At 72.7% G+C, this 113,048-nt stretch carries 97 protein-coding genes and 2 pseudogenes (1 of these 99 running past the window's edge); 49 read left to right on the top strand and 50 right to left on the bottom strand.

What is annotated here, in order from left to right:
• On the top strand, positions 1-145 hold the 3' end of the coding sequence (locus ACZ4Z2_RS16660) for a phosphoribosyltransferase (RefSeq protein WP_468076567.1). 536 nt of this gene lie to the left of the window's left edge; the window shows 145 of its 681 coding nt (coding positions 537-681); its start codon lies off the left edge, out of view; the stop codon is at positions 143-145.
• 54 nt (positions 146-199) lie between these two features.
• On the top strand, positions 200-934 hold the full coding sequence (locus tag ACZ4Z2_RS16655; RefSeq protein WP_468076565.1) for a UdgX family uracil-DNA binding protein: 735 nt from the start codon (positions 200-202) through the stop codon (positions 932-934).
• 48 nt (positions 935-982) lie between these two features.
• Here the strand turns inward: ACZ4Z2_RS16655 and ACZ4Z2_RS16650 are convergent, their stop codons facing one another.
• From ACZ4Z2_RS16650 to rhaI, 7 genes are all read right to left on the bottom strand, one after another.
• Entirely contained in the window at positions 983-1,804 is an 822-nt protein-coding gene (locus ACZ4Z2_RS16650) for an SAM-dependent methyltransferase (protein ID WP_468076563.1), read from the bottom strand.
• Between the two features lie 152 nt (positions 1,805-1,956).
• Entirely contained in the window at positions 1,957-2,619 is a 663-nt protein-coding gene (locus ACZ4Z2_RS16645) for a LutC/YkgG family protein (protein ID WP_468076561.1), read from the bottom strand.
• Complete coding sequence (locus ACZ4Z2_RS16640) at positions 2,616-4,154, bottom strand: LutB/LldF family L-lactate oxidation iron-sulfur protein (protein ID WP_468076559.1); 1,539 nt, start codon at positions 4,152-4,154, stop codon at positions 2,616-2,618. Before ACZ4Z2_RS16640 ends, ACZ4Z2_RS16645 begins: the two co-directional genes overlap by 4 nt.
• A 118-nt stretch (positions 4,155-4,272) precedes the next feature.
• The gene (locus ACZ4Z2_RS16635) at positions 4,273-5,028 is read right to left on the bottom strand and encodes a (Fe-S)-binding protein (protein WP_468076557.1); all 756 of its coding nucleotides are present in this window, start codon (positions 5,026-5,028) and stop codon (positions 4,273-4,275) included.
• Between the two features lie 73 nt (positions 5,029-5,101).
• Positions 5,102-6,550 (bottom strand): rhamnulokinase, encoded by a 1,449-nt coding sequence (locus tag ACZ4Z2_RS16630; RefSeq protein ID WP_468076555.1) that lies wholly within the window; start codon positions 6,548-6,550, stop codon positions 5,102-5,104.
• Positions 6,547-8,586, bottom strand: a complete 2,040-nt coding sequence (locus ACZ4Z2_RS16625; protein ID WP_468076553.1) for a bifunctional aldolase/short-chain dehydrogenase — start codon at positions 8,584-8,586, stop codon at positions 6,547-6,549. Before ACZ4Z2_RS16625 ends, ACZ4Z2_RS16630 begins: the two co-directional genes overlap by 4 nt.
• 262 nt (positions 8,587-8,848) lie before the next feature.
• A complete protein-coding gene (gene rhaI / locus ACZ4Z2_RS16620; RefSeq protein ID WP_468076551.1) occupies positions 8,849-10,009 on the bottom strand; it encodes an L-rhamnose isomerase in 1,161 nt (386 codons plus the stop codon).
• Positions 10,010-10,263: 254 nt separating this feature from the next.
• Here rhaI and ACZ4Z2_RS16615 point away from each other — a divergent pair, with 254 nt between their 5' ends.
• From ACZ4Z2_RS16615 to ACZ4Z2_RS16575, 9 genes are all read left to right on the top strand, one after another.
• The gene (locus tag ACZ4Z2_RS16615) at positions 10,264-11,781 is read left to right on the top strand and encodes a sugar ABC transporter ATP-binding protein (protein WP_468076549.1); all 1,518 of its coding nucleotides are present in this window, start codon (positions 10,264-10,266) and stop codon (positions 11,779-11,781) included.
• Positions 11,778-12,818 carry an ABC transporter permease gene (locus ACZ4Z2_RS16610; RefSeq protein ID WP_468076547.1) on the top strand — a complete coding sequence of 347 codons (1,041 nt, stop codon included), beginning with the start codon at positions 11,778-11,780 and terminating at the stop codon, positions 12,816-12,818. Before ACZ4Z2_RS16615 ends, ACZ4Z2_RS16610 begins: the two co-directional genes overlap by 4 nt.
• Entirely contained in the window at positions 12,811-13,842 is a 1,032-nt protein-coding gene (locus ACZ4Z2_RS16605; protein ID WP_468076545.1) for an ABC transporter permease, read from the top strand. Before ACZ4Z2_RS16610 ends, ACZ4Z2_RS16605 begins: the two co-directional genes overlap by 8 nt.
• Positions 13,843-13,908: 66 nt before the next feature.
• On the top strand, positions 13,909-14,991 hold the full coding sequence (rhaS, locus tag ACZ4Z2_RS16600; protein WP_468076543.1) for a rhamnose ABC transporter substrate-binding protein: 1,083 nt from the start codon (positions 13,909-13,911) through the stop codon (positions 14,989-14,991).
• A 51-nt stretch (positions 14,992-15,042) separates the two neighbouring features.
• Entirely contained in the window at positions 15,043-15,363 is a 321-nt protein-coding gene (locus ACZ4Z2_RS16595; protein WP_468076541.1) for an L-rhamnose mutarotase, read from the top strand.
• Positions 15,364-15,421: 58 nt separating this feature from the next.
• A complete protein-coding gene (locus tag ACZ4Z2_RS16590) occupies positions 15,422-16,846 on the top strand; it encodes a BNR repeat-containing protein (RefSeq protein ID WP_468076539.1) in 1,425 nt (474 codons plus the stop codon).
• A 126-nt stretch (positions 16,847-16,972) separates the two neighbouring features.
• The gene (locus ACZ4Z2_RS16585) at positions 16,973-17,998 is read left to right on the top strand and encodes a LacI family DNA-binding transcriptional regulator (RefSeq protein ID WP_468076537.1); all 1,026 of its coding nucleotides are present in this window, start codon (positions 16,973-16,975) and stop codon (positions 17,996-17,998) included.
• Positions 17,999-18,165: 167 nt separating this feature from the next.
• Positions 18,166-19,467 (top strand): alpha/beta fold hydrolase, encoded by a 1,302-nt coding sequence (locus ACZ4Z2_RS16580; RefSeq protein ID WP_468076535.1) that lies wholly within the window; start codon positions 18,166-18,168, stop codon positions 19,465-19,467.
• 60 nt (positions 19,468-19,527) lie between these two features.
• Positions 19,528-20,406 carry a pentapeptide repeat-containing protein gene (locus ACZ4Z2_RS16575; protein ID WP_468076533.1) on the top strand — a complete coding sequence of 293 codons (879 nt, stop codon included), beginning with the start codon at positions 19,528-19,530 and terminating at the stop codon, positions 20,404-20,406.
• On the opposite strand, the gene ACZ4Z2_RS16570 is transcribed toward ACZ4Z2_RS16575, so the two are convergent.
• On the bottom strand, positions 20,374-21,942 hold the full coding sequence (locus ACZ4Z2_RS16570; RefSeq protein ID WP_468076531.1) for a cytochrome P450: 1,569 nt from the start codon (positions 21,940-21,942) through the stop codon (positions 20,374-20,376). The genes ACZ4Z2_RS16575 and ACZ4Z2_RS16570 overlap by 33 nt on opposite strands.
• 108 nt (positions 21,943-22,050) lie before the next feature.
• On the opposite strand from ACZ4Z2_RS16570, the gene ACZ4Z2_RS16565 reads away from it, so the two are divergent.
• Positions 22,051-22,659 (top strand): TetR/AcrR family transcriptional regulator, encoded by a 609-nt coding sequence (locus ACZ4Z2_RS16565; RefSeq protein ID WP_468076530.1) that lies wholly within the window; start codon positions 22,051-22,053, stop codon positions 22,657-22,659.
• A 98-nt stretch (positions 22,660-22,757) separates the two neighbouring features.
• On the top strand, positions 22,758-23,519 hold the full coding sequence (locus ACZ4Z2_RS16560; RefSeq protein WP_468076528.1) for a DUF2470 domain-containing protein: 762 nt from the start codon (positions 22,758-22,760) through the stop codon (positions 23,517-23,519).
• Here the strand turns inward: ACZ4Z2_RS16560 and ACZ4Z2_RS16555 are convergent.
• The 5 genes from ACZ4Z2_RS16555 to ACZ4Z2_RS16535 form a co-directional block, all read right to left on the bottom strand.
• Positions 23,487-24,731 carry a lactonase family protein gene (locus ACZ4Z2_RS16555; protein WP_468076526.1) on the bottom strand — a complete coding sequence of 415 codons (1,245 nt, stop codon included), beginning with the start codon at positions 24,729-24,731 and terminating at the stop codon, positions 23,487-23,489. The genes ACZ4Z2_RS16560 and ACZ4Z2_RS16555 overlap by 33 nt on opposite strands.
• Before the next feature lie 175 nt (positions 24,732-24,906).
• Positions 24,907-26,058, bottom strand: a complete 1,152-nt coding sequence (locus ACZ4Z2_RS16550; RefSeq protein WP_468076525.1) for a hypothetical protein — start codon at positions 26,056-26,058, stop codon at positions 24,907-24,909.
• A gap of 35 nt (positions 26,059-26,093) precedes the next feature.
• The gene (locus ACZ4Z2_RS16545) at positions 26,094-27,350 is read right to left on the bottom strand and encodes an FUSC family protein (RefSeq protein ID WP_468076523.1); all 1,257 of its coding nucleotides are present in this window, start codon (positions 27,348-27,350) and stop codon (positions 26,094-26,096) included.
• A 140-nt stretch (positions 27,351-27,490) separates the two neighbouring features.
• Complete coding sequence (locus tag ACZ4Z2_RS16540) at positions 27,491-27,985, bottom strand: FBP domain-containing protein (RefSeq protein WP_468076521.1); 495 nt, start codon at positions 27,983-27,985, stop codon at positions 27,491-27,493.
• Positions 27,986-28,064: 79 nt separating this feature from the next.
• Positions 28,065-28,751, bottom strand: coding sequence for a PAS domain S-box protein (locus ACZ4Z2_RS16535; protein WP_468076519.1), 687 nt, complete (start codon positions 28,749-28,751; stop codon positions 28,065-28,067).
• Positions 28,752-28,908: 157 nt separating this feature from the next.
• On the opposite strand from ACZ4Z2_RS16535, the gene ACZ4Z2_RS16530 reads away from it, so the two are divergent.
• Both ACZ4Z2_RS16530 and ACZ4Z2_RS16525 read left to right on the top strand, forming a co-directional pair.
• A complete protein-coding gene (locus ACZ4Z2_RS16530) occupies positions 28,909-32,106 on the top strand; it encodes a cytochrome P450 (protein WP_468076517.1) in 3,198 nt (1,065 codons plus the stop codon).
• A 93-nt stretch (positions 32,107-32,199) separates the two neighbouring features.
• Entirely contained in the window at positions 32,200-32,463 is a 264-nt protein-coding gene (locus ACZ4Z2_RS16525; protein ID WP_468076515.1) for a hypothetical protein, read from the top strand.
• Positions 32,464-32,599: 136 nt separating this feature from the next.
• Here the strand turns inward: ACZ4Z2_RS16525 and ACZ4Z2_RS16520 are convergent, their stop codons facing one another.
• The 3 genes from ACZ4Z2_RS16520 to ACZ4Z2_RS16510 all read right to left on the bottom strand — a co-directional run bounded on the left by ACZ4Z2_RS16520 (position 32,600) and on the right by ACZ4Z2_RS16510 (position 35,801).
• Entirely contained in the window at positions 32,600-33,628 is a 1,029-nt protein-coding gene (locus tag ACZ4Z2_RS16520) for an SDR family oxidoreductase (RefSeq protein WP_468076513.1), read from the bottom strand.
• 415 nt (positions 33,629-34,043) lie between these two features.
• Positions 34,044-34,709: an HAD family hydrolase gene (locus ACZ4Z2_RS16515; RefSeq protein WP_468076512.1), complete on the bottom strand. Its 666-nt coding sequence runs from the start codon at positions 34,707-34,709 to the stop codon at positions 34,044-34,046.
• 24 nt (positions 34,710-34,733) lie between these two features.
• Complete coding sequence (locus tag ACZ4Z2_RS16510; protein WP_468076510.1) at positions 34,734-35,801, bottom strand: PHP domain-containing protein; 1,068 nt, start codon at positions 35,799-35,801, stop codon at positions 34,734-34,736.
• Positions 35,802-35,906: 105 nt separating this feature from the next.
• On the opposite strand from ACZ4Z2_RS16510, the gene ACZ4Z2_RS16505 reads away from it, so the two are divergent.
• Positions 35,907-36,143: a hypothetical protein gene (locus ACZ4Z2_RS16505; RefSeq protein ID WP_468076508.1), complete on the top strand. Its 237-nt coding sequence runs from the start codon at positions 35,907-35,909 to the stop codon at positions 36,141-36,143.
• Here ACZ4Z2_RS16505 and ACZ4Z2_RS16500 read toward each other — a convergent pair.
• Positions 36,124-36,777, bottom strand: coding sequence for a VanZ family protein (locus ACZ4Z2_RS16500; protein WP_468076506.1), 654 nt, complete (start codon positions 36,775-36,777; stop codon positions 36,124-36,126). The genes ACZ4Z2_RS16505 and ACZ4Z2_RS16500 overlap by 20 nt on opposite strands.
• A gap of 93 nt (positions 36,778-36,870) precedes the next feature.
• The gene (locus ACZ4Z2_RS16495) at positions 36,871-37,527 is read right to left on the bottom strand and encodes a DUF4230 domain-containing protein (RefSeq protein ID WP_468076503.1); all 657 of its coding nucleotides are present in this window, start codon (positions 37,525-37,527) and stop codon (positions 36,871-36,873) included.
• A gap of 197 nt (positions 37,528-37,724) precedes the next feature.
• Between ACZ4Z2_RS16495 and ACZ4Z2_RS16490 the strand changes: the two genes are divergently transcribed.
• Entirely contained in the window at positions 37,725-38,678 is a 954-nt protein-coding gene (locus ACZ4Z2_RS16490; RefSeq protein ID WP_468076501.1) for a ribose-phosphate diphosphokinase, read from the top strand.
• 95 nt (positions 38,679-38,773) lie between these two features.
• Here the strand turns inward: ACZ4Z2_RS16490 and ACZ4Z2_RS16485 are convergent, their stop codons facing one another.
• Both ACZ4Z2_RS16485 and ACZ4Z2_RS16480 read right to left on the bottom strand, forming a co-directional pair.
• Positions 38,774-39,157, bottom strand: coding sequence for an anti-sigma factor antagonist (locus ACZ4Z2_RS16485; RefSeq protein WP_468076499.1), 384 nt, complete (start codon positions 39,155-39,157; stop codon positions 38,774-38,776).
• 147 nt (positions 39,158-39,304) lie between these two features.
• Complete coding sequence (locus ACZ4Z2_RS16480) at positions 39,305-39,733, bottom strand: MarR family winged helix-turn-helix transcriptional regulator (RefSeq protein WP_468076498.1); 429 nt, start codon at positions 39,731-39,733, stop codon at positions 39,305-39,307.
• Between the two features lie 104 nt (positions 39,734-39,837).
• Between ACZ4Z2_RS16480 and ACZ4Z2_RS16475 the strand changes: the two genes are divergently transcribed.
• The 3 genes from ACZ4Z2_RS16475 (at position 39,838) to ACZ4Z2_RS16465 (ending at position 43,500) form a co-directional block, all read left to right on the top strand.
• Positions 39,838-41,295: an aldehyde dehydrogenase family protein gene (locus ACZ4Z2_RS16475; RefSeq protein ID WP_468076496.1), complete on the top strand. Its 1,458-nt coding sequence runs from the start codon at positions 39,838-39,840 to the stop codon at positions 41,293-41,295.
• Positions 41,296-41,365: 70 nt separating this feature from the next.
• On the top strand, positions 41,366-42,475 hold the full coding sequence (locus tag ACZ4Z2_RS16470; RefSeq protein WP_468076494.1) for an NAD(P)-dependent alcohol dehydrogenase: 1,110 nt from the start codon (positions 41,366-41,368) through the stop codon (positions 42,473-42,475).
• Positions 42,476-42,627: 152 nt separating this feature from the next.
• The gene (locus tag ACZ4Z2_RS16465) at positions 42,628-43,500 is read left to right on the top strand and encodes a hypothetical protein (RefSeq protein WP_468076492.1); all 873 of its coding nucleotides are present in this window, start codon (positions 42,628-42,630) and stop codon (positions 43,498-43,500) included.
• Between the two features lie 13 nt (positions 43,501-43,513).
• Here the strand turns inward: ACZ4Z2_RS16465 and ACZ4Z2_RS16460 are convergent, their stop codons facing one another.
• Positions 43,514-44,068 carry a TetR/AcrR family transcriptional regulator gene (locus ACZ4Z2_RS16460; RefSeq protein WP_468076491.1) on the bottom strand — a complete coding sequence of 185 codons (555 nt, stop codon included), beginning with the start codon at positions 44,066-44,068 and terminating at the stop codon, positions 43,514-43,516.
• Positions 44,065-44,427: a DUF1304 domain-containing protein gene (locus ACZ4Z2_RS16455; RefSeq protein WP_468076489.1), complete on the bottom strand. Its 363-nt coding sequence runs from the start codon at positions 44,425-44,427 to the stop codon at positions 44,065-44,067. The genes ACZ4Z2_RS16460 and ACZ4Z2_RS16455 overlap by 4 nt, the downstream gene beginning before the upstream one ends.
• A 210-nt stretch (positions 44,428-44,637) precedes the next feature.
• Here ACZ4Z2_RS16455 and ACZ4Z2_RS16450 point away from each other — a divergent pair, with 210 nt between their 5' ends.
• Positions 44,638-45,030, top strand: coding sequence for a VOC family protein (locus ACZ4Z2_RS16450; RefSeq protein WP_468076487.1), 393 nt, complete (start codon positions 44,638-44,640; stop codon positions 45,028-45,030).
• A 12-nt stretch (positions 45,031-45,042) separates the two neighbouring features.
• On the opposite strand, the gene ACZ4Z2_RS16445 is transcribed toward ACZ4Z2_RS16450, so the two are convergent.
• A complete protein-coding gene (locus ACZ4Z2_RS16445) occupies positions 45,043-45,339 on the bottom strand; it encodes a DUF4235 domain-containing protein (protein ID WP_468076485.1) in 297 nt (98 codons plus the stop codon).
• A 49-nt stretch (positions 45,340-45,388) separates the two neighbouring features.
• Positions 45,389-46,405: a glutathione S-transferase family protein gene (locus tag ACZ4Z2_RS16440; RefSeq protein ID WP_468076483.1), complete on the bottom strand. Its 1,017-nt coding sequence runs from the start codon at positions 46,403-46,405 to the stop codon at positions 45,389-45,391.
• 487 nt (positions 46,406-46,892) lie between these two features.
• Between ACZ4Z2_RS16440 and ACZ4Z2_RS16435 the strand changes: the two genes are divergently transcribed.
• Positions 46,893-47,888 carry a cation diffusion facilitator family transporter gene (locus tag ACZ4Z2_RS16435; RefSeq protein ID WP_468076710.1) on the top strand — a complete coding sequence of 332 codons (996 nt, stop codon included), beginning with the start codon at positions 46,893-46,895 and terminating at the stop codon, positions 47,886-47,888.
• A gap of 119 nt (positions 47,889-48,007) precedes the next feature.
• Here ACZ4Z2_RS16435 and ACZ4Z2_RS16430 read toward each other — a convergent pair.
• Together ACZ4Z2_RS16430 and ACZ4Z2_RS16425 are read right to left on the bottom strand one after the other, a co-directional pair.
• Positions 48,008-48,304, bottom strand: a pseudogene (locus ACZ4Z2_RS16430) (nitroreductase/quinone reductase family protein); the annotation flags it as partial.
• A 15-nt stretch (positions 48,305-48,319) separates the two neighbouring features.
• Positions 48,320-48,949: a LysE family transporter gene (locus ACZ4Z2_RS16425; protein WP_468076708.1), complete on the bottom strand. Its 630-nt coding sequence runs from the start codon at positions 48,947-48,949 to the stop codon at positions 48,320-48,322.
• Between the two features lie 254 nt (positions 48,950-49,203).
• On the opposite strand from ACZ4Z2_RS16425, the gene ACZ4Z2_RS16420 reads away from it, so the two are divergent.
• Both ACZ4Z2_RS16420 and ACZ4Z2_RS16415 read left to right on the top strand, forming a co-directional pair.
• Complete coding sequence (locus ACZ4Z2_RS16420; protein WP_468076481.1) at positions 49,204-50,145, top strand: LLM class flavin-dependent oxidoreductase; 942 nt, start codon at positions 49,204-49,206, stop codon at positions 50,143-50,145.
• A 151-nt stretch (positions 50,146-50,296) separates the two neighbouring features.
• Positions 50,297-50,902 carry a flavoprotein gene (locus tag ACZ4Z2_RS16415; protein WP_468076479.1) on the top strand — a complete coding sequence of 202 codons (606 nt, stop codon included), beginning with the start codon at positions 50,297-50,299 and terminating at the stop codon, positions 50,900-50,902.
• 102 nt (positions 50,903-51,004) lie between these two features.
• Here the strand turns inward: ACZ4Z2_RS16415 and ACZ4Z2_RS16410 are convergent, their stop codons facing one another.
• Positions 51,005-51,799 (bottom strand): phytanoyl-CoA dioxygenase family protein, encoded by a 795-nt coding sequence (locus ACZ4Z2_RS16410; protein ID WP_468076477.1) that lies wholly within the window; start codon positions 51,797-51,799, stop codon positions 51,005-51,007.
• Between the two features lie 64 nt (positions 51,800-51,863).
• Here ACZ4Z2_RS16410 and ACZ4Z2_RS16405 point away from each other — a divergent pair, with 64 nt between their 5' ends.
• Positions 51,864-52,781 carry a helix-turn-helix domain-containing protein gene (locus tag ACZ4Z2_RS16405; protein ID WP_468076475.1) on the top strand — a complete coding sequence of 306 codons (918 nt, stop codon included), beginning with the start codon at positions 51,864-51,866 and terminating at the stop codon, positions 52,779-52,781.
• Between the two features lie 66 nt (positions 52,782-52,847).
• On the opposite strand, the gene ACZ4Z2_RS16400 is transcribed toward ACZ4Z2_RS16405, so the two are convergent.
• Both ACZ4Z2_RS16400 and ACZ4Z2_RS16395 read right to left on the bottom strand, forming a co-directional pair.
• Positions 52,848-54,104 (bottom strand): SLC13 family permease, encoded by a 1,257-nt coding sequence (locus ACZ4Z2_RS16400; protein WP_468076473.1) that lies wholly within the window; start codon positions 54,102-54,104, stop codon positions 52,848-52,850.
• A gap of 108 nt (positions 54,105-54,212) precedes the next feature.
• The gene (locus ACZ4Z2_RS16395; RefSeq protein ID WP_468076471.1) at positions 54,213-56,627 is read right to left on the bottom strand and encodes a SpoIIE family protein phosphatase; all 2,415 of its coding nucleotides are present in this window, start codon (positions 56,625-56,627) and stop codon (positions 54,213-54,215) included.
• 413 nt (positions 56,628-57,040) lie between these two features.
• Between ACZ4Z2_RS16395 and ACZ4Z2_RS16390 the strand changes: the two genes are divergently transcribed.
• The 4 genes from ACZ4Z2_RS16390 to ACZ4Z2_RS16375 all read left to right on the top strand — a co-directional run bounded on the left by ACZ4Z2_RS16390 (position 57,041) and on the right by ACZ4Z2_RS16375 (position 62,438).
• Positions 57,041-59,284, top strand: coding sequence for a glycoside hydrolase family 9 protein (locus tag ACZ4Z2_RS16390; RefSeq protein ID WP_468076469.1), 2,244 nt, complete (start codon positions 57,041-57,043; stop codon positions 59,282-59,284).
• A 131-nt stretch (positions 59,285-59,415) separates the two neighbouring features.
• Positions 59,416-59,664, top strand: a complete 249-nt coding sequence (locus ACZ4Z2_RS16385) for a hypothetical protein (RefSeq protein WP_468076467.1) — start codon at positions 59,416-59,418, stop codon at positions 59,662-59,664.
• A gap of 3 nt (positions 59,665-59,667) precedes the next feature.
• Positions 59,668-60,045 (top strand): toxin Doc, encoded by a 378-nt coding sequence (locus ACZ4Z2_RS16380; protein WP_468076465.1) that lies wholly within the window; start codon positions 59,668-59,670, stop codon positions 60,043-60,045.
• A 536-nt stretch (positions 60,046-60,581) separates the two neighbouring features.
• Positions 60,582-62,438, top strand: coding sequence for a ricin-type beta-trefoil lectin domain protein (locus tag ACZ4Z2_RS16375; RefSeq protein ID WP_468076464.1), 1,857 nt, complete (start codon positions 60,582-60,584; stop codon positions 62,436-62,438).
• Positions 62,439-62,500: 62 nt separating this feature from the next.
• Here ACZ4Z2_RS16375 and ACZ4Z2_RS16370 read toward each other — a convergent pair whose 3' ends face one another.
• The gene (locus ACZ4Z2_RS16370; RefSeq protein WP_468076462.1) at positions 62,501-62,866 is read right to left on the bottom strand and encodes an amphi-Trp domain-containing protein; all 366 of its coding nucleotides are present in this window, start codon (positions 62,864-62,866) and stop codon (positions 62,501-62,503) included.
• Positions 62,867-63,102: 236 nt separating this feature from the next.
• On the opposite strand from ACZ4Z2_RS16370, the gene ACZ4Z2_RS16365 reads away from it, so the two are divergent.
• Together ACZ4Z2_RS16365 and ACZ4Z2_RS16360 are read left to right on the top strand one after the other, a co-directional pair.
• Positions 63,103-63,429, top strand: a complete 327-nt coding sequence (locus ACZ4Z2_RS16365; RefSeq protein ID WP_468076460.1) for a carboxymuconolactone decarboxylase family protein — start codon at positions 63,103-63,105, stop codon at positions 63,427-63,429.
• A gap of 45 nt (positions 63,430-63,474) precedes the next feature.
• Entirely contained in the window at positions 63,475-64,905 is a 1,431-nt protein-coding gene (locus ACZ4Z2_RS16360) for a DUF2252 domain-containing protein (RefSeq protein WP_468076458.1), read from the top strand.
• A 13-nt stretch (positions 64,906-64,918) separates the two neighbouring features.
• Here the strand turns inward: ACZ4Z2_RS16360 and ACZ4Z2_RS16355 are convergent, their stop codons facing one another.
• Positions 64,919-66,088, bottom strand: coding sequence for a lactate 2-monooxygenase (locus ACZ4Z2_RS16355; RefSeq protein ID WP_468076456.1), 1,170 nt, complete (start codon positions 66,086-66,088; stop codon positions 64,919-64,921).
• Positions 66,089-66,511: 423 nt separating this feature from the next.
• On the opposite strand from ACZ4Z2_RS16355, the gene ACZ4Z2_RS16350 reads away from it, so the two are divergent.
• On the top strand, positions 66,512-66,946 hold the full coding sequence (locus tag ACZ4Z2_RS16350) for a protease inhibitor (protein WP_468076454.1): 435 nt from the start codon (positions 66,512-66,514) through the stop codon (positions 66,944-66,946).
• Positions 66,947-67,122: 176 nt separating this feature from the next.
• Here the strand turns inward: ACZ4Z2_RS16350 and ACZ4Z2_RS16345 are convergent, their stop codons facing one another.
• From ACZ4Z2_RS16345 to ACZ4Z2_RS16335, 3 genes are all read right to left on the bottom strand, one after another.
• Positions 67,123-67,314 carry a hypothetical protein gene (locus ACZ4Z2_RS16345; protein ID WP_468076452.1) on the bottom strand — a complete coding sequence of 64 codons (192 nt, stop codon included), beginning with the start codon at positions 67,312-67,314 and terminating at the stop codon, positions 67,123-67,125.
• A 373-nt stretch (positions 67,315-67,687) separates the two neighbouring features.
• Positions 67,688-67,873, bottom strand: a complete 186-nt coding sequence (locus ACZ4Z2_RS16340; RefSeq protein ID WP_468076450.1) for a hypothetical protein — start codon at positions 67,871-67,873, stop codon at positions 67,688-67,690.
• A 49-nt stretch (positions 67,874-67,922) separates the two neighbouring features.
• A complete protein-coding gene (locus tag ACZ4Z2_RS16335; protein ID WP_468076448.1) occupies positions 67,923-68,945 on the bottom strand; it encodes a Ppx/GppA family phosphatase in 1,023 nt (340 codons plus the stop codon).
• Between the two features lie 168 nt (positions 68,946-69,113).
• Here ACZ4Z2_RS16335 and ACZ4Z2_RS16330 point away from each other — a divergent pair, with 168 nt between their 5' ends.
• The 7 genes from ACZ4Z2_RS16330 to ACZ4Z2_RS16300 all read left to right on the top strand — a co-directional run bounded on the left by ACZ4Z2_RS16330 (position 69,114) and on the right by ACZ4Z2_RS16300 (position 76,524).
• Positions 69,114-69,701: a GNAT family N-acetyltransferase gene (locus ACZ4Z2_RS16330; protein WP_468076446.1), complete on the top strand. Its 588-nt coding sequence runs from the start codon at positions 69,114-69,116 to the stop codon at positions 69,699-69,701.
• Positions 69,702-69,757: 56 nt separating this feature from the next.
• Positions 69,758-71,251 carry an ABC transporter substrate-binding protein gene (locus ACZ4Z2_RS16325; RefSeq protein ID WP_468076444.1) on the top strand — a complete coding sequence of 498 codons (1,494 nt, stop codon included), beginning with the start codon at positions 69,758-69,760 and terminating at the stop codon, positions 71,249-71,251.
• A complete protein-coding gene (locus ACZ4Z2_RS16320) occupies positions 71,248-73,020 on the top strand; it encodes an ABC transporter permease subunit (RefSeq protein WP_468076706.1) in 1,773 nt (590 codons plus the stop codon). The genes ACZ4Z2_RS16325 and ACZ4Z2_RS16320 overlap by 4 nt, the downstream gene beginning before the upstream one ends.
• A 38-nt stretch (positions 73,021-73,058) precedes the next feature.
• Positions 73,059-74,348, top strand: a complete 1,290-nt coding sequence (locus tag ACZ4Z2_RS16315) for an MDR family MFS transporter (protein WP_468076704.1) — start codon at positions 73,059-73,061, stop codon at positions 74,346-74,348.
• Between the two features lie 93 nt (positions 74,349-74,441).
• Positions 74,442-74,939, top strand: coding sequence for a DUF2975 domain-containing protein (locus tag ACZ4Z2_RS16310; RefSeq protein WP_468076442.1), 498 nt, complete (start codon positions 74,442-74,444; stop codon positions 74,937-74,939).
• On the top strand, positions 74,939-75,214 hold the full coding sequence (locus ACZ4Z2_RS16305; protein WP_468076440.1) for a helix-turn-helix domain-containing protein: 276 nt from the start codon (positions 74,939-74,941) through the stop codon (positions 75,212-75,214). The genes ACZ4Z2_RS16310 and ACZ4Z2_RS16305 overlap by 1 nt, the downstream gene beginning before the upstream one ends.
• A 140-nt stretch (positions 75,215-75,354) precedes the next feature.
• Complete coding sequence (locus ACZ4Z2_RS16300) at positions 75,355-76,524, top strand: amidohydrolase (protein WP_468076438.1); 1,170 nt, start codon at positions 75,355-75,357, stop codon at positions 76,522-76,524.
• A gap of 64 nt (positions 76,525-76,588) precedes the next feature.
• Here ACZ4Z2_RS16300 and ACZ4Z2_RS16295 read toward each other — a convergent pair whose 3' ends face one another.
• From ACZ4Z2_RS16295 to ACZ4Z2_RS16275, 5 genes are all read right to left on the bottom strand, one after another.
• Entirely contained in the window at positions 76,589-79,408 is a 2,820-nt protein-coding gene (locus ACZ4Z2_RS16295; protein WP_468076436.1) for an NHLP bacteriocin export ABC transporter permease/ATPase subunit, read from the bottom strand.
• Between the two features lies 1 nt (position 79,409).
• On the bottom strand, positions 79,410-81,575 hold the full coding sequence (locus ACZ4Z2_RS16290; protein ID WP_468076702.1) for an NHLP family bacteriocin export ABC transporter peptidase/permease/ATPase subunit: 2,166 nt from the start codon (positions 81,573-81,575) through the stop codon (positions 79,410-79,412).
• A gap of 68 nt (positions 81,576-81,643) precedes the next feature.
• Complete coding sequence (locus ACZ4Z2_RS16285) at positions 81,644-82,450, bottom strand: hypothetical protein (protein ID WP_468076435.1); 807 nt, start codon at positions 82,448-82,450, stop codon at positions 81,644-81,646.
• Between the two features lie 100 nt (positions 82,451-82,550).
• Positions 82,551-82,766 carry a type A2 lantipeptide gene (locus ACZ4Z2_RS16280; RefSeq protein ID WP_468076433.1) on the bottom strand — a complete coding sequence of 72 codons (216 nt, stop codon included), beginning with the start codon at positions 82,764-82,766 and terminating at the stop codon, positions 82,551-82,553.
• 502 nt (positions 82,767-83,268) lie between these two features.
• Positions 83,269-83,682: a PaaI family thioesterase gene (locus ACZ4Z2_RS16275; protein ID WP_468076432.1), complete on the bottom strand. Its 414-nt coding sequence runs from the start codon at positions 83,680-83,682 to the stop codon at positions 83,269-83,271.
• Between the two features lie 196 nt (positions 83,683-83,878).
• Here ACZ4Z2_RS16275 and ACZ4Z2_RS16270 point away from each other — a divergent pair, with 196 nt between their 5' ends.
• The gene (locus ACZ4Z2_RS16270; protein WP_468076430.1) at positions 83,879-85,237 is read left to right on the top strand and encodes a S1 family peptidase; all 1,359 of its coding nucleotides are present in this window, start codon (positions 83,879-83,881) and stop codon (positions 85,235-85,237) included.
• Between the two features lie 83 nt (positions 85,238-85,320).
• Here the strand turns inward: ACZ4Z2_RS16270 and ACZ4Z2_RS16265 are convergent, their stop codons facing one another.
• Complete coding sequence (locus ACZ4Z2_RS16265) at positions 85,321-87,468, bottom strand: SpoIIE family protein phosphatase (protein ID WP_468076428.1); 2,148 nt, start codon at positions 87,466-87,468, stop codon at positions 85,321-85,323.
• On the opposite strand from ACZ4Z2_RS16265, the pseudogene ACZ4Z2_RS16260 reads away from it, so the two are divergent.
• Positions 87,416-88,273 (top strand): annotated as a pseudogene (locus tag ACZ4Z2_RS16260) (LuxR C-terminal-related transcriptional regulator); the annotation flags it as partial. The gene ACZ4Z2_RS16265 and the pseudogene ACZ4Z2_RS16260 sit on opposite strands and share 53 nt — an antisense overlap.
• Here ACZ4Z2_RS16260 and ACZ4Z2_RS16255 read toward each other — a convergent pair.
• From ACZ4Z2_RS16255 to lanKC, 4 genes are all read right to left on the bottom strand, one after another.
• Complete coding sequence (locus tag ACZ4Z2_RS16255) at positions 88,196-90,136, bottom strand: ATP-binding cassette domain-containing protein (protein ID WP_468076700.1); 1,941 nt, start codon at positions 90,134-90,136, stop codon at positions 88,196-88,198. The pseudogene ACZ4Z2_RS16260 and the gene ACZ4Z2_RS16255 sit on opposite strands and share 78 nt — an antisense overlap.
• A gap of 287 nt (positions 90,137-90,423) precedes the next feature.
• Positions 90,424-92,319: an ABC transporter ATP-binding protein gene (locus ACZ4Z2_RS16250; protein WP_468076426.1), complete on the bottom strand. Its 1,896-nt coding sequence runs from the start codon at positions 92,317-92,319 to the stop codon at positions 90,424-90,426.
• Between the two features lie 295 nt (positions 92,320-92,614).
• The gene (locus tag ACZ4Z2_RS16245) at positions 92,615-92,731 is read right to left on the bottom strand and encodes a SapB/AmfS family lanthipeptide (protein WP_005483995.1); all 117 of its coding nucleotides are present in this window, start codon (positions 92,729-92,731) and stop codon (positions 92,615-92,617) included.
• A 110-nt stretch (positions 92,732-92,841) separates the two neighbouring features.
• On the bottom strand, positions 92,842-95,565 hold the full coding sequence (gene lanKC, locus ACZ4Z2_RS16240) for a class III lanthionine synthetase LanKC (protein ID WP_468076424.1): 2,724 nt from the start codon (positions 95,563-95,565) through the stop codon (positions 92,842-92,844).
• 253 nt (positions 95,566-95,818) lie between these two features.
• Here lanKC and ACZ4Z2_RS16235 point away from each other — a divergent pair, with 253 nt between their 5' ends.
• Together ACZ4Z2_RS16235 and ACZ4Z2_RS16230 are read left to right on the top strand one after the other, a co-directional pair.
• Positions 95,819-98,239 (top strand): SpoIIE family protein phosphatase, encoded by a 2,421-nt coding sequence (locus ACZ4Z2_RS16235; protein WP_468076422.1) that lies wholly within the window; start codon positions 95,819-95,821, stop codon positions 98,237-98,239.
• Between the two features lie 12 nt (positions 98,240-98,251).
• Positions 98,252-98,755, top strand: a complete 504-nt coding sequence (locus ACZ4Z2_RS16230; protein ID WP_468076420.1) for a metallophosphoesterase family protein — start codon at positions 98,252-98,254, stop codon at positions 98,753-98,755.
• 39 nt (positions 98,756-98,794) lie between these two features.
• Here ACZ4Z2_RS16230 and ACZ4Z2_RS16225 read toward each other — a convergent pair whose 3' ends face one another.
• Positions 98,795-99,898 (bottom strand): XdhC family protein, encoded by a 1,104-nt coding sequence (locus ACZ4Z2_RS16225; protein ID WP_468076418.1) that lies wholly within the window; start codon positions 99,896-99,898, stop codon positions 98,795-98,797.
• A gap of 110 nt (positions 99,899-100,008) precedes the next feature.
• On the opposite strand from ACZ4Z2_RS16225, the gene ACZ4Z2_RS16220 reads away from it, so the two are divergent.
• Together ACZ4Z2_RS16220 and ACZ4Z2_RS16215 are read left to right on the top strand one after the other, a co-directional pair.
• The gene (locus tag ACZ4Z2_RS16220) at positions 100,009-100,980 is read left to right on the top strand and encodes an LLM class F420-dependent oxidoreductase (protein WP_468076416.1); all 972 of its coding nucleotides are present in this window, start codon (positions 100,009-100,011) and stop codon (positions 100,978-100,980) included.
• A gap of 154 nt (positions 100,981-101,134) precedes the next feature.
• Positions 101,135-102,187 (top strand): aldo/keto reductase, encoded by a 1,053-nt coding sequence (locus tag ACZ4Z2_RS16215; RefSeq protein ID WP_468076414.1) that lies wholly within the window; start codon positions 101,135-101,137, stop codon positions 102,185-102,187.
• Positions 102,188-102,298: 111 nt separating this feature from the next.
• On the opposite strand, the gene ACZ4Z2_RS16210 is transcribed toward ACZ4Z2_RS16215, so the two are convergent.
• Positions 102,299-102,778 carry a hypothetical protein gene (locus ACZ4Z2_RS16210; RefSeq protein ID WP_468076412.1) on the bottom strand — a complete coding sequence of 160 codons (480 nt, stop codon included), beginning with the start codon at positions 102,776-102,778 and terminating at the stop codon, positions 102,299-102,301.
• A 328-nt stretch (positions 102,779-103,106) separates the two neighbouring features.
• On the opposite strand from ACZ4Z2_RS16210, the gene ACZ4Z2_RS16205 reads away from it, so the two are divergent.
• Complete coding sequence (locus ACZ4Z2_RS16205; protein WP_468076410.1) at positions 103,107-104,972, top strand: endoglycosylceramidase; 1,866 nt, start codon at positions 103,107-103,109, stop codon at positions 104,970-104,972.
• On the opposite strand, the gene ACZ4Z2_RS16200 is transcribed toward ACZ4Z2_RS16205, so the two are convergent.
• A complete protein-coding gene (locus tag ACZ4Z2_RS16200) occupies positions 104,965-106,236 on the bottom strand; it encodes a YncE family protein (protein ID WP_468076408.1) in 1,272 nt (423 codons plus the stop codon). The two genes, ACZ4Z2_RS16205 and ACZ4Z2_RS16200, sit on opposite strands and share 8 nt — an antisense overlap.
• A 205-nt stretch (positions 106,237-106,441) precedes the next feature.
• Between ACZ4Z2_RS16200 and ACZ4Z2_RS16195 the strand changes: the two genes are divergently transcribed.
• Positions 106,442-107,104, top strand: a complete 663-nt coding sequence (locus ACZ4Z2_RS16195) for a TetR/AcrR family transcriptional regulator (RefSeq protein ID WP_468076406.1) — start codon at positions 106,442-106,444, stop codon at positions 107,102-107,104.
• A gap of 61 nt (positions 107,105-107,165) precedes the next feature.
• On the opposite strand, the gene ACZ4Z2_RS16190 is transcribed toward ACZ4Z2_RS16195, so the two are convergent.
• Both ACZ4Z2_RS16190 and ACZ4Z2_RS16185 read right to left on the bottom strand, forming a co-directional pair.
• Complete coding sequence (locus ACZ4Z2_RS16190) at positions 107,166-108,395, bottom strand: glycosyltransferase (RefSeq protein WP_468076698.1); 1,230 nt, start codon at positions 108,393-108,395, stop codon at positions 107,166-107,168.
• A 120-nt stretch (positions 108,396-108,515) separates the two neighbouring features.
• Positions 108,516-108,881 (bottom strand): nuclear transport factor 2 family protein, encoded by a 366-nt coding sequence (locus ACZ4Z2_RS16185; protein WP_468076404.1) that lies wholly within the window; start codon positions 108,879-108,881, stop codon positions 108,516-108,518.
• Positions 108,882-109,057: 176 nt separating this feature from the next.
• On the opposite strand from ACZ4Z2_RS16185, the gene ACZ4Z2_RS16180 reads away from it, so the two are divergent.
• On the top strand, positions 109,058-109,357 hold the full coding sequence (locus ACZ4Z2_RS16180) for a hypothetical protein (RefSeq protein WP_468076402.1): 300 nt from the start codon (positions 109,058-109,060) through the stop codon (positions 109,355-109,357).
• 184 nt (positions 109,358-109,541) lie between these two features.
• Positions 109,542-111,002, top strand: coding sequence for an aldehyde dehydrogenase family protein (locus ACZ4Z2_RS16175; protein WP_468076400.1), 1,461 nt, complete (start codon positions 109,542-109,544; stop codon positions 111,000-111,002).
• Here ACZ4Z2_RS16175 and ACZ4Z2_RS16170 read toward each other — a convergent pair.
• Complete coding sequence (locus ACZ4Z2_RS16170) at positions 110,990-112,759, bottom strand: ABC transporter ATP-binding protein (RefSeq protein WP_468076696.1); 1,770 nt, start codon at positions 112,757-112,759, stop codon at positions 110,990-110,992. The two genes, ACZ4Z2_RS16175 and ACZ4Z2_RS16170, sit on opposite strands and share 13 nt — an antisense overlap.
• Positions 112,760-113,048 lie beyond the last annotated feature (289 nt).

The following is a 113,048-nucleotide window of genomic DNA, read 5'->3' as shown; positions in this document are numbered from 1 at the left end:
CGAGTCCGTGGAACTGCTGCGCGGCGAGGCGGACGTCGTGATCTGCCTGCGCAGCCCGTACGGCTTCCGCGCGGTCGGCCACTGGTACGAGGACTTCGAGCAGCTGACGGACGAGGATGTCCTCGCGGTGCTGGGGGAGGTGTGAGGGGGTACCCGGACCGGGCCGCAGTTCCCGCTCCGGTGAAGGAGGCGGATTCGGATGAGCCCCACCCGGCCCCCGAGCGACACGCGCCAGGGTTATGACGCCGGACCCTATCTGCCGAGCCGTGGCGGGCTCGCGGCGCACCGCCGTGCGGCGGCGGACTGCCGTGGCTGCCCGCTGTACGAGGACGCCACCCGGACGGTGTTCGGCGAGGGCTCCGAGTCCGCGAGGATCCTCCTCGTGGGGGAGCAGCCCGGCGACCAGGAGGACCGGCAGGGCGAGCCCTTCGTCGGCCCCGCCGGACGGCTGCTGCGGCGGGCCGCCGAGGAGGCCGGGATCGACATGGACACGGCGTACGTGACCAACGCGGTCAAGCACTTCAAGTTCGTACGGCCCCCGGGCGGCGGCAAGCGCCGTATCCACAAGGCACCCGACCTGCGGGAGGTCGCCGCCTGCCACCCCTGGCTGCGCGCGGAACTGCGTCTGGTGCGACCCGAGATCGTGGTGGCACTCGGCGCGACCGCCGGCAAGGCACTGCTGGGCAGTTCCTTCCGCGTCACCAAGGACCGGGGCGCGCTGCTGCCGCTGCCGGGCGACGACGCGGGCGGGCACGGGGACGGGGGCGAGAACGGAGACGGGGGCCGGGACGGGGACGGCCGGCCGTACGTCGTCGCGACGCTCCACCCGTCGGCCGTCCTGCGCGCCGACGACCGCGAGGGCGCGTACGCGGGCCTGGTGGCGGACCTCCGCGTGGCGGCGGAGGCGCTGGCGGGGAGCGGCCGCGGGACCTGAGCGCAACGCCCACCCTGCCGTGGGACCTGATCGCATCCTTCCCCCTCGTTACGGCTTGCGTCCCACCCCGCCGAAACAGTCCACGTCCCACGGCACGCCCTCGTTGCCCGCCCCGTCCTCGTCGGAGCCGCCCGTTCGCCCGGCGCGCCACCGGGCCACGGAGACCAGCCCCGGTTCGAGCAGCTCGAGTCCGTCGAAGAAACGGGTCAGTTGCGCGGGGGAGCGGTTGACGCGGGGGTTGTCGCCGGCCTTGTTCCACTGCTCGACCATCGAGCGCATGGCCTCCGGCCGGTACACCTCGGTGCTGTCGCCGAACACGAGGTGACTGCCCGCGGGCAGGACGTCCACCAGCCGGGCGACGACGTCGTACGCGGTCTCGTCCGGCAGATGGGCGGCGACACCGAGCAGGATCAGGCCGACGGGGCGGGCGAGGTCCAGTGTCCGGGCGGCGTGTTCGAGGATGGCGTCCGGGTCGCGCAGGTCGGCGTCGACGAAGGCGGTGGCGCCTTCGGGGGCGCCGCTGAGCAGGGCGCTGGCGTGCACGAGGACGATCGGGTCGTGGTCCACGTACACGATCCGCGCGTCAGGGGCGACGCGCTGGGCGACCTCGTGCGTGTTGTCGACCGTCGGGAGCCCGGTGCCGACGTCGAGGAACTGCCGTAACCCGGCCTCGGCGGCCAGGTACGTGACCGCCCTGCGCAGGAACGCCCGCTGCGCACGCGCGATGTCGACGATCTGGGGGTTCGCCCGCCGGATCTCGTCCCCGACCTGACGGTCGATCTCGTAGCAGTCCTTGCCGCCGAGCCAGTAGTTCCAGATCCGCGCCGAGTGCGGCACACCGGAATTGACCACCGGACGCTCAAGTGGCATGAGGACTCCCCGTGTTGATGCGTGCAAGAGCCACCCAACCTAGCAAGATCACGAGGTACGTGATCGGCGATCCGTCCCGACGACACCGCCCACCGTCGAGAACCGGCCGCCCCTCCCACCCCACCACCGTGAGCCGGAGGGGCACGGCCTCCTCACGCGTCCCCGCCTCCGCCCCCGTCGACCAGCACCACCTCCAAGGTGCGTGGGCCGTGGACGCCCTCCACTCGGTCCAGTTCGATGTCGCTCGTGGCGGAGGGGCCGGAGATCCAGGTCAGCGGGCGGGTGGGGTCGAGGCGTTCGAGGGCCTGGGGGACCGAGGAGACGACCTGGTCGGGGACGTGCACGACGCAGATGTGGTGGTCCGGGACCAGGGTGATGCGGCGGCGGCCCTGGTCCGGGGAGCCGTCCAGGACGATCGTGCCGGTCTCGGCGATGGCGAGCGCGCAGGCTGTGATCACGCTGTCCACCTCGTCCAGTTCGCGCGGCGTGCTCCCGGCGCGGTCGGGGACCCGCGTCACATCGGTCGCCGACAGCCACTCCTCACACGGCGCGGGCGGCACGAGCACCGAGGCCGACCCGTGCGCGGCCAGCAACCCGGCGATGACACCGGGGAGTCCGGCCGGGTCCGTGCGGTGCACGATCGCCCGGTAGTCGGCCAGGTTCTCCGCCAGCAGATCCACCGTCTGCGCCGCGCTCCGCTCCCCGTGCTCCCGGAGGTAGGTGCGCGGAACGGCCTGCTCGTACGGCGTGTCGTCCCGCCGCACGTCGGCGAGCGCGCGCCGCACCCGGCCCAGGATCACGTCCCTGCTGCTCACTTGCCGGTGTCCTCTCCGCCGTCCACGCGCCCGAGACCCGCCTGACCGCTGTCCGCGCGCCCGTCCTCCAGCCGCCCCCCGTTCGTCTGCAGCCACCAGTCGCGGAACGGTTCCCTCGGTAGCGCCGGCAGGTCGCGGCTCGCGCTCCACGCCATGCCGGGGCCCGGCAGCGTGCGGGGGTGGAAGCGGCGGGTGCGGGACGCGAGCCGCTGGCCGGTGCGCAGTGCGGCGGGGTGGGTGAAGGCCCAGCGGGCCGCCCGCATCGCCGCCCGCTCCGCGGCGTGGCCCTTCGCCGGCTTGAGGACGACCTTGTTGCCCTTCTCCGTCACCCGCCCGCCCTGCGCGACGCGTTCCCGCAGATGCACCAGCACCTCCGGGATGTCGATGGCCACCGGGCACACCTCGTAGCAGGCACCGCACAGCGACGACGCGAAGGGCAGGGAGGAGTCGATCTCGCTTCCCGTGCCCCGGAGCTGGGGGCTGAGGATGGCGCCGATGGGGCCGGGATAGACCGAGCCGTACGCGTGGCCGCCCGCCCGCTCGTAGACGGGGCAGACGTTCAGACACGCCGAGCAGCGGATGCAGCGCAGCGCCTGGCGGCCGACCTCGTCGGCGAGCGTGTCGGTGCGGCCGTTGTCGATGAGGACCAGATGGAAGGTGCTCGGGCCGTCCTCGTCGGCCGTGCCGGTCCACATCGAGGTGTAGGGGTTCATCCGCTCGGCCGTGGAGGAGCGGGGCAGGGTCTGGAGGAAGACCTCCAGGTCCTGCCAGGTCGGCACGATCTTCTCGATGCCGACGACCGAGATCAGGGTCTCCGGGAGGGTGAGGCACATCCGGCCGTTGCCCTCCGACTCCACCACGACCAGCGTGCCGGTGTCGGCGACCATGAAGTTGGCGCCGGACACACCCACCTTGGCCCGCAGGAACTTCTCCCGCAGATGCAGCCGGGCCGCCTCCGCCAGCTCGGCGGGCGTGTCGGTCAGCCCCTCGGGAGCCGGGCGGCCCCACTCGCTCATCTCCTTCGCGAAGATGTCCCGGATCTCGCCCCGGTTGCGGTGGATCGCGGGCACGAGGATGTGGGAGGGCCGGTCCTTGCCCAACTGCACGATCAGTTCGGCGAGATCCGTCTCGTAGGCGCGGATGCCCTCGGCCTGAAGCGCCTCGTTCAGCCCGATCTCCTGCGTGGCCATCGACTTGACCTTGACGACCTCCGTCTCACCGGTCGCCTTCACCAGGTACGTCACGATCCGGTTGGCCTCGTCCGCGTCGGCGGCCCAGTGGACGGTGCCGCCCGCAGCCGTCACCGACTCCTCCAACTGGACCAGATAGCGGTCGAGATGGCGGAGCGTGTGGTCCTTGATCCGCCTGCCGGCCTCACGCAGCTCCGCCCAGTCCGACACCTCCGTGACGGCCTTCTCCCGCTTCGCGCGGATCGTGTGCGTGGCGTGCCGCAGATTGCCGCGCAGCGTCGCGTTGTGCACGGCCTCGTGCGCCGCCTTCGGAAACGCCGGCATCCCGACGAACGTCCCGCTCACGCCCCGCCCCCGATCCCCTGCGCCCCGGCCCTGTTCGCCTTGACCACGTGCGCCCCGGCCCTGTTCGCCCTGATCCCTTGCGCCCCGGCTCCGTGCGCCGTCTTCTGCGTACGACCGTTCATGCCGCAGGCTCCTCTTCCGTGCTCGCCAGGATCTCCGCGATGTGGACCGGCCGCATCGCCGTGCGCAGCCGGGCCATGGTGCCGCCGAGGTGCATCAGACACGAGTTGTCGGCGGCGCACAGCACCTCCGCGCCCGTCGACTCGGCGTTGCGCACCTTGTCCCTGCCCATCGCCGCCGAGACGTCGGAGTTCTTCACGGCGAAGGTCCCGCCGAAACCGCAGCACTCCTCCGCCCCCGGCAGCTCCACCAGCTCCAGGCCCCTCACCGCCCGGAGCAGCCGCCGCGGCCGCTCGCCCAGCCCCAGACCGCGCAGCCCGTGGCAGGTCGGGTGGTAGGTCACCGTGTGCGGGTAGTACGCCCCGACGTCCGTCACACCCATCACGTCCACCAGGAACTCGGTCAGCTCGTACGTCTTCGGCACGACCGGCGCGAGCGTCCGCGCCAGCGTGTCACCGCGCCCCTCGGCCCGCGCCCGCTCACCCATCCGCGGATACAGCTCACGTACCATCGCCCCGCACGAACCGGACGGCGTCACGATCGCCTCGTACCCACCGAATACATCGGAGAACTGCCGGGCCAGGGGTTCTGCCAGGTGCCGGTACCCGGTGTTGTAGTGGGCCTGCCCGCAGCAGGTCTGACTCATCGGGAAGTCCACGTCGACGCCCAGCCTGGTCAGGAGTTTCACCACGGCGCGGCCGGTGTCCGGATAGAGCGTGTCGTTGACACAGGTCAGGAACAGGGCGACACGCATCGCGGCTCCTCGAGGGTCGGTCATCGGATGAAAGCAGGGTACGACGCTCATGCCCGCAGAGCGAGAGCCCCGCTCACGCGGGCGCGAGGCGCTCCTGCGCGGCGCGCCAGGCCGCCGGGTCGCCCTGCGGCTCGTACCGCACCAGCGGCTGCGTACGGGCGACGAGCCGGCGCATCGAGGCCCGGTCGCCCACCAGGCCGTGTGTCCGGGCCTGGACCAGGACGTTGCCGAGGGCCGCCGCCTCCGCGGGGCCCGCAACCACCGGCAGCCCGCAGGCGTCGGCGGTGAGCTGGCACAGCAGGGCGTTGCGGGTGCCGCCCCCGACGACGTGGACGACGTCCACCGGGTGGTCGGCGAGCGCCTGGGCCTCGGTGACCGCCCGCCGGTGGGCGAGGGCGAGGGAGTCGAGGATGCAGCGGGTGGTCTCGGCGGGGGAGGAGGGCACCGGCTGCCCCGACTCCCGGCACGCCGCGGCGATCCGCTCCGGCATCCGGCCGGGCGCGAGGAACGCCGAGTCCCCCGCGTCCACGACCGACCGCAGCGCCGGCACCGCGGCGGCGGCCCGCAGCAGCTCCCCGAGGTCCGGGTCCCCCCAGTCCCGTACGCACTCCTGGAGCAGCCACAGGCCCATGATGTTGCGCAGGTACCGGACCGTGCCGTCGAGTCCCAGCTCATTGGTGAAGTTGGCGGCCCGGCTGTCCTCGGTCAGCACCGGCGCGTCCAGCTCCAGCCCGGCCAGCGACCAGGTCCCTGTGCAGATGTACGCGAACCGCTCACCGGTGGCGGGGACGGCCGCGACCGCCGAGGCGGTGTCGTGGGAGCCCACGGTCGTCACCGGCACCGGCCCGGTCAGCCCCGTCTCCTCCAGCACCCGCGGCAGCAGCAGTCCCGCCGGGTCGCCCGGCCGCCGCAGCGGCGCGAACAGCCCCAGGTCGATCCCGAGCCGCTCCGCCACGCCGTACGCCCAGTCACGGGTCCGCGGATCGATCAGCTGGGTCGTGGAGGCGTTCGTCAGCTCCGTGCCGACCTCACCCGTGAGCCAGTACGACAGCAGGTCCGGGATCAGCAGCAGCCGCCTCGCGTGCGCCAGCTGCGCGGACGACCTGGCGGCGACCAGCTGGTACAGCGTGTTGAAGGGGGCGTACTGCAATCCGGTGGCCGCGTACAGCTCGGCGGCGGGCACGCCGGCCCACACCTTCTCGGCGACGCCGTCGGTCCGGGCGTCCCGGTAGTGGACCGGGTTGCCGAGGAGGGCCCCGTCGGCGTCGAGCAGGCCGTAGTCGACGGCCCAGCTGTCGATGCCGACGGAGTCGACCCGCCCGGCCGCCCCCAGCCCGTCGAGGACCCCCGCGTACAGGGCGAGCACGTCCCAGCGCAGCCCCTCGGGCGTCCGCACCGGCCGGTTCGGGAACCGGTGCGCCTCGACCAGGTCCAGGGTGTCCCGGCTCGCCCGGCCCACCATGACCCGCCCGCTGGACGCGCCGAGGTCGACCGCCGCGTACGACTTCACGGCGGTGCTCATCGCAGGAAGGCGGCGGCGACGCCGGCGTCGACCGGGACGTGCAGCCCGGTGGTGTGGGTCAGCTCCCCGCCGGTCAGCGCGAACACCGCGTTGGCGACGTGCTCGGGCAGCACCTCCCGCTTGAGGATGGTCCGCTGGGCGTAGAACTCGCCGAGCTTCTCCTCCTCGATCCCGTAGGTCGCCGCCCGCTGGGCGCCCCAGCCGCCGGCGAAGATGCCGGACCCGCGCACCACACCGTCCGGGTTGACGCCGTTGACGCGGATGCCGTGCTCGCCCAGCTCGGCGGCGAGCAGCCGCACCTGGTGGGCCTGGTCGGCCTTGGTGGCCGAGTAGGCGATGTTGTTCGGCCCGGCGAAGACGGCGTTCTTGGAGGCGATGTAGACGATGTCGCCGCCCAGCCGCTGCGCGATCATCATCCGCGCCGCCTCGCGCGACACCAGGAACGAACCGCGGGCCATGATGTCGTGCTGGAGGTCCCAGTCCTTGGCGGAGGTCTCCAGCAGCGGCTTGGAGATGGAGATACCGGCGTTGTTGACGACGAGATCGACCCCGCCGAAGGCGAGCACGGCCGCCTTGAACGCCTCGGCGATCTGCTCCTCGTCGGTCACGTCGACCGTCACGGCGACGGCCTTGTCGGCCCCGCCCAGCTCCTCGGCCACGGCGGCGGCGTTCTCGCCGTTCAGATCGGCGACGACGACACACGCGCCCTCGGCGACCAGCCGGCGCGCGATCGCCCGGCCGATCCCGCTGCCCGCGCCCGTCACCAGCGCGACCCGTGTGGCCAGCGGCTTCGGCTTGGGCATGCGCTGGAGCTTGGCCTCCTCAAGGGCCCAGTACTCGATGCGGAACTTCTCCGACTCCTCGATGGGCGCGTACGTGGAGACCGCCTCGGCGCCCCGCATCACATTGATCGCGTTGACGTAGAACTCTCCGGCCACCCGCGCCGTCTGCTTGTCCTTGCCGAAGCTGAACATGCCCACGCCCGGGATCAGCACGATCGCCGGGTCGGCGCCGCGCATGGCGGGGGAGTCCGGCTCGGCGTGCCGCCGGTAGTAGGCCGCGTACTCCTCGCGGTACGCGGCGTGCAGCTCCGTCAGCCGGGCGATCGCCGTGCCCAGGTCCGCGGTCGGCGGCAGGTCCAGCACGAGCGGCCGGACCTTCGTCCGGAGGAAGTGGTCCGGGCACGAGGTGCCCAGCGCGGCGAGCCTCGGGTGCTCCGCGCGGGCCAGGAAGTCGAGCACGACCTCGGAGTCGGTGAAGTGGCCGACCTGCGGCCGGTCCTGCGAGGCGATGGCCCGGACGTGCGGGGCCAGAGCGGCGGCCCGCTCCCGGCGCGCGGCGGCCTCCAGCGCCTCGAAGCCCTCGACGACCGCCCCGAAGGGCTCCGCCTTCCCCTTCTCCCGGAGGAACGCCTCGGCGGTACGGATGATGTGGAGCGAGTTCCGCTCGCACTCCTCGGCCGTGTCGCCCCAGGCGGTGATGCCGTGCCCGCCGAGCACACAACCGATGGCCCGCGGGTTGTCCCGCTTCACGGCGGCGATGTCCAGCCCCAGCTGGAAGCCGGGCCGCCGCCACGGCACCCACACCACGCTGTCCCCGAAGCACTCGGCGGTCAGCTTCTCCCCGTCGGCCGCGCAGGCCAGCGCGATCCCGGAGTCCGGGTGCAGATGGTCCACGTGGGCGGCGTCCACCAGCCCGTGCATGGCCGTGTCGATCGACGGGGCCGCCCCGCCCTTGCCGTGCAGGCAGTAGTCGAACGCGGCGACCATCTCGTCCTCGCGCTCCACCCCCGGATACACCTCGACGAGCGCCCGCATCCGGTCCAGCCGCAGCACTGCGAGCCCCGCCTCGGTCAGTGTCCCGAGGTCGCCCCCGGACCCCTTCACCCACATCAGCTCCACATCACCCCCGGTGACGGGATCGGTGTCGGTGCCCTTGGCGGAGGCGTTGCCACCGGCGTAGTTGGTGTTCCGGGGATCGGCACCGAGCCGCCGGGACCGGGCGAGCAGAGCGGCGGCTTCGGGATGGGTTGCCATGTGCGATCAATCCTCACGGTGAGACGAGTACGGGGTACGGGGGGCACGGGTTTCAGCTCGGGGGTCCGGGGTGCGTTGCCGAATGCGGGTGTGGGGCTTCTCGCGCGGTTCCCCGCGCCCCTGGAGCCCAGGCCCCTGCGGGCCCGAAAAGCACGGGGCGCAGCCGCTGCCTTTCAGAGGCGCGGGAACTGCGCGACCAGCCACGAACGGCCCGCAGCCCGCAGCCCGCAACGGACGAGAACAGGCAGACGGAACCCGGAGATCAGGCACCCCACCCGGCCTGTTCTCCGCCCACCCGCTCCTCGACGATCTTCGAGGCCCACCCGGACGCGCGGTACGCCTTCAGCGGGTCGGGGTCCAGCCCCATCTCCTCCCGCACCTCCGCGAGCAGCGGCCGCACATCCGTGTTGTACGCGTCCATCAGTACGGCGTTGGCCTCCAGCACGTCCCCGGCCCGCTGGGCGGCGCCCAGCGCCTCCCGGTCCACGAGCAGCGCCTTCGCCGTGGCCTCCTGGACGTTCATCACCGACCGGATGATCGCCGGGATCTTCGCCTCGATGTTGTGGCACTGGTCGAGCATGAACGCGACCTCGGGAGTGAACCCGCCCCCGCGCACCACCTCGTACATGATCCGGAAGAGCTGGAAGGGGTCGGCCGCGCCCACCATCAGGTCGTCGTCGGCGTAGAAGCGCGAGTTGAAGTCGAACCCGCCGAGCTTCCCCTCCCGCAGCAGCGTCGCCACGATGAACTCGATGTTCGTGCCGGGCGCGTGGTGCCCGGTGTCGACGACCACCTGCGCCTTCGGCCCGAGCTTCAGGCAGTGCGCGTAGGCGGTGCCCCAGTCCGGGACGTCGGTCGTGTAGAACGCCGGCTCGAAGAACTTGTACTCCAGCAGCATCCGCTGCCCGTCGCCGAGCCGCTCGTACACCTCGGCCAGCCCCTCGGCCAGCCGGTCCTGCCGCTCACGGATGTCGTCCTGGCCGGGATAGTTCGTCCCGTCCGCGAACCACAGCTTCAGATCGCGGGACCCGGTGGCGTCCATGATGTCGACGCACTCCAGCAGATGGTCCACGGCCTTGCGGCGGACCGCCGCGTCCGGGTGGCAGATGCTGCCCAGCTTGTAGTCGTCGTCCTGGAAGGTGTTGGAGTTGATCGCGCCGAGCCGCACCCCCCGCTGCTCGGCGTGCTCGGCGAGCGCCGCGTAGTCCTCGACCCTGTCCCACGGGATGTGCAGCGCCACCGTCGGGGCCACGCCCGTGAACTCGTGCACCTTGCCGGCGTCGTCGAGCTTCTCCCAGGGGTCGCGGGGCACACCCGCCTGGGCGAACACCTTGAAACGGGTTCCCGAGTTCCCGTACGCCCACGACGGCGTCTCGACGGCCTGTGTCTTGAGGGCGGCCTTCACCGCGGCGAGCTCGGTCACGTCAGGGCTCCTACCGGCATCGATGTCTGAAACGATTCAGCACGGGAAACTATGAGGGGCTCGGCAGGCTGTCAACCCCCCTGGTGGGGACCGTTGTCCGTGACCCGGACGTGACCTCTTCTATCGAAAAAATTTCGACCGTGACCCATTGACGTGACCTGCGTGGGGTGCCTAACGTCCCGGCAACCTAGTTGAAACCTTTCACGACGCGGCGAGGGCCCGCCCTCCGCCACCGGCGTCGTCGAGGAGCCCCCATGACTGACCGGTCCGACACGGGTCCGGCGCCCGTTCTCGCACTGAAGGGCATCTCCAAGTCCTTCGGCGCCGTACGCGCCCTGCGGGGCGTGTCCCTCGAACTCTTCCCCGGCGAGGTGCACGCGCTCGCCGGTGAGAACGGCGCGGGCAAGTCGACCCTGATCAAGACGCTCGCCGGGGTGCACCGACCGGACTCCGGTCAGGTGCTCCTCGACGGGGCGCCCACGGTGTTCCACGGTCCGGCCGACGCCCGCGACGCGGGCATCGCCGTGATCTACCAGGAGCCCACGCTCTTCCCCGACCTGTCGATCGCCGAGAACATCTTCATGGGCCGCCAACCCCGGCGCGCCCTCGGCCGGATCGACCACAAGGCCACCCACGCGGCGACCCTCGCCCTGATGCGGCGGCTCGGCGTCGAACTCGACCCCGACCGCCCCGCACGCGGCCTGTCCATCGCCGACCAGCAGATCGTCGAGATCGCCAAGGCGCTCTCCTTCGACGCCCGCGTCCTGATCATGGACGAGCCGACGGCGGCCCTCACCGGCAGCGAGGTGGCCCGGCTCTTCGGGGTCGTCCGCGCCCTGCGCGAACAGGGCTCGGCGGTCCTGTTCATCTCCCATCGCCTGGAGGAGATCTTCCAGATCTGCCGGCGGGTCACCACCCTGCGCGACGGCGCCTGGATCTCCAGCGAACCCGTCGACGGCATGACCGAGGACGACCTGGTCCGCCGCATGGTGGGCCGCGACCTGGAGGAGCTGTACCCCAAGCAGGAGGTCGAGCCCGGTGAGGTCGCCCTGAGTGTGCGCCGGCTGACCCGCGAGGGCGTCTTCACCGACGTCTCCTTCGACGTCCGCCGCGGCGAGATCGTCGGTCTGGCCGGCCTCGTCGGCGCCGGCCGCACGGAGGTGGCACGGGCCGTCTTCGGCATCGACCGCTGGGACGCGGGCGAGGTCGCCGTCGACGGGAGGCCCCTCACCAACGGGGCGCCCTCCACGGCCATGTCCGCCGGGCTCGCCCTCGTCCCCGAGGACCGGCGCGCCCAGGGCCTGGTGATGGACATGTCCATCGAGCGGAACATCGGCCTCACCGGCCTCAGGACGACCCGGAAGGCCGGCCTCGTGGACCGCGGTGCCGAGCGCAGCCGCTCCCTCGACTGGGCCGTCAAGCTCCAGGTGAAGTACGCCCGCATCGCGGACACCGTCAACACGCTGTCCGGCGGGAACCAGCAGAAGGTCGTCCTCGCCAAGTGGCTCGCCACCGGACCCAAGGTGCTGATCGTCGACGAGCCCACCCGAGGCATCGACGTCGGCACCAAGGCCGAGGTGCACCGCCTCCTCAGCCAACTCGCCGCCGACGGCGTGGCGGTGCTGATGATCTCCTCCGACCTGCCCGAGATCCTCGGCATGGCCGACCGCGTGCTCGTGATGCACGAGGGCCGGCTCACCGCCGAGATCCCTCGCTCCGAAGCCACCGAGGAATCCGTGATGGCCGCAGCCACCGGGAGGGCCGCCGCATGACGGTGACCACCCCTCAGAACACCCCCGTCGCCGAGGCACCCAGGTCCAGCGGCACCCGGCTGGTGGACCGCGTCTTCAAGATGCGGGAACTCGCCATCCTCGTCGTCTTCGTGGCGATGATCGTCGTCACCCAGCTGGGCAACAGCCAGTTCCTCACCGAGCAGGGCATCAAGGACCTGCTGCTCAACGCGACCATCCTGGTGCTGGTCGCCGTCGGCCAGTCCCTGGTCGTCATCACCCGCAACGTCGACCTGTCCGTCGGCTCCACGCTCGGCATCAGCGCCTTCGCCGCCGGCACGTACCTCCAGGGCGGCGGCAACGCGGTCGTTGCCGTGCTCCTCGCGGTGCTGATGGGCATCGGCTTCGGTCTGCTCAACGGACTGCTCGTCAGCCTCGGCCAGGTGCCCGCCCTCGTCGTCACCCTCGGCACGCTCTACATCATCCGGGGCATCGACTCGATCTGGGTGGGCTCCCGGCAGATCGTCGCCTCCGGACTCCCCGACGGGTTCATCGACTTCGGCTCGGGCGGCGTCTCCGCGGTGCCCTACCTGGCGATGATCGCCCTGGCGGTGCTGGTGGCCACGGCGTACTACCTGAAGCACTACGGCAGCGGACGCGAGCTGTACGCCCTCGGCTCCAACCCCGAGGCCGCCCGGCTCGCCGGCATCCCCGTCCGCAAGCGGATCCTCACGGCGTACGTCTTCTGCGGGGCCCTCGCCGGACTCGCGGGCGCCCTGTACCTGGCCCGCTTCGGCAATGTCGAGTCCGGCACGGGCACCGGCTACGAACTGACCGTCGTCAGCGCGGTCGTGGTCGGCGGTGTCGTCTTCACCGGCGGCTCCGGCAGCGTCTACGGGGCCGCGCTCGGTGCCCTGCTGCTGACGTCCATCAACAGCGTGCTGCCCGCCCTCGGCGTCAGCTCGGTGTGGGTGCTCGCCATCAACGGCGTCCTGCTCATCCTCGCCATCGCCGTGGACCGCGTGGTCGCGCTGCGGGTGGCGACCGCCCTGAAGAAGAGGAACGCCCGCCATGGCTGACACCACGTCCTCGCGCGTGAGCCGCTGGTCCGCCCTGAAGCGGTGGGACTCCGCGGTCGGCGCCCTCCTGATCGTCGTGCTCCTGCTGTCCTTCTCCACCGTCGACGGCTTCGGCAACGCGCTCAACCTGTCGTTCCTCATCGGCAACACGCTGCCGATCGCGCTGATCGCCCTGCCGATGACCCTGCTCGTGGTGTCCGGCGAGATCGACCTGTCGGTCGCCTCCACGGCCGGTCTGTCCGGCGCGGTCATGGGCGCCCTGTGGAACCAGGGCATGACCATCGAGACGATCATCCCGTTCTGTCTGGTTCTCGGCGTGGTCTGCGGACTGATCAACGGCCTGCTGGTCACCCGGCTCGGTCTGTCTTCCCTCGCCGTCACCATCGGCACCCTCGCCGCCTACCGGGGCGTCGCGCAGATCGTGCTCGGCTCCGACGCCGTGACCGACTTCCCCACGCAGTACCTCGACTTCGCGGCCGGCCGCATCGGCGACAGCTTCGTCCCGCAGGCCCTCGTCCCCTTCCTGGTGCTGCTCGTCATCGCCGTGATCGCCCTGCACGCCACCCCGTTCGGGCGGTCGCTGTTCGCGATCGGCGCCAGCGAGGAGGCCGCGCGCTTCACCGGCATCCGCGTCAAGCGCCAGAAGCTGATCCTCTTCACCGCCACCGGTCTGATGGCCTCCCTCACCGGCATCTTCTGGGCCCTGCACTACGCCAGCGCCCGCTACGACAACGCGACCGGACTGGAACTGTCCGTCATCGCGGCCGTGCTGCTCGGCGGCATCGACTTCGACGGCGGCAAGGGCACCCTCGGCGGCGCGATCGCCGGCGTGTTCCTCCTCGGCACCCTCCAGAACGTGATGAGCCTCCAGGACGTCTCCGCCCAGTCGCAGATCGTCGTCACCGGCGTCCTGCTCGTCCTCTCCGTGCTCGGCCCCCGCGTCGCACGCCAGATCTCCGTCGCGCGGGCCGGCCGCGGCGCGGCCCCAGCGACGGTCCCCAAGGCGCCCACTCCAGCCCCCTGACGGCTGGGCCCCCACCGCCGATCCGCACCGCACACCCGCCCGTCCCTCCGTAACCAAGGAATCCTCATGCGCAAGGCAACCCTGCGTCGCTCCTGTGCGGCGCTCGCGGCCGTCACCTCCTTCGCCCTGGCGGCCACCGCCTGCGGCGGCACCACCAAGGAGGACGTCAAGAACGACGCCGCCTCGGCGAGCGCGACCGGCAAGGCCGACCCGAACGCCGAGCTGAAGAAGGGCCTGACGGTCGGCTTCCTGCCCAAGCAGGTCAACAACCCGTACTTCACCTCCGCCGACAAGGGCGGCGAGGCGGCCCTCAAGGAGCTGGGCTCCAGCTACAAGGAGGTCGGCCCCTCCAGCGCCACCGACACCTCCGGCCAGGTGAACTACGTCAACACCCTCACCCAGCAGCAGGTCGACGCCATGGCCGTCTCCGCGCAGGACCCCGGCGCCCTGTGCACCGCGCTCAAGCAGGCCATGAGCAACGACATCAAGGTCGTCACCTACGACTCCGACACCAAGCCCGAGTGCCGCAACGCCTTCGTGTCCCAGGCCAGCGCCGAGGACCTGGGCCGCACCGAGGTCCAGCTGCTCGCCGAGCAGATCGGGTACAAGGGCGAGATCGCGATCCTGTCCGCCGCGCAGACCGCGACCAACCAGAACACCTGGATCGAGTTCATGAAGGACGAGCTCAAGCAGGACAAGTACAAGGACATCAAGCTCGTCAAGGTCGCCTACGGCGACGACGACGCCCAGAAGTCCTTCCAGCAGACCCAGGGCCTGCTCCAGGAGTACCCGAACCTGAAGGGGATCATCTCCCCGACCACGGTCGGCATCAAGGCCGCCGCCCAGTACCTGTCGGGCTCCAAGTACAAGGGCAAGGTCAAGCTGACCGGCCTCGGCACCCCGAACGACATGCGCAAGTACGTCAAGGACGGCACCGTCGAGGGCTTCGAGCTGTGGGACCCGGCGAAGCTCGGCGAGCTGGCCGCCCGTACCGCGGTCGCGCTGGTCTCCGGCCAGATCACCGGCAAGGAGGGCGAGACCTTCACCGCCGGCGACATGGGCGAGTACACCATCGGAAAGGACGGCGTGATCAACCTCGGCAAGCCCACCGTCTTCACCAAGGAGAACATCGACGAGTTCGACTTCTGATCGCCGCAGCCGAGCCAGAGCCACCCCCCTCACCCCCAGGAGCGGTAACTCATGCAGCGCGTCTGCTTCCTGCTCAAGGTCCGCGAGGACCGGATCGACGAGTACCGAGAGCGGCACGCCGCCGTGTGGCCGGAGATGCTCGACGCGCTCTCGGCCACCGGCTGGCACAACTACTCCCTCTTCCTGCGCGACGACGGCCTCCTCGTCGGCTACCTGGAGACCGAGGACTTCCAGGCCGCCCTCGCCGGCATGGAGGCCACCGAGGTCAACGCCCGCTGGCAGAAGGAGATGGGGCCGTTCTTCGAGTCCCTCGACGGGGCCCGCCCCGACGAGGCCATGAAGCCCCTCACCGAGGTGTTCCACCTGGCCTGAGCCCCGCTCGGCCGGCCCTTCTCCCGTCCCCCTTCCGCACGACGACGGAGTCCCCGAGATGAAGAGACGTACCCTGCTCGGCGCCGCCCTCGCCGGCGCCGCGGCGGCCCCCGCCCTCGGCGCCGGCACCGCCCGCGCCGCCGACCCGGGCCCCTCGGTCCGCCAGACCGGCACCACCCTGCTGGACAGCCAGGCCATCTACTTCGTCTCGTACGACGGACTGGTCAACAACAACTCCTTCCAGAAGAACGGCCTGCTGACCTACAAGGGCCACCAGTACGCCGTCTGGTACACCGCCGACCGCAACGCCGTCGTCGGCCGCCGCGCCCTCGGCTCCGCCACCTGGTCCACCGTCAAGGTCGGCCACACCCTGCGCTACAACGACTCCCACAACGTCATCTCCATGGGTGTCTCCAAGGTCGACGGCCGCCTCCACCTCAACATGGACTCCCACAGCGACGGCTTCACCTACGTCAAGTCCGTCGCCGGCCTCATGGACGACCCGGCCGGCCTGAGCTGGACCGCGAGCCGCTTCGGCGCCCCCCTGTCCACCCTCGACGGGCTCGCCCTCACCTCGCAGTTCACCTACCCGCAGTTCCTCTCGACGCCCGACGGCAAGCTCCAGCTGAGCTACCGCGTCGGCGTCTCCGGCAACGGCCGCAACGCCCTCGCCGAGTACGACGGCACGTCCTGGACCAATCTCGGCGAGTGGAGCAGCTCCACCGGCACCTACACCAGCGAGCACGGCTCCTCCACCGCCCGCAACATGTACCTGCACGGCATCGACTACGACCGGAACGGCCGGCTGCACTCCTTCTTCACCTGGCGCGAGCAGAACGGCGCCGTGATGTGCAACGGCGGCGGCATCACCAACCACGACACCGGCTACGTCTACTCCGACGACCGCGGCCGCACCTGGCGCACCAGCGCGGGCACCGTCGTCGGCACCACCGGCGGCTCCGACAAGGTCGCCGTCACCGACGCCGGGCTCGTCGTCGACCCGCTCAACCCCGACCACTCGTTGATGAACCAGGAGAGCCAGTTCACCGACTCCGCCGGCCGCCCGCACGCGATCATCAGCTACGTCCCCGGCCGCTTCGGACAGTGCACGACGAACTACGTCGCCGACCGCACCGCGAGCGGCCGCGCCTTCCACGTCCGCAGGAACGCCTCCGGCGCCTGGCAGAAGACCGAGATCCCCGTCGCCCTCGGCTCCAGCCAGCGCACCAAGCTCGCCCTCGACAAGTACGACAACGCGTACGCGATCCTGCCCTTCGGCCGGATCTGGGGAGCGTCCGCCGCGTCCGGCCACACCGACTGGAAGTCGCTGTTCGACGCCAGCGGTCTCAACGCCTTCGGCGAGGTCGTCATCGACGAGACCCGGATCGCCCAGGACGATGTCCTGTCCGTGATGTACCAGGTGAAGTCGAGCGGAACCACTCCGTCGGCGCTCCGCGTCATCGACTTCGCCCTCCCCGCCTGACTCCCGTGCGGCGGGAGCGTTCCCGTGCCTGACCCGGTCGTCTCCGCGGTGGTCATCGCTGTGGTGGCCCGAAGGTAATGTGAACGAATGCCCGCCGCTCCGCACCTTCCTGGAGGTCCCCGCCCCATGGCCCAGTCGGTGGGTATCAAGGACGTCGCCGCCGCCGCCGGAGTCTCCGTCGGCACGGTGTCGAACGTCATCAACCGGCCGGACTCGGTGGCCTCCGGGACCCGCGCCCGGGTACTGGCGGCCATCGACCGCCTCGGCTACGTCCGCAGCGAGTCGGCGCGCCAGTTGAGGGCCGGGCGGAGCCGGATCATGGGACTGCTCGTGCTGGACATGGGCAACCCCTTCTTCGTCGACGTCGCGCGCGGTGCCGAGCGGGCCGCGCGGGACGCCGGGCTCGGTGTGATGGTCTGCAACAGCGCGCAGAGCGCCGGCGAGGAGTCCGAGTACCTGTCGCTCTTCGCCGAGCAGCGCGTGCGGGGGGTGCTGCTCACCCCCGCCGACGCGACCGGACGCAACATCGAGGCGTTCCGCCGCCACGGCATCCCCTTCGTCCTCGTCGACCGCGTCGCCGAGGGCACCACCGAGTGCTCCGTCTCCGTCGACGACGTCGCCGGCGGCGCGCTCGCCGTACGGCACCTGGTGGACGCGGGCCACCGCACCATCGCCTACGTCAGCGGCCCCTCCGGCCTCAACCAGGTCCGCGACCGCCGCACCGGCGCCCTGAACGCGCTGGAGGAGGCGGGCCTCGGCCCGAAGGCCCTGCGGGAACTACCGACCGAACGCCTCGACGTGGCCGCCGGACGGGACGCGGGTGCCCGCCTCCTCGGTCTCGCCGAGCGCCCGACCGCCGTGTTCTGCGCCAACGACCTCCTCGCCCTCGGCGTCCTCCAGGCCATGTACGCGGCCGGTGTCAGCGTCCCCGACGACCTCGCCATCGTCGGCTACGACGACATCGAGTTCGCCGCCGCGGCCGCCGTCCCCCTCACCTCCGTGCGCCAGCCCGCCGTCACCATGGGCGCCCTCGCCGCCGAACTGCTCCTGGAGGAGACCGAGGCCGACACCGCGCCGACCCGGCACGAACACCGGCGGGTCGTCCTCCAGCCGGAGCTGGTGGTGCGCCGCTCCAGCCTCTCGGCGCGCTGAGCGACCGTTCGGCCGAGGGGGCTCTGTCACCCCTGTCTGTACTGACCAACAAGTCAGCAACCTCACCCGGGACGGAGCGGGATTTTCTTGATCCACGGGCTCGGCGGGACGGAGAATCTGTGCTGGACTGGGCCTCGGCCTGCAATCCGTCCGCCCAAGGAGCCCTGTTGTCCGTCAGCTACCGGCAGCCCGGCGTCGTCCTCACCGACCGTCGCTTCACCGTCCCCCTCGACCACGACGACCCGGCGGGGGAGCGGATCGAGCTCTACGGGCGCGAGGTCGTCGCGAGCGACAAGGCCGGCCAGGAGCTGCCCTGGCTGCTCTACCTCCAGGGCGGCCCCGGCTTCGGCGCCAACCGGTTCGTCGGCCGCCAGGCATGGCTCGACCGGGCCCTGGGGGAGTACCGGGTCCTCCTCCTCGACCAGCGTGGCACCGGCGCCTCCACCCCGGCCAACCGCCAGACGCTCCCGCTGCGCGGCGGGCCCCGGGAGCAGGCCGACTACCTCGCCCGCTTCCGCGCCGACTCCATCGTCCGCGACTGCGAGGCCATCCGCCGCGAGGTCACCGGCGGCGCCCCCTGGACCGTCCTCGGCCAGAGCTTCGGCGGCTTCTGCGCGGTCACCTATCTGTCCCTCGCCCCCGAAGGGCTGAGCACCGCCCTCATCACCGGCGGGCTGCCCTCCCTCGACGCGAGCGCCGACGACGTCTACCGCGCCGCCTACCCGCGCGTCGAACGCAAGGTCACCGCCCACTACGCCCGCTACCCGCAGGACGTCGAGCGGGCCCGGCGGATCGCCGAGCACCTGCTCCAGCACGAGGTGGTCCTGCCGAACGGCTACCGGCTCACCGTCGAGGCGTTCCAGTCGCTGGGCATCATGCTCGGCCGCTCCGACGGCAGCCACCGGCTGCACTTCCTGCTGGAGGACGCCTTCGTCCGCACCCCGCGGGGCCCCGCCCTGTCCGACGCCTTCCAGGAAGAGGTCCAGAGCCTGCTGTCGTACGCCGGACACCCGCTGTACGCCCTGCTCCACGAGGCGATCTACGGCCAGGACCCCGGCCCCACCGACTGGGCCGCGGAGCGGGTGCGGGCGGAGTTCCCGCGGTTCGACGCCGCCAAGACGCTCGCCGGTGACGGCCCGCTGCTGTTCACGGGCGAGTCCGTCCACCCCTGGATGTTCGAGAACGACCCCGCCCTGCGCCCGCTGCGCGAGACGGCCGTGGAGCTGGCGGAGGAGCGGGGCTGGAGTCCCCTCTACGACCCGGACCGGCTCACCGTCAACGAGGTGCCGGTCGCCGCCGCGATCTACCACGACGACATGTATGTCGACACCGCCCACTCGCTGGCGACGGCCCGTGCCGTACGGGGCCTGCGCACCTGGGTCACCGACGAGTTCGAACACGACGGCGTACGGGCCGGCGGCCCGCGGGTCCTGGACCGGCTGCTGGCCCTGGCACGCGACGAGGAGTGACGTCGGGTTCCCCGCCGAACGGCGCCTGTCCCCCGGGGAGGGGTCGTTAGGGTGAGTCGTATGGAACGACCATCCGGTGATGTGCTCAACCCGAAACACGCCCCCCAGGAGCCGCACGCCGCGCAGGACCCGCCCGCCCCGCAGGACCTGCGGGGCGACTGCGGCAACTGCTTCGGGCTGTGCTGTGTGGCGCTGCCCTTCGCCGCCTCGGCGGACTTCGCCGTCGACAAGGCCGCGGGCAAGCCCTGCGGGAACCTCCGGGACGACTTCCGCTGCGGTATCCACACCCGGCTGCGGGACAAGGGCTTCACCGGCTGCACCGTCTACGACTGCTTCGGCGCCGGACAGAAGGTCTCGCAGCTCACCTTCGGCGGCCGGGACTGGCGCTCGGGCGGCCGCGAGCACGCCCGGCGCATGTTCGACGTGTTCCCGGTCGTACGCCACCTGCACGAACTCCTCTGGTACCTGACCGAGGCCCTGACGCTGCCCGCCGCCCGCCCGGCCCACGCGGAGGTCCGCCGCGCTCTGGACGAGACGGAGCGGCTGACCCGCGGCACCGCCGGGGAACTCGCGGAGGTGGACGTCGCCGCGCACCGGCAGCGGGTCAACGAGGTGCTGCTGAAGGTCAGTGACCTCATGCGGGCGGGCGCGGGACGCACGAAGAACCGCCGGGGAGCCGACCTGATGGGTGCGCGCCTCAAGGGCGCCGATCTCCGGAAGGCCAATCTGCGCGGCGCCTGGCTGATAGCCGCCGACCTGACCGGCGCCGATCTGCGGGGTGCCGACCTCATCGGCGCGGACCTGCGCGACACCGACCTCGCCGACGCCGACCTGACCGGGGCCTTCTTCCTCACCCAGCCGCAGATCAACGCGGCCCGGGGCAATGCCGGCACCCGCCTCCCCGCGTCAGTCACCCGCCCCGGTCACTGGACAGCGTGACGGGGACGACGTCACGTCGGCGCCCTCGGCCGCCGCACCCTCGGCGCCCGGCCCCGGTGCGGTGCGGGCGGCCTCGGCACGACCGCCGGACCGCCGCTCCAGGCGCACCCGCAGCCCCTCGGGCATCAGCGTCAGCCGTTCGGTGACCTTCAGCCGGTACGCCGGGTCCGGCCGGAGTTCGTAGCGGCGCAGCAGCAGCCCCAGCACCAGCGTGGCCTCGTGCAGCGCGAACTGGCGGCCGATGCAGGCCCGCGCCCCCGTGCCGAACGGCTTGTAGGTGTGCGCGGGCCGTGCGCGGACGGCCGCCGCCTCGAAGCGGTCCGGGTCGAACGTCTCGGCGTCGGCGCCCCACACCTCCGGATCCCGGTGGAGCATCGTCGTCAGCACCAGCGCCCAGGCACCCCGCCGCATCGGATGGACACCGCTCAGCACGGTGTCGGCCAGGGCCTCCCGCGAGTAGGCGGGAGCCGTCGGCCACAGCCGCAGCGTCTCGTCGAGCACCCGCCGTACCAGGCGCAGTTTGGCGACCTGCTCGTAGCCGGGCCTGGCCGAGTCGCCCCACACCCGGTCCACCTCGGCGCGGGCGCGCGCGGCGAGGTCGGGGCGCAGGGCGAGGTAGTGCAGGGCGAACGACAGGGCGCCCGAGGTGGTCTCGTGGCCGGCGATCAGGAAGGTGAGGACCTGGCGGCGTACGTTCGTGGCGGACAGCCGCCGCCCGGTCTCGGGATGCGCGGTCTCCAGCATCCGGTCGAGCAGGTCCCCGGTACCGCCGCCCCCGCCGGCGCCGGACGACCGGCGGGCGAGGACCACCGCGTCGACCGTGTCGTTCAGGAACGCCATGTCCGCCGCGTTCCGCCGGGAGGCGGCCCGCAGCAGCAGCGGCGCCAGCGGGTCGGGCACGACGTTGCGCCGCTGGGCGTACGCCAGGACGCCGACCATCGCGGAGACGAAGGGGTGCGGACGGTCCCGCTCGAAGGAGCCGAAGTCATGGCCGAAGCCGGTCCGGGCGATCGTCTCCAGGGTCAGCTTGGTCATGTCGCCGGGCACGTCCACGGACCGCCCGGCCGCGCCCGCCCGGTCCCAGTGGTCCATCAGCCGTTCGGCGACGTCGATCATCATCGGGTGGTACCCGGCCATGGCCTCCCGGCTGAAGCCCGGGGCCAGGACATCGTGCGCGAGCCGCCAGTTCGGCTCGTCGTTGTACGCCGTGAACAGCCCGTCCCCGGCGACCGGCCGCAGATTGGCGACCCCCAGCCCGACGTGCTTGGCGAACCGCGACTCGTCCGCCATGTCGGCCACGAGACCCGCGCCCCCCACGAAGACGATCTCCTTGCCGAACGCCTTCCGCCGGAAGATCGGCCCCAGCCGCCGGCCGAGCCGCATGGAGTCCTGCACCGGAGTACGGGGGTGGGAGCCGAGCGCGTCGCCGATCAGGGGCAGCCGGTGCGGCGGACGCGGTATCCGGTGCAGCTCGGGCCAGCCCAGCTCCGCGCTGCGGAAACCCCTGGCGGCCGTGGTCCCGGTCGTCGCCGTCATGGCACCGTCTCCCTCGTGCGCAGGCCCCGTCGAAGCTGTTGTACTCGGGTTCAATAGCGGGCCCCAGTCTCGACCTCTTGTTGAACTCACGTCAAGTAAGGTGACGCCATGGCAGCCAAGCAGGGGGAGCGCCCCCGTCGCCGGCTCAGCACCGCCGAGCGGCGGGAGCAGCTCCTCGACGTCGGGGCCCGGCTGTTCTCGGAGCGCCCGTACGACGACGTGTGGATCGAGCAGGTCGCCGAGATCGCGGGTGTCTCGCGGGGGCTGCTCTACCACTACTTCCCGAACAAGCGGGAGTTCTTCGCTGCCGTCGTGGAGTGCGAGAGCGAGCGGATGCTCCGCACCATGACCCCGGCGCCCGGCCGCTCGGCGCGTGAGCGGCTCACCAACGGGCTCGACGTCTTCCTCGCGTACGTCGAGGAGCACCCCCACGGCTTCCGGGCCTTCCACCGTGCCGACGCCACCGGCGACAGGGTCGTGCGCCGGGTCTACCAGCGGGCGCTCGCCGCCCAGGAGGGGCAGATCCTCCAAGTGCTCGCGACCGACGCGGAGTTCGGGGCGGCGCTGGACGGGCGGCCCGGGACGCGGCTCGCCGTGCGGGGGTGGCTGTCCTTCACCACGGCCGTCTGCCTGGAGTGGCTCCGGGGCTCGGAGCTGTCCCGGGAACAGGTGCGTGACCTGTGCGTGCGAGCCCTGTTCGGGGTCCTCGCGCCCTGACCCCGAGCACGGCCCTGAATCCGAGGATCGGGGAGGGCGGTTGGCGTGCGCCCGGATCTCCGATAGGTTAGGCAAGGCTTACCTAAGGGAGGTTTGGGATGGGTGACCGTCACATCTGGACGGCCGCGCCCGCCGCGGCGGAGCGTGCCCGCTCGGTGCTCGCGACGGCGTGGTCCTGCGCGGTGACCGCCGAGGGCGGCCGGGAGGAGTTCGTCGGCGCGCACACCGTCACCGAGGACGGCCGGGTGCTCCTGCGCGTCCCCGAGGACAGCACGCTCGTCACCGCCGCGATCTGCGCGCCGCGCGGCGAGCCGTCCGCCGTGCTGGAGTTCGCCGACGTGGCGCCCGTCCCGGTGCGGGGCCGCATCCGGGCCCGGCTCTGGCTCGCCGGCTGGTTCGCTCGCCGGGACGGGGACGGGGACGGAGGCAGGGGCAGGGACGGGGAAGGCGACCTGGAGTTCCGGCCCACCCGGATCGTGCTGCGCGAGCCGTCCGGCGCGGCCCTCGTCGACCTCGACGACTTCGCCGCCGCGGCACCCGACCCGCTGGCCACGGCCGAGCCCCGGCTGCTGACCCACCTCGCCGACGCGCACCCCGACGCCGTCGAGCGGCTCACCCGGCTCCTCCCGCACGACACCCTGCACGGCGCCGTACGCGTCCAGCCCCTCGCCGTCGACCGCCACGGCCTCACCCTGCGCGTGGAACGGGCCCGCACCGACGGCGACGTGCGTCTGACGTTCCACAAGCCCGCCGACGACATGGCGCAGCTCACCGAGCGCATGCACGTCCTGCTCTCCCGGGCGAGCGCCGCGTCCTGCCCGCGCGCCCTACAGCGGCAGCGCGCAGACGGCGACGGGTGACGCGAACGGCTCGCCCGCGCGCCGCAGTGCGCCGGACTCCGGGTCGACCCGGAAGACACTGACCGCGCTCGACCGCTGGAGCGCGGCGAACAGCAGACCGCCGTCGGGGGAGAGGGCGATCTGACGGGGGAACTCCCCGCCCACGGGCACCGTGTCCAGCAGTCTCAGCCGGGCACCCCCGGCCTCGACCGCGTACCGCGTCAGGCTGTCGTGTCCCCGGTTGGCGAGATAGGCGTACGCGCCGTTCGGCGTCACCACCAGCTGGGCGGGATAGTTCGTGCCGGAACCCGACCCCGTCGACTGGGGGTCGCCCGGTGCGAGCCGGCCGCTGCCCGGGTCGTAGGCGCAGACCACCACCGTGTCGTCGACCTCGTTCGCGAGGTAGGCGTACCGGCCACCGGGATGGAACGTGAGGTGCCGCGGGCCCGCGCCGGGCCGGGTGCGCGCCCGCGAGACCTCGCTGAGCGTGCCCCGGGCCTCGTCCAGGCGATAGGTGTACACCGTGTCGGTGCCCAGATCGACGGCGAGGACATGACCGCCGTCGGGGCTGGTGACGATCTGGTGCGCGTGCGGTCCCTGCTGCCCCGGACCCGGCGCCGGACGGCGGTGCACGACCAGGTCCGTGCGCTCGCCGAGGGCTCCCGAGTCCTCGACGGGGTGCACGGCGACGCTGCCCGTGCCGTAGTTCGCGCTCAGCAGCCACCGCCCGCCGGGGTGCACCGAGAGATGACAGGGGGCCTCGCCGCCGCTGCTCCGGGTGCCGAGGACCTTCCGGTCGGACAGCCGCACCGCGGTCACCCCGCCCTCGGCGCGCTCGTTCACGGCGTACAGCGTCCGGCCGTCCGGATGGACCGCGAGGTACGACGGGTCGCCGACCCCGCCGATCGTCCCCCGGCCCGTGATCCGCCCGCCGCCGGCCTCGTACGTCGCGACGCCGATGCCGCTGCCGCCGCCTTCCGCGGAGGTGTACGTGCCGAGGAACAGCGGGCGCGGGCCGGTGAGGGAGGGGGAGGGCGAGGCCGAGGGGGAACCGGCCTCCGCCGCCGGGGTGCTCGGCGACGACGAGGACGACGAGGACGACGACGAGGAGCCGGTCGTCCCCTCGGACCCCGAGCACCCGGCCAAGGACGCCGGTACGGCCGTCGCCGCCAGCGCGCCCAGAACACGGCGCCTGCTCCAGCCGCCGGACTGCCGTCCCGCTCCACTCGTCATCCGCCGCACCCCAGGTCTCGCCCGTCCCGTCCGCCCCCCACCTTGATGGCTAGGAGCGGCCCGACGCAAAACACGGAGGGCACAACACGGAGGATGGGCACCGCGTACGACGCGGTGCCCACCAACGGAGAACACCGACGACCGACCCGCCCCCTGGCCGTCCCCCAGGGCGGTGTTACCAGTCGCCGTCCTGGATCGGGCGGCCCGGGGCGTCGCCGAGGGGCTTGATCTGACCCGGGGCGGGCGGCTGCCAGGGGTCGAGGTCGGTGCCGAGCCAGTCACCCACCGGCTTGACCGCGCCGAGCGCGTCGGCGGGCTCCACGTCGACCCCGTCCTGGTCGTAGTAGTCGAACCAGGGGAGCCCGGCGTTCGTGTAGGCCGCGCGGTCCACCGGCGACGGCGGCGGGGCCTCGCCCGTGATGCGCCGCCACTCGGGCGGGGTGACGAGGTGCACGAACACCCGGCCGGCCGGCTGCTCCGCCCAGCTCCCGCGCGGCCAGGTGTCCTGGTAGACCTCCTGGCGCATCGAGCCGCCGACACCGAGCCCCATCGCGGCCGGCGCCCGCGGCGGCACCGCCGCACGGGCCGCGGGCGCGGCACCCGGCGCCGCGAACGCGGCCCCCGTAGCCATCGGGCCGCCGCCCGGCGCCGACGGGGGCAGGGGCGCGCCGCCGGGCGGCGCGGCCATGGGCGCGGGCATCGGGGCGGCGCCCGGCGGCGGCATGGGGACCGGGCCGCCGTAGCCACCGACCGGACCGAGGTTCCGTTCCCGCGCCGCCCGCTGCCGCTCCGCCTCCCGCCAGCCGGCGAGCTGCTTGTCGTTCAGCGGGAACGACTGCAGCTGCACCCCGCCGAACACCTCCTCGCCGGTGACCTGCCCCTCCACCGTCGCGCCCAGCCCGAGCGGGACGGCGACGAACTGGCGGACCGTGCCCTTCCCGGAGTTGATGCCGTCGAGCCACGGCTGCCGCGGCAGTACCACGTAGTTCTGCGGTTTCCGGCTGAGCCGGTTGCTCCACGGCTCGCCCGACACCGCGCACACCTTGCCGACGCCGACCTGGAGCGCGGCCGGCTCCAGAGAGCCGCCGAAGTGCAGCCACATGGCCTCGCGCAGGTACACGGGGAGCATCACCCCGCCGCGCGCCCGCATCTCCGCGGGGGCCGTGTGCGGATAGTCCTCGACCCTGCGGATCGGGAAGTCGCCCAGCCCGGGCGGAAGCTGGTGCGTCCCCGTCTCGGGCAGGCGCAGGGTGCGGATGAAGCGCACCCGCACACCACCCGGCAGGTGAAGTGTCGTCCCGTCGATCCGCACGGTGCCGTCGGCCATTCCGTACGCTCCCCTCGTCATCGCGTCGTGCCGTGTCACTTAGTACGTCCGGCGAGGCCGGACCGGTTCCGCCGGGAGGGAAGCACGATGCGCAGGCGGTCGCGGAGGCCGGTGAGGCGCGGGGCGCGCTCGCGCTGTTCACGGGTGCAGCGGTCGAGCTCCTCCAGCAGCCGCTGGGAGCGGTGCTGGATGTCCATCTCGTCCAGTATGCGGTTGACCTCGGTCAGTATGGCGCCGTGCAACTGCCAGTGACCCGGGTCGCGCCGGACCTCCTCCAGCAGCAGCTCGGCGAGCTTGTCACGGGTCGCGACGGCGGTGGACAGCTCGGCGGCGAGGCGGTCCTCGGCCGACTCGGCGCTGCGGCTGACATCGGTGGTGACGAGCACCGCGAAGCTGACCACGGCGTCGCCGATCTCGCCGAGCAGCCGTTCCAGGGTGGCCCCCACCTCGGCGGAGAACAGGGGGCTGGGCTCCCGCTCGCGGGCCAGATCGGTGAGGGTGCGGGCCAGCACACGCAGCACCACCGTGCAGATCTCCAGCGTGTCCAGGCCGGTGCGCAGCACCACCCGGTGCAGCAGGCCCTCCCGGACACGCGGGTTGAGCTTCAGGCTGTCCTCGGCCTGCTTGAGGGCCGCGTCGACCTCGACGATGTCGAAGTCCAGCTCACGGGCCTCGTGCAGCCGCGCCGCCGCCACCTCGAAGGCGGGGCGGCCGGCGGCCTCCTCGCCGACGCGGATCATCAGCCTCCGCATACGGCGGGCCAGGTCCTCGATCGACTCGCCTGCCGCCTCCACCCACACCGGGGGAGCGAGCAGCAGGTTGAAGGCGAGTCCGACGACGGCGCCGATCAGGGTCTCCAGCACCCGGGTCCACGCCGTGTCCCCGACCCTGGTCACCCCGAGCACCAGCATGGCGCTGATCGCCACCTCGGGCACGTACTCACTGACCCGGACCAGATGACCGACGGCCAGCGAGGCGAGGATGAGCAGGGCGAGGCTCCACCAGGTCAGACCCACCAGCACGCTGAAGCCGATGGCGACGACGACACCGGCGACCACCGAGTTCACCCGGCGGATGCCGTTGGTGAGCGTCGCGTACAGGGTGACCTGGACGACGAGGAGGGCGGTCAGCGGTGCCGTCAGGGGCGCCGGTGACGTGCTGAACCACAACGCCACCACATAGGCGACCGATGCGGCGGCGGCCGACCGCACCGACTGCACGACTACCGGATCCTGTCGCCACTGGGACACCTTTGTGCGCATCAGGTCCCATACACCACGTACGTCTCGCATCCTTGCGCTGTTCCCCTTGCCGGTACTCCGAACTCCTGACCGAGGACCCTAATCACCGGAATGACGCGGCAGGACGACCGGCCGGCGGCTGAGCGGCAGGACGACCGGCCGGCGGCTCGGCGGCAGGAGGGCCCGGCGCCTCAGGCGTGAAGCTTGTCCAGGAAGGCGGTCAGGCGGCCGACCGTACGGGCGATCTGCTCCTCGGTGGTGAGGCTCTCCTCGAACCGGCTGCCCGGGTCGAGGGCCTTCTTGCCCCGTACGTAGAGGGAACACGCCAGGTCGGCGCACATGTACACGCCCACGGAGTTGCCCTCACGCCCCGCCGCGCCCGCCTTGCGGGCGGTCATCAGGGAGACGCCGCTGCCCCGGTGGGTCGTCAGGCACAGCGAACACATGCTGCGGTGCAGGAAACCGCGCTGCGCGGAGGGGAAGCGCAGGGTGACCCCCACCGGCCGGCCGTCGCGTTCGGCGACCAGATAGCTCCGGTCGGGCGCTCCGGGATCGCGCCAGCCGAGGAAGTCGAGGTCGTCCCAGGGGCGTTCGTCCAGGTCGCGGGGGAGGGAGATGCGCTTCGCCTCGCCCTTGGAGCAGTTGATGAACGAGGCGCGGATCTCCTGCTCGGTGAGCGGCTTCATGGTGGTCCTCCGGAAGGGGCGGTACGGCAAGGGTTTCAAAGACCCAAACCTAGGGGCACTAGGTTCTTGCCTAAGCTACTCAGACTTCCTGGGAGGGGCCAATGGATTTCGTCGGGGCGGGCGCGGGCGGCCACACCCCGGGGGCCAGCACCCCGAGGGCGTAGGCGCGGGCCACCAGTTCCGTACGGCCCGTGGCGGCCCAGCGGGCGGACAGACGGCGCAGGTGGTAGTTGACGCCGTCGACGGTGAGACCCGTCTCCCGGGCGGCCCGCGCGGTGGTGGCGCCGCCCGCCAGCAGGGCCAGGATGCGGGCCTCGGTCGGACTGGCCGGGGGCGCGGCGGAGGGCTCGGCGGTTTCGGGCAGCGTGCCCAGCACCCGGACCAGGACCAGCAGTGAGGGGGTGGTGTCCGGGGCGTCGCTGATCGGGTCGGCCGTCAGCTCCCCGTGCCGGCGCACCCCGTCCGCCGCGTCCCACCGCACCGACACCGGATAGCGCGACCGGTGCCGCAGGCGCAGCGCCTGGGCGATCCGTTCGACCTGCGTCTCCTCCTGCGGACGGAACAGCTCCAGCACGTCCCGCCCCCGCAGCCGGCCCGGTGTGGCGCCCCACTCCGTCGCCATCGCCGGGTTCGCCAGGATCACCCGGCCGTACACGTCGCACACGGCCGCCGGGAGCGGGATGCGGTCGAAGAGGGCCACGGCGCGGTTCCGCCACACGATGCCGTCACCCGACAGTTCCCCCGCCCGGCTCCGCCCCCGGTCCACCCGCGCCGCCTCCTCCGACTCCGCCCCGACGGGCCGCGCAACCCCGGGCGGCCGCTTCCCCCTACACAATCATGTAGTCGGATGGCGCGAGTAAGCAGCCCCTGGGGACAACCCTGGAACGCGGTACTCCCGCACAGCGAAAGGCAGTTGTCGCGCCATGTCCCCCACCGTGCCGCACCCCCGGACCACCCGGACGGCCGAGATCGCTCCGCCCGCCCCTGGTGCCGTGCCGCTCGTCGACATCTCCGCCACGGGCCCCGGCAGCACCCCCGTCCAGCAGGTGATGGGGCTGATGCGGGAGCACGGGCCCGTGCTCGTGCGGCGGCTGCACGGCCGGGACACGCTGTTCGTCGCCGACCTCGACCTGGTCGCCGACCTGTCCGACGAGGACCGCTTCGCCAAAGCCGTCGGGCCGGCCCTGGAGAACGTCCGGGAGTTCGCCGCCGACGGCCTCTTCACGGCGTACGGCGACGAGCCCAACTGGGCCAAGGCGCACGACATCCTGATGCCGGCGTTCGCGCTCGGCTCGATGCGCACCTACCACCCGGTGATGCTGCGCGTGGCCCGCAGGCTGATCGACTCCTGGGACCGGGCGAGCCGCGCCGGCCGGCCGGTGAACGTGCCCGACGACATGACCCGGATGACGCTCGACACCATCGGCCTCGCCGGCTTCGGCTACGACTTCGGTTCCTTCGACCGCGACGAACCGCACCCCTTCGTCGAGGCCATGGTCCGCTGCCTGGAGTGGAGCATGAACCGGCTGGCCCGGACCCCCGGCGACGACCACGCGGCGGCCGACGCGGCCTTCCGCGCGGACTCCGGCTACCTCGCGCGGGTCGTCGACGACGTCATCGCCGCCCGTGTGGAAGCCGGGACCGAGGACACCGACGACCTGCTCGGCCTCATGCTCACCGCCCGGCACCCCGGCGACGGCACCACCCTCGACACCGCCAACATCCGCAACCAGGTCATCACCTTCCTCATCGCCGGCCACGAGACGACGTCCGGGGCGATGTCCTTCGCCCTGTACTACCTGGCCAAGCACCCGGCGGTCCTCCAGCTCGTCCAGCGGGAGACCGACGCGCTGTGGGGTGACGACCCGGACCCCGAGCCGACCTTCGACGAGGTGGGGCGGCTCACCTACACCCGGCAGGTGCTCAACGAGGCGCTGCGGCTGTGGCCGACGGCCGCCGCGTTCAGCCGGTACGCCCGCGAGGACACCCTGCTCGGCGACCGGGTACCGCTGCGCGCCGGGCAGGCCGTCACGGTGCTCGGCCCGATGCTGCACCGGCAGCCCGTGTGGGGCGACAACCCCGAGCTGTTCGACCCCTCACGGTTCACCGCCGAAGCGGAGGCGGCCCGCTCCCCGCACGCGTTCAAGCCCTTCGGCACGGGGGAACGCGCCTGCATCGGCCGGCAGTTCGCCCTGCACGAGGCGACGATGCTGCTGGCGACGCTGGTCCACCGCTACCGGCCGCACGACCACGCCGGCTACGCGCTCACGGTGAAGGAGACCCTCACCCTCAAGCCCGACGGCTTCACCCTCACTCTCACCCCGCGCACCCCCGCCGACCGTACGCACGCCCCGCTCCCCGGCGCCGCACCCGCGCGACCCGCCACCCGGCCCGACGACACCGCCCCGCCCGCCCGGCTCCGCCCGGGCACCCGCGTCCTCTTCCTGCACGGCAGCAACTACGGCACCTGCCGTGAGTTCGCCGCCCAGCTCGCCGACGAGGTCGCCGAGTTGGGCGCGGAGACCGAGGTCACAGCGCTGGACGCCTACGCCGACGGGCTGCCCGCCGACCGCCCGGTGATCATCACCGCCGCCTCCTACAACGGCCGGCCCACCGACGACGCCACCGCCTTCGCCGCCCGGCTCGACGCGGAGAGCGCCGCCTACGACGGCACGTACGCCGTCCTCGGCGTAGGGGACCGCAACTGGGCCGCCACCTACCAGCACGTGCCGACCCGCTTCGACGAACGCCTCGCCGCGCTCGGCGGCACCCGCCTGCTGGACCGCGCCGCCGCCGACGCCTCCGGCGACCTCGGCGGCACCGTCCGCGCCTTCACGGCCGGCCTGCGCACCGCCCTCCTGAGGGAGTACGGCGACCCCGAGGCCACGGGCGGCACCACCGAACGGCCCGCCCCCGCCTACGAGGTGCGGGTCCTGACCGGCGGCCCGCTCCAGGCCGTCGCCGAGCGCCACGGCCTGGTGCCCATGACCGTCACCGAGGCGTACGACCTCACCGCGCCGGGCCATCCCCGCACCAAGCGGTTCGTCCGGCTCGCCCTGCCGGAGGGCACGACCTACCGCACCGGCGACCACCTGACCGTCCTGCCCGTCAACGACCCGGCACTGGTCCAGCGGACCGTCACGGCACTCGGCCTCGACCCGGAGGAGGCCCTCGACATCCGCTCCCGGCGCCGCGACGGCCTCGCGGTCGACCGGCCCCTGACGGTACGGCACCTCCTCACCCACCATGTCGAGCTGCGCACCCGCCCGACCGCGGACCAGCTGTCGGCGCTCGCCGCGGCCGACCCGTGCCCCCCGGAGCGCGCGGCCCTCGCGGCGAGCGGGTCCGCCGGCGACGAGCGGCGGACCCTGGTCGAGGTCTTCGAGGCGTACCCGGCACTGCGCGGTGCCCTGGACCGGCCAGCCCTGCTCGAACTCCTCAGCCCGCTGCGCCCGCGCCACTACTCGGTGTCCTCCTCCCCGGCGGCCGATCCCGCCCACGTCGACCTGATGGTGTCGCTGCTGGAGGCGCCGGCACGCTCGGGCCGCGGCACCCACACGGGCGTCGGCTCGGGCTACCTGAACACGGTGAAGCCGGGCGACACCGTCCTGGCCCGGATCCAGCCGTGCCGCGATGCCTTCCGGATCGACCACGCCGACCCGGCCCCGGTCGTCATGGTCGCGGCCGGCACCGGCCTCGCCCCCTTCCGCGGCGCCATCGCCGACCGTGTCGCCCTGCGCGCCTCCGGAGCCGAACTCGCCCCCGCGCTCTGCTACTTCGGCTGCGACGCCCCCGACGCGGACTTCCTGCACGCCGACGAGCTGCGCGCGGCCGAGGCCGCCGGAGCCGTCTCGCTGCGTCCCGCGTTCAGCGTGGCCCCGGTCGACGGGGTCGCCTTCGTCCAGCACCGCATCGCCGCCGAGTCCGACGAGGTGGGGGCCCTCCTGGACGCCGGCGCCCGCGTGTACGTGTGCGGCGACGGCTCCCGGATGGCACCCGGGGTCCGCGAGACCTTCCGCTCGCTCCTCGCCGAGCGGGACCCCGACAGGGACCCCGGACACCTCCTGGACGAGCTGATCGCCTCGGGCCGCTATGTGGAGGACGTCTACGCGGCGGGATGACCCGCCGCGGTCCGAGGGCCCGGCCGGTGCCCGGGTTTCAGCCGGTCGGAGCGAGGTACTCGCGCGCGGTGCACGACAGGAAGGGAGCACGCCGTGACCGATCACAGGCTGGAGGGTCCCGGCGAGAACGGTGACCCCATACCGAGGGACCTGCCCGATCAACAGGCAGACGCGGGCGAGGACCCCTGGGAGGTGGTCCCGGGCCGAGGGACCGGAGGGCCGCAGGACGAGGACGCGTCCGACGAGGCGGGCCCCGACGTGCCCGACACGGACGAGGCGGGCACGGGACGCCAGGGCGCGCCGGCCTCGGGCGGCGTCAACCCCGAGCAGCCCGTCCCGGACGAGCCGTCCGGCTGAGGGGCGTCGGCGAAGGGCTTCGCCGAACCGGCTCGGCGCCTCCCCGGTGGGACCCGGGGAGGCGCCGTCATGTGCGGAGGGTGAGGTACGACGGGGGCCTTGGCCGGTGGGTGCTTCCATGGCCGGTGGGTGCTTCTCAGCCCACCTTCCGCCCCCGCAGCGGCTCCGTGTCGGCGCCGGCGCCCTGCCGCAACCCCTCCAGGAACTCCTCCAGCACCTCCACGGCCGTCCGCTCGGGACGCCAGTGCAGCTCGTCGCGGGCCCGGCTGCAGTCCATCAGCGGCAGCCGCAGCACCGCGTCGAAGAGGTGCGGCGAGGCGGGCAGCAGCCGCAGGTTCCACGCGGCGGCCACCGCCGACCGGACGGCGGCCCGGGGCAGCCGCATCGGCCGCGACCCCGTCATCTCGCCCAGCAGCTCCGCGTCCACGGGAGGCTCGGCCGCCAGGTTGAAGGGGCCCCGCACATCGGAGTGGAGCGCCAGCCGGTAGGCGTGGGCGGCGTCGTCCGTGTGCAGCGCCTGCACCCGCAGCCCCGGAATGTCGGGCAGGAACGGCAGCAGTTCCGGCCGGGCGAGCGGCCCCGGCAGCAGACGTCCGCCGAAGATCCGGCGCTGCTCGCTCGCCGACTCCCGCTTGAACAGGAACGCCGGCCGCATCCGCACCACCCGTACCTCGGGGTGCTCGTACTCGAAGGAGTCCAGGGCCCGCTCGAGGTAGGCCTTCTCCCGGCAGTACGCGGCGTCAGGCCAGCCGTGCGTGGGCCAGGACTCGTCGACGGACCGGTCCTTGGGGCCCGGCGAGTACGCGCCGACCGAGGAGGCGTGCACCAGGGTGGGGACCTTCGCCGCCGCCACCGCCTCGAAGACCCGCATGCTGCCGAGCACATTGGTCCGCCAGGTGGAGGCCGGGTCGTGCGTGGGCTGGAAGGCCCAGGCCAGGTGGACGACGGCCGCGGCCCCCTCGAACTCCTTCGTCAGATCGGCGTCCCCGGACCCCAGGTCCACGGCCGCCCACTCCGTCTTCTCGGGCGACCAGTCGGGGATCCGACGCGCCAGGCCACGCACCTGCCCGACCCGTTCGTCCTCCGCGAGCAGCCGTACCAGGCTCGTGCCGACATTGCCGGTGGCGCCGGTGATCACGATCTTGTCGCCGGACTCCTTGTTCACCGCTGGCTCCTCTCGCGCCGCGACTTCCAGGGCCGCCCACGAGTACCCGGACGCTGCCGATGCACGCGGCGCTCGCCCCACCGGGCACGGTCTGGCCGATTCTCGGTGCCGCCCGGCGCGCGCGCCCGCTGCGCAAGGAGAAGCCCCGACCGGACGGGGGAATCACGGTCGGGGCGGTTCGGAGTGTGGGCGCGGATGGCGGTCGCCTCTCGGCGTAAGGCTCCACAGGGCTTCAGCCGAACGATCGTCCCTGTGGGCAAAAGGTGAGGCCCGGGGACACTGTCCCATCCGCACCCACGGTTGGTTCAACGGACAACCACCCGTGGCTGTTCCCTTCGCCCCCGGCCTCCCGGGTGATCTGCGTCACGCCGTCGTCCCGACCCCGACCAGCCGTTCCGCGCGGCCCGGCGGGCTGTCACTCCACCCGGCCCAGCGGGCTGTCGTCCAGCGCCGACAGCAGATGCGCCGGATTCCGGAACACCATCTCGGCACCGGCCGCCACCAGCTCGGGGCGCGGGATGCCCCCGCTGAGCACCGCCACGCAGCGCACCCCCGCCCGGACGCCCGCCCGCATGTCCCACACCGTGTCGCCGACGAACACCGACTGCTCCGCCGGGGCGTTCACCAGCTCCAGCGCGTGCTCCACCGGGTCCGGGGCCGGCTTCCCCTCCGAGACGTCCTCCGCGCTCGCCGTCGCCATGATGGCGTCGTCCGCGCCGATCGCACGCCGCAGCGCGGCCAGCTCCAGCCCGCTGGCGGACGTCGCGAGCACCACCCGCCAGCCCCGCCCGTCGAGCCGCCGCAACAGCCGTCCGGCGTCCGGCAGCGCGGGCAGCCGCTCGAAGTACGTCCCGTACAGCGCCTTGTGCGCCGCGCTCAGCGCGTCGCTCTCCTCCGGCTTCGGCTCCTCGGCCAGCACATGCGTGATCAGGTCCCGCGACGGCAGTCCCACCGCCCGGTGGATGTCATGCATCGCCACGTGGTGCCCGGCCTGCCGAAACGCCTCCCACCAGGCGACCACATGCAGATGGTTGGTGTCGACGAGGGTCCCGTCGACATCGAACACAGCGGCCTTGGCCATGACGCACCTTTCTTCGCATCGGTATCACTTCTCGCGTTCCGCGAGCGGCGGTGCCCCGCGCCGGGCGCTCGGCACGGGGACCTCCCGGTCCCGGGCCCACCGCAGCAGGTCCTCCACGCCCCACGTCGTCACCACCCGCTCGGCGGGTACCCCGCACTCCTCGGCCCGCGCACACCCGTGGATCTGCCAGGTGAGCTGCCCGGGCGCGTGCGCGTCCGTGTCGACGGAGAACAGCACCCCGGCCTCCACCGCCCGCCGCAGCAACCGCCGGGGCGGGTCAAGCCGCTCCGGCCTGGAGTTGATCTCCACCGCCGTCCCGGTCTCCGCGCAGGCCGCGAACACCGCGTCCGCGTCGAACTCCGACTCCGGCCGGCCGCGCCCGGTGAGCAGCCGTCCCGTGCAGTGCCCCAGGATGTCGGAGTACGGGTTCCGGACGGCGGCGACCATCCGCCGGGTCATGGACCGGGCGTCCATCCGCAGCTTGGAGTGCACGGACACCACCACGACGTCGAGGCGGTCCAGCAGTTCGGGTTCCTGGTCCAGCGAGCCGTCGTCGAGGATGTCGCACTCGATGCCGGTCAGCAGCCGGAACGGCGCCCAGGTCTCGTTCAGCGCGGCCACCACGTCGAGCTGCTCGCGCAGCCGGTCGGGGGACAGGCCGCGTGCGACGGTCAGCCGGGGCGAGTGATCGGTGAGCACCGTCCACTCGTGGCCGAGGCGCGCGGCGGTCCGGCCCATCTCCTCGATCGGGCTGCCCCCGTCCGACCAGTCCGAGTGCACATGGCAGTCGCCCCGGATGAGTTCCATCAGCCCCTGGCCGCCGTCCGCGAGCGGGGCCCCCGCCTCCCGCTCCAGCTTCCGCAGGTAGTCCGGCACCTGCCCGGCCAGCGCCTCCCGCGCCACCTGCGCGGTCTTCGGCCCGACCCCCTTCAGCGACTCCAGCGACCCCGAGGCCGCCCGTTCGGTCACCTCGTCCGCCGGCAGCGCCCCGAGCACCGCGGCGGCCGTACGGAACGCGCGGACGCGATAGGTGGGGGCCCGGTCCCGCTCCAGCAGGAAAGCGATCCGCTCCAGGGCCTCGACGGGATCCATGGCACCTCCAGCGTTCCGCTTACAGACTCGCCCAGGCGCCGGGTACCCGCACGGCGGCCGTCCGCCGCCCGGCCACGGACGGCGGAACGGGCCTACGCTCTAGACATGACGGAAATCGCGAGTCCCTATATTTCCCACCCCCGGGTCATGGTGCTCGGGGTGCAGCCGGGTACGCCGCCGTTCCGGATAGTGGAGATCGACGGTCAGGTGGTCGGCGAGGCGAAGGCGATGACGGACGTGCTCCAGGCCGCCGCCGCGTACGGCATCACCGTCCATGACCTCGACGACCCGGAGCAGGTGCGCTGGGTGGGCGGCGACAAGTTCACTTGGACGGTGCACTAGCCCGCCTGGTGTCCGCCCCCGCCCTGGTCCGGCGGGGCAGGCGCCACGCCAACCTGCGGACCCCGTGCGGCCGCCCGGCGGCGCCGTCGCCCGGGGTCTTCGGCCGTACCGGGGCCGCGGGGGCGTGCACGGCGCGCCCGAGCCGCCGCCCGAGCAGCAGATAGCCCAGCAGCGCGCCCGTGGTGTTGAGGATGACGTCGTCGATGTCGAACGCGCGGCCGGTCACCAGCGCGCCCTGCACCAGTTCGACGAGCAGCATCATCAGGGCCGTCAGCGCGGGCACCCGCAGCAGCCCGCGGGCCCCCGGTGCCAGCACCGGCAGCAGGATCCCGAAGGGCACCCCCAGCAGGACGTTCCCGCCGAGCTGCTTGAGGGCGTCGCGCGGTGACGGGTGGTGCCAGTACAGCTCCAGCGAGCTGCCGGGGTGCAGGTTGCTGTGGGTGAGGGACTCCGACGCCGGCGACGGCTGGAGCGTGAGCCTCGCCAGTACCGCGCCGAACGCCACCATGGCCGCGAAGGCGAGCGCCATCACCAGCACCCGCACGGGCAGCGGAAGGGGCCGTCGACCGCCTGGCGCGGTCGGCGAACGGCGGCCCCGGACGGTGGACCGGGAACGCGACGTCGTGCGGGCCATCCAACCCTCCCCAGTTTCAACTTCCTTTGTCCTCAAGGTGGTTACCCCCGAAGCGGGCCGCGATGCGCGCCTTGGCAGGCCCCGGCGGGCGGCTCAGCCGCCATAGGTCACCTTCACCTCCTTGAAGCCCAGGGACTTCAGCAGTCCTTCGAGCATGTCGGTGGTGTTGGCCTCGGCGCGTTCCGTCAGCCGGCTGTCCTTCGCGGCGTCGCCGATGTGCTTGACGGCGAGCCGCTGGACGGCCTGTTCGCCGTTGGGGTTGTCGGAGAACAGGTCACCGAGGCGGTCGAGGAGACCGCGCTGCTTGGAGACGGCGTAGGAGTGCTCGGTGTCGAGGGCGGGGGTGCCGAGCCGGGCGTGCGGGAGGTTGATGGTGGCCGATGTGCGGTCCTCGTTCACCTTCACGTCGTCGTCGCCGACCTTGCCGAGGTCGACATAGGCGTCGACGGAGCCCGCACCCACGTACAGCGTGCGGGTGCCGCGGATCGCGTCCGGCAGGAACTTGGCGTCCTTCTCCAGGTCGACGACCACCTGGAAGTTGCCCGAGGCGGCCTCGTAGCGGCTCATGTCCTGGATGGACCGGAGCAGCGTCGGCCCCGAGCGGTCGTGCTCCTCGGTGCCGAACATGTCGTCGAACCCCTTGAAGACCAGCAGCCTCAGCGCGGCCAGCAGCACCACGATGAGGATCACCACGGCCATGAGTACCTTGGCCCAGGCGGGCAGACCCGTGCGCTTGATGGACGTCGTCATGTCGACCGTCCTCCTTCCTGCTTCAACGATTGCCCGCGAAGGCCCTGGCGGAACGCCGAGTTGGGGATTGTCCGTACTTCGCCTCGGACCGGCGGCGTCGTTCGTCCCGGAGCCGGCGCGCGCCCCCGCGGAGCGGGGACGGCCAGTAGCATGAGCCGCGCCACCCGTAATGATCATGATCATGCGAGGAGCCGACCGTGCGTGACATCGCCGTCTTCACCGGCACCGCCCACCCCGAACTGGCGGAGGAGATCTGCGCGCACCTCGGTGTGCCGCTGAGTCCGTCCCGGGTGAGCCGGTTCGCGAACGACTGTCTGGAGGTGCAGCTCCAGGGCAACTGCCGCGAGCGGGACGTGTTCCTGGTGCAGCCGCTGGTCGCGCCGGTGCAGGAGCACCTCGTCGAACTGCTCCTGATGTGCGACGCGGCGCGCGGCGCCTCGGCGGGCCGGATCACCGTGGTCATGCCGCACTACTCGTACGCCCGCTCCGACAAGAAGGACGCCCCGCGGATCTCCATCGGCGGCCGGCTCGTCGCGGACCTGCTGGTCTCCGCGGGGGCGGGGCGGGTCCTCACGATGACCCTGCACTCACCGCAGGTGCACGGCTTCTTCTCGGTCCCGGTCGACCATCTGCACGCGCTGCGGGAGCTGGCCGCGCACTTCCGCCGGTACGACCTGAGCCGTACGACGGTCGTCTCACCGGACCTGGGCAACGCCAAGGAGGCGGCGGCGTTCGCGCGGATGATCGGCGCGCAGGTCGCCGCGGGGGCCAAGCAGCGGTTCGCGGACGACCGGGTGAGCATCAGCTCGGTGATCGGCGAGGTCACCGGACGGGATGTCATCGTGCTCGACGACGAGATCGCCAAGGGCAGTACCGTCCTGGAACTCCTGCAGCGGCTGCGGGAGCTGGGGCCGCGCTCGATCCGGGTGGCCTGCACGCACGGGCTGTTCGCGGCGGGCGCCCTGAAGCGGCTGGGTGAGCAGCCGGACGTGCTGGAGATCGTGTGCACCAACACGGTGCCAGTGCCGGTGGAGGAGCGCACGGAGAAGCTGGAGGTCCTCTCCATCGCCCCCGCCTTCGCCGAGGCCGTCCGCCGGATCCACAACGGCGAGTCCGTCAGCGCCCTGTTCGACGCGCTGCCGGGTCACTGAGCACGCGAGCGCGGCGAGCGGGGTCGAGGCGCGCGGCGGCACGAGCGGGGGCGCGCCGCAGAGGCCGTTCGCGCGCCGGGGGCCTCCGCGGCGCGTCATAACGTGCCGGACGCGGCCTCGCGGTGTTCCAGTGCTGCCTCCAGCGACGGCGCCGGAGGCAGCAGCCGGGACAAGCCCGTGACCTTGAGGACGCGCAGGGTGAGCGGGTGGGTGCAGACCAGGAGCAGTTCACCGCCGCGGTCGAGGACCCGGTGGCGGGCCCGGTGGAGCAGGCGCAGGCCGGAGCAGTCGAAGAACTCGACGTGCCTGAGGTCGATCACGATCCGGGCGCCGGGGCGGCCGGTCAGCGCGTCCAGATGCGGGATGATCTCCACGGCCGCCGCGATGTCGATCTCGCCGTGGAGTTCGAGCACGGTGCGGCCGCGGTCCTCGCGCACGCGCAGATGGCCGGTGCCCGGAGGTGTGGGGTCGCTCGACACGACGGCATCGCCTCCAACCGGACTGTGTGAGGGCAAAACCCGTCCCCGCTCTGCAAGTTACCCCCGTCAGGGTGAATTTCAGCATGTTCGATTGACATATGTCTTCGATTTCTTCGGCGCGCCGTCCGGAGTTCTGCGGGGCACGCTCTACGACAGTGCCTGCCACGCCCTGGACAGGGCCTGCCGGAACTGCTCCGCCTGGTGTGCGGTGAGCTCGCCGATCATGCGTTCCTCCAGGTCGCGCACCGGACCGGCGAAGCGGGCGAGCAGCTCGCGTCCGTCGTCGGTGAGCAGGATCAGCAGCTCGCGCCGGTTGCGCGGGTTGCGCTCCCGGCGCACCAGTCCGCGGTTCTCCAGACTCCGGACGAGATCCGCGATGGACTGGGCCGTGACGAACGAGTCGCGGGCGAGCTGCGCCGCCGAGAGCCCGTCGTGCCGTTCCAGCACGGTCAGGGAGGTGTACTGCAGGGCCGTGATCCCGGCCGGCTTGACCAGCTCGTCCAGGCGCGAGCGGACAACCAGCTCAACCTGCTTGACCATGTACAGCAGGGACGGGGGTGCCTTGGTGCCGACCATGGGGTCAGCGTAAGGCATTGACAGGAAACCTGTGTGTGTTGAGACTGCGGACCAACAGGAATCCTGTTTGTTGAAACTTGGCGATCAAGGCTGAGGAGTGGGCAATGACGACCACCTTCGAGAGCGGGCCCGGGCGGCTGTTCATCGGCGGACAGTGGCACGAGGCGGCCGACGGGGCACGCATGGACGTGATCGACCCGTCCACGGGTCAGGTGGTCACGAGTGTCGCCGAAGCAGGCTCCGCCGACGTCGACGCCGCCGTTCGGGCCGCGCGTTCGGCCTTCGACAGCGGCTCCTGGTCCGGGCTGAGCGGCCGTGAGCGCGGCCGTGTGCTGAACCGGGTCGCCCAGCTGATCCGGGAGAACGCCGACGAGATCGCCGCCCTGGAGAGCCAGGACGTCGGCAAGCCCATCACCCTCTGCCACGCCGTGGACGTGACGAACGCCGCCAACGACTACGAGTACTACGCATCCCTCGCCTGGACCCTGGACGGCGGTAACCGGGACGTCCCGATGAACCGCCTCGCCTACACCAGACGCGGCCCGATCGGCGTCGTCGGCGCGATCACCCCCTTCAACTTCCCGCTCATCCTCGCCGGCAGCAAGATCGCCCCGGCGCTCGCGGCCGGCAACACGGTCGTCCACAAGCCCGCCGAGGAGACCCCGCTCAGCGCCCTCTACATGGCGGAACTCCTGAAGAAGGCCGGCGTTCCCGACGGCGTCCACAACGTGGTCACCGGCACCGGCCCGGTCGCCGGTGAGGCCCTGCTGCGCCACGCCGGTGTCGACAAGATCGCCTTCACCGGTTCCACCGCCGTCGGCCGGCACGCGGCGAGCGTCGCCGGGGAGGGCCTGAAGCCGGTCACGATGGAACTCGGCGGCAACGCGGCCCACATCGTCTTCGAGGACGCCGACCTCGAGAAGGCCGTCGGCGCGATCATCAAGGGCTTCGTCTTCAACACCGGCCAGTTCTGCATGGGCGGCCCCCGCCTGCTCGTGGCCCGCCCGCTGTACGAGACCGTCGTCGGCATCCTCGCCGACGCCGTGCCCGGTGTGCCCGTCGGCGACCCCCGAAAGCCCGAGACCGTCGTCGGCCCGATGGCGGGGGAGCGGCACCTGAGGAAGGTCGAGGAGTACGTCGAGCTCGCCCGCAAGGAGGGCGCCCGCATCGTCTGCGGCGGCGAACGCCTCGACCTGGACGGCGGCTTCTACTACCGGCCCACCGTCATCGCCGACCTCGCCAACGACTCCCGTGTCGTCCAGGAGGAGATCTTCGGCCCGGTCCTCACCGTGCAGCCCTTCGACACCGAGGACGAGGCCGTCGCCCTCGCCAACTCCACCCCGTACGGCCTCGCCTCCGGCCTGCAGACCACGGACCTGGCCCGCGCCCACCGTGTCGCCGACAAGCTGGAGGCGGGCATCGTCTGGGTCAACGACTGGGCCATGCTCGACCCCGCCGTGCCCTTCGGCGGTGTGAAGTCCTCCGGCTTCGGGCGCGAGTACGGCCCCGAGGCCCTGGAGTCCTACACCAAGGTCAAGTCCGTCGTCGTCTCCCTCGACTGAGCGCCGTCCCGGGATCACCGGCGGGCCGCGGCGCTTGGGCGGCCCGCCACCGAAGAAGGAGTACACGAGCATGTCCATCACCACACGTGCCGCCGTGGTCGAGTCCGGGGGCGCGCCCTTCACCGTCTCCGAGGTCGTCCTCGACCAGCCGGGGCCGGGCGAGGCGCTGGTCCGCATGGTCGCCGCCGGGCTGTGCCACACCGACCTCGGGGTCGCCGGCGGCGGGCTGCCCTTCCCGCTGCCCGGGGTCCTGGGCCACGAGGGCGCCGGTGTCGTCGAGGCCGTCGGCCCGGGCGTCACCTCCGTCGAGCCGGGCGACCACGTCGTGCTGTCCTTCACCTCCTGCGGCGGCTGCCGCAACTGCCGTGACGGGCACCCGGCGTACTGCGCCACCTGGCTGCCGCTGAACCTGATCGGCGGCCGCCGCGCCGACGGCACCAGCACCATCAGCCGGGACGGGCAGGAACTCGGCGGGCACTTCTTCGGCCAGTCCTCCTTCGCCGAGCGCGCCCTGGTCGACGAGCGCGGCCTCGTCAAGGTCGACCCCGACGTGCCGCTGGACTCCATCGCCCCGCTCGGCTGCGGCGTACAGACGGGTGTGGGCGCCGTCTGGAACGTGCTGGAGCCGCGGGCGGGCAGCACGCTCCTCGTCCTCGGCGCCGGGGCCGTCGGCCTGTCCGCCGTCATGGCCGCCGCCCTCACCCCCGCGACGACGGTCATCGCCGTCGACAAGGTCGCCGCTCGCCTGGAGCTCGCCAAGGAACTGGGCGCCACGCACACGGTGAACGCGAGCGAGGTCGCCGACCTCACCGAGGCCGTCATGGAGATCACCGGCGGGCAGGGCGTCGACGGCGCCGTGGAGACCACCGGCAGCGTCTTCGTCCTGCGCAAGGGCGTCGACTCGGTGGCCGCGCGCGGCACCCTCGTCATCGTCGGCGCCCCGCCGTTCGGCACCGAGGTCTCCCTCGACGTCAACGGCATGCTCGGCGGCAAGCGCGTCGTCGGTCTCACCCTCGGCGACAACGAGATCCAGACGGCCATCCCCGTCCTCGTCCAGCTGGTCAAGGACGGCAGGCTCCCGCTGGAGCGCCTGATCAGCCGCTACAAGTTCGAGGACATCGACCAGGCCGTGGCCGACATGAGCGACGGCACCAGCATCAAGCCCGTGCTGACGTTCTGACCCGAGCCCTCCTCCCGAGCCGCGCCCTCCCCGCGCGGCTCCGGCCCGGTGGCTGACCGTGAACCAGGTCACCCACCGGGCCGTCGAACGTCCGGGGCCCCCGCGGCGTCGAAGGAGGGACACGATGTCGGGAACGAGCAAGGGGTGGGGAAATGCGCGGAGGGCTCGCGGCGACGGCGGTCGCGCTGGCCGTACTGGCGGTGGGATGCGGCGCCGACGGGGAGAGCGGCGCGGTGATCGCCGGCACCCCGCCCGCCACGCCGTACGACGGGCCGCTGTACGTGCCGCACAAGGAGGTCGACGGGGACGGCGCCGACGCGATGCGCACGGAGTCGGGCGCGGCCGGCCGGGCGCTGGAGTGCGAGGGCGAGCTCTACTCGGGCGGCGGGGGCCCGGGCGGCTGGGGCGAGAACGACGGGGGAGGGACGCCCGAGGAGGGCCTGGAGGCGTACTTCGACATCGAGCAACCCGACGTGCCGCGTGAGGGCTACCGCCTGGAGCGGGAGGAGAAGGACCGGGCCCTCTTCTCGTACGACGTCGACGGCCGCACCAAGGTCGCCGTGATCGTCGCCAAGGACCGGAAGGGCAGCCCCGGTTGGGGGCCCGAGACCAGCGCGTCCTGCGACCCGGCCGAACTGCCCGCGCGCTGGACGGACTCCCAGTGGTACGAGATCTGGACCGACGCCAAGGGCCGCCGGGTGCCGATCACCGCCGTGCACACCTCCGAGGGTGCGGAGCACTGCGACTGGCAGGAGGCCCACTTCCTGTCGACGGGCCGGGACGGGTCCGCCGGCAGCCGGTTGTACGGCCGTGACCCCGAGGGCGTCCTCCCCGACGGGATGCTCACCTCCGCCTACGACGGTGACGTCCGCATGCCGGCCAAGGCCCGGGACACCGGCTACCGCTACCAGGACGAGGACTGGGAGCTGTGGCTGGTCGAGGACGACCCGTCGAAGGCGTACGTCCGCACCCCGGACGGTGTCGAGCTGTGGCCCCGGGTGGCCGAGGGCCACGGCTGCGCCTGACCGGGCACCCGGCTCACCGGCTGCGGTGCAGGGCGACGAGCAGTTGCCACGACTGGTGGGCGATCTCCTCCGACGTGGCCTCGATCCGGCCGTGCAGCCAGTCGGCGAGGACCCCCGCGAAGGTGGCGGCCACGGCCGAGGCCACCAGCGGGGCGTCCGCGGCTCCCGCCAGCTCGCGCTCGCGCAGGCTGTACGCCCGCAGATCCTGGTACAGCACCCGCCCCAGCGGGCCGCTGCCGCCGGGCGCCAGCAGGGTGCGGTACAGGGCGGTGTGCGGGGTGAGCGAGGCAAAGAACTCCACCAGGGCCGCGGGGGCCCGTACCGGGTCGGGACGGCCGCGCCAGGCGTGCAGCGCCTCCACGGCCTCCCGTACGACATCGGCGCAGGCGTCCACCGCCAGCGCCTCCAGGTCCGCGTAGTGCACGTAGAACGTGGCCCGGCCGACCCCCGCGCGGCGGACCAGCGCGGCCACGCTGACCTCGTCCAGGGGGCGCCGGGAGCATTCGGCGAGGAGGGCTTCCCGCAACTTGGCCCGGGTGCGGGCGGCCCGGGGGTCCTCCGCGGTCATCCGGCGACGAGGACGGCGGCCAGGGCGAGCGCGGCGGGCAGCGCCTGCAGGACGAGGATGCGGCGGTTGGCGGTGGCGGCGCCGTACACACCGGCGACGACGACGCAGCACAGGAAGAAGACCTGGACGCGGAACCCGGTGGGATCGTCCGCGATCAGGCCCCACACCAGACCGGCCGCGAGGAAGCCGTTGTAGAGGCCCTGGTTGGCCGCCATCGCCGCGGTCCGCTGCGCCAGGTCCGCGTCGAAGCCGTGGAATCTCATCCCCGGCGCCTTCTGCCACAGGAACATCTCCATCACCAGGATGTACAGGTGCTCCACCGCGATCAGCGCAACCAACGCACTGGCCAGGATCTCCATGCTCAACGGCCTCCACAGCACTCGGCACGTCGCCGAACTTCCAAGACAGGTGTCCACTATAACTGGACGGCTGTCCAGGAAACAGGGGGTCGTCCATAACGGCCGTCCCTGCGCCATGGGCGCGGGGAGAACGGGGGAGAACGGGGTACCCGGGGACCGTATGGGCGTCGGGGCTCCGCCCGCGCCCCCTTGACCGCGCGGAGGAGAGACATGGCACTGGTACGGGCAGGGTTCGTGGTGCTGGACTGCGCCGAGCCGGAGAAACTCGCGGCGTTCTACAAGGAACTGCTCGACGCGGAGGAGACGGACGCGACCGCCAACCGCGTCGAGATCCTGGGGGCCTGCGGCACCCGGCTGGCCTTCCGCCGCGACGTGAACGCGACGCCACCGAGCTGGCCGCGCCCCGAGAACTCCCTCCAGGCCCACCTCGACTTCTACGTCGACGATCTGGACGAGGCCGAGCGGCGCATCGTCTCGCTGGGCGGCCGCCCCGTCGACACGAAGGAGCCGGCCGGGCCGTTCGAGGAGCGTGGCTACTCCGACCCGGCCGGCCACTCGTTCACGCTGCGCCGCGAGCACCCCACGGCGCCCAAACAGGGCTGAACCCCGCCGGGCTCAGTCCCGGCCCCCCTTCTCCGGAGCAGGCCACACGCCCGTGGACCGCTCGATGGCCTTCGCGCCCGTGCGGTCCACCACGCTGCGCACGACCGCGAAGATCGCGCCCTGCACGGCGGCCGCCAGCAAAATCTCGCCCCACCCGCGGTCCCGGTCCAGCGCGTCCGGGGCGTTGTCCTCGTGCCGGATCACCTTCCATGTCTTCTGGAACGCCATCGAGGCCAGCGCACCGCCAACCCACCCGAGGGCGAAGCCGACGGGCTTGTAGGCGAGGGGCAGTTTCTTCTTCTTGGACACTTGGCCTTCCTCCTTCGTGTTGCGGTCTTGAAGCGTCGCCGGGCCGGCGTCAGGCCCGCCCCTGCGGGGGGACGACCTCGGCGGCGGGCACGGGCCCGGGCGGCGTGCCGTCGCCGAACGGGCGCCCGCCCAGGTCCTCACGGCCGTGCGGCGTGAGCCAGCCGGACAGATCGGGCCCGAGCGGCACGATGCCGGTCGGGTTGATGCCCGTGTGCACCCGGTAGTAGTGCCGTTTGATGTGGTCGAAGTCGACGGTGTCACCGAACCCGGGGGTCTGGAACAGATCGCGCGCGTACGCCCACAGCACCGGCTCCTCCGCCAGCTTCCAGCGATTGCACTTGAAGTGACCGTGATAGACGGCGTCGAAACGCACCAGCGTGGTGAACAGCCGGATGTCCGCCTCCGTGATCGTGTCCCCGACCAGGTACCGCCGGGCCGAGAGCCGCTCCGACAGCGCCTCCAGCCGCCGGAACACCCCGGCGCACGCCTCCTCGTACTCCTTCTGCTCCGTGGCGAAGCCCGCCCGGTACACGCCGTTGTTGACGTCCTCGTAGACCTCCGCCATCACCGAGTCGATCTCGTCGCGCAGCGGCTCCGGATACAGGTCGGGCGCGCCCGGGCGGTGCAGGGCGGTCCACTCGGTGGCGAGGTCGAGGGTGAGCCGCTGGTAGTCGTTGGTGACGAGCTTCCCGCTCGGCACGTCCACGACCGCCGGCACGCTCACCCCGCCCGGATAGTCGCTCTCCCGCGCGTCGTACGCCTCCTTCAGGAACCGGATGCCGAGCACGGGGTCGCGTCCGTCCGGGTCCAGGGTGAACCGCCAGCTGCGGTCGTCCTGGACGGGGTCGGCGACCGCCATCGACAGCGCGTCCTCCAGTCCCAGCAGCCGCCGCGCGATCACCGCCCGGCTCGCCCAGGGGCAGGCCCTGCTGACGACCAACCGGTACCGCCCGGCCTCCACCCGGCGGCCGTCCGGGCCGTCGGCGGTGATGCGGTCCGTGAAATGGCTCGCCGACCGCTCGAACCGCTTCCGGCCGTATTCCTCGTTGCCTTCGCCGCCACTCACCGTGCTCGCCCTTCCCGATCCGCTCGCCTCGATACGTGTGCCCTGGTGCGGGTTCCCCGATTTCCGCGACCGCCACGGTGTGAGCGGGACCGGCCGGGGCAGTCGGCGTAGGTGACCGGGACAGTGACGGTCATGAGCACATCGGATGTCGGGGGCCAGGAGGGGCTTCATGGGGTGGGAACGGCCCGGGGACGGTATCCCCGGGGACCGCACGGGCGGGGACGGCATAGGCGGCGACGGCGCGACCGCGGACGGCACGGGCGGCGCACGGTCCGACGGACGGGACGGCGCACACGCCGAACGGAAAGCCACCCACGCGGAACGGGATGCCGGGCACGCCGAACGGGAAGCCGCACACGACGGCACCGACGGGAAGGGTCCCGAGGAGCAGGAGCAGACCGGTGACGGGTCGGCCGAGCTCTGCGAGCCGACTCCGCGGCGGGGCGGCGGGGCCGGGGCCGACCGCCGGACCCGTGTCACCGTCCTGGTGGCGCTCGCCGCGAACCTGGTGATCGCCGTCGCCAAGACCATCGGCGGACTGCTCGCCGGGTCCCCGGCCCTCCTCTCCGAGGCCGCGCACTCGGTGGCCGACAGCCTCAACGAGGTCTTCCTCCTCGCCGCGCTGCGCCGCAGCCGCCGCCCCGCGGACAGCCGTCACCCCTTCGGCTACGGCAAGGAACGCTTCTTCTGGTCCCTGCTCGCCGCCGTCGGCATCTTCGTCATGGGCGGCTGCTTCTCCGTGTTCCAGGGGTTCCACGCCCTGGCCGGCGGTTCGGAGGACTCCTACGACGGCTATGTGGCCGGCCTCGCCGTCCTCGGTGTCGCGCTGCTCTCCGAGGGCGCCTCACTGCTGCGCGCCCTGCACCAGGTGCGCGCGCAGGGCGGTGCGGGGGGTCTGCGGGACCCGGCGCTGCGGACGGTCGTCGCCGAGGACGGCACGGCCGTGCTGGGTGTGACCCTCGCGATCGCCGGCATGGCGCTGCACATGGTGACGGGGCAGGTGGTGTGGGAGGCGCTCGCCTCGTTCGGGATCGGCGCCCTGCTCATGTACGTCGCGTACTGGCTGGGCCGGGACGCCCGCGAACAGCTCATCGGGCGCGCGGCGGGCGCCGAGGCGAGCCAGAGGATCCGCGCGCTGCTGGTGGCGCAGCCCGAGATCGACAGCGTCGAGGCCCTGCTCACCATGGAACTCGGCCTGGACTCCACCCTGGTGGCCGCCCGCGTCGACCTCGTCCCCGGTCTCGACAGCGAGCGGGTCGAGGAGGTCGCCGTACGCATCAAGCGCTCCATCGCCCACATCGTCCCCGAGGCCGATCAGATCTTCCTCGACGTGACGGACGCCCGCGCGGCGCGGCGCGCCCAGCAGGCGGAGCCGGGCCGGAGCGGCGAGCGGGGCGGGAGTGAAGAGCCGGGTGAGGGCGGCGAGCGGGCCGAGAAGGCAGCGAAAAGCCCCGCCGCGACGGGGGAACGCGGCGGGGCCTGACAATCAGGTGCCCGGCACCCGGGGGTTCATGCGCCTCGATCCGAGCGGATTTCCCCGCCGGCCTCCGGTCTCCGGGAGCCGTGGGCCGGCCCTCGGCCGGGCACCCCGGCCCGCCGCCCCTACGCGACGTCCATCGCCTCCGGCACGAAGACCGGAATCTCCCGGTCGGTCCTCTTCTGGTAGTCGTCGTACGGCGGATACGCGGCGACCGCGCGCTCCCACCACACGGCCTTCTCGTCCCCCGTGACCTCACGGGCCGTCATGTCCCGCCGGACGGGCCCGTCCTGGAGCTCCACGTGCGGGTCGGACGTGATGTCGTGGTACCAGACAGGGTGCTCGGGCGCGCCGCTGGTGGTGACGATGACGACGGGCATCCCCGTGTCCAGCGGCGTCGTCCCCTCGGTACCGCCCGAACTCAGGCCAACCGCCGTTCAGGACGGCAGGAGCATGCGTGCCGCCAGTACCGCGATGACGGCACTCGACACGAGCCCCGTCGTCAGCCTGCCCCGGTGCCCGGTGAGCGCGCGGCCGAGCAGGGCGCCGCCGCCGGCGACCAGCAGTTGCCAGCTGGCGGAGGCGAGGAACGCGGCGAGGACGAACACCGCCTGTTCCAGCGGGAGCAGGGCCTCGGTGGCGCGGCTGCCCAGGACGAGCGCGGCGAAGTAGACGACGGTGGTGGGGTTGAGGAGGGTGATCCCGAGGAGGGTGGTGTACGCGCGTGCCGGGCTCACCGGATCCCGCTGTCGCCGGTCGGGGAGCCGCCGGGTGCGGTACTGGCGCAGGGCCGTGACCGCGCCCCGCGCGGCGAGGGCGAGGAGCACCAGGGCGGACGCCCAGCGCAGCGGTACCAGCACGGGCTGGAGGGCGGCCGCCAGTGCCGTGCCGCCGAGGGCGGCGACCAGGGCGTAGATCCCGTCGGCGGTCGCGATGCCGAGGGCGGCGCACACGCCGGTGCGCAGGGAGGTGCGGGCGGTGAGGGAGACCAGGTAGGTCGTGACCGCTCCGACGGGGATGGCGATGCCATAACCCGCGAGGAGCCCCGCGACGAGCACGGCCGTCATGACCGGGGCGGCGTCGGTCCCCACGGTCGGCCGGACTGCTGCTGCCCCCGCACCGGAGGAACGGTGGCGGAGGTCGGCGGCAGGAAGGTATCGGTGATGAACATGGGCAGAGCTTGGGGCCGGGCTTGCCGCTCTCGCAATCGAATTTACGGCGGCGCAGCGCGGCACCCTCGCAAGTATCCATCTGGACAGGTGTTGACGGTGGAATCCGGGTCTCCTTATCTTATTTGGAGTCAAACGATCTGGGGGATCTCATGCGCGCCGCACCACGCATGCTGCTCGTGCTCAGCGAGAACTGGACGCTGACCGGCGGCCGGGCCGATCTGCCCACCGCCGTACGCTGGGCGCGCGAGGCGGAGGACGCCGGGTTCGACTCCGTCATGGTCAGTGAGCACATCGTGCTCGGCCCGGACGCCGGGGCCGCCGGCATCATGGGCAACCCCCGCGACTACGCCCTCCCGGGGAACCAGGACCCGTTCACCCCGTGGCCCAACTCCCTGCTCCTCCTCGCCGCGATCGCCTCCGTCACCGAGCGTCTGCGGCTCGCCGCCGCCGCGGTGCTCGCCCCGCTGCGCCACCCCCTGCTGATGGCGAGGGAACTCGGCACCCTCGACCTCCTCAGCGAGGGGCGGCTTCTGGTGCAGCCCACGGTGAGCTGGAGCAAGGACGAGTACGACGCGCTCGGTGTGCCCTTCGGCAGCCGGGGGCGGCTGCTCGACGAGCACCTCGCCGTCTGGGCGAAGGCCTGGGGGCCGTCTCCGATCTCCCACGACAGCGAGCACTACCCGTTCCGGGACGTGTACTTCGAGCCCAAGGCGTACCGGCCCGAGGGGCCCCGGCTGTGGTTCGGCGGTCAGCGCGTGCACGGTCCGGTGCTGCGTCGCCTGGTCCGTCACGGCCACGGCTTCCATCCGCTGGGCCGGCCCACACCGCAGGATCTCCGAGCGCTGAAGGAGGCCATGACGGCCGCCGGCCGGGACATCGCCGAGCTGGAGATGATCGGCGGCACACAGGCGGTCTTCCCCGACGACCACTCCCCGGCGGACCTCGGCGCGGCCCTCGCCTCCCTGCCGGAACAACTGGAGCAGGGGTTCACGACCTTCTGCGTCAAGCCGAACCAGTTCATCGACGACCCCGACGAGGTGGGTGCCTTCTGCAAGGACGTCATGCGCCGGGTGGCCGCCCTGACCGGATGAGACGGGGGAGGGCCCCGGACCCGGGAAGGGGCTCGGCCGTGAGTCGCGGCCGTCCGGGGCCCCTGACGCGGGCCGACAGTCCTGCGGGGACGTCGAACGCCTCGTCGAGCGGGCATCCGGCGGCTGACGGCGGTTCAGTAGGGTTCCACGGATGACCGACACCGCACCCGGAACCCGGCAGAGCCCCGCACCCGCCACCGACAAGCCCTTCCTCTACGTCGTCGTCTGCGCCGCCGGCATCGCCGCCGAGGTCGGCGGGCTCATCACGGCGGCCCAGGAACGGGGCTGGGAGGTCGGGGTCTTCGCGACCCCCGTCGCCATGGGCGGCTTCTTCGACACGGCGTCCGTCGAGGCGCGGACCGGCCGCCCCATCCGCTCCGCCTGGCGCGCCCCGGGCGACCCGCGCCCCTTCCCGCCGCCGGACGCCGTCGTGGTCGCACCCGCCACCTTCAACACCCTCAACAAGTGGGCGGCGGGCACGGCGGACACCCTCGCCCTCGGCACCCTCTGCGAGGCGTACGGACTCGGCGTCCCCATCGCCGTGCTGCCCTGCGTCTCCGACGCGCTGGCGGCCCACCCGGCGTACCGCGCGAGCCTGGAGCGACTGCGCGGCATGGGCGTACGGTTCGGCGACCCGTACGCCGGCGAGGTCCGACCCGACGGGGCGCGGCCCGAGTTCCGCTGGGAGCGGGCGCTCGACCTGCTGGAGACGGACCGGGCGCGGCCCACGGACCACCGCGTCCCACCGAACGGCTGAACCGGTCACCGGCTCGTGGCCGACGCACGTCCGCCTCTCCCGACCGCGGACTGCCGGTGCCGCCACAGCGGCGTGGCCCTTCCCGGAACTCGACCGACCGCCTCAGTGGGCGCCTGCCGGTTCGAACTCCGTGCCGCACGGGCCCGCGCCCTCGCTCTCCGCCAGCGGTACGGGCTCACCGCTCATCGTCAGCGTCTCGTAGTAGCGCCCGATGCGTTCGGTGGAGCGGCCGACGTAGTGGCCGATGAACGAGCGCCGGAAGCGGTCGGCCGTGCGGTTGGGCTGCGAGCCGTGCACCAGGCTGCCGTTGAAGAACAGCACGTCGCCCGGAGCCATGTCGACCGGAACGGGGGAGAGGCCGGGCGGCGGCGGGACGTACTCGCGGACGAAGGACAGCTCCTCGTCGGCCTCCTCCGGGCAGAACAGGTCCATGCGATGCGTCCCCGGCACGACCTCGAGGCCGCCGTTGTCGCGGTCGATCACATCGCAGGCGATCCAGGCGGCCACACAGGTCCCCGGCTCGACGCGCAGATAGAAGTTGTCCTGGTGCAGCGCCTGCCCGCGGGCGCCCGGCGGCTTGAAGTAGAACATGCTCTGCGCGGCCAGGACCTCCTCCCCGAGCAGCTCCTCCAGGACCTCCCGCAGCCGTGCGTCCAGGAGCACCCGCAGGGAGAGGCCGTCGACGCGGTGCGGGTGCATGACCCGGGGGTGGACGTGGAGCGGGTCGACCGGTCCGTCAGCCACCGGCGGGCGGGGCTGGAAGTGCCCCGGGATCGGACCACCCGCCGCCAGCGCCGCGAACCGCTCGCACAGCTGATCGATCTCGGCGGGGGAGAACAGTCCCCGTTCCACCAGATAGCCGTTCTCCTCGAAGTCGGCCTTGCCCGTGACTGCCATCCGTGCGTCCCTTCCCCTCGGCGTCCGATGTGTCCCACGCTAGGTCCGAGCGCCTTCCGGGAGGATGCCTGTGCGTGCTGACGACTTGTCCGTGACCGCTGCGCCCGCCGATCCCTCACCACCCCCGGGCCAGGTGATCATCGGCCGGTTCGACCAGCGCCCGCCGTACGCCGTCAACCGGCCGGAGGGCGCCGACAGCTGGCTGTTCACCTGGACCACGGCCGGGGCGGGAGTGCTGCGGCAGGGCGCGGCCGGGACGGCCGCACACCCCGGCGACCTCGTCGTCCTCGGACCCGGCGTGGCCCAGCACTACGCGGTCGCACCCGGCGCCGCGCACTGGGCGTTCTGGTGGGTGCACTGCCAGCCGCGGGCGTCCTGGGCGCACTGGCTGCGGCCGTACGAGACCGGCGACCGGGTGTACACGGTCACCCCGACGCCCGACGGCAGCCGTGAACGCGTCGGCGCCGCCTTCCGCCGGATGCTCGCAGACGCCCGCTGGACGGGGGAGGGCGCGCCCCCGGCGGCCGAGGGTGCCCCGGCGGACGGCGAGGTCGCCGTGGCGCACGGCGCGGCGGCCCGCGAACTCGCCCTGTGCTCGCTGGAGGAGGTCGTCCTGCTCAGCGCGGCCCGCGCGGAACCACGCCGGTCGGCCGCCGACCCCAGGGTCCGGCGCGCGCAGGACCTCATCACCGCGGACCCCGGCGCCCCGCACACCGTCCGCTCCCTCGCCGAGCGTGTCGCGCTCTCCCCGTCGCGGTTCGCCCACCTGTTCACCGAGCAGCTCGGCCACTCCCCGATGCGCGTCCTGCTCCACGCACGCCTGCTGCACGCCGCCCGGCTCCTGGAGGCGACCGAACTGCCCGTCGAGCGGGTGGCGACGGCCTCCGGGTTCGGCAGCCCGTTCCACTTCAGCCGGGTGTTCCGGCAGCGCTACGGGGTGCCGCCGGGCGCGTACCGGCAGGCGCTCAGGAACGGCGGCTGAACGACGAACGGCCGGCGCCCGCCCGGCGACCGCGCCCACCCGGCCGCCGCGCCCGCCCGGCCCCGTTCAGCCGCCGAACACGCGCAGCGACAGCCACAGCGCCACCACGGCCGAGCCCAGCGCAGCCGGGACGGTGAGCAGCCCGAGCCGGGTGAACTCGCCGAGGTCCACGTCATGGTCGTGGTGGTGGACGATGCGCCGCCACAGCAGCGTGGCCAGCGACCCGGCGTACGTGAGGTTCGGGCCGATGTTGACGCCGAGGAGGACGGCGAGGACGGCGCCCGTGCCGAGCGGCGCCGCCAGCGGCACCAGGACGAGGACGGCGGGCAGGTTGTTGATGACGTTGGCGATCAGCGCGGCCAGCGCGGCGACACCCAGCAGGGCCAGAAGGCCCGACCCGGACGGCATCACCCGGCCCAGCGCGTCGGCGAGGCCGTTGTCCACGACCGCCCGCACGACGACGCCCAGCGCCAGCACGAACGCGAGGAACGGCAGCGAGATCGACCGGAACAGGGCCAGCGGGGTGGTGCTGCGCCGCACCAACGCCCGCACCGCCAGAACCAGCGCACCGGCCAGCGCCGCCCACGCGGGCTCGATGCCGAGCGCCGAGGTCACCACGAACCCGGCGAGCGTGCACACCACGGTGACCAGCGCGAACATCGGCATCTCGGGCCGCTCGACCGTCTCCTCCACGGGCGTCGGCACACCGAGGTCGTCCGCGAAGAACCGCCGGAACACCACGTACTCGACGGCCACCGCCACCGCCCAGGGCGCCGCCATGAGCAGCGCGAACCGGGTGAAGGTCAGCCCGCTCGCGGTGAACGCCAGCAGGTTGGTGAGGTTGGAGACGGGCAGCAGCAGCGACGCCGTGTTCGACAGGTGCGCGGTCGCGTACACATGCGGCTTGGGCCGGGCGCCCAGCCGGGCGACGGTCGCGAACACCACCGGCGTGAGCAGGACGATCGTCGCGTCCAGGCTCAGCACCGCCGTGATGCCGGAGGCCAGCACGAACGTCGAACCCAGCAGCCGCTGGGGGCGCCCCGCGGAGGCCCGCGCCATCCAGGCCCCGCACGCCTTGAAGAGGCCCTCGTCGTCGCAGAGTTTGGCCAGCACGAGCACGGCGGCGAGGAACCCGAGGACCGGGCCGAGCAGTTCGGCCTCGGCGCGCGCGTGGTCGAGGGAGACGGCGCCGGTCGCGACCGCGATCCCGGCCGCCGGTACGGCGACGACGGCTTCCGGCAGCCCGAACGGGCGGGCGACCGCGGCGCCGAGGACCACGACGAGCAGGAAGACGGAGAGGACCTCGGCGAGGGGGGTGTTCACAAGGGGACTTTCGGGACTTCGGCGGCGCGACGACTGACGCACATTACCGCCACGGACGAGCACACGACGAACGGACGTGCGGGCCATGCCACGCACACGGGACCGACGTCACTCCTCCGACAGCGTCAGCTCCGCCCAGATCGTCTTGCCGTCCTCGGTGTGCCGGCTGCCCCAGCGCTGGGTGAGCTGGGCGACCAGCAGCAGACCGCGGCCGCCCTCGTCGAAGGTCTTCGCCCGGCGCAGGTGCGGGGCCGTGCCGCTGCCGTCGGACACCTCGCAGATCAGGGTGGTCTCGTCGTGGATCAGCCGCAGCTGGATCGGCGGGGCGCCGTGCCGGATGGCGTTGGTCACCAGCTCGCTCACCACCAGCTCCGCCGTGAACGCGGCCTCGCTGATGCCCCACAGGGCCATCTGGGTGAGGACGTACTGCCGGGTGCGGGCGACGAACGCGGGGTCGGCCGGGATCGACCAGGTCGCCACCTGCGTGGGTCTGAGCCCCTTGGTGCGGGCCAGCAGGAGCGCCACGTCGTCGGGGGCGCCGCCCGCGGGGAGGAGGGACTGGACGACCTCACGGCAGATGTCGTCCAGCGGCCCCTTGCGGCCGGCCAGGGCGTCGGCCAGCAGTTCCTGGCCGGCGTCGATGTCGCGGTCCCGGGTCTCGATCAGCCCGTCCGTGTACAGGGCGATGACGGTGCCCTCGGGCAGTTCGAGTTCGGCGGACTCGAAGGGCAGTCCGCCGAGGCCGAGGGGCTGCCCCGACGGCACGTGCACCTCCATCGGCCGCCCGTCCGGGTCCAGCACCACCGGCGGCGGATGGCCGGCCCGGGCGAAGGTGCAGCGCCGGGTCACCGGGTCGTAGACGACGTACAGGCAGGTGGCTCCCACCTCACCGGTCACGCCCTCGCTGCCGGCCTCCTCGGAGAGCCGTACGACGAGGTCGTCGAGGTGGGTCAGCAGTTCGTCCGGTGCGAGGTCGACGTCGGCGAGGGTGCGGACGGCGGTGCGCAGCCGGCCCATGGTGGCCGACGCCTGGACACCGTGTCCCACGACGTCGCCGACGACCATCGCGACCCGCATCCCGGACATCGGGATCACATCGAACCAGTCGCCGCCCACCCCTGCCTGCGCGGCAGGGAGGTACCGCGAGGCCGCCTCCAGGGCCGGCATGTGGGGCAGGGTCTGGGGGAGGAGGCTGCGCTGGAGGGCGAGGGCGGTCTCACGCTCGCGGGAGTAGCGGCGGGCGTTGTCGATGCAGACGGCCGCCCGCGCCGTGACCTCCTCGGCCAGCAGCTCGTCGTCCGGGGTGAAGGGGTCGAGCCGCTTGAAGCGGGTCAGCACGGCCACGCCGAGCGTCGTGCCACGGGCCCGGATCGGCACCGACATGGTGGTGTGCACGCCCAGCTCCTTGACCCGCGCGCTGCGCGTCGGGTCCCAGGCGAGCCAGTCCACGAGCGTGTTGGCGGGGTCCGTCGCCACGATGGTGTGCCCCACCGACAGGGAGGCGGCCTGCGGTGAGGTGGCCGGGTAGACATCGGTCCGGCCGATCTGGACGACGGCCTCGGGGCACCCGGGGGTGATCGACTGGTGGGCCGTGCGGCGCAGCGTGAAGGGCGGGGACAGTGGGCCCTCGTGCGGTTCGTCGCCGTGGTCCAGGGACTGCATGAGATCGACGCTGACGAAGTCGGCGAGGGCCGGGACGCACACGTCGGCCAGCTCCTGGGCGGTGCGCCGGACGTCGAGGGTGGTGCCGATGCGGATGCTCGCCTCGTTCACCAGCTGGAGCCGCTGACGGGCCAGGTACTGCTCGGTGATGTCGTGTCCGGTGACACAGACGCCGATCGGCCGGCCGCTGTCGTCGCAGAGCGGTGCGATCGCCGCCGACCAGGCGTGGGCGCGGTTCTCGTCGGCGGCCCTGAGAAAGGTCTGCACGTCCTTGCGGCGGCCCAGGGCGAGCACCTCGCGCAGGTGTTCCTCCAGCTTCTCGCCCTGCCGGCCGCCCACGATCTCCGACATGTGCAGGCCCCGGAGCTTCTTCTCGGGTATGCCCACCGCTTCGGCCATCACGTCGTTGATCCCGCGCAGCCGGAGCCGGTCGTCGAAGACCGCCATGGCGCACGGCGACTGGACCATGACCGCCGAGGCGAGCGGATCGTCGCGGACCAGAGGGCCCGGGTCGTCCAGCGGGCACAGAACCAGCCAGCCGCCGCTGCCGTCACCGTCCTTCGGACCGTACTGGTGGGCGAGGAGCCAGACCGTCACCGTGTGTCCGTCGCGGTGACGCAGTGCGAGCGTGCCGCTCCAGCTGAGGCTGCCCGGCGGGGGCGGCAGAAAGGACGCCTCCGGGGCCAGCAGCTCGGCGGCGGGCCGGCCGACGACCTCCGCCGCGGGTCGGCCCAGCAGGCGTCCGGCTCCCTCGTTCCACTCGACGACGCGGCCGTCGTCGTCCAGGACCGCCCGCGCGGTGGCGGCACCGTCCAGGGCATACGCAGGTTCGTCACCGTGCGTTACCTTGCGGGTCCTCATCGTCGCGAGTTCCATTCCGCCGGACCGAACGGGCTTACGGGTGAATTCAAGCCTATGTGCTCAGCTGCGAAAGGGGACTCGAAACCGCATTCTGCGGGGGTTGTCGCGCTGTCACTGATGCGAGTGGCGCGTGGGGCTCCTGGTTCGCTGGTGCTCTTCGTCGGGTTCTGTTCGGTCGCGCTTCTTCGTGATGGCTTGTGGGGCCTTGGGGTGCGCGGTGCCGACGGGCGGCGCGGAACGGTCGGCTCCGCCCCGGTGGATCCGGCCGTTCCGCGGCCCGGTCGGAAAACCCGTCCCGTCCGGACCGTTGACGGGCTGTCATGTCTCGAACAGCATGGCCATCGTCCGCATCTGGGAGCGCTCCCACGCCACATGTCACCGCTGTGCGCCCCCACCTCCCGAGGAGCCCAGACGTGAAACGACGCAGAACCACCCTGCTCGCCCTGACGACCCTGCTCGCGGCGACGCTCACCGCGCTGCCCGCCGGGTCCGCCCAGGCCGAGGAGGTCGAACAGGTCAAGAACGGCACGTTCGACAGCACCACGGCCCCGTGGTGGACCACGCCCAACGTCACCGCCGGTCTCACCGACGGCCGCCTCTGCGCCGAGATCCCCGGCGGCACCGCCAACCGCTGGGACGCCGCCGTCGGCCAGAACGACATCACCCTGGTCAAGGGCGAGTCCTACCGCTTCAGCTTCTCCGCCTCCGGTGTCCCCCAGGGCAAGGTCCTGCGGGCGATCGTCGGCCTCCAGGTCGCGCCCTACGACGCCTACTTCGAGGTGAGCCCGCAGCTGAACGTCTCGGGCGACCGGTACTCGTACACCTTCACCTCGCCCGTCGACACCGCCCAGGCACAGGTCGGCTTCCAAGTGGGCGGCAACGCCGACCCGTTCACCTTCTGCATGGACGACGTGTCCCTGCTCGGCGGGGTGCCGCCGGAGGTCTACGAGCCCGACACCGGGCCCCGGGTGCGCGTCAACCAGGTCGCCTACCTGCCCGCGGGGCCGAAGAACGCCACCCTCGTCACCGAGGCCACGGCGAAGCTCCCCTGGCAGCTCAAGAACGCCTCGGGTTCCGTGGTGGCCCGGGGCGACACCCGGCCGCGCGGCGTGGACGCCTCCTCCGGGCAGAACGTCCACTCCATCGACTTCGGCTCCTACCGCAAGCGCGGCACCGGCTTCACCCTCGTCGTCGACGGCGAGACCAGCCGCCCCTTCGACATCGACCCGAGCGCCTACGAAAGGCTGCGGCTCGACTCGCTGAAGTACTACTACACCCAGCGCAGCGGCATCGCGATCAAGGACGAGCTGCGCCCCGGCTACGGCCGCGCCGCCGGCCATCTGAACGCCGCCCCCAACAAGGGCGACGACGACGTGCCCTGCCAGCCCGGCGTCTGCGACTACACCCTCGACGTCACCGGCGGCTGGTACGACGCCGGCGACCACGGCAAATACGTCGTCAACGGCGGCATCTCCACCTGGGAGGTGCTGAGCACCTACGAGCGCTCCCTGTACGCCCGCACCGGGCGGACCCACAAGCTGGGCGACGGCTCGCTGGACATCCCCGAGAGCGGCAACAAGGTCCCCGACCTGCTCGACGAGGTCCGCTGGGAGCTGGACTTCCTGCTGAAGATGCAGGTGCCGCGGGGCAAGCCGCTCGCCGGCATGGCCCATCACAAGATCCACGACGAGCAGTGGACCGGGCTGCCGCTGATGCCGGCCGACGACCCGCAGAAGCGCGAACTGCACCCGCCGAGCACGGCGGCGACCCTGAACCTCGCGGCGACCGCCGCCCAGGCGGCCCGCCTCTACCGCCCCTACGACCGCGCCTTCGCGGCGAAGAACCTCGCCGCCGCCCGCACGGCCTGGGAGGCCGCCCGGGCGCACCCGGAGATGTACGCCTCGGAGAGCGACGGCACCGGCGGCGGCGCCTACGCCGACAACAACGTCGCCGACGAGTTCTACTGGGCGGCCGCGCAGCTCTACCTCACCACCGGCGAGAAGAAGTTCGCCGACTTCGTCCTCGGCTCACCGGTGCACACCGCCGACATCTTCGGCCCCATCGGCTTCGACTGGGCGAGGACGGCCGCCGCCGGGCGTCTCGACCTCGCGCTCGTGCCGAACGGGCTGCCCGGCCGCGACAAGGTCCGCCAGTCCGTGATCAAGGGCGCCGACCGCTACCTGGCCACCCTGAAGGACCACCCCTACGGCCTGCCGTACGCGCCGGACAAGAACCTCTACGACTGGGGCTCCAACCACCAGATCCTCAACAACGCGGTCGTCATCGCCTCGGCGTACGACCTCACCGGGGCGTCCAAGTACCGCGAGGGCGCGCTGCAGAGCATGGACTACCTCTTCGGCCGCAACGCCCTCAACATCTCGTACGTCACGGGCTACGGCGAGGTCAACGCCCATAACCAGCACGCCCGGTGGTACGCCCACCAGCTGGACCCGACCCAGCCGAACCCGCCCGCGGGCACCCTCGCGGGGGGCGCGAACTCCGGCATCCAGGACCCCTTCGCGCAGAGCAAACTCCAGGGCTGCGTCGGCCAGTTCTGCTACATCGACGACATCCAGTCCTGGTCGACCAACGAGCACACGATCAACTGGAACGCGGCGCTGGCCCGCATGGCCTCCTTCGTGGCGGACCAGACCTGAGTCCCCCATGTGACCGCACGCGGCCCGCTCCCCTCTCCCAGGGGCGCGGGCCGCACCCTTTCGGTACCGCGACGTATGTGCGATGAGCTGGGAATATTTACGGGTAAGTACCCGCGCGGTACCGTTACCGCATGCCAGCTCTGAATGTGGAGTTCAGCGACCGCGAGCTAGAGGACCTGCGGCAGATGGCCAAGGAACGCGGTACCTCGATGAAGGCGCTCGTGCGTGAGGCCGCCGCGGCCGACATCGTGCGGCACCGGGCGCTGAAGGAGGGGGCGGAGGCGTTCCGGCAGTTCTTCACCAAGAGCGCCGACGAATTCGCCGCCGCTTTCCCCGATGACGAACCCCTCTCGCCCACCGTGGAAGGACGGGCCGTCTGACCGATGGCTCCCGTCCTCCACATCGACGTGCCCTGGCTGCTCCAGCGACACGAAGAGGTCCTGCCCGAGCAGCCCACGATCAACGACTTCTCGGCCCTCGTCGCCGCCGTGGCCCGCCATCGGGTCGACCCGCCGCGCCTCGGCGTCGACTCCGACCCGGCCTGGCGGGCCGCCGCGCTGCTGCACACCCTGGCGGTGCTCAAGCCCCTGCCGGCCTCCAACGCGCGTTTCGCCTGTGCCACGGCCGTCGCGTACATGTTCGTCAGCGGGGTCGGCATCGACCCGCCCTACGGGGCCCTCGTGGACCTCGCCCGCGATCTGATCTCCGGGAAGACGGATGTCTACGGGGCGGCGGACCGGCTCCGCTCCTGGCAGATCTGACGTGGAACGGCGGGGCCGCCGACCGAGGGCGGGAGGAACAAGGTCGGCGGCCCGTTTCGCGCGGGAGAGCCGCCGTTCCGCGCGTGGCCCGTGTGAGACGGCCGTTTTCAGTCAACAACCACCCCTCGTCGCACCGGGAGAGTGCGTGGGCCACCGAGGCGTGCGCACGCTTCACACGGGGCGCTCGAACCATGAATCCCCAGCCTCGCCAGAAGGGTTCGCTCTGCGAATCGGAGCGTACCGTTCCGGTCATCTGACCTGCTTTTAGTGATGCAGATGTTGCCCGAGTGCCTTGTTAGTCACGAGTAGCTTGTGCAAGGGTGAACGTCCTGCGCATGGGCAATGGCCCGGCCTGAAAGGCCATTTGGTTTTTCCGGCCACCGAAGAGTCCAAAAGACTCGAGGTCGACGGTCATGGTGCGGCTCAGTCCCCGGCCGCTTTCCCGGCGCCCGCCAAAAAGGTACGTACCAATCCAGGGCCCTTTTCGGCGGTCACCACTCCGTGTGCCATCTTGCGCCTTGGAAGGAACCCGCTCTGTGCACACCCCCCACCCTCCCCGCCCCTCTTACGCGCCCGCGCCGGGGCCGGTCCCCGGGGAGTCCGACGAGACGCTCGCCGCCCGGCTGCGAGGCTGGCCGGAAGGCGGCACCGGCGATCCCGTGGCCCTGTTGATGGCGCGGCACTGGCAGCCGACGTACGACTACGCTGTCATATGCCTCGCCTCGGGGTCGAGTGTCGCCTCGATGGTCACCGCGACCGCCTTCCACCGGGTTCTCGACGGGCTGATGCGGGGCGAATCGGGCGTCGCGCTGCGGCCCCGGCTGCTCGTGGCCGCGCGGGACACGGTCAAGGAGTGGTCCGCGGAGGAAGGCGTCTCCGGTGTTCTGCCGGACCTGCGGAAACCCGCCGGGGGCCGCGGCATGCGGGCCGCCAAGTCCATGACGCCCGAAAATCGCAAGCTCGTCGAGCGGTCTTTCCAGGCCCTCCCGGCCGTCGCCCGGTGCCTGTTGTGGCACACCGAGGTAGAAGCAGAAACGATAACCATACCCACTGGTCTGCTGGGGCTGGACGCCGACAGCGCGACGGCCATGCTGGAGCAGGCGCGCGAGAAATTCCGCGAGGGCTGTGTGCGCGCCCACCGGGAACTCGCGCCGTCCAAGGACTGCCGCTTCTACAACCGCCTGCTGGACGTGCCCATTCGCCGCGGCGGCGCCCTCCTGCCGGATGTGCAGCAGCATCTGCTGGAGTGCCGCTACTGCCGTTACGCCGCGGACCAGCTCAGCCATTTCGAGGGCGGACTCGGCGGGGTCATCGCCGAGGCCGTACTCGGCTGGGGCGCGCGACGCTATCTCGACTCCCGCCCCGGCCGGATGCCGTACAAGGGGAATTCACGGCGTTCGGGCGGTGGCGGCAAGCACCGTCTGCTCTCCCAGATCCCCGCCCAGCGCCGCCGGATCGCCGCCGGGGCACGCACCCCCCGGACCCTGTTCACCGTCGGGGTCTCCTCCGGCGTGCTGCTCGCCGCGATCCTCGGCGCCGCCCTGTTGTCCGACGACGGCAGCGGCGCGGACCCCGCCGCGTCCACCAGCGCCGGCGGCGGTGTCGCCACGGCGCCCGACACCGGCGACGAGAGCGGCGCCGACGCCTCGCCCACGCCGCCCGCGAAGGCCGGCCGTCCCACGGCACCCCAGCAGACCCGGCTGCGCAACCAGGCCGCCGACCTGTGCCTCGACATCCACGGCGGCAAGGCCGTGAAGGGCGCCTCGACGGAACTCGCCGTGTGCTCCTCCGACTGGACCCAGAAGTGGTCCTACGAGGAGGACGGGCTGCTGCGCAGTGTCGCCAACCCGGAGCTGTGCCTGGACTCCCAGGTGGACGCCGGCGTCGTCGTGCTCGGCACCTGTGCCGACGAGGACTCCCGGCGCGGGGAGGACGTGCGCTACGCCTTCACGGCGCAGGGGGAGTTGCTGCCCCGGTGGGGCGAGGGGCTGGCCGTCGCCCCGACCGGGACCGAGGCCAAGGCCGATGTGGTGGTGAAGGGCCGGGACAACTCCGCCGGCCAGCGCTGGCTCACCGACGGCGTCACGGCAAGCCCCGAGTCGCTCTCCGTCTCCGGCTCCGAGGAGCCCAGCGCCGAGACCGAGCCGGTCACGAAGGAGCCGAAGGCGAAGGACGAGGCACCGGAGCCGGATGCGCGGAAGCCGGACGAGCCGACCCCCGGGGCGACCCCGGACGCCGAGCAGCACGGTTCGATCATGTCCGTCGCCCACGACACCCCGACCGCACCGAAGGCGAACTCCGACCCCCTGTCCTCGCTCACCACCCTGCCCTCCCGCACCACTCCGCACCTGCCGAACCTGCTGCCCGGGGTACTGCCGGGGGGTGGCTCGTAGAAAGATGCGGCGCGACGGCCGGCTGCGCAGGGAACGCTCGGTCACGCCCGGAGCGCCGCACCTCAGGAGGTCTTCGCGGAGGACCGCTTCGTGGTTCTGGATTTGTTCGGGCCGCTTCGGGTGGACTTGGCGGGCGGGCTCTTCCGGGGCGCCGGCTGCTCCTGGGCCGGCTTCGCGGCCTCGCTCGACGCCGTGCGGCCCCCCGCCGTCCGCCAGGTGAACTCGATCTCCAGCTCGATCTCGCCGTCGCCGATCTCGACCTCGATCTCGCTGCGGAGGTCGTCGGGGATCCGCAGGCTCAGCGTTCCGGGGGCGAGTTCGATGTCGGCCTCCCCGCCCTCCCGCAGGGCCTCGGCCAGCGCCGTGAGTTGGTCGGCCGCCTCATGACGTGACAGCGAGCGCTTCTGCTCGAACTTGAGGTCCTTCATGGGGATCTCCGATCCGTCACCGAAGGGTGGACGGTCACCATTCTGCTGCCACCCGCCGGATCGGACATCCGCATGCCCCTCCGGCGGAACGCCCGTGCCGCCGGGCCCACCAGGGCTTCCCATGCGCGCCGCTCCGACCGGCTCTACGGTTGAGGGAAGTCCCGAGCCCGCGGAACCCGGTGCTCCCGCACCCCTGCACGCTCCGCGCTCGCACCTCACCTGGAGGGCACCGCGACATGTCCACCGCATCCGAAACCCCGGTCCTGGACACCCTCGCCGCCATGACGATCGACTCGCTGGAGCGCTGCGGGCTCCCCCCGGACATGCTCATCCTCACGCGCATCGCGGCACTCGCCGCGTCGGACGCCCCGCCCATCTCCTACGTGGCCCACATCGACCCCGCCCTCCGGTCCGGCCTGACCGCCGAGCAGCTCCAGGACGTGCTGGTCGCCATCGCGCCCATCGTCGGCACCGCCCGCGTCATGACGGCGGCGGGAAACATCTCCACCGCCCTCGGCATCGCCATCGCCGTCGCCGACGCCGGGATCGAGCCCCAGACCTGACCCAACGTCCGCGGCACCGCAGCACCACAGGCAGGAGGGACGTCGATGTCCCGGAACGCGACGACGGCGATGCGCGCGGTACCCCACGCCACGCCCGAGGAACGCGCGGCCCTCGGCACGGCGGCGCGCCGCCGTTCGCCGCGGTCGGGCCATGCCGTGTACAAGCCGCCCCCCGGCCGGCCCGACCCGTTGGCGATCCTGGAGGCGCAGTCCGCGACACGGGTGCCCGAACTCGTCCCGATCCGCTACGGGCGCATGATGGAGTCCCCGTTCCGCTTCTACCGGGGCGCCGCCGCGATCATGGCCTCCGATCTGGCCGGCAGCCCGAGTTCGGGCCTCACGGCGCAACTGTGCGGTGATGCCCACATGCTGAACTTCCGGCTGCTGGCCTCGCCGGAGCGACAGCTGATGTTCGACATCAACGACTTCGACGAGACCCTGCCGGGTCCCTGGGAGTGGGACGTCAAGCGGCTGTCGGCCAGCCTGGTCATCGCGGCCCGCGCCAACGGGTTCGACGACGCCCAGCGCGCCCGAGTCGTGCGGGCCACCGTCCGCCGGTACCGCGAGACGATGATCCGCTTCGCGGCGGCGGGAAACCTCGACGTCTGGTACGCGAAGATCGGCGCCGACGTCCTCGAATCCCTCGCCGCGGCCGGACTCCACAAGCGGGGTCAGCGGAATGTGAGCCGGGCCCTGGCCAAGGCCCGGACCCGTGACAGCCTCCAGGTGTTCGACAAGCTCACCGAGACGGTCGACGGCCGGCCCCGGATCGCGGCCGACCCTCCGCTGCTCGTCCCGGTCTCCGATCTGCTGCCGGACATCGAGCGCACCGGCCTCGAACGGCAGTTCCGCGGTCTTCTGGAGCGCTATGCCAGGACCCTGCCGTCCGACCGGCGCTCGCTGCTGGAGGACTACCGGCTGGCCGACGTCGCCCGCAAGGTCGTCGGCGTCGGCAGCGTCGGCACCCGGTGCTGGATCTTCCTCCTGCTCGGCCGGGACGGCCGGGACCCGCTCTTCCTCCAGGCCAAGGAGGCCGACACCTCCGTGCTCGCCCCGCACGTCGGCGCGAGCAAGTACGCCAACCAGGGCGAGCGGGTGGTCTCGGGCCAGCGGCTGATGCAGGCCACGAGCGACATCTTCCTCGGCTGGGAACGGGTGGACGGCTTCGACGGCAGGCAGCGCGACTTCTACGTCCGCCAGTTGCGCGACTGGAAGGGCATCGCCATGCCGGAGCGGATGCGGCCGAAGGACATGCGGGCGTTCGGGGAGCTGTGCGGCTTCACCCTCGCGCGTGCGCACGCCCGGTCCGGCGACCGGATCGCGATCGCCGCGTACCTGGGCGGCGGCGAGTCGTTCGACCGGGCCCTCGCGACCTTCGCGGAGGCGTACGCCGACCAGAACGAGCGGGACCACGAGGCCCTGACCCGCGCCGTACGCGCGGGCCGGCTCCCCGCGCAGGAGCTGCGGGCGGCCTGAACCCGCGACCCGGTCACGCCCGGTCCGCGGCCAGACAGTCCGCGTCGATCGTGGCGGGCGTCCGGTGCCCCGACAGGGCGAGGGTCAGGTCGAACTCGGCCAGCAGGGAACGGACGACGTGTTCGACGCCGGTCCGGCCGTCGAGCGCCAGACCGTATACGTAGGGGCGCCCGAGGAGGACGGCGCGGGCGCCGAGCGCGAGCGCCTTGAAGACGTCGTCGCCGGTGCGCACGCCGCTGTCGAAGAGCACGGTCAGCCGGTCCCCGACCGCCTCGGCGACCCCCGGCAGGGCGTCCGCGGCGCCGACACAGCCGGCCACCTGGCGGCCGCCGTGGTTGGACACGACCACTCCGTCCATCCCGGCGTCGGCGGCGAGCCGGGCGTCGTCGGGGTGCAGGACGCCCTTGAGGACGATCGGCCCGTCCCAGTGCTCCCTCAGGAACGCCAGGTCGGGCCAGGTCTTCCCGGGGTCCCCGAACATGCCCACGAAGTGCAGGACGGCCGCGTCGGGGTCCTCGTGCGCCGGCTTGGCGAGCCCGGCCCGGAACGCGGGGTCGGAGAAGTAGTTGGCGGTGCCGACGCCGTGCAGGAACGGCAGGTACGCCCGCTCCAGGTCCCGTGGCCGCCAGCCGAGCACCGGTGTGTCCAGGGTGACGACGAGCACCGAGAACCCGGTCGCCCTCGCCCGCGCGAGGAAACTCCGGGTGACCTCGCGGTCCTTCGCCCAGTACAGCTGGAACCAGCGTTCGGCGTCGCCCATCACCCGCGCGATCTCCTCCATGGGTGTGCTGGAGGCCGAGGACAGGATGTACGGCACGCCCTGCGCGGCGGCGGCCCGGGCGGCGGCGGACTCCGCGTCCGGGTGCACGATCGACAGCACGCCCACCGGGGCGAGGGCCAGGGGCGCGGGCAGTGTGCGGCCCAGGACCTCGACGGTCAGGTCCCGTTCCCGGACGTCCCGGAGCAGCCGCGGCACGATCCGGTGGCGTTCCAGGGCGGCGCGGTTGGCCCGGGCGGTGCTGCCGTCGCCCGCGCTGCCCGCCACGTAGCCGACGGGACCGGCACCGAGCCGGTGCTCGGCGAGCTCCTCCAGCCGGGTGAGGTCGGTGGGCAGCCGTGGCACGGCTCCCGCCATCCCGTTCAGATAGATCTCGTACTGGAAGTCCGCCCAGTGCTTCGCCATCCGCTCCGCCCCGCCTCTCGTCGTCGAGCACGCGACGGCCGCCCCGCCGCCGTCTCGCCGACGATCCTGGCGAGTCGGCCCGCCGCCGTCCACCACGCGCGGCCTGACGCGGCACTCCACCCCCGTCGAGTCACGGCGGCAAGCGGAATGTTTCAGGCCGATTGCCGAGCCGTGGAGATCCAGCCATCCGCGATCAATGGACGATCAAGAACCGCTCAGAATCGGGGTTTGCATGTTCGAATTCCGTGACTTCGCGCCACTACTTCAACACTCAAAGTTACCGAAACCCGTGGGGTCGATGTGTGTTCCAGCCCCGGACCCGGCAGAGTGGCGCTCGCCGAACCGGCACCGATCGGGCGGGCTTCGTCCACGTGACAGGTGAGACGAAACCGCCGGCAATCCAAGAGCGGAAGGATGCACACAATGCCGAAAACCGCGCGATGGGCAGCGACTCTCACCCTGACGGCCACCGCCGTCTGCGGCCCCTTCGCGGGCTCTGCGCTGGCCGCCCCGCAGCCCGGCACGTCCGGACTGTACGCGCCCTCAGCCATGGTCCTGACCACGGCCCACGGCGAGGACTCCGCGGCCGCCACCCCTGAGCGCGCGGTCACCCTGACCTGCGCGCCGCGCCCCTCCGGAACCCACCCGGCCGCCGTCCAGGCGTGCGCCGAACTCCGGGCGAGCGACGGGGACTTCGACGCTCTCCGTGGCGCGACGGGGGCGTTCTGCACCAAGCAGTACGACCCCGTGGTCGTCACCGTCCAGGGCGTCTGGCAGGGCAAGCGCGTCGCCTACGAGCGTGTCTTCTCCAACGACTGCGTGAAGAACTCCGCGACGGCGGCCCTGTTCTCCTTCTAGAGGGGAACCCGAGACCGGGGTCGTGTGGTTCCGCGAGTGATGAGCGAGGGCCCGTAACTGGGGAGTGCGAGCCCTGTCGTGGTGCGCCACGCGATCCCATCCGGGGGTCGGCCAGGCAGAGTGGGGCTGCCGGCCGACCCCCGGCATCTTTGTTCCGGTCGTCCCGCGCCGGACGGTCACTCGGACGTGACGGTCCAGCGGCCCACCTCCCGGTGCCCGGAGTCGTACAGGGCCTGTCCGTCCCCCGGCGCCATGTCGCAGTGCCGGAGGTTGCCGCCCCAGTACCGCAGGATGCGCTCCAACTCCTGGACGGTGGTGCCCTCGTCCCAGCCGGTACTGTCCAGGTCGACCTCGAGAAGGAACTTCACTTCGCGCGTCTCCACTTCTGTGTGGCTCGGATTCCGTACCGGTGCGGCCGGAACGGGGTACACCTGCCCCTAGGCCCTGTCGTCAAATTCCCACCTACCCCGCGACGCCCTGCACGCGCTCTCGACGCACCGGGCCCTGACCCGAGTACGTCCAGTACACGGGTCAGGGCCCGGCACACCGAGAGCACGCACCTGACGCCGCGGGGCCGCCCTTCGGGCGACGGCGGGAATTTGACGACAGGGCCTAGGTCCTTCGATCGTTTCATCCGACTTCTCCGGCGCCTTGTCCGACTTCTCCAGGTGGGGTTCCGGACATGAGTGGGGGCCGGGCGGTCTGTCGCCCGGCCCCCGCGTCGTCCGCCGACCTCGTCGGTCAGTCGTGGTGCGACTTCTCCTGGGCCCGTTCGTTGGGCGTGATCGCCTCACCGGCCTCGCCCCGGTGGCGGCGCTGACGGTCCGAGTCGGTGACCCGGGTCTCGGCCTCCTCGACCTCGTGCAGGACCTCCTCCAGGGCCGTCTCGGGCCGGTCGCCGGACTCACGCTTCGGGTGACGGGTCATGGGGCTCCTTCTCCTTTCCTGTGGCATCAACCGGTTTCCTGTGGTGGCATCAACCGGCCGGCGTCGCGATCCGCAGGGGGACCGGGCCGGCCGGGCCGGGAAGCGGGGCGGCGGGTGCCGCGTCCTCGTGGGTGACCTCCGCCCACCAGGCCGGGCCGTCCTCGATGTGCCGTAAGAACACTCCCTCGCGGATCGCCCACGGGCAGACGGTCACCGTCCTGAGGTCGGTCAGCTTCATGGTGGTGTGTCCGACCACGGCTCCGGCCAGGCTCTGCGCCGCGCGCGGCGCGGAGATGCCGGGGAGCGAGGACCGCTCGGCCGCGGGGAGCGCGGCGAGGCGGTCGATCGCGCGCGCCAGGTCCGCCCGGTGCAACTCCCGCTCCACGAACGGCCCGTGCCGGCCGGGCGAGGCCCCGCACAATCTCGCCAGCTGCTGGAAGGTGCGGGACGTGGCCACCGCGGTGCGCGGCCCTTCCCACCGGATCCGCGCGGCGACGTCCCGCAGCTGGTGGCGGACCCTGCGACGCAGTGCCTTGACGCTCTCGGGCGACGGTGGGTCCTGCCCGTCGAAGAACTCATGGGTCAGCCGGCCCGCGCCCAGCGGCAGCGACGCCACGAAGTCCGGCAGCCGCCCCCGTCCGAACGCGACCTCCAGGGAACCGCCCCCGATGTCGAGCAGCGCGAGCGGCCCCGACCGCCAGCCCATCCACCGCCGCGCCCCGAGGAAGGTCAGCTCCGCCTCCACCTCGCCGGGCAGCGTGCACAGGCGTACGCCGGTCTCCTCCCGCACGGTGCGCAGCACGTCCCGGCAGTTCGGGGCGGAGCGCACCACGGCCGTCGCGAAGGCCAACGGGGCCGAGGCGCCCCAGTGTTCCGCCGTACTCGCCGCGGCCGCCACCGCGTCCGACAGCTGTCGTACGGCTTCCTCGGGGACGTCCTCTCCCGGAGTCACCTGCCCCGACAGCCGCAACCGCCACTTGGAGGTGTGCACCGGCAAGGGCACGCCGTCCTCGGTGTCCGCCACCACGAGCCGTACGGTGTTCGATCCCACATCCACCACGCTCATCCGCATGACCCCGAAGTACCCGCGAGCCGCCGCAGCACGCGTACGGGGAACGGCGGCCGGGGGCGAACGGTCGTGTACCGGCCGCCCGGGCGCTCCCGCACGCCACCCCCGGCCGTGGCCCGGCCGGCCCCTCCCCCGAGCAAGACGATCAGCCTTATTGCATATGATGTGCAGGTGCTGGATTACGACATCAGGCCCGCGGGCTCCGACGACCTCGACCGTGCGCGCGCGGTGATGCTCGACACCGTCTACCGGGACTTCGGCACGGGATACGTCCCGCGCTGGCACGGCGACATCATCGATCCGTACGGCGCGTACGTCCTGCCCGCCCGGCACACCCTCCTGGTGGCGGTCGACGTGCGGGACGGAGCGGTCGTCGCCACCGGCGCCCTGGACTCCCGCGGCCCCGCGCACCCGCCCAACCCGCGCCGTCTGGCCGAGCGTTACCCCTCCGGCGCCACCGCCCAGCTGCGCCGGATCTATGTGCGCCCCGAGCATCGGCGGCGCGGCCTCGCCCGGCGGCTGGTCGCGGCGCTGCTGGACTTCGCGGCGGCCGACGGCGGCTACCGCTCCGTCTATCTGCACACCGACCCAGGGGTCCCCGGCGCCGAGGACTTCTGGCGCTCGCAGGGCCACGTGGTGTGCGACGAGCGGGTGGAGACCGGCGAGCGGGTCGTGCACTTCGAGATCCCGATGCCCACACGTCCCGCCTCCGGCGCACCCGGCGAACCCGTCCCCACGGCGACCTCGCCGGTCAGGTGAGAACCCCGCCCCCGCCCCTCCCCATCGGCCGCCCCCGCCCCGGAGACCCAGGAACCATGCGCTCCCCCCGCCGCCGTCGCGTCGTCGCCGGACTGCTCCTCGCCCCCGCTCTGACCGGCTGCTTCGCCTCCGGAGGCGACCCGTCCGGCGGTGGCTCCGCCGACGGCTCCCGGCTGCGCGTCGCCCTCGCCTTCCCGCCCGCCGAGAACTTCTCCCCGTACGGCGCCGACGCCACCCTCCTCAGCCGGCTCGGTGTCACCGAGGGGCTGACCGCGCTGGACGCCAACGGCGCGGCGGCCCCCGCCCTCGCCGAGTCCTGGAAGCGGGAGAACGACCGGAACTGGCTCTTCACCTTGCGCGAGGCGACCTTCCAGGACGGCACCGAGGTCACGCCCGCCGCGGTCGCCACCGCCCTCACCCGTGCCACCGAGGCCCGGCCCGTCCCCGCCGCGCTCTCGGGGATCACGCTCACCGCGCGGAAGAGCGGCGCGCGGAAGATCCGGGTCACCACCGAGGACCCCGACCCCGCCCTGCCGCTGCGCCTGTCCAGCCCCGGCCTCCCGATCCTCTCCGCCAAGGCGTACGCCGGGAAGCGCGTGAACCCCAGCGGCACGGCCACCGGCCCGTTCGAGCTGACCGGGATCACCGGTACCAGCGCCGCCACCCTGGACCGCTACGACGACCACTGGGCCGGGCGTGCCCAGGCGTCCGGCATCGACGCCCGGTTCATCGCCGACGGCACCGCCCGCACCAACGCCCTGCGCACCCACCAGGTCGACATCGCCGAGGCCGTCCCGGTGTCGCAGGCATCCACCCTCGACAAGGACACCCGGCACGAAACCGCCACCACCCGCACCACCAGCCTCCTCCTCAACACCAGGAAGGGCGCCTTCAAGAACCCCGGGCTCCGCGCCGCCGCGCGCGAGGCCGTCGACGGCTCCGTCCTCGCCGAGGACGTGTACGAGGGACACGCCGACCCCGGCGTCGGAGTCTTCGGCCCGGCCGTGACCTGGGCCGCAGGCAAGCGCCCCGAACCCACCGGACGGGCGGAGGCGGCCGACCCCGCGGGCACCCGGATCACGGTCGCCACCTACGACAACCGGCCCGAACTGCCCGAGGTCGCCCAGGTGCTCCAACAGCAGCTCCGCAAGGCCGGGTTCGAGGTGGAACTGGAGGTGCGCGAGTACTCACGGCTGGAGCGCGACGCCCTCGCCGGGACGTTCGACGCGTTCATCGGCGCCCGCAACTCCCTGCTCGACACGGGCGACCCCGTCTCGATCCTGGCCGGCGACTTCACCTGCGACGGCGGCTACAACCTCGCGCTGCTGTGCGACAAGAAGGTCGACCGGGCCGTCGCGGCCGCCGCGCGGCAGTCCGACACCGCCGCCCGGCAGCGGGCGGCGGTGAAGGCCGAGGCGGCGGTCCTCGCCACGGACGCCACCGTCCCCCTCGTCCACCAGCGGATCATCACCGGCGTCGGCACCTCCGTACGGGGCGTGATCCTCGACCCGTACGAGCGGACCCTCATCGGAACGGGGACCCGGCGCTGACACGGACACTCTGGCGCGCCCTCCTCGCGGCCGCCCTGCTGTGCGGCATCGGCCTGCTGCCGTGGCTGTCGCGCACCGACCCGGCCCTCACCGTCCTCAAGGCGCGCTCCGCGGAACGCGACCCGACACCGGACGCCCTGGCCGCCGTGCGCGACCAACTCGGCCTCGACGCGGGCCCGGTGACGCTGCTGGGGGAGTGGTTCCGCGGGCTGGCGCACGGTGACGCGGGACGGTCGTGGATCTCCGGCGGCGAGGTCACCCCCGCCGTCGTCCAGGCGCTCGGTGTGTCCCTGCTGCTGATGGCCGCCGCGCTCGCGGTCGCGCTGCTCACCGCCGCGGCGGTGAGCGCCCGCACCCTGCGGCTGGGCGCGGGACGACGCCTCGACGACCGCCGGGGCACCGGCGGCGGGGCGGCGGTCCTGGCCGCGCTGCCCGAGTTCCTCACCGGATCCGTGCTCGCGACCGTCGTGGGGGTCCACCTCGGCTGGCTCCCCGCGCTCGGCTGGTACGGCCCGCGCTGGACGGTGCTGCCCGCCCTCGCCCTCGGGCTGCCCGCCGGCGCGCTGCTCGGACGGATGCTCGACGACCTGCTGCCGGGCGCCTTCGCCGAACCCTGGGCGCTCGCCGCCGCCGCGCGCGGCACTCCCGGGCGGACCGTGGCCCGGCAGGCCGTGCGCCGCTGTGTGCCCGGACTCCTGCCGAACGTCGGCCTGTTCGTGGTCGGCCTCACCGGCGGCGCCGTCGCCGTCGAGCAGATCTTCGACATACCCGGCCTGGGCCGCACCACCCTCCAGGCGGCCATCGCACAGGACCTGCCCGTCCTCCAGGCCGGCACCCTCGCCCTCGTCCTGCTGGCCGCCCTCGCCGCGGCCTGCGCCCGGCTCGCCGCCCGCCTCCTCGTCGGCCCGGCCCTCCGCGACGGCGCCCTGACCTCCCTGCACCGCCCGAAGCGCTCCCAGCCGCGCTCGGCACCCCTGGTCCTCGGCGCCGTCCTCCTCGGCACCATCGCCGTCGGGCTGACCCGCGACCCGCTCGCCCTCGACACCGGCTCGCGGCTCCGGCCTCCGTCCTGGGCACACCCCTTGGGCACCGACGCACTCGGCCGCGACCTCCTCGCCCGGCTCGGACACGGGGCGTTCACCACGCTCTCCCTGGCCGTCGCGATCAGCGCCGCCGCGCTGGTGACCGGAGTCCTGCTGGGGCTCGTGCCGCGCCTGTCCGGGCCGCTCGTCGACACCGCCAACGCGCTGCCGGCGGTCCTCGCCGGACTGCTCGTCGCCGGCGTCGCCGGGAACGGAGCCACCACCCCCGCGCTCGCCGTCGCCGCCGTCGCCTGGGTGCCGCTCGCCGCCCACACCAGCGCCCTGCTCGAACAGGAGCGGGCCACCACCCACATCACCGCAGCCAGGGGCCTCGGCGCCTCCGGCGGACAACTGCTGCGCCGGGAGATCCTCCCCGCCCTCCTCCCGCCCGTCACCCGCCACGCCCTGCTGCGGCTGCCCGCCGTGGCACTCGCCCTGACCTCCCTCGGCTTCCTCGGCCTGGGCGCCCAGCCGCCCGACCCCGAGTGGGGCCTCCTCCTCGCCGAGAACCAGCCGTACGCCGAACGCGCCCCCTGGGCCGTCCTCGCCCCCGCCGCCGCCCTCGCCCTGCTCGGCGCGCTGGCCGTCACGGCGGCGGGCGGAGTGCGCCCGCCCCGCCCGTACACCAGGGCCGTACGGCGACCGAAACCCGCCGTCGCCGCCACCACCGCAGGAGAGACCGCATGACCGAGCCCCGACGACAGAGCGGAACCGCTCCCGACCCGATGGCCGACGCGGGCGCGGCCCCCGCGCCGAAGGCCGCCGAGACCTCGCGGGACCGGCCCGCCACGCCCTCGCCGCGCCGCACCTGGGAACGGCTCAACCCGCTGCTGCGGCTGCTGATCCTCACCCAGCTGGCCTTCAACGTCGGCTTCTACGCCGTGCTGCCGTTCCTCGCCGAGCACCTCGGCACCGCGATCGGCATGGCCGGCTGGATGGTCGGATTCGTGCTCGGGCTGCGGACGTTCAGCCAGCAGGGCCTGTTCGTGGTGGGCGGGGCGCTCGCCGACCGGTACGGCGTGCGTCCCGTCGTCCTCGCGGGCTGTGTGCTCCGGATCGGCGGGTTCGTGTGGCTCGGATACGCCGAGGCGGCCTGGTCGGTCATCGGCGCCGTGCTGGTGATCGGCTTCGCCGCCGCGCTGTTCTCGCCCGCCGTCGAGTCCGAGGTCGCCCGGCAGGCCGTCGTCTGGGAGGACTCGGGAGGCGGGCCCCGTACGCGTGTGCTCGCGCTGTTCACGGTCGCGGGGCAGGCCGGGGCGTTCGTCGGCCCGCTCCTGGGGGCGCTGCTGCTGTCGGTCGACTACCGCGTGGTGTGCCTCGCGGGTGCCGGGGTCTTCGTCCTCGTCCTCGCCGGGCACTTCCGCCTGCTGCCGCAGCACATACCCGGCCGGGAACGGGTCGTGGTGCGGGGCGGCCTGGGCGGGCTGCTGCGCAATCGCCGTTTCCTCGCGTTGTGCGGCGCCTACGGGGCCTATCTGCTGGCCTACAACCAGCTGTATCTCCTCCTTCCCGACGAGGTGGAGCGCGCGACCGGGTCGCAGGCGGCGCTCGCCTGGCTGTTCGGGCTGTCCTCGCTGCTGGTGGTGACCGCGCAGCTGCCGGTGACCCGCTGGGCGGCGAACCGGCTGGACCTGCGGCGGTCGATGGCGGCGGGGCTGCTGCTGATCGCGGCTGGGTTCGCCGTGGTGGCCCTGGCCCGGCCCGCCGGCTGGACGGGCACCGCGGGGCTGTTGCCCGCCGCCGGGTTCGTGGTGCTGCTGACGCTCGGGCAGATGCTCGTCGCCCCGGCCGCGCGGGCCTGGGTGCCCGACCTCGCCGTCGAGGGGCGGCTCGGGCTCTACACCGGGGCGATGTCCTCCGTCTCCGGTCTGATCGTCCTGCTGGGCAGCGCGGGCGCCGGGTCCCTCATGGACATCGGGCTGCCCGCGGCCGTCCCCTGGGTGGTGCTGGCCGCCGTCCCGGTCGCCTCGATCATGCTGCTGCCCAGGCGCCCGCGAACCGCCGGGCGGCCCTGACAGCCCGTCACCGATCTCCCGTGAGAGACCCCTTGTTGCCACACGTATCGAAAATCGATAGATTTCCATCGCTCATCGAGAGAAGGAGGGGTGATGGGAAAGCTGACGACGCTCGCGCTCCGCGTGGTGATCGCGATGCTGTTGGCGGGCTCGGTGCTGGTGCAGGCGGTGATGGTGCCCTTGCTGGCCGCCGATCTGGGGGACCTGGACCCGGACGTGGCGCACGTGCGCACTCCGGTGCTGGTGATCGTGGTCCTGGGAGTGGTGACCGTCCAGGCGGTCCTCGTCTGCGTGTGGCGGCTGGTGACGATGGTCCGGCGCGACACGGTCTTCTCCCACGCGGCCTTCCGCTATGTGCACGGCGTGATCGGGGCGATGGTGGCCGCCTCGGCCCTGGTGTTCGCGCTCGGTGTGGTCCTGGCGCCGGGCGAGGCGGTCGCCCCGGGCATCGTGCTGCTGCTCGGCGGGATCTCCCTGGCGATCCTCGGTGTCGCGCTCATCGTGCTCGTCCTGCGGATGCTCCTCGCCAAGGCCGTCGCCCGCGACATCGAGGCGGCGCGGATGCAGGCCGAACTGGCCGAGGTGATCTGATGCCGATCGCCGTCGACATCGACGTGATGCTGGCCAGGCGGAAGATGTCCGTGGGCGAACTCGCCGAACGCGTCGGGATCACGCCCGCCAACCTGGCCGTCCTCAAGAACGGCCGGGCCAGGGCGGTGCGGTTCACCACCCTGGAGGCCCTGTGCGAGGTGCTGGAGTGCCAGCCGGGGGACCTGCTCCGCTGGGAACCCGGCCCACCGGAGGACGACGACGCCGAGGCCGACCCGGTCCGGCCGGGCGCGGTGGAGGCGGGCACCGCGGGCTGACGGACGCCACGGGCTGACGGACGCCGACGCGCCGGATCGGGGCGAAGGGTGCGCAGAGGGCACCGGGCGGTGTCGTTCCGCCGTCCGGTGAAACCCGGAGGCCGACGACCACTGGTCCGCCGAGCATCCGGGAGGCCCCCGTGTCCCATGACTCCGACGCCCCGTACCGGCGCGTACGCGCGGCGGTCGCCGAACGGTCCGACGCGTGCTGGAAGGTGGCGACCACCCTGCACGCCGACCCGGAGTACGCCTTCGCCGAGCGGCGGGCGGCGGCGCTGCTGACCGGCGAACTGCGGCGGGCCGGCTTCGAGGTCCAGGAGGGTGTGGCGGGGATGCCGACGGCCTTCGTGGCGCGCTCGGGCACGGCACGGCCGGCGGTGGCGCTGCTGCTGGAGTACGACGCGCTGCCCGGGCTCGGCCACGCGTGCGGCCACAATCTGATCGCCGCGGCCGGTCTGGGCGCCGCGCTCGCCGCCCGCACCGCCCTGGACGACGGCGCCGGATCGGTGCTGGCGATCGGCACCCCGGCCGAGGAGGGCGGCGGGGGCAAGGCACTCCAGGCGGAGGCGGGCGTCTTCGACGACCTCGACGCCGCGCTCATGTTCCATCCCGGGGTGCACGACTGGACCCGGGCTCCGCTGACGGCACAGGAGCAGTACCGGGTCGCCTTCCACGGCCGGGCCGCCCATCCCACGGGCAACCCCACCGAGGGCATCGACGCGCTCGCCGCCCTCGTCGAACTCTTCAACGTCCTGGCCGCGCTCGGCCGCCGGCTGCCGAGGGCCTCCCACATCCAGGGCATCATCACCCACGGCGGCGAGGCCACGAACATCGTCCCCGCCTTCGCGGAAGGCCGCTTCGGACTGCGCGCGGCCACCACCGACGCGCTCGACGAACTCGCCGGACAGCTCGCGACCTGCGCCGACGGCGTGGCCCTGGCCACCGGCACGAAGGTCACCGTCGAACGGGCGACCGTCCGGTACGAGCACTTCCGCGACAGCGGGCCGCTCTCCGACCGCTTCGCCGCCCACCTCGACCACGCCGGCATCCGCCTGGGCCCGCCCGCGGACGGCGTGTACCTCGGCTCCTCCGACATCGGCAACGTCAGCGCCCGCGTCCCCGCCATCCACCCCTTCGTCGCGATCATGGACGAGGACGGCTCCGACCACACGCCCGAGTTCGCCGAGGCCGCCGCCTCCGAACGGGCCCGCCGGGTGCTCCTGGCGGCCACCGAGGCACTGGCGTGCACGGCCGTCGACGTCCTGCGCGACCCCGATCTGCGGGAACGGGCCCGGCGCGCGCACGGCTGAGGCACGCGGCAGTGGCACCCGGTCCCGGGTGCGGACCGTCCCGCACCGCACCCGGGACCGGGTGTCAGGTCATCTGCCTGCGCACCAGTTCGTGCAGACGTCCCCCGGTGTCCGCCAGCAGCCGCGCCGGCGGACCCACCTCGACGACCTTCCCGTCCTCCATCACGACCACCCGGTCCGCGTCCATCACCGTGGACAGCCGGTGCGCGATCACGATCCGTGTGGCGTTGAGGGCGCGGGTGCTCTCCATGACCGTGCGCTGGGTCTCGTTGTCGAGGGCGCTCGTCGCCTCGTCGAAGAAGAGGATGCGGGGGCGCCGGATGAGCGCCTGGGCGATCATCAGCCGCTGGCGCTGGCCGCCGGAGACCGCCCCGTTGCCCTGGACGATGGTGTGCAGGCCCATCGGCATGCGCCGGATGTCGTCCGCGAGCCCCGCCATCTCGGCCGCCGCCATCGCCTCCTCGGGCGTGTACGGCTCCGTACCGCAGATGACGTCCAGGATCGAGCCCGTGAACGGCTGGGCGTGCTGGAGGACCACACCGCACTGCCGGCGCACCGCGGACTGGTCGAGGGCGGTCAGGTCCTGCCCGTCGTACAGGACGCTGCCCGACACCGGCCGGTCGAAGCCGATGAGCAGCCGCAGCAGGGTCGACTTGCCGCAACCGCTCGGGCCGACGACCGCGACGAACTCGCCGGGCTCGATCGCGAAGGACACGTCGTCCAGCACCAGCGGGCCGTCGTCCGCGTAGCGGAACGACAGCCGGCGCGCCTCGATCGCGCCGGAGAGCACACCGGGGCGCGTGCTCGCCGTCCGCACCTCCGGGGTCGCCTCCAGCACCGGCTTGATCTCCTCGAACAGCGGCAGCACGGCCACCGCCGACACGAACGCGCCCGTCAACTGGGTGACCGAGGTGAGCAGCATGGTCACCGAGGTGTTGAAGGTGAGGAAGTCCGCCGCCGACATCGAGCCGCGCGCCGGGCCCGCCAGCAGCATGAACATCAGCAGCGTGCACAGCGGCAGATACACCGCCCCCAGCACCGTGTTCAGGTTCTTGATCCCGCCGACCTTCTGCTGGAGCTCCCGGCTGCGGGCGAACTCGCCCGCCCAGGCGGCGTACGCGTAGTTCTCCGCGGCCGCCACCCGCAGCTTCGGCAGACCCCGCAGCGTCTGGAACGCCTGGTTGTTCAGCTTGCTGCCCAGGACCACCAGACGGCGCTGCCAGCGCACCTGCCACAGACCGAGGCCGAGGAACACCGCGGTCACCACCACCAGCATGCCGATCGCGGCCAGCGCCATCGGCACGCTGTACCAGAGCAGCAGCGCCAGGTTCACGGCACCGATCGTCACCGACTGCGCGACCACCGGCCCCACTCCGGCGAGCGTGCGGCGGATCGCGCTGATGCCCATGGCGGCGCTCGCCAGCTCACCCGTCGAACGCGACGCGAAGAACTTCGTCGGCAGCCTCAGCAGCCGGTCCCACACCGCCGGTTGGAGCGTCGCCTCGATCCGGCCCTCGAGACGCAGGATCGTCAGATTCTGCAGCAGCAGGAACGCCGCCGACACCACACTCGCGAGCATCACCGCGAGACACGCCTGCGCGATCAGGTTCTCCTGCGCCTTCGGCACGTACTCGCCGAGGATCCGGCCCGTCGCGATCGGCACCAGCGAGCCCAGCACCACCGTCACCAGACCGCTCAACAGCAGGCCCGTCATGTCGCCGCCGGTGCCGTGGAGACTGAACCGCATCAGGCGGAGAGGGGTCAGCACCCGTTCGGGCAGCGGCCGGTAGAACATCACCGCACGCGGCTCGAACTCCGCCGCGTTCGCCTTCTCCACCGGCGTCTCCCGGCCCGAGGACGGCTGCACGGCCACATAGCCGCCGCGCCGCCACAGCAGCGCCACCGGCGCACCGGACAGCGCCCGGTGGCCGACCAGCGGACCCACGTCGTCCCGCCACCAGTGCCCGTCCAGCCGTACGGCACGGACCCGGACCCGGGAGGCCAGCGCTATCCGCTCGACCGGATCGAGTCGGTCGCTCTCCGTGCCGCCCTGCGCGGGCTCCGCGAGGACGATCCCGGCCGCGCGGGCGACGAGCCGGCAGGCCGCGTACGTGGCGTCGGCGTCCGCGGCCGTCGTCCGCCGGGCCGCCGAGGACCGGCCGATGGAGGCGAGCAGCGTCCGGTCGGCCTGGACGCGGACCGCCTCACCGGCCTTGATACCGGCCGCCGTACGGTCCTCGTGGGTGCGCTCCAACTGCTCGATCCAGCGGTCCAGGGTGGCCAGCAGCCGGTACTGCTGGTCGACCATGCTCTGCCAGACCCCCGGGTCCATCAGCAGATCGGCCGCCGCCTCCGCCCCGTACAGCGAGCCGTACTGGACGCTGCCCGGCGGGACCTGCATCCAGAACACGTCGTCGTCGGTGGGCGCGGCGGCCTGCTCGGTGGCCATCGGAGCCTGGAAGAGGACGGACAGACCGCGGCCGACGCCCAGGGCGAGCGCGTACTCCAGCGGACTGCTCTGCGGGGGCACCAGTTGGGGGTTGCCCCATTCGTCGTACGACCACGTCCCGGTGCTCACCGGCTGGTACAGCTCCCGCAGCCCGATACGGCGCACCACACAGTCCCGCAGCGGGCGTGCCACCAGCGTGTGCTGGGGGCCCGTGACCGGGCCGAGCAGCAGGGCGCCCGCCTCCAGCCGCCCGAGATGGTGCCAGTGGCCCTGCTCCACGGCGTCGACCGCGAACAGGTCCAGCGCGCCCGCGGCCACCAGCCACAGCACCTGCGGGCCTTCGAGGTCGAGACGGGTGAGGCCCGCGCAGTCCAACGGCGTGCCCATGGCGCCCAGCGCACCGAGAACGAGGTCCCCCTCGTGGACGGCAGTCATCTCACCGCTCCCTGACCAGCCGGGCGTACGCGCCGCCGCGCGCCACCAGTTCCTCGTGCCGGCCACGTTCCACGATCGTGCCGTGCTCCAGGACGACGATCTCGTCGCTGTCGCGGACCGTGCTGAGCCGGTGGGCGATCACCACGCAGGCGCAGCCGCGCTTGCGCAGGTTGTCCATGACGACCAGCTCCGTCTCCGCGTCGAGCGCGCTGGTCACCTCGTCGAGGACGAGGATGCTGGGCCGGCGGACCAACGCCCGGGCGATCTCCAGACGCTGCCGCTGACCGCCGGAGAAGTTCCGCCCGTCCTGCTCGACCCGGCTGTGGATGCCTCCGGGGCGGCGGGCCACCACCTCGTACAGGGCCGCGTCCCGCAGCGCCTCCACCACGGCCTCGTCCGGGATCGACGGATCCCACAGGGCCACGTTGTCGCGGACGGTGCCCTCGAACAGGAACACCTCCTGGTCCACGAAGGAGACGGACGCGGCGAGCGCCCCGCGCGGGATGTCCTCAAGCCGCCGGCCGTCGATCCGGATCAGGCCCTCCCACGGCGCGTACAGGCCCGATATCAGCCGGGACACCGTCGACTTGCCGCTGCCGGAACCACCCACCAGCGCCACCTGGCGGCCCGGACCGACCGTCAGGTCGAAGCCGGAGAGCAGCGGCTTGTCGAGGGGGCTGTAGCCGAAGGTGATGTTCTCCAGCTCCACATGGCCGTGCAGCCGGCGGGTCGACTCGGCGGCGTCGGGACGGGCGTACAGCGGGTCGGCCTGGAAGTTCTCCACGTCCTTCAGCCGCGCCACGTCGGCCGCGAAGTCCTGGATCCGGCCCGCCACACCGTTGAGACGGGTGATCGGCGCGGTGAAACGCGTGACCAGGGCCTGGAAGGCGACCAGCAGGCCCACCGAGATATGGCCCTCGACCGCCCGCATCCCGCCGATCCACAGGATCAGCGCGCTGTTGAGGGAGGCGAGGGTCGGGGCGACCACCCCCAGCCAGGCGGTCGGTACGCCCAGCCGCTGCTGCTCCTCCAGCGTCGTCGCGTGCTGTCCGGCCCACTTGCGGAAGTAGCCGTCCTCGCCGCCGGTCGCCTTCATCGTCTCGATCAGCTGCAGACCGGTGTACGCGGTGTTCGTGAGCCGGGCGTTGTCGGCGCGCAGCTTCGCGGTGCGGGTCGCGCGCAGCCGGATCACCACCCGCATCGCCACCACGTTCAGCAGGGCGACCCCGATGCCGACGAAGGTGAGCTGCGGATCGTAGGTGTAGAGGAGCACGGCGTAGAGGACGACGACGATCGCGTCCACGCCGGCCGCCGCGAGATCGCGGGCCAGGGTCTCGGCGACCGCGTCGTTGGACTGGAGCCGCTGGACGAGGTCGGCGGGGCTGCGCTGCGCGAAGAACGTGACGGGCAGACGCAGGAGATGGCGCAGGAAGCGGGCGCTGCTGAGCGTCGAGGAGATCAGCCGGCCGCGCAGCAGGTTCGCCTGCTGCAGCCAGGTCAGCAGCACCGTCAGCAGCACACACGCGCCCATCGACGTGAACAGCACGCCCAGCAGCGAGGTCTGGCCGCCGATCAGGAACATGTCGATGTAGGTGCGGCTGAGCGCGGGCACCGCCGCGCCGACCGCCACCAGCAGCAGACTCGCGAGGACGGCGGCCGGCAGGGTGCCGGACGTGCCGCGCATCCGGGCGGGCATCGCGCCCAGCACCCCCGGTCTGCGGCCGCCCCGCTCGAAGTCGTCGCCCGGCTCCATGACCAGGACGACTCCCGTGAAGCTGGAGTCGAAGTCCTCCATCGCCACGAAACGGCGGCCCTTGCCGGGGTCGTTGATGTGGACGCCACGCCGGCCGAAGCGGCGCCCCATCCCGTCGTAGACGACGTAGTGGTTGAACTCCCAGAAGAGGATGGCGGGGGCGCTTACCTCGGCGAGGGCGGCCACGTCCATCTGCATGCCCTTGGCGGTCAGGCCGTAGCCGCGGGCCGCCTTCAGCAGATTGCTGGCGCGGGAGCCGTCGCGGGAGACACCGCAGGCGATGCGCAGCTCCTCCAGCGGGATGTGCCGCCCGTAGTGGCCGAGGATCATGGCGAGGGAGGCGGCGCCGCACTCCACGGCCTCCATCTGGAGCACGGTCGGGGTGCGGACGGCCTTCCGCCCGCCCTTGGGCACCGGGCGCTTCCTCGGCGCCGCCTTGCGCCTGCCGTGCGTCGACGGCGGGGCGGTGTCCGGTGTTGAGGTCACGGGAGCAGCCAATCGATCGGACGCTCGTCGGCCATGCGGACGGAAGCCGTGGCCATGGTCATGGAGGTCAGCTCGAACGGCGGCCCGTCCTGCGACGACCACTTGTAGCCCGACGCGGTCGACGCCTCCCGGTCCAGCCGTACGGTGACGGCCACCGGCCGGCCCTTCTTGGTGAACTGCTCGCCGAGCTGACGGTCCCCGAGGAACGCGGCGATCGACTGCGGGGTCTGCGCGGCGCGGTCCACCGACTTCACATGGCCGCGCAGCACCCCGTAGCGCTGGGTGGGCGCCGACTGGACGGTCAGGTCCACGGGCGCGTCGCGCGGGATGGAGGCGGCGCTCTCGGCGGGCACGTACACGGTGGCGTACAGCGGGTCGCCGGGTTCGGCGACCTTCTCGACGGCCGCGACATCGGCGCCGGTGCGGATGATCTGGCCCATGGTGGCGGCGAGCGCCGAGACGCGGCCGGCGGCGACGGACCGCACGACGGTCTCGCCGTCGGGGGTGGCGACCTTCAGCACCGGGGCCCTCGCGGGCAGCCGCTCGCCCTGCTTGACGAGCACGGCGGTGACCTGGCCCGCGACCGGGCTCTGCAGGACGTAGCTGCCCTGGTTGTGCGTGAGGACGGCGGGTGCGCTGACCGTGGACGCGACGGAACCCGTGACGGCCCACACGGAGGCGGCGGCCATGGCGACCACCGTCACGGACAGCACGAGCCAGCCCTGCGGGCGGGCGAAACGCACGGGGAGGTCGAGTTCCTCCGGCGACTGAAGCTTGGCGAGGGCCTGTTGGCGGAACTGCACGGTGCTTCCCTCACCTGAGAACCAAGGGGACGGGTACGACGGCACCCGAGAGCCCCGGAACCGTCAGGCGGTTCCGGGACTCAGCGGTACCGGAGGTCGATCAGAGACCGGCGACCAGGTTCGTGACCGGGGCGGTGTTCAGGCCGGTGACACCCTCGACGGTGCCGACAGCGGTGTTCACCAGACCGGAGACCGGGGCGATGCCGTCCACCACGCCGGTGACGGTGCCGACGGCGTTGACCTGAAGACCACCGGCAACGGCGTCCAGCGCGGCGTCCGACAGCTCAGCGGTCTCGACCTGGGGGGTGGAGTTCATGATGGAACTTCCCTTCGTATGGATATTCATAAGGGGGGAGCGGCCCCCTTCTGGGGACAGAACGACGGCCGCACACGGGGGCGCTCGACTCTCGTCTCCGAGAGCCCGGCGGCCCCTCGCGGTGCGATGGATCAAAGCAGATCGCTGTGGCGCTCAGCCAATCAAGAAGTGCTCTCACCAGCGCACTTGGTGACCAAGGGCGGACTTCCGTGCAGGATCGCGCACGCGTTGGGGCCAATCTCTTCACACCGCGCCCGGCATCGTCATGGCCGGTTCATTGCCACCCGGAAAACGAACTGGACACTCCCGCCTCAAAGACGCGGCGCCCGGCGGACCGCTGTGCAGATCCGCCGAGCGCCGTGACCCCGCTGGGCATTCGGTGTGGAGATTCCCTGAAGTCGCCGTTCCCATCGGTGACCGGAACAGACTGCTGTCGGTCGGTCGCCGAACGTGCCCGCCGCGGCGGCGACTTGTGCCGGTTCGCCGACGGAAGGGGAACTTGTCACCCCAGCAGGGCGTACACCGTGCTCGCCCGGGCCGCCAGGTCGCCCGATCCGGCCGTGGTCATGGCGATCTCGGCGAAGGCCATCCGGCGGCCCAGCTTGGTGAGCACCGCCTCGACGAGGACGTCCTCACCCACCACCGCCCGCTGGAAGCTGGTCGACTGCTGGACCGTCGTCATCGGTACGAAGGAGCCACGCGCCGCCGACACCGCGATCACCGTCGCCGTGTCGGCCGCCGCCATCAGCGCCTGACCGGACAGGGCACCGCCCTCACGGGCCAACCGGTCGGACCACGGCAGGCGCAGCACCGCGCGCCCCTCGTCCAGGTCGACGGCCGTCAGGCGCAGGCCGAGCACCCAGGGGGCGAAGTTGGCGGCGAGGATCTTGTCGGCTTCCGCGGGTGTGAGCGTCATGCGGGCATCGTTCCCGCCCGGGCGGGCGGGAAGTCGTGAAATGCCACCCGAACCGCACTTTGCGAAACGCAACGTCGAAATCTTTTTGCGAGGCGTTGAACACCCCCTCGGCGCCATCCGTACCAACTGGCAACCAGGCGCCCCCAGTTCACCCGCCGGACGGCGGCACGCACCCCCGTCCCCAGGAGGTCTAGAGTTGAGTCACAAACGAGCCACCAAGCGTAAGGCGTTCATTGCCGCAGGCGGTGTGGCGGCGCTCGGGGCCGCGGCCCTCGTCCTGCCGAACGCGATGGCGTCCCAGACGGAGTCGAACCAGGCCGCCCCGAAGACGCTCGCCGCGAGTGACGCCTCCGGTCTCGCCGCCCAGCTCCAGAAGACACTCGGGGAAGCGTTCGCAGGCGCGTACTACGACTCGGGCGACAAGCAGCTCGTCGTGAACGTCGACGGCCAGCGGATCCAGGGCGACGGCAACGTGCTCGCCCAGGCCGAACGGGCCGGTGCGGAGATCCGTGAGGTCGACAACAGCTGGTCCGAACTCAAGGCCGGCGCCGCGACGTTGAAGAAGCAGGCGACCGTCCCGGGCACGGCCTGGGCGATCGACCCCCGCACCAACAAGATCCAGGTCACCGCCGACTCCACCGTCACCGGCGAGAAGTGGGACACCATCGAGTCCACGGTGAAGTCCCTCGGCACCGGCATGGCGAGCATCAAGAAGTCCGCCGGCACCTTCAAGCCCTTCCTGGAGGGCGGCGACGCCATCTTCGGCGGCGGCGCGCGCTGCTCGGCCGGCTTCAACGTCACCAACGCCGACGGCACGCCGGGCTTCCTGACGGCCGGTCACTGTGGTGTCGTCGAGCCCGAGTGGGCGGAGGAGGAGGGCGGCGCGCCCATCGGCACCGTCGACGCGGAGACCGCCACCTTCCCCGGCGTCGGTGACTTCGCCCTGGTCAAGTACAACGACCCCGCCACCCAGGCGGCCAGCACCGTCGACCTCGGCAACGGCCAGACGGTGAACATCAACGCCGCGGGCGAGGCCACGGTCGGCCTCCAGGTCTTCCGTATGGGCAGCACCACCGGGCTCGCCGACGGCCAGGTGACCGGCCTCGACGCGACGGTGAACTACCCCGAGGGCACCGTCACCGGCCTCATCCAGACCAACGTCTGCGCCGAGCCCGGCGACAGCGGCGGCTCGCTGTTCACCCAGGACGGCCAGGCCATCGGCCTGACCTCCGGCGGCAGCGGTGACTGCACCGTCGGCGGCGAGACCTTCTTCCAGCCCGTCACCACCGCCCTCGCGGCGGTCGGCGCCACCATCGGCGAGGGCGGCGCGGGCGAGCAGGCCGACGGAGGCGCGGCCGCCGGTGCCGGTGAGCAGGAGGGCGCCGCGGCGGGCGCCGGCGAGCAGGCGGTCGGCGGCGCCGGTGACGCGGGCGCCGTGGCCGGCGCGGGTGACGCCGGCGCGGGCCAGGAGCAGCAGGGCGCCGACCAGCAGGGCGCCGACCAGCAGGGCGTCGGCGAGCAGGGCGTCGACCAGCAGGGCAACGCCGGTCAGTGACCCGTACCGGCACGGTCCGGCCCTCCCAGGGGATGGCCGGACCGCTGTCGTGTCCGTGGACGGTGGCGGTCAGATCCGCTGCGTCAGCCGGTTGCGATCGCCCGCAGCAGCAGCAACGCCACGTCGTCCGACCGTTCCTCCGCCGTGCCCGTCTCCTGGACGAGCCCGTCGGCGAGCGTCTCCAGCGGCCGGTCCCCGGTCGTGGCCAGCCGCTCCCCGAGATCGGCCAGCGCGTCCTCGATGTCGACGCCCGGCGACTCGATCAGCCCGTCGGTGTAGAGGGCGAGCAGGGAGCCCTCGGCGAGCGACACCTCGGTCGTCGGATACACGGCGGACGCGTCGATGCCGAGGAGCGGCCCGCCCGCGAGGTCCAGCACCTTCACCCGCCCGTCCGGCCGCCGCAGCAGCGGCGGCGGATGACCCGCGCGCGCCATGACGGCCGTCCCGTGCGCCGGATCGAGACGCAGATACAGACAACTGGCGAACAGGTCGCTCCCGAGGTCGATCAGCAGCCGGTTGGTACTGCTCATCACGTCCTCCGGCGCCTGCCCCACGGTCGTGTACGCGCGCACCGCCGTACGGATCTGCCCCATCAGCCCCGCCGCCGTCACGTTGTGCCCCTGCACGTCGCCGATCACGGCGGACGGCCGGCCGTGCGAGAGCACCAGGTCGAAGAAGTCGCCGCCGATGTCCATGCCCCGGGTCGCCGGCAGATAGCGGGAGGCCGCCTCGATGCCGGGGATCGACGGCAGCGAGTGCGGCAGCAGCGCGGCCTGCAGCCCGTGCGCCAGCTGATGCTTGGCGTCGTACAGCAGCGCCCGCTGCAACGCCTGGGCGATCAGCCCGCTGAGGCTGGTCAGCACCGCGCGCTCCTCCGCCGGGAAGGGATGCGGATCGGCGTAGCCGAGCACACAGGTGCCCACCGGCTGCCCCTGGGCGATCAGCGGCAGATACGCCCAGGCGCCCATCCCGTCCGGGGTCGACTGGCGCACCGGATAGAGGTGTTCCAGTTGCTGCCGGCTCTCGAAGAAGGCCGGCACCCCGGCGGTCAGGGCGCGGGCGCCGGGGGTCTGCGCGCTCAGCGGCATGCCGTCGAACCGTTCGACGAGATGCGGGTCCGTGTACCCGTGGTGGCCCAGCACATGGAGCCGTCCCGCCCGTGAGCCGAGCATCACCAGCGCCTGGGAGCCGACGGCCGGGACGATCTCGTTCGCGACCAGCTCCACCACGTCCTGCACCCCCACCGCCTCGGTGAGCGCGCTCGCCATGGCCAGCACATGGTCGATGGTCACCAGTCGGCCCGGTCCGTCCTCCTCGCCCTCCTGCCGCGCCGCACCCTTCGGCGAGGCGACCGCGCGGGCCCGGGAGATCCGTACGCTCAGCCCGTTCGTCCCCGGGTACAGCCGGAACGACAGCCACTCGTGGGGCGGCTTCAGCGCCATGAAGGACGTGACGTGCTGGCTCATCAGAGCGGCCCGGTAGCGGTCCTCGTGCGCGGGGTCGTTCAGCCACGGCACCGACGCCCACAGCTGCATGCCCAGCAGGGCGCTGACCGGGATGCCGAGCAGTTCGGCGGTGGCCGCGTTGGCGAAGGTGATCCGCCCGTGCAGATCGAGCGCGCACATCCCGTACGGCAGCCGCGCCACCATCCGGGCCGCCTCCACCGTCCCCAGCGTCCCCGCCACCATCGTCGTCGACGGCGCCGAGAGGTCCGGCTCCGGCAGCACCGGCCGGCCCTCCTCCTCCGCGCGCCGCAGCCGTATCGCGAGCCGGTCGCAGGCCGAGGTGAGGTTGTCGCGCTCGCGTTCGCTCAGCTCCGGCGGGTGCGAGCCCGGCCAGGTCAGGAAGACGGCGCCATAGGTGGTGTCGCGGGTCGCCACCGGCAGCGCGGCCATCGCGAACGGGTACGGCAGGACGACGGCGATCCGCGGGTAGCGGCGGGCCATCTGCTCCTCGCCGTTGACCCAGACCAGCCGCCGCTCCCGCACGGCCTCGGAGATCGGGGCCGGGGCGCTCAGGCTCACCCGCTCCCACGGCGCGGCGAAGGAACGCGGCAGCCCCGCCATCACCGCCATCTCCAGAACGGGTGCGTCGTGGGCGAGCAGGTAGACCGCACCGGAGTGCGCCTGGACGTCGTCCATCATCGAGGCCAGCGCCAGCGACAGCAGAGGATGGCCCATGCGTGCCGTCTCGACCGTCGTCCGCTCACCGGACGCCGGGACGTCGGACATGCCGACCACCTCCTCGCACGGTCGCGCCACCGCCCCCGCGTCAAGGCTCCCTCCTGACGGCCCGGCACGCACGGCGAGCCCGCCGCCGGGATCGCGCCCCGGTACCCCGACTCGCCGCGGGCATTCCCCCTGGATGGATGCGCGACCTTGCGCACGGGCGCCGTGCGTGCGCCCCCGCGCACCCCGTTGGCTGGTTCTTCGCGACCGGGCGCGGTCGAGTACGCCAAGAATTGGGCACGCGCTGAGACGAGCATGCGGCGATGGCCGGGGGAGGCGGAGGGCGAACGTGATCCAGGTACTTCTCGTGCACGACGAATGTCTGGTCCGGTCGGTACTGGCGGAGTGGCTACGCCGGGAGACCGACCTGGTGGTCTACGACGCGCCCTGGCGCACCGCGCCGGGGCGCGCGCGATCCCTGCGGCCGGACGTCTGCGCGGCGGACCTGGACTGCGCGGACGCGGTCGGCATTCCGCCCCTGGGCGATGTGCTCGACGCGGGCCGCGCGGCCTCCGGGCTCGTGGTCCTCGCCCACGCCAACCGGCCCGGTCTGCTGAAGCGGGCCGCGGAGGCCGGGGCCCTCGGCTACGTCGACAAGGAGGGCGCCCCGGAGCGGCTGGTGGCCGCGATCCGCCAGGTCGCCGGAGGGAAACGTTTCGTCGATGACTCGCTCGGCTTCGGCTTCCTCAAGGCCGCGGAGATGCCGCTGACCAGACGGGAGCTGAGCGTGTTATCCCTGGCCGCCGAGGGCGCCTCCGTCGCGGAGATCGCCGGCAGCCTGCACCTGTCCCACGGGACGGTGCGCAACTACATGGCCGCCATCACCCGCAAGACGGGGGCGCGCAACAGGATCGACGCGATCCGCATCTCGCAGGGCGAGGGCTGGCTCTGACGCAGCCGGCTCCGACGGGGCCGGCTCTGACGACGGGGCCGGCCCTGACCGGGCGGGGTCGCGGGGCGCGGGGGACCAGGCGCCCACCAGCTCCCGGTAGAACGGTGAGCGGGACATCAGGTCGTCGTGCTCCCCGTACGTGGCGCGGTGACCGTCCATGACCAGCACACGGTCGGCGCGGCGGGCCGAGCCGACCCGGTGGGCCACCACCACCAGGGTCGTGCCCGGCCGCCGTACGAAGGCCCGCTCGGCGCGCTCCTCGGCCTCCGGGTCCAGATGACAGGTCGCCTCGTCGAGGATCACCACCGGCGCGTGCGACAGATGGGCCCGGGCCAGCGCGATGAGCTGCCGCTCGCCGGCGGACAGCGCGCCGGGGTCGATCTCGGCCCCCGGCCCGCCCAGCCGTTCCATCAACTCCGTGAGCCCCACGGCCTCAGCCGAGGCCCAGAGTTCCTCCTGAGGCACGGGTTTCGGCCGCAGCTCGCCGAGGTTTTCCGCGAGGGATCCCCTGAAGACGTACGCCTCCTGCGGAATGAGTACCCGGTGTGCGCGCGCTGTGACGCCGGGTACCCGGTGTCCGCACAAGTGGACGGTGCCCTGCCGGGGACGCAGGAGGCCCGCGACGATCCCGGTGAGGGTGGACTTGCCGATGCCGCTGGGGCCCACGACGGCGAGGTGGGTTCCCGGGGGCACCCGGAGGTCGAGGTCCTCGATGACGGGCGCGGCGGCGCGGCCGTAGGCGAAGGTGACGGAGGAGAGGGCGAGGGCGTCGAGCGGGGGCCTCGGGAGGCGGGCGGCGCGAGGGGCCGGCTGCGGAGGGGACTGCGGCTGGTGACGGGGCTGCATGGGGGCCCGAGGCGACCGCGGCGGCTGTGACTGCTGTTCCCGCGCCTCGGGCGTCGGCCGGGGCGGGTGCGACGGCTCCTGCGCCGGCGCCAGGCGGCGCAGGACCACCGCGAGGCGCGAGCCGCTCGTGCCCAGGCCGTGGACCAGGTTCTGCAGGGCCGGCAGGAGGGACTGGGTGACGTAGGCGAGGGCGCCGATCAGGGCGCCCGCGGTGACACCGCGCGCCAGCAGCCAGGGGGCGGTCGCCAGCAGCAGGACGACGGGGAACTGGCCGCCGACGGCGAGGGACGCGACCCGCAGGACACCCCAGCGGGCGAGGGAGCGCGCCGCGCGGTACTCGGCGTCGACACGCCGCCCCATGTCGTCGGCGACCGGCTCCTCCGCACCGGCGGCCGTGATGTCCCGCAACCCCGGGCACACCGCGCCCAGCCCGCCGGCGAGGGCCTCGTCGGCGACGAGGAACGCCTCCTGCCTGCGGGCCAGGGGCCGTAGCGACGCGACGAAGAGGGCCACGCCCACGGCCAACGGCGGCACGACGACCAGCAGCAGCGGGGGAGCGAGCGAGAACAGCCCGATGAGCGCCCCGGCGGCCGTGAACACGAAGGAGCGGGACACCATCACCAGGCCGGCGAAGGTGTCCCGGGCGATCTCCACCTGCTGGGTCAGCCCCGACAGCGCGCCGTCGTCGGCCTCCCGCACGCCTCGCTCCACCACACCGCGTACGAGGCGGTCCCGCAGCGGTTCCACCAGCGCGGCGACGCACCCGTACACCCGCCCGGTCCCGAACGCCCCGACGGCCACGGCCGCGGCGCCGACCCCGAGCCACCCCACGCCGACCCCGGCCCGCCCGGCCAGAAAGCCCTCGTCGAGGGCCCGGGCGAGCGCGTACCCCATGAGGAACGTCTGCGCCGTCTCCAGCACCGACCACGCCACGAGCCGCACGACGACGGCGGCCCGCCTCCGCAGAAACCGCAGACCGCGACGCGGGAGGCCGGACCGAGGGCGCCGGGTCGAAGCCGACGGCTCGCCGGCGCCCCGGACCCCGACCGCCCGACCGGAGCCCTCCGACCCGCCCCCGACACCCCCACGGCGCCGACCGCCCCCCACCGCCGCGGCCGCCTCGCCACCCGCCGCGCGGGGCTCCGGACGTCCCTCGTCCGGCGCCCGGCCGTTCGCCGACGCCGGGCAGTCCGGCTGCCTGCTGGTCCGCCGACCCCGCATCAGTGCCCTCCCCCCTCCGGGCTGGACGGCTCGCGATCCCCGCTCGGCGCGGCCCCCTCCCTGACGGAACCGCCGTACTCGGCGTGACCGGCGCACCCGGGGCGACCGTCGCCCGGCTCCCCGAACAGTTCTCGGTAGTCGGGCAGTTGCCAGAGGTCCGTGTGCGGGCCCGTCGCTCGAACTCTCCCCCCGTCCAGCCATACGACGATGTCCGCGTCGGCGGCTGTGGAGGGGCGGTGGGTGATGAGGAGGCGGGTGTCGGCCGGGCTACGGCGGCGGAGGAAGTCGGTGATGTGGCGTTCGGTCAGCGTGTCGAGGCTGGAGAGGGCGTCGTCCAGGATCAGGACACGGGAAGTGCGGGCGAACGCCCGGGCGAGGCCGAGGCGTTGCGCCTCGCCGCCCGAGAGGGGGGCCTCGGCGCAGGGCGTGGCGTAGCCGTGGGCGAGGCGGTGGATGAACACGTCGGCGCGGGCGGCCCCGGCGGCCCGGCGCACTCGGTCCGGGGAGGGCCGGACGACGCCCAGGGCGATGGTGTCCTCGACCGACTCGCCGAGCAGGGCGGGACGCGCGAAGGCATGGGTGACCGCCCCCCGCAGCTCCCGGTGACCCAGTGCGGGCAGGGGCACGCCGTCCAGCCGTACCTCTCCCTCGTCCGGGTCGAGCAGGCGCCCGGCGACGGCGGCGAGCAGCGACTTGCCCGCACCGGAGCGGCCGACCACGGCGAGCGTGCTCCCGGCCGGTACGACGAGGTCCACCCCGTCCAGGACGGGGCGCCCGCCCCGGTGGACGGTCACCCCGCGCAGCTCCAGGCGGCCCCGCCCGGACGGCGGCAGCCGGCGCTCCCCGTAGTCGAGCGGAGGTTCCTCCAGCACCTCGTCGAGCCGCCGGGCCGCCGCCCGGGCCCGGACGAGGGCGGACAGCTGTCCGACGAGGACGCCGACGCCCGCCGCCAGCACGGCGTAGCGGGACGCGGCCAGCAGCTCGCCCACCGACACCTGCCGTCGGGCGAGCAGCACACCGGCCACCGCCAGCACTCCGATCTGGAGCAGCGGTGCCACCGCGGCCGCCCGCGCCGCGGCGCGCCCCTGGACCCGCCACATGCGGTGCCCTTCGCGGGAGAGTTCCGGCAGCGGCCGCAGGACGCGGGCCACGGTCCGGTCGGCGGTCCCGGCCGCCGCGATCGTCCGCGCACCGGCGACGGCCTCCGCCAGTCCGCTCGCGATACGGCCCTGGTGCTCCTGGTAGCGCGTCACACAGTCCGAGGAGTCGCGGGCGAGACAGCGCAGGAGGAGGGCGATGACGGGAGCCCCGGCCAGGAACACACCTGCCAGCCAGGGATCGATCAGCCCGAGCGCCACCACCGCTCCGACGGGCCCGGCGAGCGCGGCGAGCAGCGCGGCCACGGTGGCGGGGGCGGTGCCCGCCTGGGCGGCGTTCCCCACCAGCCGTGCCACCAGGTCCCCGGGCCCGGACCGGGCGGCGGCCCGGGGGCCCACCGCCAGCACGTGCCCCACCAGCCGGCGGCGCAGCCAGGCGGTGGCGCGTGCGCTCGTCGTCCCGCCGACCACGGTCTCCACCGCGTCCAGCACGGCGATGACCAGCATCAGCGCGGCACACCACAGCACCTGACGGGTCGCCGCCGGATCACCCGCCAGCAGGAGGTCGAGGGCGCGGCCCAGGGCGACCGGCAGCACCAGGTTCGCCCCCGTCGTCGCCGTGGCGACCAGGGTCAGGGCCGTGCAGCGGCGGGCGGAGTACCGGAGGGTCGCGCCCAGCAGGGCGGCCGGCGCGGGCGGTGCGGCGGACCCGCTCGGCGGCTTCGGCGCAGGGGCCGTCGCGGGCGCGGTGGACGTGGCGGCCGGACCACGACCACCGGGTTCGGTGTGGGTCGTCATACCCGTCCTGACGTGGGACCGAGAGGGACGGCGGTGGGAGCACGCGGGACTGCCGTGGGACGGCGTGCGGGGCTGCCCGGGTCACTGCCGTGGGGCTGCCCCGGGCGGCGCGTCGCCCGCCGGGCATGGCGCCGCGAACCCCGGACGCCGGACATGCGCAGGGCCCGGACGGCCCCTCCCCGGACAGAGGAGGAGAGACCGTCCGGAGCCGTGGCGCGACCCCGCCGCCGCGGGTGCGGCCGCGGTGCCGCGCCGGTTCAACGGAAGACCTTCCGGGGGCTGCCGCCCCGACGGGTCAGAGACAGAGCGTGATGCTGGCCGCGCTCACACAGGACAGGACGCTCAGGGAGCTGGGCCCGCCGGTGCCCGTGGTCTCGTCGGCTTCCATCGTCTGCAGGTCGAGGAGTGCCATGTCGCTTCCTTTCGGTTGACTGCCCCCGAAGGGGTCTCGTTGACGCCCCCGCAAGGGACGTGGGGACGGGGGTGTTTCCTCACGACTCCGTCAGAGAGCGGAGCCGCGTCTCAGGGCCGCCGAGGCGGCGGCGGGAGGAACGGCAGGTGAGCCCGGGCGTCGTCGTCGAGCGCCGCGCCGAGTGCCAGCAGGCACCCCGCCGTTCCGGTACCGAGGTCCATGGAGAGCCGCATCAGGTGGTTGCCGGGGAAGGCGAGTTGCCCCTGGTACGGCATGGCGTGCCAGCCGAGCGCGTCGATCTGCTCCCGTAGCAGGTCACGGGACGCGCCCGTCCGCGCGAGATGGAGGATCATCCCGGCCCGGCCCTCGAAGAGCCCGGGCTGCGCGTAGAAGCGGTAGGTGGCCGCGGCGAGGAGCCCCGCACGGACCCGCTCGAGTTCGCGGGTCCGCTCGGGCTCGCGGGCCCGTCCGGACCCGTCCGGTGCCGTCCCCCTCGCCGCCAGGTAGTCGTCGAGGACCATGCCGACCCCCGCGCCGCCGTCGCCGAGGTACGGCATCGTCCGCCAGCCCTCGTCGACGGCCAGGCCGCCGTTCTTCTGGGTGACGAGACACTCCAGGTCGAGCCGCAGCGCGTCGCCCGCCGCGTCGAGGAGCGCCGGGTCGCCCGTCGTCTCGTACCGGCGCAGCAGGAAGAGCGCGGGACCGCTCGCGCCGCGCAGCAGGCCGGCGCGACGGCGGGGCGGTGCGGGGCGGGGTTCGGCGAGGCGTCGAACGAGGAGCGCGGCGACGTCGTCCGCGCGTTCGTCCAGTTCCCTCTCACCGGTGGCGCGGGCCAGGTGCCCGAGGACCAGCCCCAGCCCGGCCAGGCCGCCGCGCAGGTCGGAGGAGAGCTTGTGCCACTTCTCGGACAGGACGCGTCCGACGAGGTCGAGGGCCCGCTCCCGGTGACCGAGCAGCTCCAGGACGTGGGCGACGCCGGCGAGCCCGTCGTACAGGCCCAGCGGAGTGCCCAGCGGCACCGGGTCCGTGTGGTCGAGCAGCCAGCGCTCGCCCTCCTCGTACCGCTCGGCCCCCGTCACGGCCAGCGCGTACAGCACGCCGGCGGCGCCATGGGCGAGGCCGAGACCGCCGCCGTCCGAGAACTGGGCCACATCACCCGGGAACAGCCGGTCGTCCCGCTCCGGTGTGGCCGACGCAAGGATCGCCTTGACCATCGAGTCCCGGCTGTACGGCCAGTCCACGGGCTCGGCGAGCGAGGCGAACGGAGAGGCCGAGGCCGACGCCGGGACCGGGGAGGCGCCGACGGCCGTTGCGGCACGCGCCCGCGCACCGCCGCCGTCGGCCCCGCTCCCGCCGTCCGCTCCGCTGCCGGGGCCCGTCCCCGTGCCCGCCCGCACGATCTCGGCGACCGCCTCGTCCAGGAACCGTCGCGGCACGCCCGGGAACTGCCGCGCGATCACCTCGGCCAGATGCGCGGCCTTCGCCCGGTCGACCACGAGGAGCGAGGTCACCGGAAGGAACAGGGCGAGGCGCAGACAGGCGAGGGCGTAGCGGTCGACGTCGGGGCCCGTGCGGTCCGGGGGTGCCAGGAAGCCGGGATGGGCGACGATCTGCCGGCCGTTCTCCTCGGCGGGGGCCGCCGCCTCGAAGTCCAGCAGGGACACCGACCGCTCGTCCGGCGCGACCATGATGTTGAAGACATGCAGGTCGTTGAAGACGATCCCGCGCGCGTGCACCGCCTCGACCGCCTCCTCGACGGCACGGTGGACGTGTAACGCCCAGTCCGTGTACGCGGCCACCGCGTCCGGATCGGGGTCGGACGCCAGCAGCGGGTGCCGCTCGGCTACGTAGGAGTTGAGCGGGCGGCCCTCGACGAAGTCCATGACGAGGAAGCGGTGGTCGCCGAGGGTGAACCAGTCGCGGACCTCCGGGACGACACCCAGCCCCGACAGCCGCTCCAGCGCGGCCCGCTCCCGCTCCAGCCGGGCCACCGCGTCGGCCCCGTCGGCGGCCAGCCCGGCGTGCGGGCGCCCCTCCTTGAGGACCACCTTGCGCCCGTCACGGGTGTCGGTGCCGACGTAGACCCCGCCGCCGTTGGAGAAGTGCAGGGCCTTCTCGATGCGGTACGGCAGATCGCCGACCGTCGTGGTGTTCCGTGCCGCCAGCTGCGGCTCGAGGAACGCGGGCAGCGTCACCCACTCGGGTACATGGAAGGTCGGCTTCCGTTGGTCCGGCACCAGGGTGCCCGAGCCGTCGCGGACCGCCGGGACCAGCGAGCCGCGCTCGTCGACGACGAAGGAACGGGCGAAGGCGCCGTAGCGGACGTACAGGGGCCCGTCGTTCCAGCGCAGGTCGGTGAGGATGTACGGTCCGTCGAGGCCGTCCAGGAGCGCCCCCAGTTCCCGCAGGACGACGTGCAGCTGCTCCTCGTCGGCCGGGTACACCGTCACGAACTTGCCGCTGGTGTCACGGGCCGCGTACTTGGCGTTGCGCAGGTGCAGCAGGTGCGGGCCCGGCACGAACTTGAACGGGATCAGCCGGGGCACGCAGTAGTCCCACACGATCGCCGCGATCCGCTCCGCGTTCGCCCGGGTGGCGGAGGCGTGCACCTTCCAGCCCTGGGTGGGGGCGGGGCGCGGACGGCCGGCGCCGTCGACCGGGGTCAGCGCCAGCCAGTCGCCGATCCGGGCGGACCGCCAGCCCTCGGGCACCGCCCGCCGGGCCGTCGCGTACTCGGGCGCGGTCGTGCCGGCGCGCTCACCGGCGGAGAGCCGGTCCGGTGTCTCGTAGAAGTGTCTGTCGGCGAGCGCGTACGCCTCGTACCGCTTGTCCATGCGAGTCCCCCCGGGTGGTGTGAGCCGTGTCCCTGGGCCGTGTGGCGTCGAGCTTTCCAGCCGGCCGGGGCGGCCCGACAGTCACGGCTGTCACCAGAAACCCGTCATGCGTGTCACGCGATCACCGTGCGGAACGCATGCGTAAAGACATGTTCGGGTCCTTTCGATCCCGGGGTGCCGATGGCGGGCCCCGAGCCGCACCGAACGGCCGCAGGGGCTGCGCGAGCGTGCGGGAAGCGCTGTAATTGCGGACGTGGCGAGTGTGGGCGCGGCGGGACGCGGAGCGAGGAAGCCGCGTGCCGAACTCGCCCTGGAGGCGCTGGCCGACGACCTCGATCCACGGGACCGGCTCCACGCCATCCTCGAACAGGTGCTCGTCTTCACACGGGCGACGCTCGCCGCCGTGTACACCCCGGACGACGAGGGCGACCTGCTCTCGCTGACCGCGTCGGCCGGAGTCCCGACGAGCCTGTACGGGCTGCTCGACAGCTATCCGGTCTCCGGCGTCACCTCCCTCGCCGAGGTGGCCCGCACGGGCCGGCCGGTGTGGCGCGGATCCGCCGACCTCGTCCAGGACGCGGACGCCCGCCGCTCGGTCGTCGGGGAGTTCTCCGTGGGGGTGCCGCCACTGGACGAGCGGGGCTGTCTGCTCGCCGTGAGCGACGACCCGGACGGCTTCACCGCCGAGGACCGGAGCTGCCTCGACCTGTTCGCCCAGGCGGTCACCCGGGCGGCCCCGCCCCCCTCCCTCGGGCCGGGCGCCTCGTTCGACCTGGCCATGGACACCGGACAGGTCGAGGTCGACGACCAGCTGCTGGAACTGTTCGGGATCGGCCCCGACGACTTCGAGGGCCGGGTCGAGACCCTGCTCGCGATGACCGTGCCCGAGGACCTGCCCGCCGTGATGTCCGTCGTGGAAGCGGACCACATGACCATCGGCGACCGGGAGCTGGAGTTCCGCATCCGCCAGCCCTCCGGCGAGCAGAAATGGCTCAGGCTGCGCGGCCGGCTGCTGCCCGGCGGCGAGGACCGCCCGCCCCGGCTCGTCGGCACCGTCGCCGACGCCTCCACCCTGCGCACCGGCCGCGGCGACGTGGCCCGCGTCCAGCGCCTCGCCGCCGCCCTGGCCACCGCCGGCACCGTCCGCGACGTCAGCCAGGCCGTCGTCGCCGCCCTCCGCAAGCCCCTCCAGGCGGACCGGATCGCCCTCGCGGAACTGGAGGGGGACCGCCTCGTCGTCACCGTCCTCGACCCGCCGCAACCCGAGGCGTGGCCGGAGGTCTGGCGCACCGAGTGGCGCTCCGAATGGCCCGACGCGCCGGTGCGCACCATGCCGACCCTCGCCACGGCGCTCCGCGAGGGCCGCGCCGCTATCTGGCCCGCCGACGCCGATCTGGAACCCGCGCTCGCCGAGGTCGGCCCCGGCGGCCTCGCCGTCCTCCCGCTGCCGGCCGGCGGCCGGATGGCCGGGGCCTGCCTGATCGGCTGGGACAGCCCCCACGACTTCGGCCCCGAGGAACGCGCGCTGCTGACCGCTGCCGCCGGCCTCGCGGGCCAGGCCCTGATGCGGGCCCACGCCTTCGACGCCGAGCACGAACTCGTCGGCATGCTCCAGCGCACCCTCCTCCCGCGCCGCCTGCCGCAGCTGCCCGGCGCGGTCGCCGTCGCCCGCTATCTGCCCACCACCGCCGGGCTGGAGGTCGGCGGCGACTGGTACGACGTGATCCCCCTGCCCGACAACCACGTCGCGTTCGTCATCGGCGACGTCCAGGGCCACAACGCGGGCGCCGCCACCCTCATGGGCCAGATGCGCACCGCCCTGCGCGCGTACGCCGTCGAGGGGCACCCCCCGGACGTCGTCGTCTCGCACGCCAACCGCCTCCTCGTCGACATGGAGACCGACCTCTTCGCCACCTGCTGCTATGTCGACGTCGACATGGAGGAGGGCCTCGCCTGGTACGTCCGCGCCGGCCACATCCCGCCCGTGCTGCGCCACCCGGACGGGGAAGCCGAGATCCCCGCGTCCGACGGCGGCCCCCCGCTCGGCGTGCTCCGGCAGGCCGACTTCCCCATGAGCTCGCTGCGCCTGGCCCCCGGCACCCTCCTCGCGCTCACCACGGACGGCCTCGTCGAGTCCGCGGACCTCGACGTGGAGGACGGGCTCGACCAGCTCGCCGCCGGCCTGTCCACCGCCGACCCCGCCCACCTCGGTGCCGTCGCCGACACCCTGCTCGGCGGCGCCAACCGCGACGACGACGTCGCCCTGCTCCTCGTGCGCTACGACGGCATGGCACTGCGCCCGCGCCGCGAGAACTGGACGGTCTGGCGGGTGCCCCAGGCGGTCGGCCAGGCCCGCCGCTACACCCGGCGCGTCCTGCGGGCCTGGGGCATCCGCGACGAGGCTGACGCCGTCCTCCTGGTGGTCTCCGAACTCGTCACCAACGCCCTCGTGCACACCGACGGGCGGGTCCGCCTCGACCTCACGCTCCTCCACGACCGGCTGCGCGTCGCCGTCGCCGACACCTCGCCCCGCACCCCGATCAAGCCGACCAGCATCGGCTGGGAGGCCACCGGCGGCCGCGGCATCCTGCTCGTCGAGGCCATGGCGTCGGCCTGGGGCACCGTGCCGGCAAGCGGCGGCAAGCAGGTGTGGGCGGAGATCCCCATCGGCTGACACCCTGGAGGTGTGCGCCTGCTCCTGATGTCCGACACCCACCTGCCCAAGCGCGCCAAGGCGCTGCCCGAGCGGCTCCTCGCCGACCTCCCGCACGCCGACGTGGTCGTCCACGCCGGCGACTGGGTCGACGAGGCCACCCTCGACCTCCTCGAACAGCGCTCCCGCCGCCTGATCGGCGTGTACGGCAACAACGACGGCCCCGCCCTGCGCGCCCGCCTGCCCGAGGTGGCCCGCGCCGACCTGGACGGACTGCGCCTCGCCGTCGTCCACGAGACCGGTCCCGCACAGGGCCGTGAACGCCGCTGCGCCGACCGCTTCCCCGACACCGACGTCCTCGTCTTCGGCCACAGCCACATCCCCTGGGACACCACCGCCGACACCGGTCTCCGCCTGCTCAACCCGGGCTCCCCGACGGACCGGCGCCGGCAGCCGCACTGCACCTACATGACGGCGACCGCGGACGCCGGCGAACTGAGGGACGTACGCCTGCACCGGCTGCCGCCACGCACCTGACCCCCACCGGGCACCGGCACGGGTGCCCGGCCGCGGCTCTCACGGGACCGGCGGATGGATCACCCCGGACGTCGCCGTCAGCGGCACCCCGCTGCCACCCCATCTGAGCGCGACGATCTCCGCCGCGACGGACACCGCCACCTCCTCGGGCGTACGGGCGCCCAGGTCGAGGCCGACGGGGGAGCGCAGCCGGGCCAGCTCGGCCTCACCGAGACCGGCCTCCCGCAGTCGCCGCATCCGGTCGTCGTGTGTACGGCGGCTGCCCATCGCCCCGATGTACGCGGCCGGCCGGCGCAGCGCCTCCTCCAGCAGCGGCACGTCGAACTTCGGGTCGTGGGTGAGCACGCAGACGACCGTGCGGTCGTCGGTGGGCGTCTCCCGCAGAAAGCGGTGCGGCCACTCGACGACGACCTCTACCGGGTCGGGGAACCGCCGCTGCGTCGCGAAGACCGGGCGGGCGTCGCACACCGTCACCCGATAGCCCAGGAAGCCGCCGATCCGGGCGACCGCGGCCGCGTAGTCGATCGCGCCGAACACCAGCATGCGGGGCGGCGGCGCGAACGAGTGGAGGAAGACACGGACGGCGTCCTCGCGGCGCTCGCCGTGCGGCCCGTAGTGCCGCTCGACGGTGGCACCGAGGGCCAGCTCGCCGCGCGCGTCGGCGGCGACCGCCGCGTCCAGCCCGGCCGCGCCGAGGGAGCCGGACACCGCCTCAGGCCGGACGGCGAGCGTGGCACCGCGCGGCGCGGGGCCGTCGACGACGGTCGCCAGCGTCACCGGCCGCCCGGCGGCCACCGACCGGACGACCTCCCCCAGCGCCGGGTCCGCCTCCGGTGCCACCCGCCGCACCAGCACACCGATCTCCCCGCCGCAGGTGAGACCCACCGCGAACGCGTCCTCGTCGCTGTACCCGAACGTCTCCAGCCGCGCCTGGCCGGACGCCACCACCTCCTGGGCCAGCTCGAACACCGCGCCCTCCACGCAGCCGCCGGACACACTGCCCACGACCTCGCCCCCGGGGCCGACCGCCAGGGCGGCTCCCGGCTCCCGGGGCGCGCTCCGGCTGACCGTGACGACGGTCGCGAGCCCGAACGGGGCGCCCGCCGCGTACCACTCGCCGACCGCAGGGAGGACCTCACGCATGGCCCGCGCTCCTCTCACCACCCCCGCGCTTCCAGCGTCCGACAGTTCCGCCCCCGCCGCCCCTCCGGACGGGTTGTTTCGGACCCGCCCCGGTCGGGGACCCGGGCCCCATGGTGCACATCGGATACACGATGATGACCGAGCAGGCCGGTCCCCGTGAGCTCGTCGACCATGTCGTCCGGGCCGAGGACGCCGGCTTCGACTTCTCGGTCACCTCCGACCACTACTTCCCGTGGCTGCGTTCGCAGGGCCACTCGCCGTACGCGTGGAGCGTGCTCGGCGCCGCAGCCCAGGCGACCTCCCGCATCCCCCTGATGACCTACGTGACGTGCCCGTCGTTCCGCTACCACCCGGCCGTGGTGGCGCAGAAGGCGGCCACGATGCAACTGCTGTCCGAGGGGCGGTTCCGGCTCGGGCTCGGTTCCGGCGAGAACCTCAACGAGCACGTCGTGGGCGGCGGCTGGCCGTCCGTCGACGTGCGGCACGAGATGCTCGAAGAGGCGGTGGAGATCATCCGGGCGCTCTTCGAGGGCGGCCATGTCACCCACCACGGCACGCACTTCGACGTGGAGTCCGCCCGGCTGTGGGACCTGCCGGACGAACCGCCGCCCCTCGGCGTCGCCGTCTCCGGCGAGCAGTCCTGCGCCCTCGCGGGCAGGGTCGCCGACCTGGTCATCGCCACGGAGCCGGAGGCGGAGCTGCTGCGCGCCTTCGACCGGCACGGAGGCGAGGGCAAGCCGCGCGTGGGCCAGCTGCCGATCTGCTACGACCCCGACCGCGACACGGCCGTCCGGCGCGCCCACGACCAGTTCCGCTGGTTCGGCAGCGGCTGGAAGGTCAACTCCGAGCTGCCGCACCCCGATTCGTTCGCCTCGGCCACCCAGTTCGTCCGGCCGGAGGACGTCGCCGAGTCCATCCCGTGCGGCGACGACCCGGACGCCTTCGTCGAGGCCGTACGGCCCTACGCCGAGGCCGGGTTCACCGAGATCGCCCTGGTGCAGATCGGCGGCGAGTCCCAGCCCGCCTATCTGGACTGGTCGGAGAAGACGCTGCTGCCCGCGTTGCGCGAAGCCTTCGGCTGACCGCCGGGTGACGGGCGGGCGCAGCGGACGGGGCGGGGCGGACGGGTGGGGTGGAAGCCACCGGAGCCGCCCCCGCCCTTGTCCCTTGCCGTGGAGTGCACTTCAACTCCTAGGCTGACGCTCCGACCCACCCCACCTGCGACGGAGCATCGGCATGCGCTATCGAGTCCTCGGCAAGACCGGCATCGAGGTCAGCACCCACTGCCTCGGCACGATGATGTTCGGCGCCGTCGGCAACCCTGACCACGAGGACAGCGCGCGGATCATCCACGCCGCGCTGGACGCCGGCGTCAACTTCGTGGACACCGCCGACATGTACTCGAGCGGAGAGAGCGAGGAGATCGTCGGCAAGGCGCTCAAGGGCGTGCGCGACGACATCGTGCTCGCCACCAAGGTGCACTTCCCGCTGGGTGAGGGACGCAACCGCAGCGGCAACTCCCGCCGCTGGATCGTGCGGGCCGTCGAGGACAGCCTGCGGCGGCTGGACACCGACTGGATCGACCTCTACCAGGTGCACCGGCCCGACCACACCACCGACATCGAGGAGACGCTGTCGGCCCTCACCGACCTGGTACGGGCGGGCAAGATCAGGGCGTTCGGCTGCTCCACGTTCCCGGCGGAGGACCTCGTCGAGGCCCACCACGTGGCGGAGCGGCGCGGCTTGATGAGGCTGCGCACCGAGCAGCCGCCGTACTCGATCCTCGCGCGCGGCGTCGAACGGGCCGTGCTGCCCACCGCCCAGCGTCTGGGCATGGGGGTGCTGACCTGGTCGCCGCTCGCCTCGGGCTTCCTGTCCGGCGCCTACCGCGAGGGCCGGCCGGTCGACCTCACCACCGGCCGGCCCAGGCTCACCCCGCACCGCTTCGACCCGGCGCTCCCGGGCAACGCGCAGAAGTACGCGGCCGTCGAGCGCCTCGTCGCCCTCGCCGAGGAGATGGGCCGCACCCTGCCGGAACTGGCCGTCGCGTTCCCGCTGGTGCACCCGGCTGTCACGTCGGTCATCATCGGCCCGCGCACGATGGACCAGCTCACCTCGCTGCTCAAGGGGGCCGACCTGGTGCTCGACGACGCGGTGCTCGACCGGATCGACGAGATCGTGGCGCCGGGCACGGACCTCTACCGGGCCGACGGCGTCTGGCAGCCCCGCGCCCTCACCGAGCCGACCCTGCGCAGGCGCCCGACGGGCGAGCGAGCGGCCAGGGACTGACCCTCGCCAGAGGGCGGTGACGGCCGCGCGGGCCCAAGCTCGCTCCGCGGCCGTCACCGCACAGGCTTCCGGCCAGGACATCACGGCCGGCGTGCCCGGGTCGATGTGCCATCAGCAGATGTCGATGTGAGTGAAGTCGTACACCGCCTCGTTCGGGACGATCTCGGTGATCCGGCCGTTCGCCTCGATGCTGGCGCGATAGTTGGGCCCCCAGAAACGGACTACGGCTCCGCCGGTCTGGTTGTTGCGAACAGCCAGCGCGTCGATGAAGTTCGAGAGCGAACGCGTCTCGCACCTGAACAGGTGGAAGATGCTGTGAGTGCCGTCGCCCTGGCCGACCGACACGCAGGCGATCCCAGATGCCCAGGAGCACGCACCTAGCTGCGCGTTCCGATCGGCACTCGGCACATTCCGTGCCCATACCCGCTCGCCCGAGTACAGCGGATAGATCTCCGGTGTCCAAGCGGCCCTTCCGGCCGCAACGTTGGGTGCTGCCTGTGCCGGCGCCTGCGCCGCCAGCGGAAGGGCCAGTGCGGCGATCAACGTCACGACCATCGCGGCCGCCCGCTTTCTGAAACCTGTCACGCTCATGTGATCTCCTCTGTGGTCCTCGGGCCTGGTGGGGCTCCTGGGGTTCGGCCTCAGTGTGGTCCGCGCATCGAAAAGCAGGCCACGGCTTTCGGGCAGCGCCGAAAGGCCGTGGTCACAGCCGCGTTCGCAGAACCGCGTGACCCACACCGGAACGTTTTCCTGGGAAGCGGGAGCGGGAGCAGGACGCGGCCCGGGGGAGTGGTGGCGGCGCAGAATCGCCGTTGCAGGTGAACTGTCCTGCGAAAACGGGTACTTACTCGTGCGTCAGATGCTATTGACGCCTCGGCTGTCCATTGGGACTGTAGGGGACATGTCGAATGTGGCGGACATGTCAAAATTGCGCATACGTCTGCTCGGTGTCCTGGTCCTCGTCACCGGCTTCCTGACCACGGCGGGCCCCACCCAGCCCGCCTCCGCTCTCACTGACGAACTCTGGTTCGACTCCCAGGCCGCCGCGACCCTCACGGTCGACGGCGGCAGGTTCAAGGACGGCCTCGGCCGCGAGGTCGTCCTGCGCGGCTACAACGTCTCGGGCGAGACGAAGCTCAAGGAGAACAACGGTCTGCCCTTCGCCTCGGTCGCCGACGCCCGGAAGTCGGCGACCGCGCTCCGGGCGCTCGGCGGCGGCAACTCCGTCCGCTTCCTGCTGTCCTGGGCGTACGCCGAGCCCGTGCGGGGCCAGGTGGACACCGCCTACCTCTCGGCGGCCACCGCCCAGATGGGCGCCTTCCTCGACGCCGGTATCCGGGTCTACCCGGACTTCCACCAGGACCTCTACTCCCGCTGGCTGTTCGACCCCGACAGCTGGTACACCGGCGACGGCGCCCCCAAGTGGGCCGTCGACCTCGGGAACTACCCCGACGAGTACTGCGGCATCTGCCCGTTCTGGGGGCAGAACATCACCTCGAACGCCGCCGTGACGAAGTCGACGCACGACTTCTGGCACAACGCGTACGGTGTCCAGGACTCCTTCCTGGCCACCGCCCAGAAGACCATGGCGTACATCAAGCAGCACCTCTCGGCAGCACAGTTCCAGGGCGTCGTCGGCTTCGACCCGTGGAACGAGCCGCATCCCGGCGTCCTCGACTCCGGGCAGACGAGCAGGGCGTGGGAGAAGGACGTCCTGTGGCCGTTCTACGTCAAGTTCCGCTCCCGGATGGACGCCGCGGGCTGGCAGTCCAAGCCCGCCTTCGTCGAGCCCAACCTGTTCTGGAACGCCAACATCGACTTCCAGAAGCAGGAGGGCGGACTGCTCGACGCGGGCACCATCGGGCCGCGCTACGTCTTCAACACCCACTTCTACGACCAGAAGGCGATCTCCGGTGTCTTCATGTGGGGCAAGGCGGAGAACGGCCAGTACACCGCCGACTTCGGGAGCGTCCGTGACCGGGCCGCCGCCGGAGGGACGACCGCGATCGTCAGCGAGTTCGGGCATCCGCTCGCCGGGTCGGTCTCCGACAAGGCGCCCACGGTCTACAAGGCCATGTACCAGGCGCTCGACTCCCGTGTGAAGGGCGGAAGTTGGTGGTCGGACCCGGCCGCCTCCGGTCCGGTGCTGTCCGGTTCGCAGTGGCAGTGGGACATCTACCACGGCCGCCACCACGAGCTGATGAACGACAACCCCGACAAGGTGCAGACCGAGGGCGACGCCTGGAACGGCGAGGACCTCTCCGCCGTACGCCTCGACGACTCCGGTACGGCCGTGCTCCGCCAGGACGCCCGGCTCCTCGACCGGGTCTACCCGAGCGCCACGGCGGGCAGCGCCCTCGCCTTCACCTACGAGGACCGCTCCCGCGACGGCTCCACCACGCTGACCTGGAACCCGGTGCCCAGCACCCTGCCGAACGTCTCCTCGCTCGTCGGGTCCGGGCAGTACGCCCTGCTGGTGTGGCGCTCCGACGGCAGCACCGAGCCGACGGAACTGCACCTGCCGGCGTCCTTCCCCACCGGGTCCACCACGGTGGTGTCCGACCTCGGGGTGACCTCCTCGCCGCCGGCGTACACCACGGCCACGCCGGTCGCGGCGGCCAAGGAACCCGGCGGCACCGGCAGCCGCCGGCTGCTGCTCACCGCCCCGGACACGGGGAAGCTGCACTACGCGCTGGTCACCAACGGCGCGACAGCCCCGTCCGCGACGCGGTTGGACGCGGCGCGCACGGAGCTGTCGGGGTGGCTGGCCTCTGAGTTCAGTTAGCGGAGGGACCGGTCCAGCCGGTCGGCACCTTTGCCACCCGCACCCGCTGCGGGTGGTCGCCGACCGGCACGGACAGGGTCTTCTTCCCGGTGGCGAAGTCGATCACGGTGACCTGGTCGGCGCCGCTCTCGGAGACCACACAGGACTTGCCGTCCCCGCTGACGGTCGACCAGTACGGCTTGGAGACGGGGACGAGCGGGCCCTCCTGGAAGGTCGCGCGGTCCACGACGGTGGCGTAGTCGTCCATCGTCCCCGCGATGCACAGCTTGGTGCCGTCCGGCTTCATCGTGAGGCCGTGGTGGCGTGAGTCGTTGACGAAGGTGGTGCGGTCGTCGCTGACCCCGGGGGACTTCGGCAGGGTCTTGGTCCGGGTGATCTTGTCGGTGGTGATGTCGTACTCGAAGAAGCCGTTGAAGAACGACACCTGGAAGTACAGCTTCGTCTCGTCGGGCGAGAACGCGGCGGGGCGCACCGCGTCCGAGTAGTCGTTCAGTCCGATCGCGTTGAGCCGGTCGCGCATGTCGATCACCTTGACCTGCTGGAAGGTGTTCGCGTCGGCGACGGTGATCTTCCGGTCGCCCTTCGTCCAGTCCAGCCACGGGGCGTCGCTCTGGGTGTTCACGTCGCCGATGGCCATGTTCCAGATGTACTTGCCGTCACGGGTGAAGATGTTCTCGTGCGGCTTGTCGCCCGTCTTGAAGGAACCGACCTGCTTGCCGGTGACGATGTCCAGCACGTGCACGGTGTTCCCCGTCGACGCCGAGACCGCGACCCGCTTGCCGTCGGGGGAGACCGCCATGTGGTCGGCGCGGAAGCCCGACACCGGGAAACGCCAGTTGATGGCGCCGGTGGTCAGGTTGATCGACACCACGTCGGCGAAGCTGGGGCGGGAGACGACCATCGCCGAGCCGTCGGGTGTGGAGTACATGTCGTCCACGAACTGGTCGTGGCCCTCTCCCACGCTGTTGCGGATCGTCATGAAGGCGATCCACTTGATCGGGTCGGCGTTGATCTCCGCCATTCGCTGGGCCTTGTCCGGGACGACGTTCACCCGGCCGATCTTCGCGAAGTCACCCGTGGCCTTGATGACGTCGGCGGTGCCCTCCCAGTTGTTGCCGACGAACATCACCTCGCGCAGGTCCGCGTCGGCGGCCGAGGGGGCGGCGGAGGCGGACGCGGCGGCGGAGGCGGTCAGGGTCAGCGCGGCGGCCACGGCACCGAGGTGACGCATCCGGCGCCTCCGGGGCCCGGGGGTGGGGATCATGGCTGGTTCCTCCTGCTTGCTGGGGGCATGACAAGGCGGCTCTGGGGAGAGAACAGGGTGGAGAATCTGAATACGTCAGCGTTCAGAGTGGACTTACTGGAAAGTAAGGAACGGGTGCGCTTCTCCACAAGACCACGGACGCGACAAAATCGAGCGAGCACCGGTTCGGCCGTCGAACGGGTGATGCCATGTCGGGAGGAGAAGCGTGGCGGGCAGGCTCAAACAGCCCACCGGCCGTTACGGGGGACGGTCCGCCGAGGAGCGCCAGGCCGAGCGCCGGCGCCGCTTCCTCGACGCGGCCCTCCAACTCTTCGGCGACAGCCCCGGGTTCCGGGGCACGACCATCGCGGCCCTCAGCGAGGCGGCCGGCCTGTCGACCCGTCAGTTCTACGAGGAGTTCCGCACCCTGGAGGACGTCCTGGCCGCGCTCCACCTCCAGGTCAACGACTGGGCCGAGGAGGCCGCGCTCGCCGGCCTCGCCACGGCGGACGGCAGGCCGGTCGCCGAGCGGGTCGCCGCGGCGTTCCGCGCCTACGCAGCGAACGTCACCGGGGACCCGCGTCGGCTGCGCATCACCTTCACCGAGATCATCGGCGTGAGCCCCCGCCTCGAACGCCAGCGTCTCGAACGGCGCTCCCGCTGGGTCGACTTCCTCTGCGCGGAGGCCGCCGCGGCCGCCGACCGCGGCGAGGCCGCCCACCGCGACTACCGTCTCGCCGCCACGGCCTTCATCGGCAGCGTCAACGGCCTCCTCCACGACTGGCAGGCCGGATACGTCGACGCCGACCTCGACGAGGTGGTCGACGAACTGGTCCGGCTCCTCCTGGGAATCCTCCGTCCGGTGGGGTGGCGACCGGAGGGCACGTGAGGCGTTGGGGGGCGCCCCCCGGGGCGCCCGGACGCTCGCCTCGCCGTGCCGCTCCGCCGGTTCAGGTCGCCAGTCGGTTCAGCGCCCGCAGGACCGGTGCCACCCCGTCCTCCGCGGCCAACTCCTCCGCCAGGGTCCGGGCCCGGCGGCCGTACGCCGGGTCGGTGGTCGCCCGCCGCAGCGCGGCGGCCAGGGCGTCGGCGGTGAAGCCCCGTAGCGGCACCGCTCCCGGTGACACCCCGAGGGCGACGAGCCGGGCCGCCCAGAACGCCTCGTCGAACTGGACGGGGACCGGCACGGCGGGAACACCGGCGCGCAGGCCCGCCGCGGTGGTGCCGGCGCCCGCGTGGTGGACGACCGCGGCCATCCGGGGGAAGAGCAGGGAGTGCGGTATCTCGCCGATGGTGAGCATGTCGTCGCCCTCACCCCGCAGTTCGCCCCAGCCACGCTGGATCACCCCGCGCAGCCCGGCCATCCGCAGGGCGCGTACGACCTCGTCGCTCATCCGCCGGGCGTCCGGGACCGTGGCACTGCCGAGACCCACGAACACCGGGGCCGGTCCGGCGTCGAGGAAGTCCAGCACCTCCGCGGGAAGCCGGTCCTCGCGGTCGTACGGCCACCAGTACCCGGTGACATCCAGTCCGGGCCGCCAGTCGCCGGGCCGGGGCACCACCCGGGTGCTGAAGCCGTGGAACACCGTCCACCCCTGCCGGTCCCGGGCCCGGTGCCCCGCGATCCGCCCGGTGCGCGGCAATCCGAGGGCGGCGCGCAGCCTGCGCACCTCCTCCGCGAAGACCCACTCCACGGAGATGTTCACCGCGTGCCCGGCCGCCCGGTTGAGGACGGGCCCCCAGGACCGCACACCGGTCATCGGCGGCGCGAACTCGCCGGTCGGCGCCAGCGGTTGGAGATTCACGCCGAAACTCGGGATCGACAGCCCCTCGGCGACCGCGTGCCCGAACGGGGCGAGCGTGCCGGCCAGCAGCAGGGCGTCGCCGGCGCGGGCCGCGGCCACCAGGTCGTCGGCCATCCTTCCGACCGCCTCGCGCGCCATGCGCACCGCCCGCAGCAGCTTCCCGGCGCCGGTGGTGCTGCGGTGCAGCCTCCGTCCGCTGTCCGACTCCAGCTCGGCCCGCGGATCCACGGGCAGCGCGTGGAAGAGGACCCCCGAGCCCGCCACCAACGGCCGGAAGCGGTCGTGCGTCACGAGGGTGACCTCGTGCCCGGCCCGCACCAGCCGGTGCCCCAGCCCGGTGTACGGCGCCACGTCGCCCCGGGAACCCGCCGTCATGATCGCTACCCGCACGCAGGCCAGTATGGCGGCGCGACCGCTCCGGAACAGACGGACTGGGCCGCGATGACGCGAAACAGTCTCCCGGCGATGGGAAGGGGCCGACCGGATGCGGCCCGGCTACTCGTCCCAGGCCTGGAGCAGCGTGTGGTCGACGATCTTGCCGTCGCGCAGGGTGATCATCGAGCTCGCCAGGACCCGCACACCGTCCGGGTACTCGCAGGACTCGGTGTAGGCGACCTGGTCGCCCTGGACGACGCACTGCTCGAGCTTGTGCGTCATCTCCCGGCTGCAGACGTCCTCCAGCATCTCGCCGATCTCCGACCGGCCGTGCAGGACCTTGGGGTGGCTGGGCTGCGTGTTGTGATCGACGACGCGCATCTCGGCGTCGTCGGCGTACAGGGAGAGCAGGGTCGACGCGTCCGCCTGCTCGGTGCCTCGGCGCAGCATCTCGGTGTCGAACGCGGGGCTTGCCGCGGTACCCATGGGTGACCTCCTTCGAGGGCCGCGGCCCGGCGGGGGAGCGGGCCGCGAGGGGCTCCTGCTATCGAGGCTCCTCCGCCCCGCGGAACCCGGCAAGCGCTGAGGGGACCGGCCGCGCGCCGTGCGCCTCACGGGTGAGCGGGCGTGACCGTCCGGGGCCGCGCGGCGTTGCTGAAGGCATGATCTCAACTCGACGTATCGTCGCCGCCGTAGGGCTCGCCGTCGGTGTCACCGGCCTGGCCGCCCCGATGGCCAACGCGGCCGGCGCCACCGACGCGGTGACCACGTTCAGCCCCATGGCGACGCTGGACTCCCTCACGGTCACCGACCTCCCGGAGCAGCACAAGGACTCCGTCCCCCGCCCCTCCGAGCAGCTCGCCCACCTGAACCGGGTCCACGAACTGAACAAGTTGAACGAACTGCACCAGGTCACCGACCTGGCCGCGCCCGTCCTCGGGCTCCTCGGCGCCATCGAGTAGGAAAACGGTTCCTCAGGACCCAAGGGCCCCACCACGCTGTGCGCGGTGGGCCCTTGACTTTTCCCGGGACCCCGGCAGAGCATCACGAGTGTGTAACGTGAAGTGATCTTCACTTTACGAACAAGCGGGAGGGAATCGCCCACTCCCGTACCGTCGTCGACCGTACCCCCGAGGAAGCCGCGCCATGGCCATAACCCGTGACCTTCTGATCGGCGGCAAGGACGTGCCCGCCGCGTCCGGCCGCACCACCGAGGACTTCGAGCCGTACACCGGGGAGGTGTACGCGACGGTCGCGGCGGCCGGACCGGAGGACGTCCGGCGGGCCGTGGACGCCGCCGACGCGGCGTTCGAGGAGTGGGCGGCCCTCGCGCCCTTCGCCCGGCGGGCGATCTTCTTCAAGGCCGCCGACCTGCTGGACGCCCGGGGCGAACAGGTCGCCGAGATCATGGCGCGGGAGGCGGGCGGCACCCGCCCCTGGGCGCTGTTCAACGTGATGCTCGCCGCCAACATCCTGCGCGAGGCGGCGGCCGCCATCACCGCCCCGCGCGGCGAGGTCCTCTCCTCCCAGAAGGAGGGCGCGCTGAGCCTCGCCGTCCGCGAACCGCTCGGCGTCGTCGCGGCGTTCGCGCCGTGGAACGCGCCCGTCATCCTCGGCGTACGGGCCGTCGCGGCTCCCCTGGCCGCCGGCAACACCGTCGTCGTCAAGCCCAGCGAGGACGCGCCCATCGCCTGCGGTCTGCTGGTCGCCGACGTGTTCCGGGAGGCCGGTCTGCCCGACGGCGTCCTCAACGTCATCACCAACGCGCCCGAGGACGCGGCCGAGATCGCCGAGGCGCTGATCTCCGACGAGCGGGTGCGCGCGGTGAACTTCACCGGCTCCACCAACGTCGGCCGGATCATCGGCGAGCACGCGGCCCGCCATCTCAAGCCCGCCGTCCTGGAGTTGGGCGGAAAGAACGCGGTCATCGTCCTCGACGACGCCGACGTGGACTACGCGGTCGACGCCGTCACCTTCAGCGTCTTCATGAACGCCGGGCAGATCTGCATGTCCGGCGACCGGATCCTCGTGCACGAGTCGCTGGCCGAGGAGTTCGCGCAGAAGTTCACCGCCAAGGTCGCCACGCTGCGCGCGGGCGACCCCGGCCACCCGCACACCGTGGTCGGGCCGCTGGTGAGCGCCGCCGCCGCCCAGCGGATCGCGGGGCTCGTGGAGGACGCGGTCGCCAAGGGGGCCACCGTCCTCGCCGGGGGCGGCCGGCCCGAGGGCGCGGTGCACCCCGCGACCGTGCTCACCGACGTCCCCAAGGACGCCGACCTGTACTACGCCGAGTCCTTCGGCCCGCTCTGCGTCCTGGAGACGTTCGCCGAGGACGACATCGCCGTGAAGCTCGCCAACGACACCGACAACGGCCTGAGCTGCGGCATCATCACCGAGAACGCCACCCACGGACTGGCCGTCGCCCGCCGGATCCGCACCGGCATCGTGCACATCAACGACCAGTCCGTGGCCGACGAGCCCCAGGTGCCCTTCGGCGGCGTGAAGGCCTCCGGCTACGGGCGGTTCGGCGGCCGCTGGGGCATCGAGGCGTTCTCGAACACCCGCTGGGTGACCATGTCCACCCAGCAGGCGCACTACCCGTTCTGAGCGCTGAGGTCGGACGCCAGGAACTGCGTGGCCGCCAACTCCGCGTACAGCGGGTCGGCGGACACCAGTTCCCGGTGGGTGCCGACCGCGCGGACCCGCCCGGCGTCCATGACCACGATGCGGTCGGCCATCGTCACCGTGGACAGCCGGTGCGCCACCACCAGCACCGTCGTCGTCCGCGCCACGTCGGCGACCGTGTCGCGCAGCGCCGCCTCGTTGACCGCGTCCAGCTGGCTGGTCGCCTCGTCGAGCAGCAGCAGACGCGGCCGCCGCAGCAGCGCACGGGCGATGGCGACACGCTGGCGCTCACCCCCGGACAGCTTGGTGCCCCGGTGGCCGACCAGCGTCTCCAGGCCCTGCGGCAGCTTGGCGACCAGACCGTCCAGCCGGGTCGTCTTCAGCACCCGCCCCAGCTCGCCCTCGTCGGCCCCCGGGTTGCCCAGCAACAGGTTGTCCCGCAGCGTGCCGGACAGCACCGGAGCGTCCTGCTCCACATAGCCGATCGCCGCCCGCAGCCGGGGCAGTTCCCACGTGGTGACGTCCCGGCCGTCGACCGTGATGACGCCCGCCTCCGGGTCGTAGAACCGCTCGATGAGCGAGAACACGGTCGTCTTGCCCGCGCCCGAGGGCCCCACGAACGCGGTCATCCCCCGCGCCGGGACCTCGAACGTCACCCCGTGGTGCACATACGGCAGGTCCTCGGCGTACCGGAAGCGGACGTCGGTGAAGGCGAGCGCGGCGGGTTCGCAGTCCGGTCCCGGCAGCGGTGCGGGCCGGGCGGCCGGCTCGGCGGGCAGCCGCAGCGCCTCCTGGATACGGGCGAGCGCGGCGGCACCGGTCTGGTACTGGGTGATGGCACCCACGACCTGCTGGATCGGCGACATCAGATAGAACACGTACAGCAGGAACGCCACCAGCGTGCCCACGTCGATCGCGCCGGTGGCGACCCGGGCGCCGCCCACCGCCAGCACCGTGATGAAGGCGATCTGCATGGCGAGCCCGGCCGTGTTGCCGGCCGCCGCCGACCACTTGGCGGCCCGTACGCTCTGCCGCCACGACTCCTCCGCCGCCGCGTGCACGGTCTCCTCCTCGCGGTGCTCCGCGCCGGACGCCTTCACCGTGCGCAGCGCGCCGAGGATCCGTTCCAGCGAGGCGCCCATCGCCCCGACGGCGTCCTGCGCCGCCCGGCTCGCCCGGTTGATGCGCGGGACGATCACCCCGAACACCACCCCGGCGCCGAGGATCACCCCCAGGGTCACGGCCAGCAGCACCGGATCGACGAACCCCATCAGCGCCACCGTCGCGACGAGGGTGAGCCCGCCGGTGCCGAGGCCCACGAGGGTGTCGGTGGTGACCTCGCGCAGCAGTGTCGTGTCGGAGGTGATGCGCGCCATCAAATCGCCCGGCTCGCTGCGGTCCACCGCGGTGATCCGCAGCCGCAGCAGATACGACGACAGGGTGCGCCGCGCGCCCAGCACCACCGACTCGGCGGTGCGCCGCAGCACGTACGAACCCAGTGCGCCCACCGCCGCGTTGCCCACGACCAGCGCCGACATCAGCAGCAAGGCCCAGGTGATGGCCCGGTCGTGGGACAGGTCGTCGATCAGCTCCCGCGCCACCAGCGGCAGGGCGAGCCCCGTCGCGCCGGTGACCAGGGACAGCACTGCGCCCAGCAGAAGTGCCCAGCGGTGGGGCCGTACATAGCCGAGCAGCAGCCGCCAGTTGGGCTGCTGCTCGGCCGGGGGGTCAGTCGTGATCACGACGCTCCTCGGCAGGTCGGTCGGGGAGTGGGGACCGGGCGTGGAGCTTCAGCCTACGTCGGGGGTGAGCGGCACCGTGAACACCTTTTCAACCCCCCCGGCAGTCACCTCCTCTCCCGTCTAGGCCCTGTCGTCACATTCCCGCCGTCGCCCGGAGGGGGGGAGGTGGGAATGTGACGACAGGGCCTAGCTGTTCTGTCTCGGGAGGTTGTGGACGAGTGAGCCAGGTCTCGGCTGGGGGATCTTGAACAGGTGAGGGCCTTCCGGTTCGGTGTGGATTGCGACG

It is taken from the genome of Streptomyces sp. NPDC030183 (assembly GCF_055573455.1).
Note: the sequence above shows the minus strand (reverse complement) of the source record. Positions and strands in the feature narration are given on the sequence as shown.

Excerpts from the sequence above, each read along its gene's own strand:
- ACZ4Z2_RS16185 (WP_468076404.1), bottom strand. The coding sequence starts at position 108,881 with ATGGGTACCGCGGCAAGCCCCGCGTTCGACACCGAGATGCTGCGCCGA.
- ACZ4Z2_RS16315 (WP_468076704.1), top strand. The coding sequence starts at position 73,059 with ATGGCCGACGCGGGCGCGGCCCCCGCGCCGAAGGCCGCCGAGACCTCG.
- ACZ4Z2_RS16590 (WP_468076539.1), top strand. The coding sequence starts at position 15,422 with ATGAAGAGACGTACCCTGCTCGGCGCCGCCCTCGCCGGCGCCGCGGCG.
- ACZ4Z2_RS16250 (WP_468076426.1), bottom strand. The coding sequence starts at position 92,319 with ATGACGACCCACACCGAACCCGGTGGTCGTGGTCCGGCCGCCACGTCC.
- ACZ4Z2_RS16625 (WP_468076553.1), bottom strand. The coding sequence starts at position 8,586 with ATGGCAACCCATCCCGAAGCCGCCGCTCTGCTCGCCCGGTCCCGGCGG.
- ACZ4Z2_RS16585 (WP_468076537.1), top strand. The coding sequence starts at position 16,973 with ATGGCCCAGTCGGTGGGTATCAAGGACGTCGCCGCCGCCGCCGGAGTC.
- ACZ4Z2_RS16325 (WP_468076444.1), top strand. The coding sequence starts at position 69,758 with ATGCGCTCCCCCCGCCGCCGTCGCGTCGTCGCCGGACTGCTCCTCGCC.
- ACZ4Z2_RS16515 (WP_468076512.1), bottom strand. The coding sequence starts at position 34,709 with ATGGCCAAGGCCGCTGTGTTCGATGTCGACGGGACCCTCGTCGACACC.
- ACZ4Z2_RS16190 (WP_468076698.1), bottom strand. The coding sequence starts at position 108,395 with ATGACGGCGGGTTCCCGGGGCGACGTGGCGCCGTACACCGGGCTGGGG.
- ACZ4Z2_RS16420 (WP_468076481.1), top strand. The coding sequence starts at position 49,204 with ATGCGCGCCGCACCACGCATGCTGCTCGTGCTCAGCGAGAACTGGACG.
- ACZ4Z2_RS16500 (WP_468076506.1), bottom strand. The coding sequence starts at position 36,777 with ATGGCCCGCACGACGTCGCGTTCCCGGTCCACCGTCCGGGGCCGCCGT.
- ACZ4Z2_RS16480 (WP_468076498.1), bottom strand. The coding sequence starts at position 39,733 with ATGGTCGGCACCAAGGCACCCCCGTCCCTGCTGTACATGGTCAAGCAG.
- ACZ4Z2_RS16335 (WP_468076448.1), bottom strand. The coding sequence starts at position 68,945 with ATGCGGATGAGCGTGGTGGATGTGGGATCGAACACCGTACGGCTCGTG.
- ACZ4Z2_RS16505 (WP_468076508.1), top strand. The coding sequence starts at position 35,907 with ATGACGGAAATCGCGAGTCCCTATATTTCCCACCCCCGGGTCATGGTG.
- ACZ4Z2_RS16415 (WP_468076479.1), top strand. The coding sequence starts at position 50,297 with ATGACCGACACCGCACCCGGAACCCGGCAGAGCCCCGCACCCGCCACC.
- ACZ4Z2_RS16460 (WP_468076491.1), bottom strand. The coding sequence starts at position 44,068 with ATGACCGCGGAGGACCCCCGGGCCGCCCGCACCCGGGCCAAGTTGCGG.
- ACZ4Z2_RS16305 (WP_468076440.1), top strand. The coding sequence starts at position 74,939 with ATGCCGATCGCCGTCGACATCGACGTGATGCTGGCCAGGCGGAAGATG.
- ACZ4Z2_RS16610 (WP_468076547.1), top strand. The coding sequence starts at position 11,778 with ATGACGGTGACCACCCCTCAGAACACCCCCGTCGCCGAGGCACCCAGG.
- ACZ4Z2_RS16340 (WP_468076450.1), bottom strand. The coding sequence starts at position 67,873 with ATGACCCGTCACCCGAAGCGTGAGTCCGGCGACCGGCCCGAGACGGCC.
- ACZ4Z2_RS16570 (WP_468076531.1), bottom strand. The coding sequence starts at position 21,942 with ATGACGGCGACGACCGGGACCACGGCCGCCAGGGGTTTCCGCAGCGCG.
- ACZ4Z2_RS16310 (WP_468076442.1), top strand. The coding sequence starts at position 74,442 with ATGGGAAAGCTGACGACGCTCGCGCTCCGCGTGGTGATCGCGATGCTG.
- ACZ4Z2_RS16295 (WP_468076436.1), bottom strand. The coding sequence starts at position 79,408 with ATGACTGCCGTCCACGAGGGGGACCTCGTTCTCGGTGCGCTGGGCGCC.
- ACZ4Z2_RS16380 (WP_468076465.1), top strand. The coding sequence starts at position 59,668 with ATGGCTCCCGTCCTCCACATCGACGTGCCCTGGCTGCTCCAGCGACAC.
- ACZ4Z2_RS16395 (WP_468076471.1), bottom strand. The coding sequence starts at position 56,627 with ATGAGGACCCGCAAGGTAACGCACGGTGACGAACCTGCGTATGCCCTG.
- ACZ4Z2_RS16450 (WP_468076487.1), top strand. The coding sequence starts at position 44,638 with ATGGCACTGGTACGGGCAGGGTTCGTGGTGCTGGACTGCGCCGAGCCG.
- ACZ4Z2_RS16575 (WP_468076533.1), top strand. The coding sequence starts at position 19,528 with ATGGAACGACCATCCGGTGATGTGCTCAACCCGAAACACGCCCCCCAG.
- ACZ4Z2_RS16540 (WP_468076521.1), bottom strand. The coding sequence starts at position 27,985 with ATGAAGCCGCTCACCGAGCAGGAGATCCGCGCCTCGTTCATCAACTGC.
- ACZ4Z2_RS16565 (WP_468076530.1), top strand. The coding sequence starts at position 22,051 with ATGGCAGCCAAGCAGGGGGAGCGCCCCCGTCGCCGGCTCAGCACCGCC.
- ACZ4Z2_RS16215 (WP_468076414.1), top strand. The coding sequence starts at position 101,135 with ATGCGCTATCGAGTCCTCGGCAAGACCGGCATCGAGGTCAGCACCCAC.
- ACZ4Z2_RS16425 (WP_468076708.1), bottom strand. The coding sequence starts at position 48,949 with ATGACGGCCGTGCTCGTCGCGGGGCTCCTCGCGGGTTATGGCATCGCC.
- ACZ4Z2_RS16495 (WP_468076503.1), bottom strand. The coding sequence starts at position 37,527 with ATGACGACGTCCATCAAGCGCACGGGTCTGCCCGCCTGGGCCAAGGTA.
- ACZ4Z2_RS16225 (WP_468076418.1), bottom strand. The coding sequence starts at position 99,898 with ATGCGTGAGGTCCTCCCTGCGGTCGGCGAGTGGTACGCGGCGGGCGCC.
- ACZ4Z2_RS16265 (WP_468076428.1), bottom strand. The coding sequence starts at position 87,468 with ATGTCCGACGTCCCGGCGTCCGGTGAGCGGACGACGGTCGAGACGGCA.
- ACZ4Z2_RS16650 (WP_468076563.1), bottom strand. The coding sequence starts at position 1,804 with ATGCCACTTGAGCGTCCGGTGGTCAATTCCGGTGTGCCGCACTCGGCG.
- rhaS (WP_468076543.1), top strand. The coding sequence starts at position 13,909 with ATGCGCAAGGCAACCCTGCGTCGCTCCTGTGCGGCGCTCGCGGCCGTC.
- ACZ4Z2_RS16275 (WP_468076432.1), bottom strand. The coding sequence starts at position 83,682 with ATGACGCTCACACCCGCGGAAGCCGACAAGATCCTCGCCGCCAACTTC.
- ACZ4Z2_RS16365 (WP_468076460.1), top strand. The coding sequence starts at position 63,103 with ATGTCCACCGCATCCGAAACCCCGGTCCTGGACACCCTCGCCGCCATG.
- ACZ4Z2_RS16220 (WP_468076416.1), top strand. The coding sequence starts at position 100,009 with ATGGTGCACATCGGATACACGATGATGACCGAGCAGGCCGGTCCCCGT.
- ACZ4Z2_RS16465 (WP_468076492.1), top strand. The coding sequence starts at position 42,628 with ATGCGCGGAGGGCTCGCGGCGACGGCGGTCGCGCTGGCCGTACTGGCG.
- ACZ4Z2_RS16635 (WP_468076557.1), bottom strand. The coding sequence starts at position 5,028 with ATGCGTGTCGCCCTGTTCCTGACCTGTGTCAACGACACGCTCTATCCG.
- ACZ4Z2_RS16405 (WP_468076475.1), top strand. The coding sequence starts at position 51,864 with ATGCCTGTGCGTGCTGACGACTTGTCCGTGACCGCTGCGCCCGCCGAT.
- ACZ4Z2_RS16455 (WP_468076489.1), bottom strand. The coding sequence starts at position 44,427 with ATGGAGATCCTGGCCAGTGCGTTGGTTGCGCTGATCGCGGTGGAGCAC.
- ACZ4Z2_RS16555 (WP_468076526.1), bottom strand. The coding sequence starts at position 24,731 with ATGACGAGTGGAGCGGGACGGCAGTCCGGCGGCTGGAGCAGGCGCCGT.
- ACZ4Z2_RS16560 (WP_468076528.1), top strand. The coding sequence starts at position 22,758 with ATGGGTGACCGTCACATCTGGACGGCCGCGCCCGCCGCGGCGGAGCGT.
- ACZ4Z2_RS16615 (WP_468076549.1), top strand. The coding sequence starts at position 10,264 with ATGACTGACCGGTCCGACACGGGTCCGGCGCCCGTTCTCGCACTGAAG.
- ACZ4Z2_RS16370 (WP_468076462.1), bottom strand. The coding sequence starts at position 62,866 with ATGAAGGACCTCAAGTTCGAGCAGAAGCGCTCGCTGTCACGTCATGAG.
- ACZ4Z2_RS16550 (WP_468076525.1), bottom strand. The coding sequence starts at position 26,058 with ATGGCCGACGGCACCGTGCGGATCGACGGGACGACACTTCACCTGCCG.
- lanKC (WP_468076424.1), bottom strand. The coding sequence starts at position 95,565 with ATGGACAAGCGGTACGAGGCGTACGCGCTCGCCGACAGACACTTCTAC.
- ACZ4Z2_RS16630 (WP_468076555.1), bottom strand. The coding sequence starts at position 6,550 with ATGAGCACCGCCGTGAAGTCGTACGCGGCGGTCGACCTCGGCGCGTCC.
- ACZ4Z2_RS16595 (WP_468076541.1), top strand. The coding sequence starts at position 15,043 with ATGCAGCGCGTCTGCTTCCTGCTCAAGGTCCGCGAGGACCGGATCGAC.
- ACZ4Z2_RS16470 (WP_468076494.1), top strand. The coding sequence starts at position 41,366 with ATGTCCATCACCACACGTGCCGCCGTGGTCGAGTCCGGGGGCGCGCCC.
- ACZ4Z2_RS16200 (WP_468076408.1), bottom strand. The coding sequence starts at position 106,236 with ATGATCCCCACCCCCGGGCCCCGGAGGCGCCGGATGCGTCACCTCGGT.
- ACZ4Z2_RS16605 (WP_468076545.1), top strand. The coding sequence starts at position 12,811 with ATGGCTGACACCACGTCCTCGCGCGTGAGCCGCTGGTCCGCCCTGAAG.
- ACZ4Z2_RS16655 (WP_468076565.1), top strand. The coding sequence starts at position 200 with ATGAGCCCCACCCGGCCCCCGAGCGACACGCGCCAGGGTTATGACGCC.
- ACZ4Z2_RS16510 (WP_468076510.1), bottom strand. The coding sequence starts at position 35,801 with ATGGATCCCGTCGAGGCCCTGGAGCGGATCGCTTTCCTGCTGGAGCGG.
- ACZ4Z2_RS16360 (WP_468076458.1), top strand. The coding sequence starts at position 63,475 with ATGTCCCGGAACGCGACGACGGCGATGCGCGCGGTACCCCACGCCACG.
- ACZ4Z2_RS16210 (WP_468076412.1), bottom strand. The coding sequence starts at position 102,778 with ATGAGCGTGACAGGTTTCAGAAAGCGGGCGGCCGCGATGGTCGTGACG.
- ACZ4Z2_RS16545 (WP_468076523.1), bottom strand. The coding sequence starts at position 27,350 with ATGCGAGACGTACGTGGTGTATGGGACCTGATGCGCACAAAGGTGTCC.
- ACZ4Z2_RS16180 (WP_468076402.1), top strand. The coding sequence starts at position 109,058 with ATGATCTCAACTCGACGTATCGTCGCCGCCGTAGGGCTCGCCGTCGGT.
- ACZ4Z2_RS16280 (WP_468076433.1), bottom strand. The coding sequence starts at position 82,766 with ATGAACTCCACCCCCCAGGTCGAGACCGCTGAGCTGTCGGACGCCGCG.
- ACZ4Z2_RS16175 (WP_468076400.1), top strand. The coding sequence starts at position 109,542 with ATGGCCATAACCCGTGACCTTCTGATCGGCGGCAAGGACGTGCCCGCC.
- ACZ4Z2_RS16410 (WP_468076477.1), bottom strand. The coding sequence starts at position 51,799 with ATGGCAGTCACGGGCAAGGCCGACTTCGAGGAGAACGGCTATCTGGTG.
- ACZ4Z2_RS16355 (WP_468076456.1), bottom strand. The coding sequence starts at position 66,088 with ATGGCGAAGCACTGGGCGGACTTCCAGTACGAGATCTATCTGAACGGG.
- ACZ4Z2_RS16475 (WP_468076496.1), top strand. The coding sequence starts at position 39,838 with ATGACGACCACCTTCGAGAGCGGGCCCGGGCGGCTGTTCATCGGCGGA.
- ACZ4Z2_RS16205 (WP_468076410.1), top strand. The coding sequence starts at position 103,107 with ATGTCAAAATTGCGCATACGTCTGCTCGGTGTCCTGGTCCTCGTCACC.
- ACZ4Z2_RS16350 (WP_468076454.1), top strand. The coding sequence starts at position 66,512 with ATGCCGAAAACCGCGCGATGGGCAGCGACTCTCACCCTGACGGCCACC.
- ACZ4Z2_RS16245 (WP_005483995.1), bottom strand. The coding sequence starts at position 92,731 with ATGGCACTCCTCGACCTGCAGACGATGGAAGCCGACGAGACCACGGGC.
- ACZ4Z2_RS16530 (WP_468076517.1), top strand. The coding sequence starts at position 28,909 with ATGTCCCCCACCGTGCCGCACCCCCGGACCACCCGGACGGCCGAGATC.
- ACZ4Z2_RS16385 (WP_468076467.1), top strand. The coding sequence starts at position 59,416 with ATGCCAGCTCTGAATGTGGAGTTCAGCGACCGCGAGCTAGAGGACCTG.